Origin of the sequence: Arthrobacter agilis, from assembly GCF_030816075.1 — a bacterium.
Taxonomy (GTDB): Bacteria; Actinomycetota; Actinomycetes; order Actinomycetales; family Micrococcaceae; genus Arthrobacter_D; species Arthrobacter_D agilis_E.
Genome location: NZ_JAUSXO010000001.1, coordinates 681,983 through 795,338, shown reverse-complemented (window position 1 = coordinate 795,338; position 113,356 = coordinate 681,983). Strand labels below are relative to the sequence as shown.

General features: G+C 71.2%; 107 protein-coding genes, 2 tRNA genes, 1 pseudogene and 1 riboswitch (2 of these 111 cut by a window edge). Of the genes and pseudogenes, 24 read left to right on the top strand and 86 right to left on the bottom strand.

Annotated features, from left to right (window positions below):
• Both moaA and QFZ50_RS03470 read left to right on the top strand, forming a co-directional pair.
• Positions 1-881, top strand: partial view of a GTP 3',8-cyclase MoaA gene (moaA, locus tag QFZ50_RS03475; RefSeq protein ID WP_307081938.1) — the 3' portion only. The gene continues 190 nt to the left of window position 1, outside the view; 881 of the gene's 1,071 nt are visible here — the last part of the coding sequence; its start codon lies off the left edge, out of view; its stop codon occupies positions 879-881.
• 1 nt (position 882) lies between these two features.
• Positions 883-1,134: a MoaD/ThiS family protein gene (locus QFZ50_RS03470; protein ID WP_307086639.1), complete on the top strand. Its 252-nt coding sequence runs from the start codon at positions 883-885 to the stop codon at positions 1,132-1,134.
• Here the strand turns inward: QFZ50_RS03470 and QFZ50_RS03465 are convergent.
• From QFZ50_RS03465 to truB, 8 genes are all read right to left on the bottom strand, one after another.
• The gene (locus QFZ50_RS03465) at positions 1,131-2,510 is read right to left on the bottom strand and encodes a M16 family metallopeptidase (RefSeq protein WP_307081936.1); all 1,380 of its coding nucleotides are present in this window, start codon (positions 2,508-2,510) and stop codon (positions 1,131-1,133) included. The two genes, QFZ50_RS03470 and QFZ50_RS03465, sit on opposite strands and share 4 nt — an antisense overlap.
• A 112-nt stretch (positions 2,511-2,622) precedes the next feature.
• Positions 2,623-4,875 (bottom strand): polyribonucleotide nucleotidyltransferase, encoded by a 2,253-nt coding sequence (locus QFZ50_RS03460; protein WP_307086636.1) that lies wholly within the window; start codon positions 4,873-4,875, stop codon positions 2,623-2,625.
• A 282-nt stretch (positions 4,876-5,157) separates the two neighbouring features.
• A complete protein-coding gene (rpsO, locus tag QFZ50_RS03455; RefSeq protein WP_087072138.1) occupies positions 5,158-5,427 on the bottom strand; it encodes a 30S ribosomal protein S15 in 270 nt (89 codons plus the stop codon).
• Between the two features lie 103 nt (positions 5,428-5,530).
• On the bottom strand, positions 5,531-6,526 hold the full coding sequence (locus tag QFZ50_RS03450) for a bifunctional riboflavin kinase/FAD synthetase (RefSeq protein ID WP_307081928.1): 996 nt from the start codon (positions 6,524-6,526) through the stop codon (positions 5,531-5,533).
• Positions 6,527-6,710: 184 nt separating this feature from the next.
• Positions 6,711-7,400, bottom strand: a complete 690-nt coding sequence (locus QFZ50_RS03445) for a DUF4345 domain-containing protein (protein ID WP_307081927.1) — start codon at positions 7,398-7,400, stop codon at positions 6,711-6,713.
• A 120-nt stretch (positions 7,401-7,520) separates the two neighbouring features.
• A complete protein-coding gene (locus QFZ50_RS03440; protein WP_373462242.1) occupies positions 7,521-8,033 on the bottom strand; it encodes a hypothetical protein in 513 nt (170 codons plus the stop codon).
• On the bottom strand, positions 8,030-8,398 hold the full coding sequence (locus QFZ50_RS03435; protein ID WP_307081926.1) for a hypothetical protein: 369 nt from the start codon (positions 8,396-8,398) through the stop codon (positions 8,030-8,032). Before QFZ50_RS03435 ends, QFZ50_RS03440 begins: the two co-directional genes overlap by 4 nt.
• Positions 8,399-8,400: 2 nt before the next feature.
• Entirely contained in the window at positions 8,401-9,303 is a 903-nt protein-coding gene (gene truB / locus QFZ50_RS03430; protein ID WP_307081924.1) for a tRNA pseudouridine(55) synthase TruB, read from the bottom strand.
• A gap of 121 nt (positions 9,304-9,424) precedes the next feature.
• Here truB and QFZ50_RS03425 point away from each other — a divergent pair, with 121 nt between their 5' ends.
• Positions 9,425-10,600, top strand: coding sequence for a pyridoxal phosphate-dependent aminotransferase (locus QFZ50_RS03425; protein WP_307081922.1), 1,176 nt, complete (start codon positions 9,425-9,427; stop codon positions 10,598-10,600).
• Between the two features lie 82 nt (positions 10,601-10,682).
• Here QFZ50_RS03425 and rbfA read toward each other — a convergent pair whose 3' ends face one another.
• From rbfA to rimP, 5 genes are all read right to left on the bottom strand, one after another.
• Positions 10,683-11,120 carry a 30S ribosome-binding factor RbfA gene (rbfA, locus tag QFZ50_RS03420; protein ID WP_104050787.1) on the bottom strand — a complete coding sequence of 146 codons (438 nt, stop codon included), beginning with the start codon at positions 11,118-11,120 and terminating at the stop codon, positions 10,683-10,685.
• A gap of 102 nt (positions 11,121-11,222) precedes the next feature.
• Positions 11,223-14,165, bottom strand: coding sequence for a translation initiation factor IF-2 (gene infB, locus QFZ50_RS03415; RefSeq protein WP_307081919.1), 2,943 nt, complete (start codon positions 14,163-14,165; stop codon positions 11,223-11,225).
• A 124-nt stretch (positions 14,166-14,289) separates the two neighbouring features.
• Complete coding sequence (locus QFZ50_RS03410) at positions 14,290-14,613, bottom strand: YlxR family protein (RefSeq protein WP_307086632.1); 324 nt, start codon at positions 14,611-14,613, stop codon at positions 14,290-14,292.
• A gap of 131 nt (positions 14,614-14,744) precedes the next feature.
• A complete protein-coding gene (gene nusA / locus QFZ50_RS03405) occupies positions 14,745-15,734 on the bottom strand; it encodes a transcription termination factor NusA (protein WP_307081917.1) in 990 nt (329 codons plus the stop codon).
• A 10-nt stretch (positions 15,735-15,744) separates the two neighbouring features.
• Positions 15,745-16,419 carry a ribosome maturation factor RimP gene (rimP, locus tag QFZ50_RS03400; protein ID WP_307081915.1) on the bottom strand — a complete coding sequence of 225 codons (675 nt, stop codon included), beginning with the start codon at positions 16,417-16,419 and terminating at the stop codon, positions 15,745-15,747.
• Between the two features lie 60 nt (positions 16,420-16,479).
• Between rimP and QFZ50_RS03395 the strand changes: the two genes are divergently transcribed.
• Together QFZ50_RS03395 and QFZ50_RS03390 are read left to right on the top strand one after the other, a co-directional pair.
• Positions 16,480-17,700, top strand: a complete 1,221-nt coding sequence (locus QFZ50_RS03395; RefSeq protein ID WP_307081914.1) for a DUF4439 domain-containing protein — start codon at positions 16,480-16,482, stop codon at positions 17,698-17,700.
• Positions 17,693-18,793, top strand: coding sequence for an aminoglycoside phosphotransferase family protein (locus QFZ50_RS03390; RefSeq protein WP_307081912.1), 1,101 nt, complete (start codon positions 17,693-17,695; stop codon positions 18,791-18,793). Before QFZ50_RS03395 ends, QFZ50_RS03390 begins: the two co-directional genes overlap by 8 nt.
• Positions 18,794-18,803: 10 nt before the next feature.
• Here the strand turns inward: QFZ50_RS03390 and QFZ50_RS03385 are convergent, their stop codons facing one another.
• The 9 genes from QFZ50_RS03385 to dxr all read right to left on the bottom strand — a co-directional run bounded on the left by QFZ50_RS03385 (position 18,804) and on the right by dxr (position 27,781).
• Positions 18,804-19,619, bottom strand: a complete 816-nt coding sequence (locus QFZ50_RS03385) for a sulfite exporter TauE/SafE family protein (RefSeq protein ID WP_307081910.1) — start codon at positions 19,617-19,619, stop codon at positions 18,804-18,806.
• 6 nt (positions 19,620-19,625) lie between these two features.
• Complete coding sequence (locus tag QFZ50_RS03380; protein ID WP_307086630.1) at positions 19,626-21,425, bottom strand: proline--tRNA ligase; 1,800 nt, start codon at positions 21,423-21,425, stop codon at positions 19,626-19,628.
• Positions 21,426-21,562: 137 nt separating this feature from the next.
• Positions 21,563-22,465: a GNAT family N-acetyltransferase gene (locus tag QFZ50_RS03375; protein ID WP_307081908.1), complete on the bottom strand. Its 903-nt coding sequence runs from the start codon at positions 22,463-22,465 to the stop codon at positions 21,563-21,565.
• A complete protein-coding gene (gene ispG / locus QFZ50_RS03370; protein ID WP_307086628.1) occupies positions 22,419-23,585 on the bottom strand; it encodes a flavodoxin-dependent (E)-4-hydroxy-3-methylbut-2-enyl-diphosphate synthase in 1,167 nt (388 codons plus the stop codon). The genes QFZ50_RS03375 and ispG overlap by 47 nt, the downstream gene beginning before the upstream one ends.
• Positions 23,586-23,684: 99 nt before the next feature.
• Complete coding sequence (locus tag QFZ50_RS03365; RefSeq protein ID WP_307081906.1) at positions 23,685-23,975, bottom strand: YciI family protein; 291 nt, start codon at positions 23,973-23,975, stop codon at positions 23,685-23,687.
• 18 nt (positions 23,976-23,993) lie between these two features.
• Positions 23,994-24,434, bottom strand: coding sequence for a hypothetical protein (locus QFZ50_RS03360; RefSeq protein ID WP_307081904.1), 441 nt, complete (start codon positions 24,432-24,434; stop codon positions 23,994-23,996).
• Between the two features lie 75 nt (positions 24,435-24,509).
• The gene (locus QFZ50_RS03355; protein ID WP_307081902.1) at positions 24,510-25,115 is read right to left on the bottom strand and encodes a MarR family transcriptional regulator; all 606 of its coding nucleotides are present in this window, start codon (positions 25,113-25,115) and stop codon (positions 24,510-24,512) included.
• Between the two features lie 39 nt (positions 25,116-25,154).
• On the bottom strand, positions 25,155-26,498 hold the full coding sequence (locus QFZ50_RS03350) for a M50 family metallopeptidase (RefSeq protein WP_307081900.1): 1,344 nt from the start codon (positions 26,496-26,498) through the stop codon (positions 25,155-25,157).
• On the bottom strand, positions 26,495-27,781 hold the full coding sequence (gene dxr, locus QFZ50_RS03345; protein WP_307081898.1) for a 1-deoxy-D-xylulose-5-phosphate reductoisomerase: 1,287 nt from the start codon (positions 27,779-27,781) through the stop codon (positions 26,495-26,497). The genes QFZ50_RS03350 and dxr overlap by 4 nt, the downstream gene beginning before the upstream one ends.
• A gap of 301 nt (positions 27,782-28,082) precedes the next feature.
• On the opposite strand from dxr, the gene QFZ50_RS03340 reads away from it, so the two are divergent.
• Positions 28,083-29,627 (top strand): HNH endonuclease signature motif containing protein, encoded by a 1,545-nt coding sequence (locus QFZ50_RS03340; RefSeq protein WP_307081896.1) that lies wholly within the window; start codon positions 28,083-28,085, stop codon positions 29,625-29,627.
• A 226-nt stretch (positions 29,628-29,853) separates the two neighbouring features.
• Here the strand turns inward: QFZ50_RS03340 and QFZ50_RS03335 are convergent, their stop codons facing one another.
• Genes QFZ50_RS03335 through QFZ50_RS03300 form a run of 8 tightly spaced genes read right to left on the bottom strand, consistent with a single transcriptional unit; the run spans position 29,854 to position 38,149 of the window.
• Positions 29,854-30,402 carry a dihydrofolate reductase family protein gene (locus QFZ50_RS03335; RefSeq protein ID WP_307081894.1) on the bottom strand — a complete coding sequence of 183 codons (549 nt, stop codon included), beginning with the start codon at positions 30,400-30,402 and terminating at the stop codon, positions 29,854-29,856.
• 38 nt (positions 30,403-30,440) lie between these two features.
• On the bottom strand, positions 30,441-31,265 hold the full coding sequence (locus QFZ50_RS03330) for an HpcH/HpaI aldolase/citrate lyase family protein (RefSeq protein WP_307081892.1): 825 nt from the start codon (positions 31,263-31,265) through the stop codon (positions 30,441-30,443).
• Positions 31,262-31,828: a MaoC family dehydratase gene (locus QFZ50_RS03325; RefSeq protein WP_373462241.1), complete on the bottom strand. Its 567-nt coding sequence runs from the start codon at positions 31,826-31,828 to the stop codon at positions 31,262-31,264. Before QFZ50_RS03325 ends, QFZ50_RS03330 begins: the two co-directional genes overlap by 4 nt.
• Entirely contained in the window at positions 31,825-32,475 is a 651-nt protein-coding gene (locus QFZ50_RS03320; RefSeq protein WP_307081890.1) for a CoA transferase subunit B, read from the bottom strand. Before QFZ50_RS03320 ends, QFZ50_RS03325 begins: the two co-directional genes overlap by 4 nt.
• A gap of 2 nt (positions 32,476-32,477) precedes the next feature.
• Positions 32,478-33,254 carry a CoA transferase subunit A gene (locus tag QFZ50_RS03315; protein ID WP_307081888.1) on the bottom strand — a complete coding sequence of 259 codons (777 nt, stop codon included), beginning with the start codon at positions 33,252-33,254 and terminating at the stop codon, positions 32,478-32,480.
• A gap of 44 nt (positions 33,255-33,298) precedes the next feature.
• Positions 33,299-34,471, bottom strand: coding sequence for an acyl-CoA dehydrogenase family protein (locus tag QFZ50_RS03310; protein WP_307081886.1), 1,173 nt, complete (start codon positions 34,469-34,471; stop codon positions 33,299-33,301).
• Positions 34,468-36,531 carry an acetyl/propionyl/methylcrotonyl-CoA carboxylase subunit alpha gene (locus tag QFZ50_RS03305; RefSeq protein WP_307081884.1) on the bottom strand — a complete coding sequence of 688 codons (2,064 nt, stop codon included), beginning with the start codon at positions 36,529-36,531 and terminating at the stop codon, positions 34,468-34,470. The genes QFZ50_RS03310 and QFZ50_RS03305 overlap by 4 nt, the downstream gene beginning before the upstream one ends.
• 4 nt (positions 36,532-36,535) lie before the next feature.
• Positions 36,536-38,149, bottom strand: a complete 1,614-nt coding sequence (locus QFZ50_RS03300) for a carboxyl transferase domain-containing protein (RefSeq protein ID WP_307081882.1) — start codon at positions 38,147-38,149, stop codon at positions 36,536-36,538.
• A gap of 122 nt (positions 38,150-38,271) precedes the next feature.
• Between QFZ50_RS03300 and QFZ50_RS03295 the strand changes: the two genes are divergently transcribed.
• From QFZ50_RS03295 to QFZ50_RS03285, 3 genes are all read left to right on the top strand, one after another.
• Positions 38,272-38,883 carry a TetR/AcrR family transcriptional regulator gene (locus tag QFZ50_RS03295; protein WP_307081880.1) on the top strand — a complete coding sequence of 204 codons (612 nt, stop codon included), beginning with the start codon at positions 38,272-38,274 and terminating at the stop codon, positions 38,881-38,883.
• 126 nt (positions 38,884-39,009) lie between these two features.
• On the top strand, positions 39,010-39,477 hold the full coding sequence (locus tag QFZ50_RS03290; RefSeq protein WP_307081878.1) for a GNAT family N-acetyltransferase: 468 nt from the start codon (positions 39,010-39,012) through the stop codon (positions 39,475-39,477).
• 47 nt (positions 39,478-39,524) lie between these two features.
• Complete coding sequence (locus QFZ50_RS03285; protein ID WP_307081877.1) at positions 39,525-40,070, top strand: SRPBCC domain-containing protein; 546 nt, start codon at positions 39,525-39,527, stop codon at positions 40,068-40,070.
• Positions 40,071-40,082: 12 nt separating this feature from the next.
• Here the strand turns inward: QFZ50_RS03285 and QFZ50_RS03280 are convergent, their stop codons facing one another.
• Genes QFZ50_RS03280 through pdhA form a run of 3 tightly spaced genes read right to left on the bottom strand, consistent with a single transcriptional unit; the run spans position 40,083 to position 43,722 of the window.
• A complete protein-coding gene (locus QFZ50_RS03280) occupies positions 40,083-41,498 on the bottom strand; it encodes a dihydrolipoamide acetyltransferase family protein (RefSeq protein WP_307081875.1) in 1,416 nt (471 codons plus the stop codon).
• Entirely contained in the window at positions 41,495-42,529 is a 1,035-nt protein-coding gene (locus QFZ50_RS03275; RefSeq protein ID WP_307081873.1) for an alpha-ketoacid dehydrogenase subunit beta, read from the bottom strand. Before QFZ50_RS03275 ends, QFZ50_RS03280 begins: the two co-directional genes overlap by 4 nt.
• On the bottom strand, positions 42,529-43,722 hold the full coding sequence (pdhA, locus tag QFZ50_RS03270) for a pyruvate dehydrogenase (acetyl-transferring) E1 component subunit alpha (protein ID WP_307081871.1): 1,194 nt from the start codon (positions 43,720-43,722) through the stop codon (positions 42,529-42,531). The genes QFZ50_RS03275 and pdhA overlap by 1 nt, the downstream gene beginning before the upstream one ends.
• 182 nt (positions 43,723-43,904) lie before the next feature.
• Here pdhA and QFZ50_RS03265 point away from each other — a divergent pair, with 182 nt between their 5' ends.
• Positions 43,905-44,381, top strand: a complete 477-nt coding sequence (locus QFZ50_RS03265; protein WP_307081869.1) for an Lrp/AsnC family transcriptional regulator — start codon at positions 43,905-43,907, stop codon at positions 44,379-44,381.
• A gap of 48 nt (positions 44,382-44,429) precedes the next feature.
• Entirely contained in the window at positions 44,430-45,023 is a 594-nt protein-coding gene (locus QFZ50_RS03260; protein WP_307081867.1) for a TetR/AcrR family transcriptional regulator, read from the top strand.
• A gap of 90 nt (positions 45,024-45,113) precedes the next feature.
• On the opposite strand, the pseudogene QFZ50_RS03255 reads toward QFZ50_RS03260, so the two are convergent.
• Both QFZ50_RS03255 and QFZ50_RS03250 read right to left on the bottom strand, forming a co-directional pair.
• Positions 45,114-46,723: pseudogene (locus tag QFZ50_RS03255) on the bottom strand (solute symporter family protein).
• 23 nt (positions 46,724-46,746) lie between these two features.
• Positions 46,747-47,130, bottom strand: coding sequence for a DUF485 domain-containing protein (locus tag QFZ50_RS03250; RefSeq protein WP_307081865.1), 384 nt, complete (start codon positions 47,128-47,130; stop codon positions 46,747-46,749).
• A 220-nt stretch (positions 47,131-47,350) separates the two neighbouring features.
• Between QFZ50_RS03250 and QFZ50_RS03245 the strand changes: the two genes are divergently transcribed.
• The 4 genes from QFZ50_RS03245 (at position 47,351) to QFZ50_RS03230 (ending at position 51,195) form a co-directional block, all read left to right on the top strand.
• Positions 47,351-48,547, top strand: coding sequence for a histidine kinase (locus tag QFZ50_RS03245; RefSeq protein WP_307081863.1), 1,197 nt, complete (start codon positions 47,351-47,353; stop codon positions 48,545-48,547).
• Positions 48,548-48,557: 10 nt separating this feature from the next.
• Positions 48,558-49,277 (top strand): LytR/AlgR family response regulator transcription factor, encoded by a 720-nt coding sequence (locus QFZ50_RS03240; protein ID WP_307081862.1) that lies wholly within the window; start codon positions 48,558-48,560, stop codon positions 49,275-49,277.
• A 78-nt stretch (positions 49,278-49,355) separates the two neighbouring features.
• Positions 49,356-49,703: a hypothetical protein gene (locus QFZ50_RS03235; protein ID WP_307081860.1), complete on the top strand. Its 348-nt coding sequence runs from the start codon at positions 49,356-49,358 to the stop codon at positions 49,701-49,703.
• Between the two features lie 25 nt (positions 49,704-49,728).
• Positions 49,729-51,195, top strand: coding sequence for a sodium/solute symporter (locus QFZ50_RS03230; protein WP_307086624.1), 1,467 nt, complete (start codon positions 49,729-49,731; stop codon positions 51,193-51,195).
• A gap of 32 nt (positions 51,196-51,227) precedes the next feature.
• On the opposite strand, the gene QFZ50_RS03225 is transcribed toward QFZ50_RS03230, so the two are convergent.
• The 6 genes from QFZ50_RS03225 to rpsB form a co-directional block, all read right to left on the bottom strand.
• Positions 51,228-51,806 (bottom strand): DivIVA domain-containing protein, encoded by a 579-nt coding sequence (locus QFZ50_RS03225; protein WP_307081858.1) that lies wholly within the window; start codon positions 51,804-51,806, stop codon positions 51,228-51,230.
• 77 nt (positions 51,807-51,883) lie between these two features.
• On the bottom strand, positions 51,884-52,885 hold the full coding sequence (locus QFZ50_RS03220) for a phosphatidate cytidylyltransferase (protein ID WP_307081856.1): 1,002 nt from the start codon (positions 52,883-52,885) through the stop codon (positions 51,884-51,886).
• Positions 52,885-53,442, bottom strand: a complete 558-nt coding sequence (gene frr, locus QFZ50_RS03215; RefSeq protein ID WP_307081854.1) for a ribosome recycling factor — start codon at positions 53,440-53,442, stop codon at positions 52,885-52,887. Before frr ends, QFZ50_RS03220 begins: the two co-directional genes overlap by 1 nt.
• Before the next feature lie 184 nt (positions 53,443-53,626).
• Entirely contained in the window at positions 53,627-54,367 is a 741-nt protein-coding gene (gene pyrH / locus QFZ50_RS03210) for a UMP kinase (protein ID WP_307081852.1), read from the bottom strand.
• A gap of 177 nt (positions 54,368-54,544) precedes the next feature.
• On the bottom strand, positions 54,545-55,381 hold the full coding sequence (tsf, locus tag QFZ50_RS03205; RefSeq protein ID WP_307081850.1) for a translation elongation factor Ts: 837 nt from the start codon (positions 55,379-55,381) through the stop codon (positions 54,545-54,547).
• A gap of 135 nt (positions 55,382-55,516) precedes the next feature.
• The gene (gene rpsB / locus QFZ50_RS03200) at positions 55,517-56,461 is read right to left on the bottom strand and encodes a 30S ribosomal protein S2 (protein ID WP_307081849.1); all 945 of its coding nucleotides are present in this window, start codon (positions 56,459-56,461) and stop codon (positions 55,517-55,519) included.
• Between the two features lie 413 nt (positions 56,462-56,874).
• Here rpsB and QFZ50_RS03195 point away from each other — a divergent pair, with 413 nt between their 5' ends.
• Positions 56,875-57,714 (top strand): M23 family metallopeptidase, encoded by an 840-nt coding sequence (locus QFZ50_RS03195; protein ID WP_307081847.1) that lies wholly within the window; start codon positions 56,875-56,877, stop codon positions 57,712-57,714.
• Here the strand turns inward: QFZ50_RS03195 and QFZ50_RS03190 are convergent.
• The 7 genes from QFZ50_RS03190 to QFZ50_RS03160 form a co-directional block, all read right to left on the bottom strand.
• A complete protein-coding gene (locus tag QFZ50_RS03190; RefSeq protein ID WP_307081845.1) occupies positions 57,689-58,879 on the bottom strand; it encodes an acyl-CoA dehydrogenase family protein in 1,191 nt (396 codons plus the stop codon). The two genes, QFZ50_RS03195 and QFZ50_RS03190, sit on opposite strands and share 26 nt — an antisense overlap.
• Positions 58,880-59,103: 224 nt before the next feature.
• Positions 59,104-59,177: transfer RNA gene (locus QFZ50_RS03185), tRNA-Ile, on the bottom strand.
• A gap of 61 nt (positions 59,178-59,238) precedes the next feature.
• A complete protein-coding gene (locus QFZ50_RS03180) occupies positions 59,239-60,492 on the bottom strand; it encodes a glycosyltransferase (protein ID WP_307081843.1) in 1,254 nt (417 codons plus the stop codon).
• Between the two features lie 48 nt (positions 60,493-60,540).
• On the bottom strand, positions 60,541-61,416 hold the full coding sequence (locus tag QFZ50_RS03175) for a DMT family transporter (RefSeq protein WP_307081841.1): 876 nt from the start codon (positions 61,414-61,416) through the stop codon (positions 60,541-60,543).
• Entirely contained in the window at positions 61,404-62,027 is a 624-nt protein-coding gene (locus QFZ50_RS03170) for a CDP-alcohol phosphatidyltransferase family protein (RefSeq protein WP_307081839.1), read from the bottom strand. The genes QFZ50_RS03175 and QFZ50_RS03170 overlap by 13 nt, the downstream gene beginning before the upstream one ends.
• A 134-nt stretch (positions 62,028-62,161) precedes the next feature.
• Complete coding sequence (locus QFZ50_RS03165; protein WP_307081837.1) at positions 62,162-62,968, bottom strand: phage holin family protein; 807 nt, start codon at positions 62,966-62,968, stop codon at positions 62,162-62,164.
• A 147-nt stretch (positions 62,969-63,115) separates the two neighbouring features.
• On the bottom strand, positions 63,116-64,549 hold the full coding sequence (locus QFZ50_RS03160; protein ID WP_307081835.1) for a sugar porter family MFS transporter: 1,434 nt from the start codon (positions 64,547-64,549) through the stop codon (positions 63,116-63,118).
• 274 nt (positions 64,550-64,823) lie between these two features.
• Here QFZ50_RS03160 and QFZ50_RS03155 point away from each other — a divergent pair, with 274 nt between their 5' ends.
• Positions 64,824-66,053 carry a multidrug effflux MFS transporter gene (locus QFZ50_RS03155; protein ID WP_307081832.1) on the top strand — a complete coding sequence of 410 codons (1,230 nt, stop codon included), beginning with the start codon at positions 64,824-64,826 and terminating at the stop codon, positions 66,051-66,053.
• A 42-nt stretch (positions 66,054-66,095) separates the two neighbouring features.
• Here QFZ50_RS03155 and QFZ50_RS03150 read toward each other — a convergent pair whose 3' ends face one another.
• From QFZ50_RS03150 to QFZ50_RS03125, 6 genes are all read right to left on the bottom strand, one after another.
• Positions 66,096-67,598: an SDR family oxidoreductase gene (locus QFZ50_RS03150; RefSeq protein ID WP_307081830.1), complete on the bottom strand. Its 1,503-nt coding sequence runs from the start codon at positions 67,596-67,598 to the stop codon at positions 66,096-66,098.
• Between the two features lie 224 nt (positions 67,599-67,822).
• Positions 67,823-67,897, bottom strand: a tRNA-Asn gene (locus tag QFZ50_RS03145).
• 54 nt (positions 67,898-67,951) lie between these two features.
• Entirely contained in the window at positions 67,952-69,913 is a 1,962-nt protein-coding gene (dnaG, locus tag QFZ50_RS03140) for a DNA primase (RefSeq protein WP_307081829.1), read from the bottom strand.
• 127 nt (positions 69,914-70,040) lie between these two features.
• Positions 70,041-71,324, bottom strand: coding sequence for a deoxyguanosinetriphosphate triphosphohydrolase (locus QFZ50_RS03135; protein WP_307081827.1), 1,284 nt, complete (start codon positions 71,322-71,324; stop codon positions 70,041-70,043).
• A gap of 106 nt (positions 71,325-71,430) precedes the next feature.
• Complete coding sequence (gene dusB, locus QFZ50_RS03130) at positions 71,431-72,660, bottom strand: tRNA dihydrouridine synthase DusB (RefSeq protein ID WP_373462240.1); 1,230 nt, start codon at positions 72,658-72,660, stop codon at positions 71,431-71,433.
• 95 nt (positions 72,661-72,755) lie between these two features.
• Positions 72,756-74,147 (bottom strand): YibE/F family protein, encoded by a 1,392-nt coding sequence (locus QFZ50_RS03125; RefSeq protein ID WP_307081825.1) that lies wholly within the window; start codon positions 74,145-74,147, stop codon positions 72,756-72,758.
• 201 nt (positions 74,148-74,348) lie between these two features.
• Here QFZ50_RS03125 and QFZ50_RS03120 point away from each other — a divergent pair, with 201 nt between their 5' ends.
• Positions 74,349-75,080 carry an alpha/beta hydrolase gene (locus tag QFZ50_RS03120; RefSeq protein WP_307081820.1) on the top strand — a complete coding sequence of 244 codons (732 nt, stop codon included), beginning with the start codon at positions 74,349-74,351 and terminating at the stop codon, positions 75,078-75,080.
• Positions 75,081-75,221: 141 nt separating this feature from the next.
• Positions 75,222-76,037, top strand: a complete 816-nt coding sequence (locus QFZ50_RS03115; protein WP_307081819.1) for a lysophospholipid acyltransferase family protein — start codon at positions 75,222-75,224, stop codon at positions 76,035-76,037.
• 50 nt (positions 76,038-76,087) lie between these two features.
• Here QFZ50_RS03115 and QFZ50_RS03110 read toward each other — a convergent pair whose 3' ends face one another.
• The 3 genes from QFZ50_RS03110 to QFZ50_RS03100 all read right to left on the bottom strand — a co-directional run bounded on the left by QFZ50_RS03110 (position 76,088) and on the right by QFZ50_RS03100 (position 79,560).
• Positions 76,088-76,999, bottom strand: a complete 912-nt coding sequence (locus tag QFZ50_RS03110; protein ID WP_307081816.1) for a GNAT family N-acetyltransferase — start codon at positions 76,997-76,999, stop codon at positions 76,088-76,090.
• The gene (locus QFZ50_RS03105; protein WP_307081814.1) at positions 76,999-78,387 is read right to left on the bottom strand and encodes a glycine--tRNA ligase; all 1,389 of its coding nucleotides are present in this window, start codon (positions 78,385-78,387) and stop codon (positions 76,999-77,001) included. Before QFZ50_RS03105 ends, QFZ50_RS03110 begins: the two co-directional genes overlap by 1 nt.
• 210 nt (positions 78,388-78,597) lie before the next feature.
• The gene (locus QFZ50_RS03100; RefSeq protein WP_307081812.1) at positions 78,598-79,560 is read right to left on the bottom strand and encodes a DMT family transporter; all 963 of its coding nucleotides are present in this window, start codon (positions 79,558-79,560) and stop codon (positions 78,598-78,600) included.
• A 40-nt stretch (positions 79,561-79,600) separates the two neighbouring features.
• Between QFZ50_RS03100 and QFZ50_RS03095 the strand changes: the two genes are divergently transcribed.
• Positions 79,601-79,831, top strand: a complete 231-nt coding sequence (locus QFZ50_RS03095; RefSeq protein WP_307081810.1) for an RNA-binding S4 domain-containing protein — start codon at positions 79,601-79,603, stop codon at positions 79,829-79,831.
• A gap of 21 nt (positions 79,832-79,852) precedes the next feature.
• On the opposite strand, the gene QFZ50_RS03090 is transcribed toward QFZ50_RS03095, so the two are convergent.
• On the bottom strand, positions 79,853-80,533 hold the full coding sequence (locus QFZ50_RS03090; RefSeq protein WP_307081809.1) for an alpha/beta hydrolase: 681 nt from the start codon (positions 80,531-80,533) through the stop codon (positions 79,853-79,855).
• 159 nt (positions 80,534-80,692) lie between these two features.
• Between QFZ50_RS03090 and QFZ50_RS03085 the strand changes: the two genes are divergently transcribed.
• On the top strand, positions 80,693-81,526 hold the full coding sequence (locus QFZ50_RS03085; protein WP_307086620.1) for an SGNH/GDSL hydrolase family protein: 834 nt from the start codon (positions 80,693-80,695) through the stop codon (positions 81,524-81,526).
• A gap of 33 nt (positions 81,527-81,559) precedes the next feature.
• Here QFZ50_RS03085 and QFZ50_RS03080 read toward each other — a convergent pair whose 3' ends face one another.
• The 3 genes from QFZ50_RS03080 to QFZ50_RS03070 form a co-directional block, all read right to left on the bottom strand.
• Positions 81,560-81,802 (bottom strand): hypothetical protein, encoded by a 243-nt coding sequence (locus QFZ50_RS03080; protein ID WP_307081807.1) that lies wholly within the window; start codon positions 81,800-81,802, stop codon positions 81,560-81,562.
• Between the two features lie 83 nt (positions 81,803-81,885).
• On the bottom strand, positions 81,886-83,061 hold the full coding sequence (gene metX, locus QFZ50_RS03075; protein WP_307081804.1) for a homoserine O-acetyltransferase MetX: 1,176 nt from the start codon (positions 83,059-83,061) through the stop codon (positions 81,886-81,888).
• A 6-nt stretch (positions 83,062-83,067) separates the two neighbouring features.
• Positions 83,068-84,384, bottom strand: coding sequence for a bifunctional o-acetylhomoserine/o-acetylserine sulfhydrylase (locus QFZ50_RS03070; RefSeq protein WP_307081802.1), 1,317 nt, complete (start codon positions 84,382-84,384; stop codon positions 83,068-83,070).
• Between the two features lie 80 nt (positions 84,385-84,464).
• Positions 84,465-84,581, bottom strand: a riboswitch (SAM riboswitch).
• Between the two features lie 250 nt (positions 84,582-84,831).
• Between QFZ50_RS03070 and QFZ50_RS03065 the strand changes: the two genes are divergently transcribed.
• Entirely contained in the window at positions 84,832-85,473 is a 642-nt protein-coding gene (locus QFZ50_RS03065) for a VOC family protein (RefSeq protein WP_307081800.1), read from the top strand.
• A 114-nt stretch (positions 85,474-85,587) separates the two neighbouring features.
• On the opposite strand, the gene QFZ50_RS03060 is transcribed toward QFZ50_RS03065, so the two are convergent.
• The 7 genes from QFZ50_RS03060 to QFZ50_RS03030 form a co-directional block, all read right to left on the bottom strand.
• Positions 85,588-85,875, bottom strand: coding sequence for a DUF1540 domain-containing protein (locus QFZ50_RS03060; RefSeq protein ID WP_104050849.1), 288 nt, complete (start codon positions 85,873-85,875; stop codon positions 85,588-85,590).
• A gap of 141 nt (positions 85,876-86,016) precedes the next feature.
• Positions 86,017-86,817 (bottom strand): CPBP family intramembrane glutamic endopeptidase, encoded by an 801-nt coding sequence (locus tag QFZ50_RS03055; protein ID WP_307081797.1) that lies wholly within the window; start codon positions 86,815-86,817, stop codon positions 86,017-86,019.
• A 59-nt stretch (positions 86,818-86,876) separates the two neighbouring features.
• Complete coding sequence (locus QFZ50_RS03050) at positions 86,877-88,079, bottom strand: amidohydrolase family protein (protein WP_307081794.1); 1,203 nt, start codon at positions 88,077-88,079, stop codon at positions 86,877-86,879.
• Positions 88,079-89,509 carry a formimidoylglutamate deiminase gene (locus tag QFZ50_RS03045; protein ID WP_307081791.1) on the bottom strand — a complete coding sequence of 477 codons (1,431 nt, stop codon included), beginning with the start codon at positions 89,507-89,509 and terminating at the stop codon, positions 88,079-88,081. The genes QFZ50_RS03050 and QFZ50_RS03045 overlap by 1 nt, the downstream gene beginning before the upstream one ends.
• On the bottom strand, positions 89,506-90,723 hold the full coding sequence (locus QFZ50_RS03040) for an allantoate amidohydrolase (RefSeq protein ID WP_307081789.1): 1,218 nt from the start codon (positions 90,721-90,723) through the stop codon (positions 89,506-89,508). Before QFZ50_RS03040 ends, QFZ50_RS03045 begins: the two co-directional genes overlap by 4 nt.
• 50 nt (positions 90,724-90,773) lie before the next feature.
• On the bottom strand, positions 90,774-92,450 hold the full coding sequence (hutU, locus tag QFZ50_RS03035; protein WP_307081787.1) for a urocanate hydratase: 1,677 nt from the start codon (positions 92,448-92,450) through the stop codon (positions 90,774-90,776).
• A complete protein-coding gene (locus tag QFZ50_RS03030; RefSeq protein WP_307081785.1) occupies positions 92,447-93,130 on the bottom strand; it encodes an IclR family transcriptional regulator in 684 nt (227 codons plus the stop codon). The genes hutU and QFZ50_RS03030 overlap by 4 nt, the downstream gene beginning before the upstream one ends.
• Before the next feature lie 102 nt (positions 93,131-93,232).
• Here QFZ50_RS03030 and hutH point away from each other — a divergent pair, with 102 nt between their 5' ends.
• Together hutH and QFZ50_RS03020 are read left to right on the top strand one after the other, a co-directional pair.
• A complete protein-coding gene (gene hutH / locus QFZ50_RS03025; RefSeq protein ID WP_307081783.1) occupies positions 93,233-94,807 on the top strand; it encodes a histidine ammonia-lyase in 1,575 nt (524 codons plus the stop codon).
• Positions 94,808-94,982: 175 nt separating this feature from the next.
• Positions 94,983-95,768 (top strand): siderophore-interacting protein, encoded by a 786-nt coding sequence (locus tag QFZ50_RS03020; RefSeq protein WP_373462295.1) that lies wholly within the window; start codon positions 94,983-94,985, stop codon positions 95,766-95,768.
• 16 nt (positions 95,769-95,784) lie between these two features.
• On the opposite strand, the gene QFZ50_RS03015 is transcribed toward QFZ50_RS03020, so the two are convergent.
• The 18 genes from QFZ50_RS03015 to ligA form a co-directional block, all read right to left on the bottom strand.
• Positions 95,785-96,987, bottom strand: a complete 1,203-nt coding sequence (locus QFZ50_RS03015) for a cation:proton antiporter (RefSeq protein ID WP_307081779.1) — start codon at positions 96,985-96,987, stop codon at positions 95,785-95,787.
• A gap of 7 nt (positions 96,988-96,994) precedes the next feature.
• Positions 96,995-97,477 (bottom strand): cation:proton antiporter regulatory subunit, encoded by a 483-nt coding sequence (locus QFZ50_RS03010; protein ID WP_307081777.1) that lies wholly within the window; start codon positions 97,475-97,477, stop codon positions 96,995-96,997.
• A gap of 9 nt (positions 97,478-97,486) precedes the next feature.
• Positions 97,487-98,476: a cation diffusion facilitator family transporter gene (locus QFZ50_RS03005; RefSeq protein ID WP_307081775.1), complete on the bottom strand. Its 990-nt coding sequence runs from the start codon at positions 98,474-98,476 to the stop codon at positions 97,487-97,489.
• A gap of 230 nt (positions 98,477-98,706) precedes the next feature.
• A complete protein-coding gene (locus QFZ50_RS03000; protein ID WP_307081773.1) occupies positions 98,707-99,804 on the bottom strand; it encodes an NAD(P)/FAD-dependent oxidoreductase in 1,098 nt (365 codons plus the stop codon).
• 158 nt (positions 99,805-99,962) lie between these two features.
• Entirely contained in the window at positions 99,963-101,237 is a 1,275-nt protein-coding gene (locus QFZ50_RS02995) for a glycine C-acetyltransferase (RefSeq protein ID WP_307081771.1), read from the bottom strand.
• Positions 101,238-101,251: 14 nt separating this feature from the next.
• Positions 101,252-102,295, bottom strand: a complete 1,044-nt coding sequence (gene tdh / locus QFZ50_RS02990; RefSeq protein WP_307081769.1) for an L-threonine 3-dehydrogenase — start codon at positions 102,293-102,295, stop codon at positions 101,252-101,254.
• A 134-nt stretch (positions 102,296-102,429) separates the two neighbouring features.
• The gene (locus tag QFZ50_RS02985; protein ID WP_307081768.1) at positions 102,430-103,329 is read right to left on the bottom strand and encodes an aminoglycoside phosphotransferase family protein; all 900 of its coding nucleotides are present in this window, start codon (positions 103,327-103,329) and stop codon (positions 102,430-102,432) included.
• Between the two features lie 94 nt (positions 103,330-103,423).
• The gene (gene gatB / locus QFZ50_RS02980) at positions 103,424-104,938 is read right to left on the bottom strand and encodes an Asp-tRNA(Asn)/Glu-tRNA(Gln) amidotransferase subunit GatB (protein ID WP_307081767.1); all 1,515 of its coding nucleotides are present in this window, start codon (positions 104,936-104,938) and stop codon (positions 103,424-103,426) included.
• The gene (gene gatA / locus QFZ50_RS02975) at positions 104,938-106,452 is read right to left on the bottom strand and encodes an Asp-tRNA(Asn)/Glu-tRNA(Gln) amidotransferase subunit GatA (RefSeq protein WP_307081764.1); all 1,515 of its coding nucleotides are present in this window, start codon (positions 106,450-106,452) and stop codon (positions 104,938-104,940) included. Before gatA ends, gatB begins: the two co-directional genes overlap by 1 nt.
• Before the next feature lie 3 nt (positions 106,453-106,455).
• Positions 106,456-106,752: an Asp-tRNA(Asn)/Glu-tRNA(Gln) amidotransferase subunit GatC gene (gene gatC, locus QFZ50_RS02970; protein WP_307081762.1), complete on the bottom strand. Its 297-nt coding sequence runs from the start codon at positions 106,750-106,752 to the stop codon at positions 106,456-106,458.
• Positions 106,753-106,867: 115 nt separating this feature from the next.
• On the bottom strand, positions 106,868-107,398 hold the full coding sequence (locus QFZ50_RS02965) for a GNAT family N-acetyltransferase (protein ID WP_307081760.1): 531 nt from the start codon (positions 107,396-107,398) through the stop codon (positions 106,868-106,870).
• 53 nt (positions 107,399-107,451) lie between these two features.
• Positions 107,452-107,793: a hypothetical protein gene (locus QFZ50_RS02960; protein WP_307081758.1), complete on the bottom strand. Its 342-nt coding sequence runs from the start codon at positions 107,791-107,793 to the stop codon at positions 107,452-107,454.
• Between the two features lie 195 nt (positions 107,794-107,988).
• Positions 107,989-108,444 (bottom strand): SRPBCC family protein, encoded by a 456-nt coding sequence (locus tag QFZ50_RS02955; protein WP_307081757.1) that lies wholly within the window; start codon positions 108,442-108,444, stop codon positions 107,989-107,991.
• Positions 108,445-108,528: 84 nt separating this feature from the next.
• The gene (locus QFZ50_RS02950) at positions 108,529-108,909 is read right to left on the bottom strand and encodes an ANTAR domain-containing protein (RefSeq protein WP_307081755.1); all 381 of its coding nucleotides are present in this window, start codon (positions 108,907-108,909) and stop codon (positions 108,529-108,531) included.
• Between the two features lie 297 nt (positions 108,910-109,206).
• On the bottom strand, positions 109,207-109,938 hold the full coding sequence (locus QFZ50_RS02945; RefSeq protein ID WP_307081754.1) for a DinB family protein: 732 nt from the start codon (positions 109,936-109,938) through the stop codon (positions 109,207-109,209).
• A 106-nt stretch (positions 109,939-110,044) separates the two neighbouring features.
• Complete coding sequence (locus QFZ50_RS02940; protein ID WP_307081752.1) at positions 110,045-110,512, bottom strand: DUF2087 domain-containing protein; 468 nt, start codon at positions 110,510-110,512, stop codon at positions 110,045-110,047.
• On the bottom strand, positions 110,509-111,348 hold the full coding sequence (locus tag QFZ50_RS02935) for an inositol monophosphatase family protein (RefSeq protein ID WP_307086618.1): 840 nt from the start codon (positions 111,346-111,348) through the stop codon (positions 110,509-110,511). The genes QFZ50_RS02940 and QFZ50_RS02935 overlap by 4 nt, the downstream gene beginning before the upstream one ends.
• Positions 111,349-111,353: 5 nt before the next feature.
• A protein-coding gene (gene ligA / locus QFZ50_RS02930; RefSeq protein WP_307081750.1) for an NAD-dependent DNA ligase LigA crosses the window boundary here: on the bottom strand, positions 111,354-113,356 show its 3' portion. Its footprint extends 283 nt past the window's final position; the window shows 2,003 of its 2,286 coding nt (coding positions 284-2,286); its start codon lies beyond the right edge, outside the window — the gene reads right to left on this strand; its stop codon occupies positions 111,354-111,356.

Sequence of the window (113,356 nt, the reverse complement as noted above, 5' to 3'; positions counted from 1 at the left end):
AGATCGTGCGCCTGGTGCGCATCGGCGTCGACCGGCTCGGCATCCGCGAGCTGCGCCTGACCGGCGGCGAGCCGCTCGTGCGCGCCGACCTCCTCGACATCATCCGGGACCTGCGCGCCGACCACGCCGACCTGCCGATCTCCATGACGACCAACGCCCTGGGCCTCGACCGGCGCGCCGCACAGCTGAAGGACGCCGGGCTGACGCGCATCAACGTCTCCATGGACTCGCTGCACCCCGACACCTTCGCGCAGCTGACGCGCCGGCCGTTCCTGGACCGGGTGCTCAGGGGCATCGAGGCCGCCGCGGCCGCCGGCCTCGGACTCGTGAAGATCAACGCCGTGCTCATGCGCGGCATCAACGACCACGAGGCACCGGACCTCGTGGAGTGGGCGGTGGCCCGCGGCTTCGAACTGCGCTTCATCGAGCAGATGCCGCTCGACGCCGATCACGGCTGGACGAAGGAGGGCATGGTGACGGCCGCCGAGATGCGCGCGCTCGTCGAGACCCGCTTCGTCCTCACCCCGGATCCCCGCACCCGCGACGGCGCGCCCGCCGAGCGGTGGGAGGTCCGCGCGAAGGCGGACCCCGGCGTGGTCCTCGGCACGGTGGGCATCATCGCGTCCGTGACGGAGCCGTTCTGCGCCGACTGCCGCCGCACGCGCGTCACCGCGGAGGGCAAGGTCATGAGCTGCCTGTTCTCCCGGGAGGAGACGGACCTGAGGGAGCTGCTGCGCTCCGGGGCGGACGACGACGCGGTGGCGCAGCGCTGGCAGGACGCCATGTGGCTGAAGCCCCGCGCCCACGGCATGGACCACACGGGACTCGGCGCCGCGGACTTCGTGCAGCCCGACCGGTCGATGAGCGCCATCGGTGGCTGACGTGCTCGTGCGGTACTTCGGCGCGGCCCGGGCCGCCACCGGCGTGGACGAGGAGCGCCTGGCCGGCGGCCGCACCCTCGCGGCCGTGCTGGCGGACCTGCAGGCGCGTCCCGGGGCGAGCGGGGGGCCGTCCCTGGCGAAGGTCCTGGCCCGCAGCAGCTTCCTGCTCAACGAGGTGGCGCTGCGCGATCCGGCCACCGTGCTGCAGGACGACGACGTGCTGGACGTCCTGCCGCCCTTCGCCGGCGGCTAGCGGCCCCGGCGGGTGAAGTCGGCCTCGGAGTCGAACGGTCCGACGACGACCGTGGTGCGGGGGGCGGCGGCCAGCCCACGCGCCAGCGACTGCACCTCCTCCGCTGTGACGGACCGGATCCGGTCGAGGGACGTGTCCATGTCCACGAACTCCCCCGACACCAGCTCCGACCGGCCGAGCCGGGACATGCGGGAGCTGCTGTCCTCCAGGGCCATGACGAGTCCGCCGGAGAGCTGTCCGACCGCCTTGCGGAGCTCCTCCGCGTCGATCCCGTCGGCGGCCAGCCGGTCCAGCTCCGCGCCGAGCAGCTCGATGACCTGCCCGGTCTTGGCGGGCGAGCACCCGGCGTACATGCCGAAGTATCCGGCGTCGGCGTAGGAGGCCGAGAAGGAGTAGGTCGAGTAGACCAGGCCGCGCTTCTCCCGGATCTCCTGGAAGAGCCGGGAGGACATGCCGCCGCCCAGGACGGCGTTCAGGACGCTCATCGCGAAGCGGCGCTCGTCGGTCGCGGTGAGGGACGGGCAGCCGATCAGGATGTTCGACTGCTCGACGGCCCGGCGGATGACGTGCGTGCCCGTCACGCCGGTCACGGCGGACTCGGCGGTCGAGCGGCGTGCCACCGGCAGGGCGCCCTCGTCGAGCGTCCAGCCCGCGGTCTCGAGGGCTTCCTGCACGAGCCGGCAGACGACGTCGTGGTCGAGGCCGCCCGCGGCGGTGACCACCAGTTCGGCCGGGGTGTAGTAGCGGCGGTAGTGCTCGAGCACGGAGTCCCGCGGGACCTCCCGGATGGCCTCCGGGGTCCCGCCGATCGGCCGGCCGAGCGGGTGGTCCCCCAGGACCAGCTCGACGAACTTCTCGTGGGCGACGTCCGCCGGGTCGTCGCTGTCCATCGCGATCTCCTCGAGGATGACGTCGCGTTCCTGCTCGAGCTCCTCCGGGTCGAGGACGGCCGACGTCACCATGTCGGCGATGACGTCGATGGCCATGGGCAGGTCGGAGTCGAGCACCCGCGCGTAGTAGCAGGTGTTCTCCTTCGCGGTGGCGGCGTTCGACTCGCCACCGACCTCGTCGAACGCCGACGCGATGTCCATGGCGGAGCGGCGCGTGGTGCCCTTGAAGAGCAGGTGTTCGAGGAAGTGGGTGCTGCCGTGCTGGCCGTCGGCCTCGTCACGGGAGCCGACGCCCACCCAGAAGCCGATCGTCGCCGACCGCTGGCCGGGCATGGCCTCGGTGAGCACGCGCACCCCGCCGGGCAGCACGCTGCGCCGCACGACGTTGCCCCCCGGATCCCCGGCCACGAAGGTGGGGTCGAGGCCGTCGGCGCCCGTGCGGGGCGTCGGCAGCAGGGGCAGGGACACTACGGAGGACAGGGGCATCCTGGTCTTTCTGGGAGTTCGGGAAAGGCCGACGGCCCCGGCGCCGACCGAGTCGATCGGTCGGCGCCGGGGCCGCGGGCCAGGGGTTGCTCGGGACGAGCGCGGCGACAGGTTAGTCGTCGCCCTCCGTCGCGGCGGGCAGCTCGATGCCGACCTCGTCGGCCGGCTCGTCGGCAACGACGGGCGACAGCGAGAGCTTTCCGCGATCGTCCACCTTGGTGATCTCGACCTGGACCTTCTGGCCCACGGACACGATCTCGTCGACGTTGTCGACGCGCTTGCCACCGGCGAGCTTGCGCAGCTCGGAGATGTGCAGCAGGCCGTCCTTGCCCGGGGTCAGCGAGACGAACGCGCCGAAGGTCGTGGTCTTGACGACCGTGCCCAGGTAGCGCTCGCCGATCTCGGGGACCTGCGGGTTCGCGATGGCGTTCACGGCGGCGCGGGCGGCCTCGGCCGACTCGCCGTTCGTGGCGCCGATCAGCACGGTGCCGTCGTCCTCGATCGAGATGTCGGCTCCGGTGTCCTCCTGGATCTGGTTGATCATCTTGCCCTTGGGGCCGATGACCTCGCCGATCTTGTCCACGGGGATCTTGACCGAGATGATCCGCGGGGCGAACTCGGAGAGCTCGTCCGGTGCGTCGATCGCGGCCTGCAGGACACCGAGGATGTGCAGTCGGGCCTCGCGGGCCTGCTTCAGCGCGGCTGCCAGCACGGAGGCGGGGATGCCGTCGAGCTTGGTGTCGAGCTGGATCGCGGTGACGAACTCCGACGTGCCGGCGACCTTGAAGTCCATGTCGCCGAAGGCGTCCTCGGCTCCCAGGATGTCGGTCAGCGCGGCGTAGCGGGTCTGGCCGTCGACGACGTCGGACACGAGGCCCATGGCGATGCCGGCGACGGGCGCCCGGAGGGGCACACCGGCGTTGAGCAGCGACAGCGTCGAGGCGCAGACCGAGCCCATCGACGTGGAGCCGTTGGAGCTCAGCGCCTCGGAGACCTGGCGGATCGCGTAGGGGAACTCCTCGCGGGTCGGCAGGACGGGCACGAGGGCGCGCTCTGCCAGTGCTCCGTGGCCGATCTCGCGGCGCTTCGGCGAACCGACGCGGCCGGTCTCGCCGGTGGAGTAGGGCGGGAAGTTGTAGTTGTGCATGTAGCGCTTGCGCGTGACGGGCGACAGCGAGTCGATCTGCTGCTCCATCTTGAGCATGTTCAGCGTGGTGACGCCCATGATCTGGGTCTCGCCGCGCTCGAAGATGGCGGAGCCGTGCACGCGCGGCAGGACCTCGACCTCGGCGGTGAGCTTGCGGATGTCGCTCAGGCCACGGCCGTCGATGCGGACCTGGTCCTTGAGGATGCGCTGGCGGACGACGGCCTTGTTGAGGGAGCGGAAGGCTGCGGGGAGCTCCTTCTCGCGTCCCTCGAACTGGGCGCCGAGGGCGTCCATGAGCTCTGCCTTGAGCGCGTCGGTCGCCGTGTTGCGCTCCTGCTTGTCGGCGATCTGGAAGACCTGCGAGAGCTTCTCGGAGCCGGCGGCCTCGATGGCTTCGTAGACGTCGTCCTGGTAGTCGAGGAAGACGGGGAACTCGACGGTCGGCTTCGCGGCACGGGCGGCGAGGTCGGCCTGCGCCTCGCACAGGGCGCGGATGAAGGGCTTCGCGGCCTCGAGGCCGTCGGCGACGATCTCCTCGGTGGGAGCCGTGGCGCCGTTCTCCTTGATGAGGTTCCAGGAGTTGTCGGTGGCCTCGGCCTCGACCATCATGATGGCGACGTCGTCACCGGCGATGCGCCCGGCGACGACCATGTCGAAGACGGAGTTCTCGAGCTCGGAGTGCTTCGGGAAGGCGATCCACTGGTCGTTGCCGCTGCCGTCGGAGACGAGGGCGACGCGCACGCCGCCGATCGGGCCGGAGAAGGGCAGCCCGGACAGCTGGGTGGACATCGAGGCCGCGTTGATGGCGACGACGTCGTAGCGGACGTCCGGGTTGATCGCGAGGACGGTCACGACGACCTGGACCTCGTTGCGGAGGCCCTTGACGAACGCGGGGCGCAGCGGGCGGTCCATGAGGCGGCACGCGAGGATGGCCTCGGTGGAGGGGCGGCCCTCGCGGCGGAAGAACGAGCCCGGGATGCGGCCCGCGGCGTACATGCGCTCTTCGACGTCGACGGTCAGGGGGAAGAAGTCGAAGCCTTCACGCGGCTGCTTGCCCGCGGTCGTGGCCGAGAGCAGGGCGGTGTCCTCGTCGATGTAGACCATGGCGGAGCCGGCGGCCTGCTGGGCGAGACGCCCGGTCTCGAAGCGGACGGTGCGTGTTCCGAAGCGACCGTTGTCGATCACTGCTTCGGCGAACTGAATTTCGGGACCCTCCAAGAGAGTCACCTCCGTTTCTCAGGTATCGGAGGCAATCGGCACCCGTCGTGGTCCCGTCCCTGGTGGACGGTCCACAGCACCCGGTCTTCGATCGAGATCCACGGAGCGGCATGTCGTATGCGTTCCGGAGACCACTACCGAGGACCGCGAATGCGCGGTGCCGGTTGACCCCTGTTGTGCGTTGGTTTCTCCTGCTGCTGCAGGCCCTGCTGGTGGTGCTGGTCGTCCAGCGCAAGAAGGCGGCTTCCGCCCGGGGAGGGAGGATGCCGCCTTCCGATGCTGTTATCGACGCAGGCCGAGGCGCTCGATGAGCGACCGGTAACGCGTGATGTCGGTGTCCCGCAGGTAGTCCAGCAGGCGACGACGGCGACCCACGAGAAGCAGCAGGCCACGACGCGTGTGGTGGTCGTGCTTGTGCATCTTCAGGTGCTCGGTCAGGTCGAGGATACGACGGGAAAGCATCGCGATCTGAACCTCGGGTGAACCGGTGTCACCTTCGGCCAGAGCGTATTCCTTGATGATTTCCTGCTTGATGGCGGCGTCAAGGGCCACGAGTAACTCCTAGAGTTGTACCGTGAACAAGTGCTGAGCGTCGCTTGCACGACGACACAGAAAAATCCAGCCACCACGGACTGCAGCCGGATCTGGGACCAGTTTACCGTCTGGGCTGTTGTTCTGTCGAAAGCAGGCCGCGCGCCTGGTCGACGTCGAGCTTCATCTGCTCGATCAGCGCCTCGGGCCCCCTGTACGCCACCTGCCCGCGCAGCCGTTCGACGAATTCGACGACGACGGCCTGCCCGTACAGGTCGAAATCCTGCACGCGCTCGGGCGGCCGGTTGATGACGTGCGCCTCCACCTGCCGGTCGACGCCGTCGAAGGTCGGGTTGGACCCGACCGAGATGGCCGCCGGCCACCGGGTGCCGGCCTGGTCGACGAGCCAGCCCGCGTAGATGCCGTCCGCCGGGATGAAGCCCTGCGAGGACGCCGCGAGGTTCGCCGTCGGGTAGCCGAGCTCGCGTCCCCGCGCTGCGCCGTGCACCACGTCGCCGCGCATGCGGTGGTAGCGGCCGAGCACGCGGGCGGCGGTGCCCACGTCGCCGGCTTCCAGGGCCTCCCTCACCCAGGTGGACGAGCACCGGCGGTCACCGTCGGCGTCCGTCGCGTCCACGGGGAAGCTCGCGCCGAAGTCGTCGATGGTGATGACCTCGAAACCGAGCGTCCGGCCGAGCGCCCGCATGGTGTCGAGGTCGCCGCTGTTGCCCCGGCCGAACCGGACGTCGTGCCCGATCACCACGGCCTTGGCCTTCAGCGCCCGCACGAAGACCCGCTCGACGAACTCCTCCGGGGAGTCTGCGGCCAGGTCGAGGGTGTAGTGCATCATCAGCAGCGCGTCGATGCCCGTCTCGGCGAGGGTGGCGACGCGGTCCTCGAGGCCCATGATCAGTTCGGGCGCCGACTCGGGACGGTGCACCTGGGCGGGATGCGGATCGAAGGACACGACGACGGCGGCCGCGGAGCGCTGCCGTGCCGCCTCGACGACCTGCTGCAGGACCCGCTGGTGGCCCCGATGCACGCCGTCGAAGTTGCCGAGCGTCAGGACGGACGGCCCGAACTCCGCGGGCACGCTGTCCAGGTCTCTCCAGTAGTACACGCATCTCCTTCGTGATCCGGCCGATGCCCGCGACCCCGGACGGGTTCCGGCGGGTGCAACGCCGATCTCATTATGGCCGAAAGCCCCGCTGCGGACGGCATCGCGCGGCATGCCCGAAGGGCTCCGCGGGTGTGCTGCAGACCCGGCGGGAGGCCTCCGGGCGGGCGGGAGGGGCGCCGTGGGGTCAGCCGCGCTGCGCGAACTCCCGGCGGAGGTCGCTGGTCTTCGCGATGTACCTGTGCCAGACGAGCAGGGCCGGAGGGAACGCGAGCTCCACCACCATGAGGATGATGAGGATGTAGTTGGGGGTGCCGGAGAAGGCCCAGGACAGCACCCGCCCGATACCGCCGATGAAGACCATCAGGCACACGAGCCAGAGCATGTTGGCCCACTGGAACTTGATGGCGATGGTGATGAAGGCCGCGCCGACGCCGACCATCATGGCCGAGAAGAACCGGAACTGGCTCTCGAGGGTGGGGTTCACGGGATCCGCCTCGGTGTCGGGCAGCCCCGCGGTCCCGAGGATCAGGTAGTACGCGCCGAAGGCGGCGAGGACCAGTCCCACGAGGACGACGACGGTGCGGAAGACGTTCCAGTCGTCCCCCGAGGAGGAGCCCTTGCCCGGCTTCCTGCCCTTGGCGGGGGCGGTCCCGCTCCGGGCCGGGGTGGTCGCGCCCGTGGTCGAGCCCGTGGTCGCAGCTGTCGTCGCACCCGTGGCGTCTCCGGCCGCGGTCGTGTCGGCCCGCCGGGAGGGCGGCGTCGACGGCGCCACCGGCCGCTCCGGCTCCCGGGGCGTCCCGGCCGGTCCTGCACCGTCGCGGCCGCGCCCGCCGGAGGCGGAGGGGCTCTCGTGCTCGGGGCTGTTGCTGGTCATGTCACTCCCTGGAGGCGGGCCGGATGATGCTCTTCGGCCATACTCTCACGGTGCAGGGCACCGCCGGCGGCCGATCCTCCGACACCGGCAGCCCGCACCCGGTGTGCGGGTACGAGGGGGTCAGCGTGCGACGCGGCCCGGCCTGTTCCTGGCCAGCCACACCAGCCCGAGGATCGGCAGGACGAGGGGCACGAATCCGTAGCCGCGGCCGAAGGCGGACCAGACGGTCTCGTGGGGGAAGGCCTGTGCGTCGAAGACGCTGAGGAGCCCCACCGCAACGACGCCCACCAGTTCCGTGGTCACCGCCACCACCGACACCCGGTAGGCCCGCGGGCCGCGGCGCGCCAGGGACACGGTCGCGACGATGTACACCACCGCCGCCACCGCCGAGAGCAGGTACGCGAGCGGCGCCTCGTCGAACTTCGTGGCGATCTGGAAGGCCGCCCGTGCCGTCGCCGCCAGGGCGAACACACCGTACACGGCCACCAGGAGCCGCCCGGGCCCGCTCGCGCGGCTCGTCCCCGCCCCGTCCGCGGCGCCGCCGGCACCGGTAGCGCCGGTAGCACCGGCTGCACCGGCTGCGGTCTGCGCCTGCGCCTGCGCCGTCTGCGCCTCGTCCTTCGGGTCCGTCACAGTCCCGCCACCCCGTCCCAGATCTGCTCCATGCGGAAGAGCATGACGAACACCGTCAGCCCTGCTGCGGCGAGCACGAAGTTGCTCCACCGCGTCCTCTCCAGGATCGCCCACCAGAAGGCGCCCACGGGCACCAGGAGCGCCGTGAGGAGGTAGCCCCAGAACTCCCAGGCCTCCCCCAGCACGGGTTCACCCGTCACCTGCCGGATGACGGCTCCCACCGTGTAGGCCAGCAGGAAGAGTTCGACGGCCGCGACGGAGAGGATGGTGATGTCGTTCGGGGGCTGCCGCAGCAGGGCTGCGCCGATGCAGAGGAGGGCGGCCACGGCGCAGACCAGTGCCCCGATGAGGAAGAAGGGGTCCATGGCTAGTCCTGCCCGCCCGGCGCGAACACCAGCGCGGTCCGGGCGGCCCCGCCGCGGTTCTCGAGCAGCGCCACGAGCGTGCCGTCGGGGGCGAACGCCGCCACGGGGACGTCGGCGTCGCTGGTCGGTCCGATGCGCCGGCCGTGCGAGACGTCGGCGGCCTCCGCCTCCGTGAGCTCGCGGACGGGGAACAGGGCGCGTCCGGCGGCGTCGAGCGGGAGGACCGCCAGGTCCTCCGCGAGCTGGTCGAGGGTGCGGGCCTGGTCGATCGAGTACGGGCCGACCCTCGTGCGGCGGAGGGCCGTCAGGTGCCCGCCGACCCCGAGGGCGTTCCCGAGGTCCCGTGCCAGGGCACGCACGTAGGTGCCGGAGCTGCACTCGACCGTGACGTCGACGTCCTGCAGGCGCCCGTTGCTGACCCTTCGGATCGCGGAGATGTCGAAGCGGTGGACGGTGACGGGGCGCGCGGGGAGGTCCACCTCCTCCCCTGAGCGGACGCGGGCGTAGGACCTCTCGCCCTTGACCTTGATGGCGCTCACGCTGCTCGGCACCTGCTGGATCTCGCCCGTCAGTGCGGCGACCGCGGCGCGGATCTCCTCCTCCGTCACGGCGGCGGCGATGCTGCCGCCGGTGACCTCGCCCTCGGCGTCGTCCGTGATGGTCGACTGGCCGAGGCGGATCGTCGCGGTGTACGTCTTCGAGGTGCCCACGATGAAGGTCAGCAGGCGCGTCGCGCGGTTGATGCCGATCACGAGGACGCCGGTCGCCATCGGGTCGAGGGTCCCGGCGTGGCCGACCTTCCGCGTTCCCGCGAGCCGGCGCAGCCGCCCCACGACGTCATGGCTGGTCCAGCCCTGAGGCTTGTCCACGATGATCAGCCCTGAGTGGACCTGCCCGGAATTCACGCCTCCCAGTATATGGGCCGATGCCCGGCGGCGCCGCGCCACCGGCCGTCCGCGGATCCACTGCGCCTCCCCGGCCGTCCCCGCCCGTCCTGGTGGTCGGGTGCGCGATACCATCCTGCCTATGCCTTCTGCTCCGTCCCGCGTGGTCAATGTCCCCGTCAACCAGATCCGCGAGATCACGCAGGCGGCGTGGGCGACGCCGGATTCCATCGTCCTCAGCATCGGGGAACCGGGCTTCCCGGTGGCGCGCCACGTGCTCGAGGCCGGCATGGCCGCCCTGGACAGGGACGACACCAACTACACGCCCAATGCGGGCCTGGCCCCCGTGCGGGCCGCCTTCGCCGAGCGGTTCTCACGCCTCGCCGGCGTGGCGGAGGACCCCTCCCGGGTCTTCGTCGTCGCGGGAGCCCAGCAGGGACTGCACCTGGCCCTCAGTACCCTCATCGGGACCGGCGACGAGGTCCTGATCCCGGACCCGGGCTATCCCACGTTCACCATGACGGTGGGCCTGCTGGGCGGCGTCCCCGTGCCGTACCCCCTCGTGCCCCACCACGGCTTCCAGCCCCGCATCGAGGACCTGCAGCGGCTCGTCACCGAGCGGACGAAGGTGCTCATGCTGAACTCGCCGTCGAACCCGCTCGGCTCGGTGTTCGGCGCCGACCTCACGCGCGAGCTCGTCCGCTTCGCCCACCGGAACGACCTGTGGATCATCTCGGACGAGTGCTACGAGGCCTTCACCTACGACGTCCCGCACGTCAGCCCCGCGCGGTTCGACGCCGGTGGGCCCGAGGCCGTGCCGGAGGCGGACGAGGCACGCGTCATCACGTCGCTCACGCTGTCCAAGACCTACGGCCTGACGGGCCTGCGCATCGGCGCACTGGTCACCCCGCCCGGCATGGAGCAGCTGCTGAGCAACATCATGGAGGCCACGGTGTCCTGCGTCGCGGCGGCGTCGCAGTACGCGGCCCTGGCCGCCCTGACGGGTCCGCAGGACTACGTGGCCACCGCCCTGGAGCACTACCGGCACAACCGCGACGCGGCGACCGCCGTCCTCGACGCACGCGGCATCGCGTACCTCGACGCCCGGGGGGCGTTCTACCTGTGGGCCGACCTGTCCCACGCCACGGGCGGGGACGTGCGGGCATGGACGCGGCGGTTCCTGGCGGAACGGGGCGTCGCCCTGGCTCCCGGGACGGCGTTCGGGGCGATGGGCGAGGGGTGGGTCAGGATCGCCCTGTGCGGCCGGACGGACGAACTGGTCGAGGGGCTCTCCCGGCTCCCCTCCCCGCAGGGCTGAGCGCGGAGATGCGAGAAGGCAGCCGACCCGCGGGTCGGCTGCCTTCTCGGTGCGTGCCGGACGGGAACGTCCGGCGGGGGGACTAGCGTCCCGCCTCGTCGTCCTCGGACGTACGGTACGGGTCCGCGTCGCCCGCGAAGTCGGCGCCCTGGGCGATCGCCGCTACTTCGGCGTCGCGCTCGCGCGCCTTCTGCAGCAGCTCCTCGAGGTGGCTGGCGTTGACCGGCACCTCGTCGGGGACGAACTCGAGCGTCGGGGTGAGGCGCGCCGTGATGTTCTTCCCGACCTCCGAGCGCAGCACGCCGCGCGCGGACTCGAGGGCCACCCGGGTGGCCTGCTGCTCCTCGGCATCGCCCAGCACCGTGTAGTACAGGGTCGCGTGCTGGAGGTCGTTGGTGACGCGGGCATCCGTGATGGTGACCGCCTCCAGCCGCGGATCCTTCACGCGGCGCCGGAGCGCCTCTGCGACGATGACTTTGATGCGCTGCGCGAGCCGCGCGGCGCGGGCCGGATCTGCCATTGCTGATACTCCTACTGAAGCGGATGGGGACCCTGGGGGTCCTGAGGGTACGAATGGCGCAGGCGCCCCGGTGGAACCAGGGCGCCTGCGCCGACCGACATGTCAGACGCGGGGCTTCTCCCGCATCTCGAAGGTCTCGATGATGTCGCCTTCCTTGACATCATTGAACGACCCGAGGCCGATACCGCACTCGAAGTCCGTACGGACCTCGGTGGCGTCGTCCTTGAACCGCTTGAGCGAGTCCACGGAGAGGTTGTCCCCGATGACCTTGCCGTCGCGCAGGACACGCGCCCTCGTGTTGCGGCGGATGATGCCCGACCGGACGATCGAACCGGCGATGTTGCCGAACTTCGAGGAACGGAACACTTCCCGGACCTCTGCGGTTCCGAGCTGCACCTCCTCGTACTCCGGCTTGAGCATGCCCTTGAGGGCCAGCTCGATGTCGTCAATCGCTGCGTAGATCACCGAGTAGAAGCGCATGTCCACGCCTTCACGCTCGGCGAGGTCCGCCACGCGCTCCGCCGGCTTCACGTTGAAGCCGATGATGATCGCGTTGTCGACCGTTGCCAGGTTGACGTCGTTCTGCGTGATCGCACCGACGCCGCGGTGGATGACGCGCAGCTGCACGCCCTCTCCGACGTCGATCTTGAGCAGCGAGTCCTCCAGGGCCTCGACAGCACCCGACACGTCACCCTTGAGGATGAGGTTGAGGGTGTCGACCTTGCCCTCGGCGACGGCCTGGTCGAAGTCCTCGAGGCTGATGCGCTTGCGGCGCTTCGCGAGGGCCGCGTTGCGGTCGGCCGCTTCACGCTTCTCGGCGATCTGGCGGGCGGTGCGCTCGTCGTCGGTGACGAAGAACGTGTCACCGGCGCGGGGCACGTTGGACAGACCCAGGACCTGGACCGGACGCGACGGCTCCGCCTTCGTGACGATGTCGCCGTTCTCGTCGAACATCGCACGCACACGGCCGTGGGCCGTACCGGCGACGATGGTGTCTCCGACGTTCAGCGTTCCGGACTGCACGAGCACCGTCGCGACGGCACCCCGACCACGGTCGAGGTTGGCCTCGATCGCGATACCGCGGGCGTCCTTGTTCGGGTTGGCCCGCATGTCGAGGGCGGCGTCGGCCGTGAGCAGGACGGCCTCGAGGAGGTCGTCGATGCCCATGCCCTGCAGCGCGGACACGTGGACGAACATGGTGTCGCCACCGTATTCCTCGGGCACGAGGCCGTACTCGGTGAGCTGGCCCTTGACCTTGTCCGGGTTCGCGCCTTCTTTGTCCATCTTGTTGACGGCCACCACGATCGGCACGTTGGCCGCCTGCGCGTGGTTGAGCGCCTCCACGGTCTGCGGCATGACGCCGTCGTCCGCGGCGACGACGAGCACCGCGATGTCCGTGACCTTCGCGCCACGGGCACGCATGGCGGTGAACGCCTCGTGGCCCGGGGTGTCGATGAAGGTGATGGCGCGCGTGGTGTCCTCGTGGACGTGCTGGATCTGGTAGGCACCGATGTGCTGGGTGATGCCACCGTGCTCGCCCTCGACGACCTTGGTGTTGCGGACCGCGTCGAGCAGTCGCGTCTTACCGTGGTCGACGTGGCCCATGACCGTGACGACGGGCGGGCGGACCTCGAGGTCCTCGTCGCCCTCGGCCTCGAGCTCGGCTTCGAAGTCGATGTCGAAGCTGCTGAGGAGCTCGCGCTCCTCGTCCTCGGGCGAGACGACCTGGATCTTGTAGCCGAGCTCGGTCCCGAGCACCTCGAAGGTGTCCTCGTCCAGCGACTGGGTGGCCGTTGCCATCTCACCGAGGTGGAACAGCACGGTGACCAGTGCGGCGGGGTTCGCCTCGATCTTGTCGGCGAAGTCCGTGATGGACGAACCACGGCGCAGGCGGACGATGGTGTTGCCGTCTCCGCGGGGTACGCTCACGCCACCCAGCGAAGGAGCCGACATCTGCTCCAGTTCCTGCCGCTTCGCACGCTTGGACTTGCGCTGCTTGCCGCGGCCTGCTCCACCCTTGCCGAAGGCGCCGGCTGTGCCGCCGCGTCCGCGGGTGCCCTTGCCGAAGCCGCCGCCGGCGGGTGCTCCGCTGGGGCTGTTCGGCGCTCCGCCGGGTCCGCGTCGCGGACCGGCTCCTGCACCGGGTGCTCCGCGGCCGGGGGCAGCGGGGCGTTCGGTGCGGTTGGGCATCATGCCGGGAGTGGGACGCGAGCCCGGGGCTCCGGGGCGGGGAGCGCCGGGGCGCGGTGCACCCGGGCGTGGTCCACCGGCACCGGCGGCCGGACGGGGTCCACCGGCACCGGCGGCCGGGCGGGGTCCACCGGCACCGGCAGCGGGACGGGGTCCACCGGCACCGGCGTCGTCACGACGACCGGGACGGGGCATGCCCTGCGACGGAGCGAAGGGGTTGTTGCCCGGGCGCGGGGGACGCTCGGACGTGCGGTCGGCACCACGATCGGTGTCGCCGCGACGGGAGCCCATGCCCTGTGAGGGGGCGAAGGGGTTGTTGCCCGGACGGGGTGCGCCACCGGGACGGGCGCCCGTGGGACGGGTGCCTGCCGAGGGAGCTGCGGGCGGCGTCGCCGGGCGGGGCGCAGGGCGCGTTCCCGGCGTCGGGCCGCCCTGGCCTGCCTGCGGGGCGGGCGCGGGGGTCTCCGGTGCGGCAGGGGCCGGGGCTTCCGCCGGGGCGGATCCGTTCGAGAACGGGGATGCCTGCGGGACGGCCGGGGCCGGTGCTGCCGGTGCTGCCGGAGCTGCGGGAGTCGTGGGTGCTGCCGGCGCGGCCGGGGCGGGTGCCTCGGGAGCTGCCTGGGCAGCGCCCGGCTTGGGACCCGACGGCGCGGGGGCCGCAGGGCGTGACGGTGCGGGGGCGGTCTTCGCGCCGCCGCTGTCGGGGAATGCGCCGCGAAGCTTCTTCACGACGGGGGCCTCGATAGTGGACGAGGCTGAACGGACGAACTCGCCCAGTTCCTGCAGTTTCGCAACTGCGTCTTTCGAGGTTATACCGAGCTCTTTCGCGAGCTCATGTACGCGGACCTTGGCCACATTTCTCCTGTCTCGGTCCGCACCGAGCCAGGCACGAACCGTCTATTTCCTACTGCTGATCCCAGCCGCCGGGGCGCCTGGACGATCGAATGCAGAGCGCAACTGATGGGTCATCGTTGCGCACTCATCGCTGGGTGCTCATCGGGTTTCCATGAGGGTTCTGACCCGCTTTCAGGGAGGACGGTGGTGAATCGGGGCGTCCTTCTCGACGCTCCAGGGATGCCTGGAAGTCCGCTGCCAACTGCGCAGTGTCCACCGGCCCGCGGAAGGCCCTCGAAAAGGCTCTCCGCTTGACGGCGGTTTCCATGCATGCCGGATCGGGGTGCAGCCAGGCGCCCCGTCCGGATAGCCGGCGCCGCTCATCGATGACGGCGATCTGGATCCCGTCGATCGGTTGTACGACAACCCGCATCACGTGTGACTGGCGATCGCGCCGGCGGCATCCCACGCAGGTGCGTATCGGATGATGCCCCTCCGGGTGCTGCCCGGACTCTCGTCGGACAACGGAGCCTTCCGGGCGCGACTTCACAGCAGTCACCTCTATTCTACCCCTTCCGGTCCGGTCGGCAGACCGGTCCGCTAGGCCTTGGCCGCCTGCGCCGGCTTGGCGGCGTCGGAGACGATGTCGATCCGCCAGCCCGTGAGCTTCGCGGCGAGGCGGGCGTTCTGGCCCTCCTTGCCGATCGCGAGCGAGAGCTGATAGTCCGGCACGACGACGCGCGCGGACCTCGTGGCCTCGTCCGTGATCGTCACCGACGTCACGCGCGACGGCGAGAGGGAACTGGCGATGAAGGAGGCGGCGTCGTCGTTGTAGTCGACGATGTCGATCTTCTCGTCGTTCAGCTCATTCATCACGGCGCGCACGCGGGTGCCCATCTCGCCGATGCACGCGCCCTTGGCGTTGACGCCGGGCACGTTCGCCTTCACCGCGATCTTGGTGCGGTGACCGGCCTCGCGGGCGAGGGCGACGATCTCGACCGTCCGGTCGGCGATCTCGGGTACTTCGAGTTCGAAGAGCTTCCGCACGAGGCCCGGGTGCGAGCGGGACAGGGTGATCGAGGGGCCCTTCATGCCGCGGTGGACGTCGACGACGAACGCGCGCAGCCTCGTGCCGTGCAGGTACTTCTCCCCCGGGACCTGCTCGGGCGGCGGCAGCACGGCCTCGACCGAGCCCAGGTTCACCTGGATCATGTGCGGGTTGGTGCCCTGCTGGATCATGCCCGCGACGAGCTCGCCCTCCTTGCCGCGGAACTCCCCGAGGATGTTGTCGTCCTCGGCGTCGCGCAGGCGCTGGAGGATGATCTGGCGCGCGGTGCTGGCCGCGATGCGGCCGAACCCGCTGGGCGTGTCGTCGAACTCGCCGACGGCCTCGCCGTCGTCGTCCTTCTCGGTGGCCCAGATGGTGACGTGCCCGTTTCGGCGGTCCAGCTCGGCCCGTGCGGTCTCGTGCGCTCCGGGGGTGCGGTGGTACGCGATCAGCAGTGCCTGCTCGATCGTGGGGACCAGCTTGTCCAGCGGGATCTCGCGTTCACGCTCGAGCAGCCTCAATGCGCTCATGTCGATGTCCATGTGGTTCTCCTTACGCGAGGTGCTCGGCGCCGGAGTCATCCGGTTCGGCACCCTCGCTGTTCTCGTGGTGTTCATCCTCAAGATGCGCGAATTCGACCTGAACGGTCCCCTTGCGGATCTTGGAAAACTCGAGGGCGAGCGGATCGCCCAGTTTGGGCTTCATGCCCTTTTTGACCGGCAGCTGGGGGATCAGCCGGATCCCCGTGGCGGTGACGTCCTGAAGGCGTCCGACGACGGTGTCGCCGGTCGCCGGCTTGACCTCGACCATGCGTCCCACGTTGCGGCGCCAGTGCCGCGGCTCCGTGAGGGGGCGTGAAACGCCGGGCGAGGAGATCTCGAGGCTGTACGGGCGGTCGTCGTCCTCGGGGTCGCTGTCCATGGCCGCGGACAGGTCCGAGGAGATGGCGGAGATCACATCGAGTCCTACGCTTCCCGTGGCATCCTCGGGCAGGTCGACGACGATGTGGACGGTGCGGTGGGAGCCGGCGACCTTGACCTCGACGTCCTCGAGGTAGAGATCGTGCTCCTCCACGACGGGCTGCAGCCTGGTCCGCAGGCGCTGTGCTTCAACCTGCAGTTCGGCCTCCACGGCAGACCTGCGGGTCGAGGCATGTTTTTCGTTCCCGGACCGGACCGCCATGACTGCCTCCCACTCGATGATGTTGTCTCCCAAGAGTACCGACATTCCGCGACCCCGGGTGTATGGCCGGGTGAAACCCGGACTGCCGTGGGATCATCGGGAACTGTGATCAGGCGGGCGGATGCAGGCGGACGGCAGGGGCGGGGCGGCAGCACCACCTCCGGCGTGCGGAGGATCGGCCGGTGGGCGTCGAGGCTCGTCGGCCTCTTCGTGGTGGTCCTCCTCGTGGTCGGCATCGGGGTCGGCATGACCCCGTCCGAGCCCCAGGTTCCGGTTTACTCGGCCGCCGAACAGGTACAGCTCGACGCCGAGGGACGGTACCGTGCGCTGGCCGCGGACGCCCGGGAGGCCGCTGCGGCGGACCCGGCGCTCGCACCCGCCCTGGTGGCGGTCGCCGACGACCTCTCCGCGCAGGCCGCCGCCGTCGCCCTGCCCCGCTCCCCCGCGGCGCCGGAATCCTCCCCGGCATCCCCGTCCCCGGAGACGTCGGCCACCGATCCCGCTCCTCCGGCACCTGCTCCTGCACCGGTGGACGGACGGCAGGTGTTCGACCTGCTCCGGGACAGCGCCCTCCGGAGCCTGCGTGATGCCGTCGAAGCCGAGCCGGGCCCCGCCCGCGTCCTCGCAGCCGCCGGCGCGAACCAGTGGCGGCACACGGTGCTGCTGGGCGCTGCCCTCGGCATCGACACCGGCCTGCCGTCCGCCGATGCGCTCCCTGCCGGGGATCTCGCCGGCGGGACGGGCCTGTTCGCCGGGTCCGCCTCGTCCGGCCCGGACTCCACTCCACCCGCAGCAGTGCTCGCGGCCGGTCCCGGAGCGGGCGACGGCGCGGTCCCCGGCGACTGCGCCGGAACACCGCGGGGGTCGGAGGCCGACCGCAAGGCCCTGCTCGGCGCGAAGCTGGCGGAGGATCGGGCGCGCTTCGGCTACGAGGTCGCGGCCGCGCTGCTCCCGGATCCGCCGGCCCTGCTGGCCCGCTCGACCGTGCACCGGGCGGCAGCCGACGCCGCCGCCCGGCGGCTCGCGGACCTGTGCACCCCGGTCACCCCGGCCCCTGCCGGCTTCGCGATCGGACCTGCCTTCCGGACCGACCCGGCCCTGGCCCTGCGTGAACTCGAACAGGACCACGCCGCGCTGTACGCGGACCTCATCCCCGCCGTCGGGCCCGACACCCGGCCATGGGCCGTCGCCGCCTTCAACGCTGCAGCCCAGCGGAGCCTCGATGCCGGTACCGGCCTGGGGACGTTCCCGGCGCTGGAGGACGGCGCGGCGGGCAGCACCACGCCGTCCGGGGCCGCGGGGCAGGAGGAGCCAGCCGATGGCTAGCGGGGCGGACACCAGGCCCGACGAGGAGCGGGACGATCGACGGCCGGATCGACAGCACGGCCACACCCCCGGGAGCTCCGCCGCGGCGGCACCGGAGACGCTCCCGGATCTCCCGCGACGCCTCGTGGAGAGTGCCCGGACCATCGTTGGAGGGGCACGGTGGCTGCGGGACTGGCGGGACCTGCTCGCGGACCGGCTCGCGGACTGGGACCTCGCCCTGGACCTGCCGCCCGGGCAGCCCGCGTGGGCCGGTCGGTGCGCCGTCGTCGTGCCCGTGGTGCTCCCTGCGGGCGGGGAAGCGCGGCAGGGCGTCCTCAAGCTCACCATCCCGCACGACGAGGCTCTGCCGGAACCCGATGCCCTGGAGCTGTGGGACGGGACGGGCGCGGTGCGGCTCCTCGCAGCGTCGCGCCCGGACTTCGCGCTGCTGCTCGCACGCCTCGACGGCGATTCCTCCCTCCGGGACGTGCCCCTCGATGCGACCCCCGGGCCGTGGGGCGCCGTGGTGCGGCAGCTGTCCATCCGGCCGGGGGACAGTGCGACCTGGGCAGCCATCCCCCACCTGGCCCCCGCCGCGGAACAGTGGACGGACACGCTGCCGGCCCGGTGGAGCGAGCTCGGCGAACCGTTCCCGCGGTGGCTGATGGAGGCCGCGCTCGAGGTGTGCCAGTCGCGCGGCGCGGTGGGCAGGAGATCCGATCACGACGTACTCGTGCATTCCGACCTGCACTACGCCAACCTGCTGCCGTCGTCGCCCGGGCAGGTGCGGGACTTCACGGCGATCGACCCGAAGCCGGTGCTCGGCGACGCCGAGTACGCGCTGGCCCCCATGCTGTGGAACCGTCTCGACGAGCTCGACGCCGGCGATCCCGCCGGGCACCTCCGGGCGCACGGCACGGCCCTGTCGGCCGCCGCCGGGCTCGACACGGAACTGGCACACGGGTGGACGGTGGTCCGGGAGGTCCGGAACGCCCTGTCCTACCTCGGACACGGCCTGACCGGCGACGCGCAGCGGTCGCTCTGGGTGGCGAGTTCCGTGCTGGGGCGGACGCTGGACGGGCTGCCGCCGGTCACCGGGCTGCCCGCCCTCTAGGCGCAGGGGGTCAGGACGCCGCGTCCATCCACGGACGGATGTTCTCCACCCAGACGTCGGAGCCGAGCTTGAGGATCAGGGCCCCGACGACCACGAGGAACACGATCCGGATGAACCTGCTGCCCTGGCTGATGGCCATCCGGGATCCGGTGTAGCCGCCGACCATGTTGGCGAGGCCGAGCAGGAGGCCGAGTCCCCAAAGGATGGACCCGTGGGGCAGGAAGAACATCAGCGCACCGAAGTTGGTGGCCATGTTCACGATCTTCGCCTTCGCGCTGGCGCCGAGGAAGTTGTAGCCCAGCAGCGTGACCATCGCGATGATCAGGAAGGATCCGGTGCCGGGCCCGATCAGCCCGTCGTAGAAGCCGATGACCAGGCCGATCGCGCCGGCCGTCCAGTAGTGCCGCGCTCCCTGGTGCCGCAGCTGCGTCAGCGTCCCCACGGAGGGCTTGAGGGCCGTGAACACGGCCACGGCCACGAGCGCCACCACGATGATCGGCTTGAACACCGAGGACGGCAGCGAGGCGGCGAGGACCGCCCCGCCGAAACTGCCGAGAAGGGCCACGCCCGCCATGGGCAGCGCCGTGCGCAGATCCGGATGGGCCCTCCGGTAGTAGGTGACGGCGCTCGTCGTCGTCCCGAAGATGGAACCCATCTTGTTGGTCGCCAGGGCCTCCACGGGCGTGATGCCGGGCACCAGCAGGAGGGCCGGCAGCTGCAGCAGCCCTCCTCCCCCGACGACGGCATCCACCCAGCCCGCGGCGAACCCGGCGACGAGGACCAGCAGGATCGTGGCGAGGTGCAGCTCCTCGAGTCCCGAGACCACCGCGGCCTAGTGGCCGGTGAGCTCGCGCAGCAGCGCGGCGGCCTCGTCCACGGCGACGTTCCGGGCCTCGCCCGTGCGGCGGTCCTTGACCTCAAGGACACCGTCGGCGAGGCCGCGGCCGACGACGACGATCGTCGGCACGCCGATGAGCTCGGCGTCCCCGAACTTGACGCCCGGGGAGACCTTGGGGCGGTCGTCGTACAGCACGGTCAGGCCGGCCGATTCGAGCTCTGCGGCGAGCTTCTCGGCCGCCTCGAACACCTCGGTGCCCTTGCCGGTCGCGACGATGTGCACGTCGGCGGGCGCGACGTTGCGGGGCCAGATGATGCCGCGCTCGTCGTGGTTGGACTCGGCGAGGGCGGCGATGGCGCGCGTGACGCCGACCCCGTAGGAGCCCATGGTGACCGTCGCCAGCTTCCCGTTGCGGTCCAGGACCTTGAGCCCGAGCGCGTCCGCGTACTTGCGGCCGAGCTGGAAGATGTGGCCCATCTCGATGCCGCGCGCGGCGACGAGCGGTCCGGAGCCGTCCGGTGCCTCGTCGCCCTCGCGGACCTCGACGGCCTCGATGACCCCGTCCCAGGTGAAGTCGCGGCCCGCGATAAGGCCGAAGACGTGGCGGCCCTGCTCGTTGGCACCGGTGATCCACGAGGTGCCGCTGACCACGCGGGGATCGACGAGGTAGCGGAGGCCCGTGGTCCCCTCGGCGCCGAGCACGGCGGCGTCCAGCGCGAGGCCGGGCCCGATGTAGCCCTTGACGAGGCCCGGGTGCTTCTTCAGGTCCTCCTCGCCGGCGGCCTCGACGGCCACCTCGCCGCCCGTCTCGAGGTGGCCGGCGATGTTCGCCTCGATGCGCTTGAGATCCACTGTTCGGTCCCCGGGCACGCCGACGACGACGATCTCGCGCTCACCCGTGGGCAGCACGGCGGCGAGGACCACGTTCTTGAGGGTGTCCGCGGCCGTCCACGGCCGGTCGCCCCGTGCCACTGCGGCGTTGGCGTGGTCCACGAGGGTGTCGATGGTCGGGGTGTCGGGGGTGTCGCGGACCTCCGCTGCGGGTGCGTCGGTGAAGTCGACGGCGTCGGGCACCACAGTGGTGACGGCCTCGACGTTCGCCGTGTAGCCGCCCTCGGAGCGGACGAAGGTGTCCTCGCCGATGGCGGTGGGGTGCAGGAACTCCTCGCTCCGGGAGCCGCCCATGGCGCCCGCGGTGGCGGTCACGGGGACCACCTCGAGGCCGAGGCGCTCGAAGATCCGCAGGTAGGCGCCGCGGTGGAGCTGGTAGCTCGCCTCGAGGCCCTCGTCGTCGATGTCGAACGAGTAGGAGTCCTTCATGATGAACTCGCGTCCGCGCAGCAGGCCCGCGCGGGGCCGGGCCTCGTCGCGGTACTTGGTCTGGATCTGGAACAGGCTCACGGGCAGGTCCTTGTACGAGGTGTACAGGTCCTTCACGAGCAGCGTGAACATCTCCTCGTGGGTGGGCGCCAGGAGGTAGTCGGCGTCCTTGCGGTCCTTCAGGCGGAAGATGCCGTCGCCGTACTCGGTCCAGCGGTTGGTCGCCTCGTAGGGCTCCTTGGGCAGCAGCGCCGGGAAGTGGACCTCCTGCGCGCCGATGGCCTCCATCTCTTCGCGGATGATCCCCTCGACGCGGGCGAGGACCTTCAGGCCCAGCGGCAGCCAGCTGTAGATCCCGGGTGCCGCACGCCGGATGTAGCCGGCACGCACCAGGAGGCGGTGGCTGGCGACTTCGGCGTCGGCGGGGTCTTCACGCAGGGTGCGGAGGAAAAGGGTCGAGAGTCGTAAGACCACGCGGGTGTCCGTTCGTATTCGATAGAGCACTGCCATTCACTCTCCCGCCGTCCGGCAGGAAACAACAGGTACCAATCTAGCGGGTCCGGCCCCTGCACCTGCTCCCCCACCGGCCCGGCGGCCCCGGAGGCCGCGGCTCAGAAGAGGATGGTCGCGAAGGTGTCCACCTGGTCGAAGCCCACGCGCTTGTACGCGGCGATGGCACGGGCGTTGTAGGAGTTCACGTAGAGGCTCACGGTGGGCGCCAGGGCCCGGGCGGCGACGACGACGCCGGCCATGTACGCGGCGCTCAGTCCCCTGCCGCGGTGGTCCGGGTTCATCCACACGCCCTGCACCTGCACGGCCTGGGAGGACACCGTGCCGAGTTCGGCCTTGAAGACCACCTGCCCGGAGTCGTCGAACGCCGCGAGCGAGTGCTTCCGGCTGATGAGGGAGGCGACGCGGCGGCGGTAGTGCTCCGACCCGCCGATGAACGGCGAGTAGCCCACCTCCTCCTCGAACATCGCCGCGCAGGCGGGCAGGAGCCGATCGAGCTCCTCCGGCCGGGTGAACCGGAGGTCGGTCGCCGGCGGGATGAGCGGGTCCGTGTCGATGGACATGAGCGGCTGGGTGGGGCGGACGTCGAACGGCTCGGCACTGTAGTCCTCGAACGTGGACCAGAGGTCCATCACGCCCTCGGAGAGACCGAAGATCGACGAGAAGCTGCGCCCCGACCGACCGAGGTGGTCCCCGAAGATGGCACCGGTCTCGTCCGTGACACCGACGGGCACGAGGTTGACGCCCGCCCAGCACGCGGCACGCAGCTCGTGGTGGCGGAACATGCCGATGATCTCGCCGCCCGAGAAGGAGGGTGCGGCGCTGCCCATGGATTCGAGGTGGGAGGCGACGAAGACATTGGCCACGGGATCGTCGTTCACGATGGCCCAGAGGTCCCGGGTGTCCTCCTCCCCGAGGACGCGGAAGGACCAGGGGCCCTCGGGGTCGGCCTGCGCCCTAGCTGACGGTAACCATGGGGCCACCCTGGCCAGCAGTTTCGCCATCGGACTCACCCATTTCCTCTGCGAGCCGCATGGCTTCCTCGATGAGGGTCTCTACGATCTGGTCCTCGGGGACGGTCTTGATGACCTCGCCGCGAACGAAGATCTGGCCCTTGCCGTTGCCCGACGCGACGCCGAGGTCGGCCTCGCGGGCCTCGCCGGGACCGTTGACGACGCAGCCCATCACGGCCACGCGGAGGGGGACCTCCATGCCTTCGAGGCCGGCGGTCACCTCCTCGGCGAGCGTGTAGACATCCACCTGGGCCCTGCCGCACGAGGGGCAGGAGACGATCTCGAGCTTGCGGGGGCGCAGGTTGAGCGACTGCAGGATCTGCGCTCCGACCTTGACCTCCTCGACCGGCGGGGCGGAGAGCGACACGCGGATGGTGTCGCCGATGCCCTTGGAGAGCAGGGCCCCAAAGGCCGTGGCGGACTTGATGGTGCCCTGGAAGGCGGGACCGGCCTCGGTGACCCCGAGGTGCAGGGGCCAGTCGCCGCGCTCCGCCAGGAGCTCGTAGGCCCGCACCATGATCACGGGGTCGTTGTGCTTGACGGAGATCTTGAAGTCGTGGAAGTCGTGCTCCTCGAAGAGCGACGCCTCCCAGACCGCGGATTCGACGAGCGCCTCGGGCGTGGCCTTGCCGTACTTCTGCATGAGGCGCGGGTCGAGGGAACCGGCGTTGACGCCGATGCGGATCGAGGTGCCCGCGGCCTTGGCCGCGTCGGCGATCTGCTTGACCTGGTCGTCGAACTTGCGGATGTTGCCCGGGTTCACGCGGACCGCGGCACATCCGGCGTCGATCGCGGCGAACACGTACTTCGGCTGGAAGTGGATGTCCGCGATCACGGGGATCTGCGACTTCTTCGCGATGATCGGCAGGGCTGCCGCGTCGTCGGCCGACGGGCAGGCCACGCGGACGATGTCGCAGCCCGTCGCCGTCAGCTCGGCGATCTGCTGGAGCGTGGCGTTGATGTCCGTGGTCGGCGTCGTGGTCATCGACTGGATGCTGATCGGTGAGTCCGATCCGACGCCCACCGAACCGACCTTGATCTGGCGGGTCTTGCGACGGGGCGCGAGGACCGGTGGGGGCGCTGCTGGCATTCCTAGGCTGACCGAGGTCAAAACTTCCTCCATGCTGGCGGCCTTGACCGCACATCCGACGAGAATCTTTTTTTCATTATCCACCCGCCCCGGCGGTCCGGGGCGCGGTGGCGATGCACGTCACACGTGGTCGCGGAAGGCCCCGATGATGGGATTCCATTCGGTGGCCTTCACGGCGGAGATCGCTCCCGCACGGGCGAAGGGGTCCTGCCCGACCAGCCGGCTGAGGTCCGCCTCGCTCTCGGAGGTGAAGAGCAGCAGTGCGCCGCTGCCGTCGGCGAAGGGCCCGGAGGCGAGGACGCGGCCCTGGCCGACGAGCTCTTCGAGCCATTGCCGGTGCGCCGGCCGGTGCTCGGCGCGGAGGTCCTCGTGGTCGGGGCTGTAGACGTACTCGACGGCGAAAATGCTCATGGGCTCACCCTACGTGAGTTACAGCAGGTAGACCTTGACGAGGGTCGCGACCCCCGCGGCCCACAGCATGGAGGTCAGGGTGCCGATGATGAACCGCTCAGCGGCCGCCGGGGTCTCCTTCAGTTCGGCGTAGCGGCCCAGGGCCTTGACGGCCACCACGTAGGCGATCGCGACGGGCTGGCCGCCGAGGATCGCGACGGTCACCGCGAGGCGCTCGAGCACGCCGATGACGAGTCCGCCGCGGAGCACCCCCGGCGGCAGGGCGTCGACGGGCGCGCGGGGCGGCTGGTCGGGCGGTGCCGGGAGGTCGAGCTGGGGCTGGTCAGCGGGCTCCGGGAGCTCGGCGCGGCGTCGTTCGGCGGTGTCCACGGAGCGCGCCAGGCGCAGCACGAGCATGGTCACGGGCAGGCCGACACCGCCCGCCACCACCAGCGCCGCCACGATCCACAGTGCGTCCACCGAACCTCCTCCGTGTCCTGCCGGTGTCTGATCCATATCTACAGCACCGCACCCCCAGACAGCCTGTCGCCGGCCCTACCTGTCGGCGTCGGCCCAGGCCAGGAGCCGCGCCGCGGCAGGCCGGACGGCGTGCTCCTCGTGCCAGGCGGCCCGGGCGGCGGCCTTGCTCACGGCCTGCGGGCTGATCCCCAGGGTGCGGGCGACGGCGGTCTGGGTGCCGCGCTTGCCGGGCTGCAGGAGATCGATGATGCGCCACTCGGCCTCCGAGCGCTCCAGGACGTGCCGGCCGAGCAGGGCGAGCACTCCCTCCGCCTCGGCAGCAGCAGGGCCTCCGGCGTCGGACGCCTCCACGGCCAGGGGCGCCCGCTCCCCCGTCTTCTTGGCGCGCTCGACGGCGTGCCGGGCCGCGACGAAAGCCGATCCACGGGCCTCCCGCGGCGAGCGCGGGTAGGGCTGCTCCACCTCACCGATGCCGATGCCGATGTACCAGCCACCGGCGCGCAGGCAGAGCAGGACGGCGTCGACGGCAGCGGCCGCATCGGCTACGACACCCTGGGCCTCGTCGCCGACGGAGCGCTCCCACGGCAGGACCGTCGGAACCGCGGCGAGGAGGTCCAGCAGTTCCGGGATGCGGTCGGCCGAGCTCCGGCTACGGGCCTGGTCGATGGTGAGGACGAACACTGATCAACCATATGAGGTTGAAATTCGATTTACAACCAATCAGCCGAAGAGGTCGACCGGCTTCACGATGTCCGCGTAGATCAGCAGGACACCCATGCCCATCAGCAGGATCGCGACGGCATAGGTGAGGGGCAGGAGTCTGGCCATGTCGAACGGGCCTGGATCCGGTCGCCCGAACAGGCGGGCGACGGTCCGTCGGAGGCCCTCCCACAGCGCGCCGGCCACGTGGCCGCCGTCGAGCGGGAGAAGCGGGATGAGGTTGAACACGAACAGGGCCAGGTTCACCCCGGCCACCAGTCCGATCAGCGTCGCGGCACGCGATGCCACGGGGATCTCCTCCATGGCGGAGATCTCGCCCGCGATCCGTCCCACGCCCACCACGCTGATGGGCCCCTCGGGATCACGGGGTGCGTCCGAGAAGGCGGCCTGCCCGACCTCCACGACGCGCTGCGGGAGGTTCAGCACCACCCCGGCCACGCGCGCGAGCGAGTCGCCGACGGCGGGAAGCACAGCACCCGCGGGCTGCGGGACGAGCTCCTGCGTCGATCCGACGCCGATGAAGCCCACCTCCTGCATCACGGTGTCGCCCTCGTCGTCGACCTCCGCCGTGCCGTCCGCCGCGACCACGGGCCGCTCGGTCAGCAGGGGCGTGATGGTCGAGTCGACGGTCTCGCCGTTCCGCACGTAGCTGATGCCCACCTCGCGTCCGGCCGCGTCCCTGATCCAGCCGGAGAGCTCGTCCCAGCTCGTGACGTCCCGGCCGTCGAAGGTGACCACGCGGTCCCCCGGCAGGAGGCCCGCCTCGTAGGCGGGAGCGGCGGGATCGTCGGCGCCGCACTCCGTCTGGCCGGTCTCGGCCTGCTGGCTCGCCGGGACCACGCACTCGGACACGGAGGCGATCGTGGTGGTGGGCTGCGCGGTACCGAATCCCATGAGGAGGACGGCGAACAGCACCGTCCCGATCAGGAGGTTCATCAGCGGACCTCCCATCATGATGATGATCCGCTTCCAGATGGGCAGCCTGTAGAAGACACGGTTCTCGTCGCCCGGCTGCAGCTGCTCCGCCGCGGCTTGCCGCGCGTCGTTGGTGAGCTGCTGGAAGACGCCGGTACTGGACGGGCGGACGGCGCCGTCCTCCGTCGCGGCGGGCGGGAACATGCCGACCATCGAGACATACCCGCCGGCGGGGATCGCCTTCAACCCGTACTCGGTCTCCCCGCGGCGGCGCGACCAGACGGTGGGGCCGAACCCCACCATGTACTGGGTGACCCGGACCTTGAAGAGCTTCGCGGGCACGAGGTGTCCCACCTCGTGCAGCGCGATCGAGGCGGCGATCCCGAGGACGACGAAGAGCACCCCGACGATGAACAACAGAACAGTCACAGCTTTTCCTTCTGGCCTTCCTCTGCGGCCGCCGCCGTCGGCAGCGAGTCCCGCGGCGGGTCTCCGAGCCCACAACGGGCCCGGGCGTTCGTGCGTGCCCACCGCTCGGCCTCGAGGACCGCGGCGAGCGTGAGCTCGCCTCCGGCGCCGCCTGCGGGATCCTGCGCGCGCTGGTCGTCGACCACGGCGGACACCGTGTCCACGATGTCAGGAAAACCTATGGCTCCCCTGTGAAAGGCGTCCACGGCTTCCTCGTTCGCGGCGTTGTACACGGCCATGAGGGTGCCGCCCTCGGCCGCGGCCCGCTTGGCGAGGGTGATGGCGGGGAAGGCCTCCTCGTCGAGGGGCTCGAAGTTCCATTCGGCGGGGCGCCTCCAGTCGCAGGCCTTCGCCGATCCCCGCACCCGGAACGGCCAGCCCATACCGAGGGCGATCGGGAGCCGCATGTCCGGCGGTGAGGCCTGTGCCAGTGTGGAGCCGTCGATGAACTGGACCATCGAGTGGATCACGGACTGAGGGTGGACGACGACGTCGATCCGCTCCAGCGGGATGTCGAAGAGCAGATGTGCCTCGACGACCTCGAGGGCCTTGTTGACCATCGAGGCCGAGTTGGTACTGATCACGCGGCCCATGTCCCACGTGGGGTGGGCGACGGCCTGCGCGGGGGTGACGTTCCGCAGCTGCGAGCGGGTGAGGCCTCGGAACGGGCCGCCCGACGCCGTGAGGACGAGGCGGTCCACCTCGTCCGCCGTCCCTCCGCGCAGGGCCTGGGCGATGGCCGAGTGCTCGGAATCGACGGGTACGAGCTGTCCGGGGGCGGCGGCGGCCCGCACGAGGGCTCCCCCGGCGATCAGAGATTCCTTGTTGGCGAGCGCGAGCAGGTGCCCGGCGGCGAGCGCGGCGAGGGTCGGCTCGAGGCCGATGGATCCGGTGATGCCGTTGAGGACGACGTCGGCATCGGGCCACGCGGCGATGCTCGCCGCGGCGCCGTCCCCCGCGAAGAGCTGCGGAGCGTAGCCCGAGACGCCGGCGGCGTCGGCAGCGGCTCCGATGGCGTGCTCGAGCTCGGACTCGGTGGCGGACGCGACCCCGACGGCGGGCGCGTGGACGGCGACGGCCTGGCGGGCGAGGAGGTCCAGGTTCCGCCCGCCCGCGCTGAGCCCGGCGACGCTGAAGCGGTCCGGGGCGGCGGCGATCACGTCGAGTGCCTGGGTGCCGATCGAGCCGGTGGAGCCGAGGATGGAGACGCGCCGGTGCTCGCGGGTGGGGTTGCTGAAATCCATGGCCCCAGTATCCCGCAGACCGGCGGTCGGCACTCCCTCCGAGCCCGGTCGGGAGCCGGGCGTGGGTGACCCGGGTAGGCGCTCGGACGACACTCGGGCTGCGCCCAGGTCGTGGCTCGGGCATGGGTGGTGCGTGGTCGCTTGCGCCCGCTCCACGCGCGCACGTCAGTCTGGTGCCCGGCGTCGGCCTCGCGGCGCCGGGTGGCACCGCGGCGCGGGGCTGGCATCGGGGCCGCGGGAACCGTCGCTTCAGGCCTCCGGCGGGCAGCGATAGTGTCGGAGTCGGGTGATGGAATGAGGTATGTCCATCGGATCGCTGCAGACCCTGGAGGACGCCTACGACGAGGCGACCTGGGGCTGGCCTGCGGAGGCGTTCGACGAGGTCCTGGGCATGATGGACGAGTCAGGGGCAGACGACACCGGGATCGACGAGCATGCGCGTACCCGCGTCGAGGAAGCGTCGCCGTACGGCCTGGTGGCGCGGTTGCAGGATGACCCGATGATCGCGGCCACCTCCGGCCTCGGTGACACGCTCGACCTGCTGCGTGCGGCCGACCGCCTCGCGTCCTGGGCGGCCGCCAGGCGGGCCCGCCTGGTCGCTCGGGTCCATACGTTCAGCGATCGTGAGCACCACACGTGGTCGGGCCGGTCATCGTCCCTCGCATTTACCGAGACGGTCGTGGAGACCGCGGCACTGCTGAAGCTGTCCGAAGGCTCCGCCGCGCGGCTCGTCTCGGAATCGCTGGCGCTGACCGGTGAGCTGACCGACACCCTGGAGGCCCTCGAAGCGGGCGAGATCTGCCCCGCGCGGACGTCGGTCATCGTGGAGCAATCCCGAACCCTTCCCGACGAGGCCGTGCACGCCTTCGAGGCAGAGATCCTCGAGACCGCAGGTGATCTGAACCGGCCGAAGCTGACGGCGAGGTGCCGACGGGTGAGGGAGAAGCTGCACCCGGAGTCGCTGACAGCCCGACGGGTGAAGGCGGCATCGGACCGGTGCGTCGTGTTCGAGCCGGATCGCGACGGGATGGCGTGGTTAAACGCCTTCCTCCCGGCGGAGCAGGCGCTCGCACTCCACACCACGGTCGACGCTGCCGCCCGCACGCTCCGGTCCGGGGATGATCCACGGACGCTGCCCCAACTGCGGGCCGATGTCCTGGCGGGCATGCTCTTCAGCAGCGGAGGCACCACCGATGTAGCAGGCGCCTCCCGGGAGAGCTGCCACTGCGGGCCCGGTTCCGAGGACAGCCGAACCGCCATGGGTGCGCCGTCCCCCTCGGCGAAGATCGTGGTCACGGTTCCGGTGTTCTCGCTCATGGGGATCACCGATGAGCCGGCGGAGCTGGAGGGCTACGGTCCCATCCCACCCGATGCAGCGAGGACGCTGGCTGCAGGAGCAACCTCATGGCTCCGCCTGCTCACCCATCCCTTCACCGGCGCCGTCCTCGGCCTGGACCGGACCCGGTATCGTCCGAGCGAGGACCTCCGGACGTGGGTCCACCTCAGGGACAGGACCTGCAGCTTCTACGGCTGCTCGCGTCCCGCCAGCCGCTGTGACCTCGATCATCTGATCGCCTGGGCCGACGCCGGATCGACCGGTCCGGACAATCTGTATCCCGCCTGCAGGCGACACCACATGCTCAAGCACCAGACGGACTGGACGCCGCGGCCCGGTCCCGACGGTGCACTCACCTGGCTGTCACCGGGTGGCCGTACCTATACGACACGGCCCGAACCGCCGCCCTGCGGCCCGGGCCCCTCGGCCACCACGAAGGTGCTGCTCGACCTCGCCAGCGCACGGAGCACTGAACCGACCCACCCGGCCGACGCCTTGCCGCCGTTCTGAAGGCACCTGCAGGTCCTGAAGGGCGCGTGTGAGTTCCCGTGGGGCTGGTGCTGGAGGTACGGATCCCTGAAGAGTGGATTCGAGGTCGTGAAGGGCGGGTCGTGAAGGGCGGTCGCGGCAGCGTGGGCTACCGACCCCGGCCGGACCCGACAGCCGAGCGGTCTAGCGGTCTAGCGGTCTAGCGGTCCGAAGCATTCACGGAGCCCATCCGCCCGGCTCCTGCTGCTCACCTTCGCGGTTCGTACCGCAGTGCCACAGCTCCTGAGCCGAACTCCTGCCGGTCCACGAGCCGCAGGTCCAGCCACTTCGTCAGCCCGGCGAAGAGCGTGGGGCCGTGGCCTGCGATCCGTGGGTGCACCACGAACTCGTACTCGTCGATCAGACCGAGCTCCGCCAGTGCGAGAGGGAGCGTCACCCCTCCCGTGAACAACCCCTTGCCCGGCGCCTGCTTGAGCTCCAGCACCGCCTCTGCCAGATCGCCGCGCAGCAGTTCGGCATTCCAGTCGACGCGCTCCAGGGTGCTGGACACGACGTACTTCCGCGCCGCATCGATCGTTCGTGCGAAGGGCTCCGTCCACGCAGGCCCTACACCTGCGTGCGCCGGACCGCGGAACGCGGACTCCATCATTTCGTAGGCCACACGACCGAACAGCAGTGCATCGGCCCGCTCGAGATTCTCCACCGCATGGCGGTGCAGCTCCTCGTCCGTCTCACCTGCACGGTGGTCGCAGCAGCCGTCCAGGGTGAGGTTGATGGAGTACCGCAGCGGCTGCATCGCCCCAGCGTACGGAAATCGACGCCGGGCACAACCCCTCAGCTGCGATCCGCCCGGCCCAGGATGCTGCGGGCGTGGCGGAGGATGGGCTCGTCCACCATGCGCCCCTCGTACGTGAAGACACCGCGCTCGTGCTCGGCAGCCGCGAGCAGGGCGCGGGCGTGCTCCACCTCCTCGGCGTCGGGTGCGAACGCGGCGCGGATCGCGGCGACCTGGCCCGGGTGGATTGACGCCTTCGCGGCGAAACCCGAGGCGATGGCGTCGTCGGCCTCCGCGGCAAGGCCCTCCACATCGGCGATGTCCACATAGACGGCGTCGATCGCCTGCCGGCCGGCGGCCCCCGCAGCGAGCAGGACCTGCGAGCGCGCGTGCAGGGCCACCGCGCGGTAGGTGCCTGAGGGCGTCCTGCTCGAGGTCCCGCCGAGGGACGCAACGAGGTCCTCCGCTCCCCACATGAGCGCGCTGACGCCGTCGGTCCGGGCGATGTCCACGGCGTTCACGACGCCGCGCGCTGTCTCGCACAGCGCGATGACATCCACGTCACCCAGGGCGGCCCGGACGGCGCCGATGTCCTCGGGCGACTCCGTCTTGGCGAGCATGACCGTGCGGTAGGCGGTGCGGCCGACGGCCTCGCAGTCCAGGGTGAAGTCCGGCGTCCCGACGGCGTTGAGGCGCACCACCGTGCGGTCCGGGGAGAGCGTCGATCCGGCGAGCGCCGCGCGCGCCCCCTCCTTCGCGGCGGGTGCGACGGCGTCCTCGAGGTCGAGGATGACGGTGTCCGCCCGGTCCGCCGCCTTCGCGTAGCGTTCGGGCCGGTCCGCGGGGCAGAACAGCAGGGCCGGGCCCAGGATGATGCCGCTCATGCCCGCCCTGCCCGGTGCGCCGTCGAGGACCACATGAGGACGCTGCGGGTCGCCGTCGCCACGGTCTCGCCGTGCTGGTTCCGCCCCGTGTGGGCCATCGACACGACGCCCTGCCCGGGGCGGGACGACGACGGCCGCACACCGGTGATCTCGGTCTCCGTGTACAGGGTGTCGCCGTGGAAGAGCGGCTTCGGGAAGGCGACGTCGGTGAGTCCGAGCTGCGCCACGAGCGTGCCCTGCGTGAGCTGCGAGACGGACTGGCCGACGAGGGTGGCGAGCGTCAGCATCGAGTTCACGAGCCGCCGGCCGAACGGCTGTCCCGCCGACCAGGCGGCGTCGAGGTGCAGGGCCTGGGTGTTCATGGTCAGCGTGGTGAAGAGGACGTTGTCCGCCTCGGTCAGTGTCCGGCCAGGGCGGTGGGCGTAGATGGTGCCGACGGTGAGCTCGTCGAAGTACAGCCCGCGCTGCTCGATCACGGGGCGATCGGCGGTGGTGCGCTCGGTCGCCGTGCCGGCGGGAGCTCCGGGACCTGCGTCCCGGCTCCCGGACGCTTCACCACTCACGCCGCAACTCCTCCGAGATCGATGCGCAGGGGCGCCCCGGTGACCGCGACGACGTCCTCCGCGCTCACGCCGGGAGCGGTCTCGCGCAGCACCAGGCCGTCCGGTTCGACGTCGATCACGGCGAGGTCCGTGATGATCCGGTCCACGCAGCCCTTGCCTGTCAGCGGCAGCGAGCAGGAGTCCACGATCTTCGGCCGGCCGGCGCGGTCCACGTGCTCCATCATGACGATCACGCGCTTGGCGCCGAACACGAGGTCCATCGCCCCGCCCATCCCCTTGACCATCTTGCCGGGCACCATCCAGTTCGCGAGGTCCCCGTTCCGGGCGACCTCCATGGCCCCCAGCACCGCGACGTCGACGTGCCCACCGCGGATCATGCCGAAGGACGACGCCGAGTCGAAGAACGCAGCGCCCGCATTGGCCGTGACGGTCTCCTTGCCGGCGTTGATGAGGTCGGGGTCCACGGCGTCCTCCGCCGGGTACGGGCCGACGCCGAGGATCCCGTTCTCGGAGTGCAGCACCACCTCGACGCCGTCGGGGATGTAGTTGGGGATCAGCGTGGGCATGCCGATCCCGAGGTTGACGTACTGTCCGTTCTCGAGTTCCTGGGCAACCCGGGCAGCGAGTTCGTTGCGCGTTCGAGCCATGCTCATGCTCCTTCGGGTGCGGTCGGTGCCGCCAGTGCGACGGTGCGCTTCTCCACGCGCTTGGTGACGTCCGGGGCGACGACGACCCGCTGCACGAAGATGCCGGGCGTGTGGATCTGGCCCGGGTCGAGCTCGCCGGGTTCGACGAGCTCCTCCACCTCGGCGATGGTGGTCCTGCCGGCCTGGGCGCACAGCGGGTTGAAGTTCATCGCGGTCGCGTGGAACACGAGGTTGCCGTGGCGATCGCCCTTCCAGGCGTGCACCAGCGCGAAGTCCGGGCGGAGCGACTCCTCCAGCACGTAGTCGACGCCGTCGAAGGACCGCACCTCCTTCGCCTTCGACGCGACGGTGACGTTCCCCTCGGCGTCGTAGCGCTGCGGCAGGCCGCCCTCGCTCACCTGGGTGCCGACGCCCGCCGTCGTGTAGAAGGCGGGGATGCCCGCCCCACCGGCGCGGAGCTTCTCGGCGAGCGTGCCCTGCGGGGTGAGCTCCACCTCGAGCTCCCCCGCGAGGTACTGGCGGGCGAACTCCTTGTTCTCGCCGACGTAGGAGCTCACGGTGCGACGGATGCGATGGTCGGACAGCAGGATGCCGAGGCCCCAGTCGTCCACACCGCAGTTGTTGCTCACGGTCTCCAGGTCCGCCGTGCCCTGCGCGTGCAGGGCGTCGATGAGCGACACCGGGATGCCGCACAGGCCGAACCCGCCGACGGCGAGGGACGCGCCGTCGGGGATGTCCGCGACGGCCTCGGCCGCGCTGCTGACCACCTTGTTGATCACTGCTTCTCCTTCGTGTCGCCGCTGCCGCCGTCGGCCGGATGTACCTAGAGCCCCAGTTCCCGCGCGATCAGCATGAGCTGGACCTCCGTGGTCCCCTCGCCGATCTCGAGGATCTTCGAGTCACGGTAGTGCCTGGACACCACGAACTCGTTGATGAAACCGTAACCGCCGAAGATCTGCGTGGCGTCGCGCGCGTTGTCCATGGCTGCCTCGCCGGCCACCAGCTTCGCGATGGACGCCTGCGTCTTGAACGGCTTGCCCGCGAGCATGCGCGACGCCGCGTCGTAGTAGGCCAGCCGCGCGGTGTGGGCGCGGACCTGCATCCGGGCGATCTTGAACTGGATGGACTGGTAGGCGCCGATGTTGCTGCCGAAGGCCATGCGCTCGCCGGCATAGCGGATGGACTGTTCCACGCAACCCTGCGCCGCGCCGGTCGCGAGCGCCGCGATGGCGATCCGCCCCTCGTCGAGGATCTGCAGGAAGTTGGCGTAGCCGCGGCCCCGCGTGCCGAGCAGGTTCGCTTCGGGGACGCGGACGTCACGGAGGGTGAGCGGATGCGTGTCGGACGCATTCCAGCCCACCTTGTTGTAGGCCTTCTCCGCGGTGAAACCGGGCGTGTCCGAGGGCACGAGGAGGGTGGAGATCTCCTTCTTCACCGTGCCGTCCGGTCGTTCGGAGGTGCCCGTGACGGCGGTGACCGTCACCAGCGAGGTGATGTCGGTGCCCGAGTTCGTGATGAACTCCTTGGTGCCGTTGATCACCCACTCGGGGCCTGAGGCGCCGTCCTCGAGCGTCGCCGTCGTCTTCGTGCCCGAGGCGTCGGAGCCGGCCTCGGACTCGGTCAGGCCGAATCCGCCGAGGGCCTGGCCGGAGGCGAGGGAGGGCAGCCACTGCTGCTTCTGCTCCTCGGTGCCGAAGCGGTAGACCGGCATGGCACCCAGGGACACCCCGGCCTCGAGGGTGATGGCCACGGACTGGTCCACCCGTGCCAGCTGCTCTAGTGCCAGGCACAGCGCGAAGTAGTCGCCGCCCATTCCTCCGTACTCCTCGGGGAACGGCAGGCCGAACAGGCCCATGTCCCCCATCTGCTTGACCACCGCGTAGGGGAAGCTGTGCTCGGCGTCGTGCTTGGCGGAGACCGGGGCCACGACCTCGTCGGCGAACTCGCGGACGGTGTCGACGAGGTCCTGGTACTCCTCGCTCAGTTCGAAATTCATGCTGCGTTCCCTTCCGTGGGGATGGTTGCCGGGCCGCCCTCGGGGGCGGACTCGATGGTGGCGAGGATCTGGTGTGCCCGGACGAGGTCGCCGGGCTTGAGGGAGAGTCGGACGACGCCGGACAGGGCGGCGGTGAGCTGGTGTTCCATCTTCATGGCCTCGACGGCGACGAGGACGTCGCCCGCCTCGACGGTCGCGCCGTCCTCGACGGACACCGACACCACGGTGCCCGGCATGGGGCTGCGGACCAGGGGGTCGGCCGCGCCCTCCTCGCGGGTGATGCGGGACAGCGCGGCGTCGAGCAGTTCGCGGCGGCCCGGGCGGCGCAGGCGGGCGGACCAGCCCGCGTCGCCCAGCCAGACGGTGTCCCCGTCGAGCGCGTACCGCCGGCGGGAGCGGAGGCCGTCGATGGTCGCTCCCCCGCCGGCATCGACGACGACGCTGTGGGTGGCACCGGAGTCGCCCACCGTCGCATCCCATCCGATGCCGGACCGCACGAGCCGGACGGTCGGGCTCCCGCCGTCGTGCTCCAGGACGACCGTGCGCGGCCGGGGCGTCCCGAGCCTGAAGCCGTCCCCCCGGTGCCAGGGCGAGCCGCCGACCGGAGCAGGTTCGGCCTCGAGGAGCAGGACGGCGGCGAGCGCGAGGTCCTCGGTGCCGACGTGGCGAAAGACCAGGTCCGGGAGCTTGCGTTCGATCAGCGTGGTGTCGAGCCGCGCGGCCCGTACGTCGTCATCGCCCACGAGCAGGCGGAGGTACTCGATGTTGGTGTCCACGCCGAGGACCACGGTGCCGGCGAGGGCCGCGTCGAGGCGGTCGAGCGCCTCACCCCGGTCCGCGCCCCACGCGATGACCTTCGCGAGCATGGGGTCGTACGACGACGCGACGGTGCCCCCGGGCAGGAGCGAGCTGTCCACCCGGATGCCCTCCCCGGTCGGTTCGGTCAGCGCCAGGACGGTCCCGGTGGAGGGGAGGAACCCTGCCTCGGGGTTCTCCGCGTACACGCGGGCCTCGACGGCGTGCCCGGTGAGCACGACGTCGTCCTGCGTGAGCGGCAGCTCCTCGCCCGCGGCGATGCGGATCTGCCACTCCACGAGGTCGATGCCGGTCACCAGTTCCGTGACGGGGTGCTCGACCTGCAGGCGCGTGTTCATCTCCATGAAGAAGAACTCGTCCGGCGCGGCGTCGGAGACGAGGAACTCGACGGTCCCGGCTCCCGTGTAGTCGACGCTGCGGGCCGCGGCGCACGCGGCCTCGCCGATCCGGCGCCGCGTCGCGTCGTCGAGCAGGGCCGACGGCGCCTCCTCGATGACCTTCTGGTGGCGGCGCTGCAGCGAGCACTCGCGCTCCCCGAGGTGGATCACGGTGCCGGAGCTGTCGGCCAGGACCTGCACCTCGATGTGCCGGGGCCGCTCGATCAGGCGTTCCAGGAACAGGGTGTCGTCGCCGAACGCGCGGGCCGCGACGCGACGCGCCGTGACGAGGACCTCGGCTAGGTCCTCCGCCCGGTGGACGGCGTGCATGCCCTTGCCGCCGCCACCCGCGGACGGCTTGATGAGCAGCGGGAAGCCGACGTCGTCCGCTGCGCGCAGCAGGTCGTCGTCGGAGAGTCCCGGTTCGGCGATGCCGGGTACCACGGGGACGCCGGACGCGGCCACGTGGTTCTTCGACCGGATCTTGTCGCCCATGACGTCCAGGGCGTGGACGGACGGGCCGATGAAGACGATCCCGGCGTCGCGGAGGGCGTCGGCGAAGGCCGCGTTCTCGCTGAGGAACCCGTAGCCCGGATGCACGGCGCCGGCGCCCGTGCGGCGGCAGGCGTCGAGGACTGCGGGGATGGACAGGTAGCTCTCCGACGGCGCCGCCGCGCCGAGGCGTACCGCGAGGTCGGCCTCGAGGACGTGCCGGGCGCCGGCGTCGGCGTCGCTGTACACGGCGACGGAACGCAGGCCCAGTGCCCGGACGGAGCGGATCACGCGGCTCGCGATCTCGCCGCGGTTCGCCACGAGGACGGTGTCGAAGGGCCACGAGCGGAGGGGGGTGTTCGCGAAGGGGGTCATCAGGTCACATCCGGAAGAGGCCGAAGGAGGTATCGGGCAGGGGCGCGTCGGCGCAGACGTCGAGCGCGAGGCCGAGCACGGTGCGGGTGTCCGCGGGATCGATCACGCCGTCGTCCCACAGGCGGGCCGTCGAGTAGTAGGGGTTGCCCTGGGCCTCGTACTGGTCGCGGATCGGCGCCCGGAACGCCTCCTCCTCCTCGGCCGGCCAGTCCTCCCCGCGCGCCTCGAGCTGGTCCCGCTTGACGGTGGCGAGGACCGACGACGCCTGGTTGCCGCCCATCACCGAGATCCGCGCGGCGGGCCACATCCACAGGAAGCGCGGCGAGAAGGCCCGCCCGCACATCGAGTAGTTGCCGGCGCCGAAGGACCCGCCGACGACGACGGTCAGCTTCGGCACGCGGGCGGTGGCGACGGCGGTGACCATCTTGGCGCCGTTCTTCGCGATCCCGCCCGCCTCGTAGTCCTTTCCGACCATGAAGCCGGAGAGGTTCTGCAGGAACACCAGCGGCACACCGCGCTGGTCGCAGAGCTCGATGAAGTGGGCACCCTTGAGCGCGGATTCACTGAACAGCACCCCGTTGTTGGCGATGATGCCCACACGGTGGCCGTGGATGCTCGCGAAGCCGGTGACGAGCGTGGTGCCGTACTCGCGCTTGAACTCGTGGAACTGTGAACCGTCGACGAGGCGGGCGATGATCTCGCGGGCGTCGTAGGAGGCGTTGACGTCGGTCGGCACGGCGCCGTAGAGCTCGTCCTGCGCGACGGCGGGCTCGAGGACGGGCGCCTGCACCGCCGGCGGCGTCGCCGTCGCAGGCGGCGGCAGGGTGGCGATGATGTCGCGCACGATCTCCAGGGCGTGCCGGTCGTTCTCCGCGAGGTGGTCCGTGACGCCGGAGACGCGGGAGTGGACCTCGCCGCCGCCGAGTTCCTCCGCCGTGACCACCTCGCCGATGGCCGCCTTCACGAGGGGCGGGCCGCCCAGGAAGATGGTGCCCTGGTTGCGGACGATCACCGTTTCGTCGCTCATGGCCGGCACGTAGGCGCCGCCCGCGGTGCAGCTGCCGAGCACGGCGGCGATCTGCGGGATCTTGCGGGCCGACATGGTGGCCTGGTTGTAGAAGATGCGGCCGAAGTGGTTGCGGTCGGGGAAGACGTCGTCCTGCCGGGGCAGGAACGCGCCGCCCGAGTCCACGAGGTAGACGCACGGCAGGAGATTCTCGAGGGCGATCTCCTGCGCCCGCAGGTGCTTCTTCACGGTCATCGGGTAGTAGGTCCCGCCCTTGACGGTCGCGTCGTTGGAGATCACCAGGACGTGCCGGCCGTGCACCAGGCCGATGCCCGCGATGACGCCCGCGCCGGGGCACTCGTCGTCGTACATCCCGTTGGCCGCCAGCGGGGCGATCTCGAGGAAGGGACTACCGTCGTCGAGCAGCTCGTCGATACGCTCGCGCGGCAGGAGCTTGCCGCGCGCCACATGGCGCTCCCGGGAGCGTTCCGGGCCGCCCAGTGCGGCCGCGGCGAGGCGGCGCCGGAGATCGCCGACGAGGTCCGCCTGGGCCGCGGCATTCGCGGAGAACGCCGGTGAGAGCGGATCGACCTTCGATGTCAGAGTCTCCATCGACTACTTCCTCGCGCGCAGTTCAGTTAGCAGACGCTAACCGGATTCAGGTTAGTGGTCATTAACCCGGTTGTCCATGAGAATGAGGGAACCACTTTCCCCGGCGAACGACAAGGACCCGCATGGAGGCACTGCCCACCGAGGAGCGCGTGACCGGCCGGAGCATCGCGAAGGCGACCCGCCGTGCTGCGCTGCTCGACGCCGCTGCCCAGCTGTTCGCGGACCGCGGGTACAACGGGGTCTCGATCGAGGACCTCGGCGCCGCCGCCGGGGTGAGCGGCCCGGCGGTGTACCGCCACTTCCCCGGCAAGCCCTCCGTCCTGTCGGCCCTCCTCATCGGGGTCAGCGAGGACCTGCTCGAGGGCGGGCGCGGCGTCGCGGCCGCGGCCGCCTCCCCGGAGGAGGCACTGCGCGGCCTCATCCGGTTCCAGGTGGAGTTCGCGCTGAACAACGCGAACGTGATCCGCGTCCAGGACCGCGACCTCGGGTCCCTCCCGCACGACGACGAACGCACCGTCCGGTCCCTGCAGCGCAGCTATGTCCAGGTCTGGGTGGGCGAACTCGCCCGCCACCTGCCCGACACCGACCGGTCGCTGCTGCGGCGGAAGGTCCACGCCGTCTTCGGGCTCATCAACTCGACACCCCACACCACGCACGGCACCACCTCGACCCGCGAGCTCGCCGCGCTCCGGGACCTGCTGCAGGACATGGCATGGGCCGCGCTGACGGTGTGATGCGTCGGGCGGACCCGGCCGCCCCCGCCCTCCGGGCCGGGGCGCGCCGGGCGGCTAGTACGCTGATTCCACGAGAAGTTCCGGCCGCGCCGCCCGCCCGGCCCTCCACCGACTGAAAGTGCCGCTGTGATCACGCTACGTCCCGTTGAAGCAACCGACCTCGACGAGTTCTTCTCGCACCAGCTCGACCCCGGCGCCAACCACATGGCCGCGTTCGGCGCCAAGAACCCCTCCGACCGGGGCGTCTTCGACCACCACTGGCAGGACATCCTGAACGACAGCCGGATCACGGTGCGGACCATCCTCTCGGACGGCGAGGTGGTGGGCAGCATCCTCGCCTACCACGACGCCGACACCCCGGAGATCAGCTACTGGATCGACCGCTCCCGGTGGGGCCAGGGCATCACCACGTCCGCCGTCGGCCAGTTCCTCGCCGAGGTCACCGAGCGGCCCATCCGGGCGCGCGCCGTGGCCGACAACGTGAGTTCGATCCGCATCCTCGAGCGCTGGGGTTTCCAGCAGGTCGGCGAGACACAGGGCTTCGCCCCGTCCCGCGGCGCCGTGGTGAAGGAACTCATCCTCGAACTGGCCTAGCGCCCCGACGGCTCCGAAGAAGGAAGCGACCTCCAGGAGGACACGGCATGGAAACTCCCGCCCCGCTCGGTCACCGCGAGACGCGCGACGGCGTCGGGCACCTGGTCTTCACCCGCTCACTGGCCGCCCCGGCCGCCGACGTCTGGGCGGCCTGCACGGACCCGGCCCGCATGCGGCGCTGGATCGGCACGTGGAGCGGTGATCCGTCCTCCGGCGAGGTGCGGTTCCGCATGACGGCCGAGGGCGACGACGTCCCCGAGGAGGTCTACCTCGTGGATGCCTGCGAGCCGCCCCGCCGCTTCGCGGTCCGCAGCCGCGACGCCGCCCCCTTCTCCCCCGACGGATCCGGCCCCCGCGTGACCTGGCAGCACACCCTCGAGCTCCGCGCGTCCGCCGGCAGCGGGACGACGCTGGTCTTCACCCAGGTGGTCCCCGACGGGCCGGTGGGAGCCGCCATGGCGGCCAGTGTCGGCCCCGGGTGGGACTACTACCTCGATCGCCTCGAAGCCGCCGTCGGTGGCGCCGACCCCGAGTCGATCGCCTGGGAGCCCTACCTCGGGCGCATGGAAGGCTACCGCGACCTCTTCGGGTGACGCCTCCGTCCGCTACACCATCGCCAGGACCATCGCCGGGTTCCGGAGGATGGTGCCGACGTCCGCGAGGAAGCGTGAGCCCTGCTCGCCGTCGACCAGCCGGTGGTCGAAGGACAGGCTCAGCGTCAGGACGGAGCGCAGGGCGACGGCGCCCTGGTACTCCCACGGCGTGCTGCGGACGGCGCCCACGGCCAGGATCGCGGCCTCGCCCGGGTTGAGGATCGGCGTGCCCGCGTCGATCCCGAACACCCCGATATTGGTCATCGTGAGGGTCCCCCCAGTCAGGTCCGCCGGCGTGGTCTTCCCGGCGCGCGCGGTGTCCGTGAGGGAACCGAGTGCCCGTGCGAGGTCCACGAGGGGCAGCGACTGCGCGGCCTTGATGTTCGGGACGAGCAGTCCGCGCGGGGTGGCCGCGGCGATGCCGAGGTTCACGTCCGCGTACTGCACGATCTCCTGCGCCTCCTCGTCCCAGGACGAGTTGAGGACCGGGTTCCGCGCGACCGCGATGCACACGGCCTTCGCCACGAGGGCGAGCGGCGTGAGCCGCGTGCCCTCGAACGCGCGGCTCTGCTTCAGGTCGGCCAGCAGGTCCATGGTCGGCGTGACGTCGATGGTGAGGAACTCCGTCACGTGCGGCGCGGTGAAGGCACTTGCCACCATGGCCGCCGCGGTGTGCTTCCGCACGCCCTTGATCGGGATCCGCGTCGCACCCGCCGCGGGGGCCGCCCCCTGCGCGGACGGAACGGCAGCGGTGTCCGTCACCGGGCTGCCGGCCGTTCCGGCGAGGGCCGCCAGGACGTCGGCGCGGGTGATCAGCGAGCCCGGGCCGGTCCCGGCGAGGCTGTCGAGCGGGATCCCGAGGTCGCGGGCGAGCTTCCGCACCGGCGGCGTGGACCGCGGCCGCTCGGCACGGGGCGGGGCCATGCCCGGCCCACGGGACCCTGCCGGTCCGTCCGCCGGCAGCACGCGGCTGCGGCGCTGCGGGTGCCCGCCCTTCTCCACCGCTGCGCCGTATCCCACGAGGTTCGGTTCGCGCCGGGCGGGAGCGGCGTCGGACGGTGTGGATGCCGGCCCGGACGCCAGTGCCGGTGCGGGTGCGGGTACCGGCGCGGGCGCGGCGCGGCCGGGCTCCGGCCCCACCTCGGACCGGACCTCGAAGGAGACGATCGGCGCTCCGACGTCGACGACGGTCCCGGCGGCCTCGTGGAGGCGGACGACGACGCCGGCGTAGGGCGAGGGCAGCTCGACGACCGCCTTGGCGGTCTCGACGTCGGCGATGATCTGGTTCAGTTCGACCGTGTCGCCCTCGGCGATGTGCCACTGGACGATCTCGGACTCCGTGAGGCCCTCCCCGAGATCGGGCAGGCGGAACTCCCTCACGGTGGACGCGGTGGACGCAGTCGTCTCGCCGGGTACGGTCGCCGTCACAGTGCCGCTCCTTCGCTGGTGGGTGCGCCGTCGAGCCCGCTCAGGGAGTTCGGCCGGCGCATCACGCGGTCCACGCCGTCCAGGATCCGGTCGAGATCGGGCAGGTGGTGGAATTCGAGCTTGGAGTACGGGTACGGGATGTCGAAGCCGGTGACGCGCACGGGAGCATGCTCGAGGTAGTCGAAGCACCGCTCCGTGATGCTCGCGGCGATCTCCGCCCCGAGTCCGCCGGACTGCGCGGCCTCGTGGGTGATGACGAGCCGGCCGGTCTTCCGGACGGACGCCTCGACGGTGGCGAAGTCGATGGGCGCGAGCGACCGGAGATCGATCACCTCGATCGAGATGCCGTCGTCGGACGCCGCGATGGCGGCGTCGCGCGCGGTGGACACCAGCGGTCCGTACGTCACGAGCGTGACGTCGCTCCCCGCCGTGACCACGCGGGCGGCCCCCAGGTCGGACGACGCCGGGTCCGCGGCCTCGTCGACCTCGCCCTTGACGTGGTAACGCCGCTTGGGCTCGAAGTACAGCACGGGGTCGTCGCAGGCGATGGCCTGCTGGATCATCGTGTAGGCGTCCTGCGGATTGGAGACACTGACCACGCGCAGGCCCGAGGTGTGGGTGAAGTACGCCTCGGGTGACTCGGAGTGGTGCTCGGGCGAGCCGATGCCGCCGCCGAAGGGCACGCGGATGGTGATGGGCATCTTCACGGCGCCCTGCGTGCGGTAGTGCAGCTTGGCCACCTGGCACACGATCTGGTCGAAGGCCGGGTAGATGAAGCCGTCGAACTGGATCTCCACCACGGGGCGGTACCCCCGGTAGGCCATCCCGACGGCGGTGCCCATGATGCCGGCCTCGGCGAGCGGGCTGTCGAGGACCCGGTGCGGCCCGAAGTCCTTCTGCAGCCCGTCGGTGATGCGGAAGACACCGCCGAGCTTGCCGATGTCCTCGCCCATCAGGATCACCCTGGGGTCGTCGTCCATGGCGCGGCGCAGGCCCGCGGTGATCGCGCGGCCGAAGGTCATGGTGGTCATCAGCGGGATCCTTCCTGGGGCGCCTGGGAGAAGGACGCGAGGTAGCGCTCGTAGTGGTCCTGCTGGCGGTCCAGCCAGGAGTTCGGGGTGCTGTAGACGTGCTTGAAGACGTCCGACGGCGCCGGTTCGGGCATCGAGAGGCAGCCCTGGCGGAGTTCGGCGGCGACGGCGTCGGCCTTCGCCTTCACGGAATCGGTGTAGTCCGCCTCGAGCAGGCCGAGCGAGTCCAGCAGCGTGGCGAGGCGGGCCAGCGGGTCGCGGGCCGCCCAGTCCTCGAGCTCGTTCGCGTCGCGGTAGCGCGTGGGATCGTCCGCCGTCGTGTGGGGTCCCATGCGGTAGGTGACCGCCTCGATGAAGGTGGGACCGCCGCCCGAGCGCGCGCGGGCGAGGGCCTCGCGGGTCACGGCGAGGCAGGCCAGGACGTCGTTGCCGTCGACGCGCACCGAGGGGATGCCGAAGCCGGGAGCACGGCGTGCGATGGGCACGTGCGCCTGCAGCCCCACCGGCTCGGAGATGGCCCAGTGGTTGTTCTGGCAGAAGAACACCACCGGCGCCTGGTAGCTCGCGGCGAAGACCATCGCCTCGTTGACGTCGCCCTGGCTCGTGGCGCCGTCGCCGAAGTAGGCGACCGCGACGGCGTCGGCGCCGTCGTTGATGATGCCCATCGCGTAGCCCGTGGCGTGGAGGGTCTGCGCCCCGATGATGACCTGCGGGGTCGCCATGTTGATGGTGTACGGGTCCCAGCCGGAGGAGGCGTTGCCGCGCCACACGCGGAGGATGTCGGCGAGGTCGACGCCGCGGCAGTAGGCCACGGCGTTCTCGCGGTAGCTGGAGAAGACGAAGTCGTCGGAGCGCAGGGCGCGCCCGGATCCGATCTGGGCCGCCTCCTGGCCGAGCAGCGGGGGCCAGAGTGCGAGCTCGCCCTGGCGCTGCAGGGCGGTGGCCTCGGCGTCGATGCGCCGCACCACCACCATGTCCTCGTAGAGCTTCTGCAGGGCGGGGCCGTCGACGTCGGCGACCAGGCCGTCGTAGTGTCCGTGCGGGTGGCGGACACCGTGGTGGTCGATGAGCTGGACGAGTTCGTCGGCGCCGGGACGCGAGGGGCCGGGGTGTACCGTGCCGCTCGCCTGTTCCGCCGTTCCGCCGACCGCTTCGGTCCTGCCGGATCGCGGCAGGGAGCCTTCCTGGGTCATTGCATGCAACCTTCGCACTCGCAGGCAACCCTCCGCCGGACAGCCGGGTCGAGGGGCTCCGGGCACCTTTACCCGGAGTGATTGTGACCCTACTCACAGGGGGCAGGTGGCACAACCGTCGGCTCGTCGACTGAGCAGAGTGCCCTATTGCGGCGCAATGTGCCGTGTTAGCGTTGCGCACTATGCAACCCCTCGACCTCACCGACACGCGCCTGCTGCAGGCCATGGCCAAGGACCCGCGGCGCACCGTCGTCGCCCTCGCGCAGAAGCTCGGCCTGTCACGGAACACCGTGCAGGCGAGGATGGCGCAGCTCGAGAAGAAGAGTGTCTTCCTCTCCTTCGAGCGGCGTATCAACACGGTCTCGCTGGGCTATCCGCTGACCGCCTTCATCCATGTCCACGTGCAGCAGCAGAAGCTGGCGGCCATCACCCACAGCATCGCGGCGGTGCCCGAGGTGGTCGAGGCGTTCGGACTGACCGGACAGGCCGACATCCTGGTCCGGGTGGTCGCCGTCGACGCCGAGGACCTGTTCCGCATCAACGGCAAGATCCTCGGCTGCGACGGCGTGGAGCGCTGCGACACCTCGCTCGCGATGGGCGAACTCATCCCGTTCCGGGTCGAGCCGCTGCTCGCCCGCGGACCACGGACCTCGTCCTGACCCCGGCCGCCCGAGCCCGCGGGTGACTCCCCGCCCTACACTCGTCGCATGGGCAGACGGGCGCAGGGCACCTACGCCAAGGGCATCGAGCGGCGGCGTGAGCTGCTGACGACCGCCGCGGAGGTCTTCGCGGCGGAGGGCTTCGACGGCACCACGCTGAAGCTCGTGGCGGAGCGTGCAGGCATCGGCGAGGCGACGCTCTTCCACTACTTCCGGGGCAAGCAGGACCTGCTCACGGCCGTCCTCGCCGACCGCGACGAGCGGAACGTCGCCCTGCGCGGCGGGACCGCCACCGCCCTGGCCGACCTGCCGGCGGTCGCCGAGCAGAACGCGCGGCACCCGGGGCTGACCGCGCTCTTCGCAGTGGCCTCCGCGGCGGCGACGCGACCGGGGCATGCGGCGCGCGACTACTTCCGGGACCGCTACGCGTGGCTCGTGACCGCGACCGCGCGGGACGTCGCACGCGCCCAGGAGCGGGGGGAGCTCCGCTCCGACATCGCACCCGAGGAGGCCGCGCGGATCATCATCGGGGTCTTCGACGGCATCCAGCTGCAGTGGCTGTACGACCCGTCGGTGAGCATGCCCGCGGCCCTCACGGCCGTCCTCCGCCTCCTCGAACCGCCGGCCCCGCCCCCTTCCTGAGGACGGCGGACCGTCCGCCCGCAACGCGCGAGGCCGCCCCACCGGCAGGTGGGACGGCCTCGCAGTGCAGACCTGACGGTCAGGGACGGATCAGTGGTCCACGGCCTTCTCGGCGCCGACGCCGGTGAGCGAGCGGACCTCCATCTCGGCCTGCTTCATCGGGTCCTCCGTGGTCCGGGACAGGATGGTCCCCAGCCAGCCGAGGAAGAACGCGAGCGGGATCGAGACGATGCCCGGGTTGCTCAGCGGGAACAGGGAGAAGTCCGCGCTCGTGATCATGGACTTCTCACCGCCGGAGACGACGGGCGAGAGCGCGATCAGCAGGATCGCCGAGCCGAGGCCGCCGTACATGCTCCAGATGGCGCCCTGGGTGTTGAAGCGCTTCCAGAACAGCGAGTAGAGGATGGTCGGCAGGTTGGCGCTGGCCGCGACGGCGAACGCGAGCGCCACGAGGAATGCGACGTTCTGCCCCTGCGCCCCGATACCGCCGAGGATCGAGAGCAGGCCGATCACGACGACGGTGCGGCGTGCCACCTTGACCTCGCCGTCGGGGTCCACCTTGCCGCGCCGGATGACGTTCGCGTAGATGTCGTGCGCGAACGAGGCGGCCGCCGTGATCGTCAATCCGGCGACGACCGCGAGGATCGTGGCGAACGCGACGGCGGAGATGAGCCCGAGCAGGATCGAGCCGCCGAGCTCGTAGGCCAGGAGCGGGGCGGCCGAGTTGACGCCACCGGGGGCTGCCGCGATGCGCTCCGAACCGATGAGGGCGCTCGCACCGTACCCGAGCACGAGCGTGAACAGGTAGAACGCACCGATGAGCCAGATGGCCCAGACTACCGAACGACGGGCCTCCTTGGCCGTCGGCACGGTGTAGAAGCGCATGAGCACGTGCGGCAGGGCCGCGGTGCCGAGCACCAGGGCGAGCGCCAGGGAGAGGAAGTCGAGCCGCGTGGTGGCGCTGACGCCGTACTGCAGGCCCGGGCTCGTGATGGCGGCATTGCCGGAGGTCTCGATGGCCGCACCGAGCAGCGTGGACAGGTTGAAGTCGTGCAGGGCCAGGACCCAGACGGTCATGATGAACGCACCGGCGATCAGCAGGCACGCCTTGATGATCTGCACCCAGGTGGTGCCCTTCATGCCGCCGATCAGCACGTACATGATCATGAGCACGCCGACCACCGTGATGACCACGGACTGGCCGACGCGGTCGTTGATGCCGAGCAGGAGCGAGACGAGGCCGCCGGCACCCGCCATCTGCGCGAGGAGGTAGAAGAAGCAGACGGCCAGCGTGGTGATGGCGGCCGCGATGCGGACCGGGCGCGCTGCTTGAGGCGGAAGGACAGGACGTCGGCCATGGTGAACTTGCCGGTGTTGCGCAGCAGTTCGGCGACGAGGAGCAGGGCCACGAGCCAGGCGACGAGGAACCCGATCGAGTACAGGAAACCGTCGTAGCCGTTGACGGCGATGGCACCCACGATGCCGAGGAAGGATGCCGCGGAGAGGTAGTCGCCGGCGATGGCGGTGCCGTTCTGCCCTCCGGTGAAGGAGCGGCCGGCGGCGTAGTAGTCCGCGGCCGTCTTGTTGTTGCGGCTGGCCCGCAGCACGATCACGAGGGTGATCGCGACGAACAGTCCGAAGATGGCGATGTTCAGCAGCGGTGAGCCGACCGTCGTCGCCTCGGCGGTCTGGAGCGGCACGCGGACGGCGGCGCTGGGAGTGATCACTTGGTTCCTCCTGCGGGGTCGATGAAGGCCTCGGGTGCTGCTCCCTCGAGCTCGTGCCGCAGCTCCGCGGCGATCGGGTCAAGGCGACGGTTGGCGTAGCTGACGTACCACATGGTGATGGCGAAGGTCGAGACGAACTGCAGCAGCCCCAGGATGATGCCGATGTTGATGTTGCCGAAGACCGGCGTGGCCATGAACTCGTGCGCGTAATCGGCCAGCAGCACGTAGGCGAAGTACCAGAGCAGGAAGAACACTGCCATGGGGAAAACGAAACTGCGGTGGCGCTTGCGCAGTTCCTTGAACTGCCCGGTCTGCTGGACTTCGGTGAAGTCGACGGCAGCACCGGAGCCGGCGTCCGGCTCTACTGGGTGCGAACCCATGGTTCCTCCTTCTTCTCGGGGGTCACCCCGGGCGCGGTGCGGCAGGACGGCCGCGCAGGAGGGCACACCGGTGTGACTCCCATCACTGTGCAGGACGACGGCGGCGGGGACCACCCGCGCCGGGGCGTGTGTCGCCGAGCGTGCCGCCACGTGCGCCGAACGGTCGCCGGCGGCGACGGATGCGACCGGGAGCACCGCGCGCGGGCGATACGCTGAACCCATGTCCAGTGCCGCCGTCGACACCGCCCTGGTGTGCGCCGTGGCCGTCCTCGCCCTCGCCGTCGTGGCGGCGCTCGGGTTCCGGCTCTCGCGCTCGTACCGGGACCTCGGGTCCGACGCCGACCGCGCCACCTATGCCACCCTCCACACCGCGGCCCTCGCCTCGGAGCACCTGCGGGAGGGCCTGACCCCGTCGGGCGCCTCGCGGGCGAGCCGGCACCTGCGCGGGCTGCTGCGGTGCGACGTGCTCATGATCAGCGACGACGCCGCGGTGCTGGCATGGGAGGGCGGGCGCGGGGCCCCGCCGGAGGTGATGCCGCTCGTGCGGCAGGTCCTCGAGAGCGGGCGGACCCAGATCGTGCGGCGGCAGCGCCTCGACGCCGCGGGGCTGACCGACCTCGGCGAGCTCGTCCTCTCCCCCATCCGCGTGGACGACCGCGTGGTCGGGACGGTCGGCGCCTTCACCGGTGACGTCGACGCGGGCCTGGTCCGCGCCACCAACGAACTGGCGAACTGGGTGTCCACCCAGGTGGAGCTCGCGGAGCTCGACTCGTCCCGCCGGCTCCTGGCCGAGGCCGAGGTCCGGGCGCTCCGTGCCCAGATCAGCCCGCACTTCATCTACAACTCGCTGAACGCGATCGCGTCCTTCATCAACACCGACCCCCAGCGGGCCCGCGAGCTGGTGGTCGAGTTCGCCGACTTCACCCGCTACTCCTTCCGCCGCCACGGCGACTTCACGACCGTCGCCGAGGAGCTGCGCAGCATCGACCGCTACCTCCTGCTCGAACGCGCCCGCTTCGGCGACCGCCTCCGGGTCAGCCTGGAGATCGGCCCCGAGGTGCTCAGCACGGTCATCCCGTTCCTCAGCCTCCAGCCCCTCGTCGAGAACGCGGTCCGGCACGGGCTGGACTCGAAGGACGGCGTCGGGAACATCACCATCACCGCGCACGACGTCGGGCCCTACGCCGAGGTGACCATCGAGGACGATGGCGTCGGGATCGACCCGGAGCACCTGCGGTCCGTCCTCGCGGGCCACACCGAGGACGTCCACGTGGGCCTGCGGAACGTCGACTCGCGCCTGCGGCAGGTGTACGGCGACGACCACGGCCTCATCATCGACACCGCACCGGGCGCGGGCACCCTCATCACCATGCGCGTGCCCAAGTCGCAGCCCGATCACCAGGCATGGGACGCGTAACCTAGGCATCATGGTCAATGTCATCATCGCCGACGACGAGCTGCCCGCCGTCGAGGAGCTGGCCTTCCTGCTCGGCAAGGACGCCCGCATCGGCACCATCCACCGGGCCTCCAGCGGTGCCGAGGTGCTCCGGACCCTCGAGTCGCACAGCGTCGACGCCCTGTTCCTCGACATCCATATGCCGTCCCTCTCCGGCCTCGACATCGCGCGGGGCGTGTCCCGCTTCGCCCGCCCGCCCGCCGTCGTCTTCGTCACCGCCGACGAGGACCGCGCCCTGGAGGCGTTCGAGCTGCGGGCCGTCGACTACCTCCTGAAGCCCGTGCGGCTCGAGCGCCTCGCGGAATCGGTCCGCAGGGTCTGCGAACGCGTCGACGGCTCCACGGCCGCGCCCGAGGTCATCACCGTGGACCAGGGCGGCGTGAGCCGGATGATCCGGCGGGACGACGTCCGCTACGTGCAGGCCCAGGGCGACTATGCGCGCCTCCACACCGCGGAGGCCAGCTACCTCATCCGCATCCCGCTGAACGACCTCGAGCGCCAGTGGGCCGACGCCGGGTTCCTGCGCACGCACCGCTCCTACCTCGTCTCCATGGACCAGGTGCGCCAGGTGCGGATCGGCGCCGGCCGTGCGAGCCTCTTCGTCGGCGACGCCGAACTGCCCGTCAGCCGCCGGCACCTGCCCGACGTCCGCGAGAAGCTCGAGGCCACGCGCCTCCGCCCGAGCTCCTGACCGCCGGTGGGCATGCCCAGCATCCGGTCCCGGTGCACGTGAGCGAGGACCAGCCCGCAGCTCCGCGCCGGGGTACGCGTGACGGCGCCGAGGACGGCCGCCCGTGCCACCGGCGCGTCCTTCCCCGTGTCCCGCGAGATGGCGGAGCAGTCCGAGGTGGGACAGCTGTTCGTCGCATCGCTGATCCGGTCGCAGCTGCGCCTGGCCCTCGTGGTGGCGGCCGGCTTCCTGGTCATCCTGATCGGGATCCCCGTCCTCCTCGCGGTGTTCCCCGGCATCGGCGGCGTCACGGTCCTCACCGTGCCGGTGCCCTGGCTGCTGCTCGGCCTCGCCGTCTACCCCCTCGTCATCGGCTGCGCCATCCTCTACGTACGGAGCGCCACCCGCAACGAGCGGCGCTTCCAGGACCTCGTCGACGATGACTGACGTGTTCGACGACGACCTCCTGCGGCTGAGCCCCGCCATCGGCTACACGGCCCTCGTCCTCGTGGCGCTCAGCACCGTGCTCATCGGGATCTACGGCCTCCGCATCTCCAGGACCACCGGCGACTTCTACGTGGCGTCCCGCACGGTGCGCCCGTGGTGGAACGCCTCGGCGATCGGCGGCGAGTACCTGTCCGCCGCGAGCTTCCTGGGCATCGCCGGCCTCATCCTCGTCTCCGGCGTGGACGCCCTGTGGTTCCCCATCGGCTACACGGCCGGCTATCTGATGCTGCTGCTGTTCGTCGCCGCTCCCCTGCGCCGCTCCGGCGCGTACACCATCCCCGACTTCGCCCAGGCGCGGCTCGACTCCCTGCTGGTGCGCCGTGTGACCAGCCTCCTCGTCGTGGTGATCGGCTGGCTGTACATCGTGCCGCAGCTGCACGGCGCAGCGCTGACCGTGCGCGTCACCACGGGCCTGCCCGCGTGGGCGGGCCCACTCGCCGTCGTCGTCGTGGTGTGCCTGAGCGTGGTGACCGGGGGCATGCGCTCCATCACCTTCGTGCAGGCCTTCCAGTACTGGCTGAAGCTGACGGCGCTGGCCGTGCCGGTGGTCTTCATGCTCTTCCGCCTCGGCGACGCCGGCCTCCCGGTCACGGCGGGTGGCAGCGCCTTCACCGCGGATCTGGACACGACGGCGGACGCCTCGCTGTACGGGACGATCTCGCTCGTCATCGCGCTGCTGTTCGGGACGCTCGGGCTGCCCCATGTCCTGGTCCGCTTCTACACGAACCCGGACGGGGCCTCGGCGCGCCGGACCACGCTGATCGTGCTCGGACTGCTGTCGGTGTTCTACCTGTTCCCCACCGTGTACGGGATCCTCGGCCGCATCCACACGCCCGAACTCGCGGCGGCGGGAGCGGCCGATGCCACGGTCCTCCTGCTGCCCGGGCGGATCCTCGGCGGTACCGCGGGCGATCTCCTGTCCGCCCTGGTCACGGCCGGGGCGTTCGCCGCGTTCCTCTCGACGACGAGCGGCCTCGTGGTGTCGCTCGCCGGGGTGGTCAGCCAGGAGTTCTTCAAGGGCAGCGTGCGGGGCTTCAGGGCGGCGGCGCTGCTGTCCGCGACGGTCCCCCTCGGCATCGCGTTGCTGACCGACAGCCTCGCGCTGGCCGGGAGCGTCGGCTCCGTCTTCGCCTTCACGGCCTCCACCATCTGCCCGCTGCTGCTGCTCGGGATCTGGTGGCGGGGACTGACGGACGCCGGCGCCGTCGCGGGGATGCTCGCCGGCGCGGTCACGTGCGGCGGCGCGATCGCCGCGACGGCGGCGATGGGCGCGGACGCGGGCGACCGGTGGGTCTGGCTGGGCCAGCCCGCCCTGTGGACGGTGCCGACGGCGTTCCTCACCATGGTGCTGGTCTCGCGGGCAACCGCGGGACGGCGGCCCGCATCGACCTCACGCGTGCTCGCGCGGCTGCACACCCCGGAGCCGCGGTAGGCCGGGACACCCCCGGCCCGGCCTCGGGAAGGTCAGTCGATGCCCGCCATGAGTTCCACGACGCGGTCCAGGAACACGTCCACCTGGTTCTCCTCGTACCCCTCGGCCCCGCGGGCCTCCCGGAACACCGCGCGCCGGACGACGTCGACGCTCAGCGGGACCTCCTGCTCGAGGTACCGGAGCAGTTCGTCGCACAATCGGTCGACGTCCTCGACGTCGTAGCTGGGGGCGTTCTTGCTGTCGGGGCGCCGGAAGCGCTCCCCCGCCGGCCGGTGGAGCCGGTTGCGGAGGACGGCGGCGGACCGGCCGATCTGCCGCAGCCAGGCGTCCTCGCCCTCCGTGCGGATGAGGTGGTCCCGTTCCCGGAGGGCGAAGACGTCCTCGAGCCGGTCAAGCGCCGCGTCCACGGCCTGCGGCTCGTAGCCGCCCCTGGCCGGGTCGAACGCCATGGCACGGACGTCCTTGCTGGTGATGGTGTCGCTGTCGGGGCTCTCGGCGTTGTAGTAGCCGCGCGCCTTCGTCAGGAATTTATCCACCTGGCGCGTGTTGTAGCCGAACTCGGTGCGCCCGACGCGCGCGAACGGAGAGCTGCCCGGGCGAGCCACATGCATCGTATTCAGTCCTTCTGATCAAACCCTCGTGAGACCTTGCGGGAGCCGGCGGCTCCGGGGTGCCTTCTGACCTGCGGTTACAGCAACCCCGGAACCAATGTAGCGGACAGCAGGTAGGCCATCGGGGAGGCCAGGACGATCGAGTCGAGGCGGTCCATCACCCCGCCGTGGCCGGGGAGGAGGTTCCCCATGTCCTTGACGCCGAGTTCCCGCTTGATCATCGACTCGGCGAGGTCCCCTGCGGTCGCCGACGCGACGATGGCCACCGCCAGCACGAGCCCCACCCACAGCGGCTGGCCCAGCAGGAAGACGGAGCAGAGCCCGCCGACGACGAAGGCCCCGCCGATCGACCCGCCGAAGCCCTCCCAGGACTTCTTGGGGCTGATCTTGGGAGCCATCGCGTGCTTGCCGAAGAATGCTCCGATCAGGTACCCGAACGTGTCGTTCGCCACGACAAGCAGCAGCAGCGTCGCGATGACGAGGAAGCCGCCCTCCGAGCGCATCAGGATCATCGCGAAGCTCAGCATGAAGGGCACCCACAGCAGGGTGAACGTCCCGGCCATGAGTCCCTTGCCGGCCTCGGGTGCCGGGTCCACCGTGCGCCAGATGAACAGGGCGAGGACGGAGAGGACGGTGGCGAGGGCGAGCCCCTCACCGCCGCCGAAGTACGCGGCGAACGGGAGGACCAGCGTCCCGGCGAGAGTGGGCGCCAGGGGCGCATGGATGCGCCGGAGCTCGAGGGCGCGGCACGTCTCCCAGACGCCCACCAGGGCGAACAGGGTGACGATGCCGACGAAGACGACCGGGAAGAACAGCAGTCCCACGAGGGTGGGGATCAGGAGGGCCGCACCGACGCCGATCGCGGCCGGCAGGTTCCGGCCCGCACGGGATGCCTCCCCGGGCTTCCGGGGCCTGCGCCGGAACAGCCGATGCGACAGCCGTGCGGCGCGGAGGGCCCTGCGGGAGCCGGGGGCGGGCGGGGCGACGGGGGCGGTGGCGACGCCGCGGGCGTTGTCTGTCCCGGCGTCGGACCTGGCAGCCGGGCCGAGGTCCGCGCCGGGAGGATCGAGGTCAGCCATCAGACCTCGAGCAGCTCAGCTTCCTTGCGCTTCAGCAGCTCGTCGATGAGGTCCACGCGGGACTTCGTCAGGGCGTCGAGCTCCTTCTCGGCGCGCGAGCCCTCGTCCTCGCCGGCGTCGCCGTCCTTGACGGCCTTGTCGATGCCGTCCTTCGCCTTACGGCGGATGTTGCGCACGGAGATCTTGGCGTCCTCGGCCTTGGTCTTCACGAGCTTCACGTATTCCTTGCGGCGCTCCTGCGTCAGCTCGGGCAGGACCACCCGGATGACGTTCCCGTCGTTGGACGGGTTCGCCCCGAGGTCGGAGTCACGCAACGCCCGCTCGATGTCGTTGAGCGCGGTGCGGTCGAACGGGGTGATGAGCAGCGTGCGTGCCTCGGGGTTCTGGAACGAGGCCAGCTGCTGCAGCGGGGTGGGAGCGCCGTAGTACATGACGACCACCTTGGAAAACAGGGAGGCGTTGGCGCGGCCCGTGCGGACCGTCGCGAAATCGTCCTTTGCAACCTCCACGGCCTTGTCCATCTTGTCGTTGGCTTCCAGCAAGGTCTCTTCGATCACAATGTGCTCCTTCGCTCTGCAGTCGGCTGCCCGGCAACCATTCCAGTGTTCAATCCTAGTTCAACGGGGTGCCTCCCCCCGGCGCGGGCCGGGCGGCATTGCCCCGCCCGGCCGGACCGGCTAGGCCACGCGCCGCCGGGGTGGGGCCGTGTCCGGATCCGTCCCGCGGATCCTCCCGGCCGGCTCAGGCGGTGACGAGGGTGCCGAGCTTCTCGCCACGGATGGCACGGGTGACGTTGCCCTCGCCCTCCATACCGAAGACCACCATGGCGAGCTTGTTGTCCTTGCACATCGTCATGGCGGTCTGGTCCATCACCCGGATGTCGCGGCGCAGGGCCTCGTCGTAGGACAGCGTGTCGAGCTTCTCCGCCGTCGGGTCCTTGTGCGGGTCCGCGGTGTAGACGCCGTCCACACCGCTCTTCGCCATGAGCACCTCGTCCGCGTGCACTTCGAGGGCGCGCTGGGCGGCGACGGTGTCGGTGGAGAAGTAGGGCAGGCCGGCGCCGGCGCCGAAGATGACCACGCGCCCCTTCTCGAGGTGGCGGATGGCACGCCGAGGGATGTAGGCCTCGGCCACCTGGCCCATGGTGATGGCGCTCTGCACGCGCGTCTCGACGCCTGCCTGCTCGAGGAAGTCCTGCAGCGCCAGGCAGTTCATCACTGTGCCGAGCATGCCCATGTAGTCGGCGCGCGAGCGGTCCATGCCGCTCTGGGAGAGTTCGGCGCCGCGGAAGAAGTTGCCGCCACCGACCACGATGGCCACTTCGACGTCACCCACGGTGGCGGCGATCTGCTTCGACACGGAGCGCACGGTCTCCGGATCGACGCCCAGCTTGCCGCCGCCGAACACCTCCCCGGAGAGCTTGAGGAGGACCCGGCGCCGGCGTCCGGAGCCGTCCGTCGCAGCAGTCGAGGTGGTGTCCATGGGGTGCCTCCCGGGCGTAGAACTGGGGGCCGTTCCTGAGCGGACGGCCGGGGGTGCGAGCGGTGGGGATGTTGCCGGACCCGTTACAGGATACGGTGCGCCTCCCGGGCGCAGGAAAGGGCGGCCACCTGACCGGCGGCCGCCCTTCACCTTCATACTTCGGACCGGACCTGGTGCCTAGGCTCCGACGCGGAACCGGGCGAAGGCCGTGGCCTTGGCGCCGGCATCGGCGAGGACCGTGGCGACGGACTTCTTCGCGTCCTTCGCGAAGGCCTGGTCGAGCAGGACACCCTCCTTGAAGAAGCCGGTGAGGCGTCCCTCGACGATCTTCGCCAGGGCCTGCTCGGGCTTGCCCTCGGCGCGTGCGGTCTCGTCGGCGATGCGGCGCTCCGACTCGACGAGCTCCGCGGGGACGTCCTCGCGGGTCAGGTAGGTGGGCGAGTACGCGGCGATGTGCACGGCGACGTCGTGCGCGGCCTCGACCGCGGTGTCACCGGAGCCCTCGACGGCGAACAGCACGCCGACCTGGGCGGGGAGGTCTTTGGACGTCTTGTGCAGGTAGGCGTCGACGATCTGGCCCTCGACGCGTGCGATGCGACGGACGTCGACCTTCTCGCCCAGCAGTGCGCCGGCTTCGATGACGTGCTCGGAGACGGGCTTGCCCTCGAGCTCGTACGCCAGGAGGCTCTCGACGTCGGACGCGCCGGACTCGATGGCCGCGGCGAGCACCTTGTTCGAGAACTCGATGAAGGGGCCGGCCTTCGCGACGAAGTCGGTCTCGCAGTTGACCTCGACCATGACGCCGACGGTGCCGTCGACGCGCGCGGCGACGAGGCCCTCGGCGGTCGAACGGCCTTCGCGCTTCGTCGCGCCCTTGAGGCCCTTGATACGGATCAGTTCCAGGGCCTTGTCGGCGTCGCCGTTGGCTTCGTCGAGGGCCTTCTTGACGTCCATCATGCCGGCGCCCGTGCGCTCACGCAGGGCCTTGATGTCAGCGGCAGTGAAATTTGCCATACGAACTCCTAAGTTGATGTGGATCTACGACAAGCTTGCGCGGGCCACGGCCCGCGGTACGAACGGTTCGCGGTGATCATCCGCGGAACATGCGTAAGGGGCATGGTTTGACCCACACCCCTTACGCACTGGGTACTACTTGGCGTCGTCTGCTGCGGCTTCCGTGACGGGAGCTACTGCTTCGGGGACTTCCTCGGCGATCGGAGCCTGCAGGCCTGCAGGGGCTTCGTCGGCGGCGGGAGCCGCTGCCTCGGGAGCGGCGGTCTCCGTCGCCTCGGGAGCGGCGGTCGCTGCCTCGGGTGCTTCGGCGGCGTTGCCCTGGAGGAGCTCGCGCTCCCACTCGGCCATCGGCTCGTCGGCCACGGCCGATTCGTTGTTGCCGGAGCGGTTGTGGCGGGCGATCAGGCCCTCGGCCACGGCGTCGGCGACGACGCGCGTGAGCAGGTTGACGGCGCGGATGGCGTCGTCGTTGCCCGGGATCGGGAAGTCGACCTCGTCGGGATCGCAGTTGGTGTCGAGGATCGCGACGACGGGGATGCCGAGCTTCTTCGCCTCGTCGATCGCGAGGTGTTCCTTCTTGGTGTCGACGACCCACACGACCGAGGGAGCCTTGGTCAGGTTGCGGATACCACCGAGGTTGCTCTGCAGCTTGGTGAGCTCACGCTTGAGGAGCAGGAGCTCCTTCTTGGTGTGGCCCGAACCGGCGACGTCGTCGAAGTCGATCTCTTCGAGTTCCTTCATGCGCTGGATGCGCTTGGACACCGTCTGGAAGTTGGTGAGCATGCCACCGAGCCAGCGCTGGTTGACGTACGGCTGGCCGACGCGCGTCGCCTGGTCGGCGATCGCTTCCTGGGCCTGCTTCTTCGTGCCGACGAAGAGGACGGTGCCGCCGTGGGCGACGGTGGCCTTCACGAACTCGTAGGCGCGGTCGATGTAGGACAGCGACTGCTGGAGGTCGATGATGTAGATGCCGTTGCGCTCGGTGAAGATGAAGCGCTTCATCTTCGGGTTCCAACGGCGGGTCTGGTGACCGAAGTGGACGCCGCTGTCGAGCAGCTGGCGCATGGTTACGACTGGCATGTTCTGCCTTTCTTCAGCTTCGGCTCTGGCGCAGTGCGCTGCCTGAAGCTTGTTGACGGTTATCTCAGTACAGGCCGGGGTGGCCGGTACGTCCTGGTGCCCGGTCGTCATCGGGACGTTCCCTCCCGTACCGGTTCTCACCGGACCGTGGGGAAGGCACTTCAGCGTTCTTCGAGGGCGCTGAATCGCGGGCACGCGTAGTCAGCCTGACGATCCCGGACCGCGTCGATGCCAGAGACACCGGGAGGAGGGAGCAGCAGACTGCTCGGTCAAGTGTACTACAGGGGCGGTGCCGGATCCGTCGCCCGGCGGGCAGCCCGGGCACCGCCGGGAGGCCGTTGTGGCGGCCGGCGTCCTGTCCACATACGCCGCCGGCACGCCACGTGGCGGTTCGGGTGCTGCAGGATCTGCGCATGGATGAATCCGTCCGGGCCCGGCCCCACTCCCGCGGGTACGCGCGACGACCGGCCCCGCAGCATGTGGAGGCCGGCCGTGCACCCCGCGGGCGTGCACGGCCGGCGGCCCTGCGCGTGCTGCGCGTGCTGCGCGGCCTGCGGCGCCGGGCCCTGACCGAGCTGCTCCTGGGCCTGCTGGTCGTCGTGCTGGTTCCTGCGGGGACGGGCGGGTCCGCGGCCTTCGCGCAGGACGGCCCGCCGGCGGGCCGGCGCCTGTCCCCCGGCCCGGTGCCGGCAGAGTTCGTCCCCGAGTGGTCCTGGCCGCTGTCGCCTCCCCCGGCGGTCCTCCGCCCGTTCGAGAGGCCGCCCCGGCCGTGGCAGCGCGGCCACCGCGGGGTCGATCTGGCAGTCGGAACAGCCACGACCCCCGTGCTGAGCCCCGCGGACGGCATCGTGTCCTTCGCCGGCACGGTGGTGGACCGGGGCGTGCTGTCGATCGATCACGGCGGTGGACGGATCAGCAGCTTCGAGCCGGTGACGACTCCCCTGGTGAAGGGCCGGCGTGTCACCGGGGGCGAGGTGGTCGCCGGCATCGAGGGCGCCGGACCCGACGCCCTCCCCCGGGGTCACTGCGGGACGGCCTGCCTGCACTGGGGCGTGCGCGTGGACGGCGAGTACGTGGACCCGCTGTCCTTCGTGATGGACCGGCGCCCGTCGGTCCTCCTGCCGCTCGACGGGTGGGAGAACACACGGAACCGACGCGGCTCACCTCCGGACGTCGCGGGGCGCCCGCCATACCTGCTGTCACTCGACGCAGGGCCGGGACCCGGGACTAGACGAAGGCCGCGATCCCGGTGATCGACCGGCCGGCCACGAGCGTGTTGATCTCCTGCGTGCCCTCGTAGGAGTACACGGCCTCGGCGTCGGAGAAGATCTTCGCCATCTCGTAGTCGGCGACGATCCCGTTGCCGCCGAGGATGTTGCGCCCCGCAGCGACGCTCTCGCGCATGCGGGCGGTGGTGAAGGCCTTGGCGAGCGCGGACTGCTCGTCCTTGGCCTTGCCCGCGTCCTCGAGCTGCGACAGGCGGACCATCATGCCCATCGAGCTCATCGCGTTGCCGAGGATCTGGACGAGCTGCTGCTGCACGAGCTGGAAGCTGGCGATCGGCCGGCCGAACTGCTCGCGCTCCACCGCATAGCGGCGGGCGACGTCGAATGCGGCCAGCTGCTGGCCCACGGCCTGCCAGCCGACCGCGAGCCGGGTGACCTTGAGGACCTTGTTGGTGTCCCGGAAGCTGTTGGCGCCCTTGAGGTGGAAGTCGTCGGACACGACGACGTCGTCGAGGACGATGTCCGCGTTCTCCACGGTGCGCAGGGCGATCTTGTTCTCGATCTTCGTGGCGCTGAAGCCCGGCGTGGCGGTGTCCACCATGAATCCCTTGACCTGGTTGTCCGCCAGGTCCCGTGCGTAGACGACCACCCAGTCCGAGAAGGTGGCGTTGCCGATCCAGCGCTTGGCGCCGTTGAGCACCCACGAGTTCCCGTCGCGACGGGCGGTCGTCCGGGTGCCGCCGGCGACGTCGGAGCCGCCGAGCGGCTCGGTGAGGCCGAAGGCGCCGATCTTCTTCATCGCGTAGATGTCCGGCAGCCACTCCTCCTGCTGCTCCTTCGAGGCGAGGGCCTCTATCGACCCGGTGAAGAGGCCGTCGTGCACGCCCATGAACGTGGCGATCGAGGTGTCGGCGCGCGTGAACTCCGCGTGGGTGATCCCGGCGAACAGGTTCGAGTAGCCCTGCCGGTGCACGGGGCTCATGGGGTCCAGGTCGGCGAGCTTCGGGATGAGGTCCATCGGGAAGGCGGCCCTGTTCCACCAGTCGACGGCGTTCGGGCGGACCTCGCGGGCCAGCCAGGCGCGGATCTCCTCGAGGCGGGAGCGCTCCTTGTCGGACATCAGCTCCTCGAAAGCGTAGAAGTCGCCGTCGGCGTAGGGCAGATTGTTCACATCGATCGACGTCTTGCTCATCGGAATTCCTTCGCTCCGGTCGTCGGCGACCAGATCTCACTCGAACAGGTGGGCCATGCGGCGGGCGCTCGCTGCGCTCAGCAATATGTTACCCGCCGGTAACTTAGGGCGCCAGTGGAGCTGCGGGCGCCAGGGCGAGGGCCGGCATTAAACAGGACCGCGCCCCCTCGATGAGGTGGCGCGGTCCTGTGCGTGGCGCGTCGGGTCGTCGGTCGACGCAGGAGTAGGGCTGCTGGGGCTTGAACCCAGGACAAACGGATTATGAGTCCGCTGCTCTAACCAGCTGAGCTACAGCCCCGAGGGGCGTGGCACCCCGGTGGTCCGGCTCCGGAATCATCCTCCGGCCGCCGGCGCAGGTCCTATTGTATGCGGAGGTGCCGCTCGGTCCCGCCGGCCTCCCGGGCCGTGGGCATGCCGCCGGCGACGTCCTTCGGCGACAGCGTCCCGTAGTACAGGCCCTCGAAGATCTCGAGGGTCGTGTTGATGTCGTGCTTGCCCACCATCCTCCGGCTGGCGGCACCCATCTTCTGCTGGTCCTCCCGCGAGAGCTCGAGGATCTGCGTGATCCGGTCACCGAGCTCCTCGGAACTGCCGGGCGTGAACAGATAGCCGTTCTCGCCGTCGGACACCAGGTGCGGCAACGCCATCGCGTTCGCCAGCAGGACCGGCGTCGAGGCCGACATCGCCTCGAGGGTCACCAGCGACTGCAGCTCGGCGGTCCCCGGCTGGCAGAACAGGGAGGCGCGGATGTAGCTCTTGCGCAGCTCGCCGTCGTCGATCAGGCCGCGGAAGGTGACGCGGTGGGCGATGCCGAGGCGGGCGGCCTGCGCCTGCAGCGCCTGCTTCACCTCCCCGCCTCCGACGATCTCGAGGTGGACGTTCAGGTGCTCCGGGGTCCCGGCCACGGCGTCGATCAGCACGTCCACGTGCTTCTCCTCGGCCAGGCGGCCGACGAACAGGACCGTCGGATGCTCGTGGGGCTCGACGACCTCGCCCGGCTGCAGCTCGTAGGCCGCGGAGTCGATCCCGTTGGACACCGGCAGCACCTCGGTCAGGAAGGCGTGGTCGCGCATGGCCTTCGCCGCGAGGGGCGTGGGGGTGGTGACGGCGGCAGCCTTGCCCATCACCTTGCCCATGTCCTTCCACGAGTTCCGGGCGATGACCTTCTTGAACCACTCGGGGAACGGCAGGAACGGGTTGAGGTTCTCGGGCATGAAGTGGTTGGTGGCGACCACGCGGATGCCGCGCCGCACCGCTTCGTACAGCGTGTACTCCCCCACCATGTAGTGGCACTGGATGTGCACGACGTCGGGCTGCACCTGGTCGAACAGCATGCTGATGTCCCGCCGGATCTCCCACGGGTAGCAGATGCGCCAGTAGTCGTGGGTCGGGACGCTGTGGGAGCGGAGGCGGTGGACCGTCCAGTCGCCCCCTGGTTCCGTGAAGCTCCTGCCGTTCGAGGCGCGGGGCGCGAGGACGTGGACGTCGTGGCCGCGGCCGGTCATGCCCTTCGCCAGCCGGTACCCGAACTGGGCCGCCCCGTTCACGTTGGGCGGATAGGTGTCCGCGGCGATCAGGATGGTCAGGGGCTTGGAATCAGCCGGGTGGCTCACGCGTGAATCCCTACGTCGGTGTGCTGGACGGAACTGGAACGGGTCGGGTCAGCGCTGCCGCTTGACGACGTCCGGGTGATGGCGCGACAGGGCAACGACCCCAACAATAGCAACGAGCGCGGCCGCGCCCATGCCCAGGGCGGTCACGGTTCGGACATCGGGCTGGAGTTCGTCGAGGATGGTGATGCCCACCGCGATGCCGACGATGGGGTCGATGACCGTGAGGCCGGCGATGACGAGATCGGGCGGGCCGGTGGCGTAGGCGCTCTGCACGAACCAGGACCCGAGGGCGGCGGCCGCGGCGAGGGCCACGAGGGTGAGGATCGGGACGTTCAGCAGGAACCGGCCGTTGGGATCGAGCAGGTGGCCGGCGATCACCTTCGTCAGGACGGCCACGAAGCCGAAGAGGACACCCGCCCCGAGGATGTAGGCGAACGCGTTGAGCCGGTGCCGGCCGACCACGGCCAGGGAGCCGAACACCACGACGGCGGCGCCGAGCAGGAGCACCACCGAGAGTTCCTGCGCGGGGTCGATGGCGTGGTTCTCGCGGGTGACGTTCACCGCGAGGAGAACGAAGAGGGCGCTGCCCGTGACGCAGGCGGTGATCGCGGCGACGGTCGGCCGATTGATCCGGATGCCCTGGTCGCGGGAGTTGACGATGGTGGTGATCACCAGGGCGATCGCGCCGATGGGCTGCACGACCGTCAGGCTCGCCAGTGACAGCGCCACCACGTTGAGGGCAGTACCGGCGCCGAGCAGGAACAGCCCCAGCAGCCACCGCGGGTTGGTGAGGAGGCGTGTGAAACCGGACGAGGAGAGGGACAGGCCGCCGGTGTTCGCCCGCACGGCGCTGCCCTGGCGCTGCGCTCCGAACGCGAGGAAGACGGCGCCGAGCAGCGCCAGCGCGATGGCTAGGACGGGCACGACTGCTGCTCGGCCTGCTCCAGCCGGTAGGTGCGGTGCGCCGCACGGAAGTAGGCGGAGAACGCCACGAGGTGCAGCACGCACCCGACGGCGAGCAGCCCCTGGGCGACGACGAGGATCCAGTCCTGGCCGAATCCCTCGACGCGGTGCAGCAGGAGCAGCGGCGCCCCCACGAGCAGCAGCGCGGTCCGGATCTTCCCGACCGTGATGACGGGCAGGTGCAGGGGTCCGTGGAAGAGGACGAGTGCGTTGACGATGAGGATGGCGTCCGGGATGACGATGGCCCACACGAACCAGGCCGGCGTGATGCCGGCCACCACGAAGACGACGGCCACCACGATCATGGCCGTGCGGTCGGCCAGCGGGTCGAGCCACTTCCCCACCGTGGAGACCTGGTTCAGCCGCCGGGCGACGAAGCCGTCCACCCAGTCGGTGGAGCCGACGACCACGAGGACGAGGACCGCGGCCCCGTACCGCTGGTGCATCATGAACCAGACGAACAGCGGTACGCCGAGGAACCGGACGATCGTGATGAGGTTCGGCAGGGTCCACACCGTCGCGAGTTCCGTGCCCCCACTACCGGTCCGTGCCCCCGCGCCGATCGAATCCATCACCCGTGCCTCCCCACCCCATTATGCAGGCAGGCGACCGCTCCTCCGTGACCACCGCAGCCTCCTGCGGTCGTCACGGACGGGCGGCCGCCTCGTCTGCGGTCCTCCGTGCTGCGGTCCTACGTGCTGCGGCCCTACTTGCTGAGGAGCCTGCGCAGCATCACCAGCATGGCGACCACGGACGCGCCGAGCACGCTCAGGGGCTTCCAGCGGTCGGCCAGCGTCGTGTTGAGCGGGACATCCCGTCGCACGGCGACCGCAGCGACACGGTTGCCCGTGGGGCCGCCCGCCTGCGGGGTGCCCTGGGCGGAGCTGTGGCGGGCCTTGCCGAGCCGGGCCTTGACGTCCGCGCGGGCGCCGAGCGAGTCCCTCGCCTCGGCGATGTGCGAGCGGCGCTCCCCGGAACGGCCACGCAGCTCCTCGTACGACGGCGTGGGCTCCTTGGGCTTCGCGTCCTTCGCGTCGTCGTCCTTGCGGTCCTTGTCCGGCTTCGGCTTCTTGACGTCGAGGGTGGCCGGATCGAAGCTGCGGCCCTCCTTCAGCACGCCGAGGTCGTAGCGGATGCCGCGGATGGCGTCCTCCGGCACCAGGGGCAGCTGCTTCTTGAGGCGCGAGACGCCGATCAGCGCGAGGACGCCGGCGATCACGAGGAAGAGCAGGGCGACCAGCAGGGCGGCGAGCCACGCGGGCAGGACCTCGGCCAGTCCCATGATGGCGGCGACGATCAGGGCCACGGCGAAGAACAGCACGAAGACCAGCGCGACGACGAGGAACGCGGCGGCGATCCCCGCCTTGATCCCCTTCTGCTTCATCTGCTGGACGGCGATCGAGAATTCGTCGCTGACCTGGCGCGGGGTCAGGCGCGCGAGGAGCCTGATGAGTCCAAACAGCGAGAGCGAGCCCGTGGACCGCCTGCCGCGCGTACTAGCCGAGCTGTTCATAGGCCCTGCCTCCATTCGTGAGTGTGTTGCTGGACATTGGCTGAACCAAAATTACCACCGGGCGTGCGCCCCGATTCTGCGGGGTGGCCACCGTGCGATCAGGGCACCGCGAGCAGCCCGCATGGGGTAGGCGCGGGGAGGCCGTGCTCACGCGGTGGAGAGCTCCGCGTTGTCCTCGAGGTCCTTGCCCGTGAACTCGGGGAGCCGGGTACGGACGAAGATGAACGACAGGACGGCGAAGACGGTGAACGCCGCGTACATGATCCAGAGACCGAGATTCTCGCTGACCCACGGGAACGTGAGGGTGACGATGAAGTTGAACACCCAGTTCACCATCGTGGCCACGCCGAGGGCGATCGAGCGGATGCGGTTGGGGAACATCTCGCCGAGGGTCACCCACATGACCGGGCCCCAGGTGGCGGCGAAGAAGATGACGAAGAGGTTCGCGCCGACCAGCGCGATGGGACCCCAGGCTCCCGGCAGGGTGAGCTCCTCCCCGGTGCCTTCGGCCTGCAGGAAGGCGAGCGTCGCGGCGAGCAGGCCCACGGTCATGCCGACGGACCCGATGAGGAGCAGCCGGCGGCGCCCCACGCGGTCGACGAAGAAGATGGCGACGAAGGTCATGGCGACGTTGATGACCGAGGTGATCACGGACGTCGTGAAGGAATCGCTCTCGCTGAAGCCGACGGACTTCCACAGCGTCGTGGAGTAGTAGAAGATCGCGTTGATGCCCACCAGCTGCTGCAGCGCGGCGATCGCCATGCCGACCCACAGGATGGGCTGGAGTCCGAACGCCGGGCCGCGCAGGTCGCGGTAGCTCGCCCGGTCCTCCCGCTCGAAGCTCTCCCGGATCTGGCCGATCTTGCCGTCGGTGTCGCTCACGCCGGAGACCCGCGAGAGGACGCGCGCGGCCTCGGCGTCGCGGCCCGCCCGGATGAGGAACTGCGGGGACTCGGGGATGACCAGTGCGAGGATCCCGTAGACGACGGCGGGGATCACGCCGACCAGGAGCATCCAGCGCCACGCGGCCAGGCCCCACCAGAACTCGCCGTCGGCACTCCCCGCGGCGTTGGCGAGGGATGCGTCCGAGAGCAGGGCGGCGAAGATGCCGACCGTGATGGCCAGCTGCTGGACGGAGGCGAGCCCGCCGCGCCATTTCGACGGCGCGATCTCCGCGATGTACCCGGGGACGATGACGGATGCGATGCCGATGGCGAGGCCCCCGACGAGCCGCCAGGCCATCAGGTCCCACTCCGAGAAGGCATAGGCGGACCCCGCGGAGTTGACGGCGAACAGGATCGCCGCCGCCACCATGACCTTCTTGCGGCCCCACCGGTCGGCGAGCCCGCCGGCGAACCAGGCGCCGGCCGCGCAGCCCAGCAGGGTGATGGCGACGGTGAAGCCGAGGACGCTCGGGCTCAGGTCGAACTCGCCCTGGATGGAATCGACGGCTCCGTTGATGACGGCGGTGTCGAACCCGAACAGGAGACCTCCGACGGCCGCTGCGACCGTGATCGCGATGACCCGTGCGAGGTGCTTCGGTGATTGCTCTGCCTCAGGTTCGGTGCCGTTCCCGCTCATCTACCGCTCTTCCTGCTCGTCCCGTGTCTCCTTCATCACCCTACGTCAATCGGAAGCGTGCTTAGCAGCAGGATCCGCGTCAGGATCCCCGGCTTCCGATGGCCCGGAGGCTTGACGCGGGCCATAAGATGAAAGAACCATTGATTCGCCTTAGCAACCAAATTGCTCTCTGGAGCTGCCGGTCGCTCCCTGGAAGCCGCTCCGCCGTCGTCGCCGGGCCGCTGCGGTCGATGCCGATCCCGTCCTGTTCCCGCCCGTTCCGTAAGGCAGCATCTTGAGTACCCTCACCCACCCCGGCGACACCCTCTCCCGTCGCGAGAAGATCGTCTACGTCTTCATCCTTGGCACCCTCACGGCCCTCGGCCCGTTCACGATCGATCTCTACCTCCCGGCGTTCCCTGCGCTGCAGTCGGACCTCGGCGTCACCGAGGCGGCGGTGCAGCTGACCCTCACGGGGACGATCATCGGTTTCGCGGCCGGGCAGCTGCTCGTGGGCCCGCTGAGCGACAAGATCGGCCGGCGCGTCCCCCTCATCCTGGCGACCACCCTGCACGTCGGCGCCTCGATCGGCGCGGCGTCGTCCGACGACATCAATGTGCTCATGCTGTTCCGGGTGCTCCAGGGCATCGGCGCGGCCGGCGGCGGCGTGGTGGCAATGGCCATGGTGCGCGACCTGTTCGGCGGCTACACCCTCGTGCGCATGCTGTCCTACATGGCGCTCGTCAACGGCATGGCGCCCATCTTCGCCCCGGTGATCGGCTCGCAGCTGCTGCTGCTCTTCCCCTGGCCTGGCATCTTCTGGTTCCTCGCGTGCTACGGCGTGCTGGTGATCATCGCCGTGAGCCTGTTCATCATCGAGACCCTGCCGAAGGAGAACCGCCGCCGGTCGGGCCTGACGGTGGCCCAGCGGTACCGCGCGGTGCTGAGCGACAGGATCTTCATCGGCGTGCTGCTGGTGGGCGGCATGAACTTCTCCGGGCTGTTCTCCTACCTGTCGGCGTCGCCGTTCCTCTTCCAGGGCCCGTACGAGCTGAACGAGCAGCAGTACGGCCTGCTGTTCGCCATCAACTCCCTCGGCATCGTCGCCGGCGTGCAGGTCAGCTCACGGGTGCTCCGCCGGGTCGGGCCCCAGTGGGTGATCGCGACGGCGACCGTCGTCCAGCTCGTCATGGCGATGCTCATCCTGGCCTTCGACCAGCTGGGCCTCGGCTTCTGGGGCACGGCGATCCCCCTGTGGTTCTACATCATGGCGACGGGCTTCATCTTCCCGTGCGTCCAGGTGCTGGCGCTCATCAACAACGGGGCGCAGGCGGGCACCGCCGCCTCGCTGCTCGGTGCGGTGACGTTCGGGACGGCCGGGATCATCTCCCCGCTCGTCGGCCTGCTGGGCGAGGGCATCGAGACTGCCACCCCGATGGCGCTCATCATGGCCTCCTGCATCGCGCTGGGCGTGGTGTTCCTGTGGACGGTGGTCCGGCCACGCACCGTGCCCGCACTGCAGTAGCGCGGGCACGGTCCGCAGGGCCGGCCAGGCCAGTCAGGGACGTCAGGCGGCGGCGGGCTCGGACTCCGTGGGCAGCGCCTCCGCGGCCCGCGCGATGTTGCGGGCCATCGCCGAGAAGATGAACCCGTGGAACGGCAGCACCGCCAGCCAGTAGAGCCGCCCGGACAGGCCCTGCGGGAAGAAGACGGCCCGCTGGAAGTAGGCGCTGCCCGAACCCTCCGGTTCCACGCGGAACTCCAGCCACGCACGGCCGGGCACCTTCATCTCCGCGCGGAGCCGCAGCCGCTCACCGCGCACGAGTTCCTCCACGCGCCAGAAATCGAGGGCCTCCCCCGTGAGGAGCTCCCTCGCGTCCCGTCGTCCGCGGCGGAGCCCCACGCCGCCGGCCAGCTTGTCCATCCAGCCGCGGGCGGCCCAGCCGACGGGCCAGGAGTACCAGCCGTTCTCGCCGCCGATGCCCTCGACGACGCTCCACAGCTTCGCGGGCGAGGCGGTCGAGCTGTACGTCTGGACGTCGGTGTAGACGGTGTGGCCCGCCCACTGCGGGTCGGAGGGCAGCGGATCGGCCTCGGAGGGCAGCTGGGACGCTCCGGCCCAGCTCGTCTCCACCTCCCCTGCGCGCATCTTCCCGAGCGCGAGGTCCACGGACCGTCGGTATCCCGTCAGCCCGTCCTCCGGCTGCGGGATGTACTGGTCGATGTCGTGTTCGGACGGCACGGCGTCGTGCTGCAGCGACTCGATGAGCGGCATCGCCATGGCCCGCGGGATGGGCGTGACCAGGTTCACCCAGTGACCGGCGAGACGCGGGGTGAGGACGGGCAGCGCGAGGATCCGCCGGCGCGGGAGGCCGGCGGCCTCGGCGTACTGGTTCATCATCTCGGCATAGGTGAGCACCTCGCGGGATCCGATGTCGAACGTCCGGTTCAGGTCCACGGGGAGATCGAGTGCGCCCACGAGGTAATGGATGACGTCGCGGACGGCGATGGGCTCGATGTGGTTGAGCACCCATTTGGGTGCGGGCATCACGGGCAGGACGTCGGAGAGGTGCCGGATCATCTCGAAGGACGCCGAGCCGGACCCGATGACCACCCCGGCCTGGAAGGCGATGGTCGGCGTACCGGACTCGAGGAGGATCCGCCCCACCCCGGTGCGTGAGCGCATGTGGGTGGAGAGCTCCACGCCGTCGGGGTGCAGACCGCCCAGGTAGACGATGCGGCGCACTCCGGCCTCCGTGGCCGCCCGGGAGACCGTCGACGCGATCTCCGCCTCGCGCGCGTCGAAGTTCCGGCCCGAGCCCATCGAGTGCACGAGGTAGTAGACGGTGTCCACGCCCCGGCTGGCCTCGCGCAGGGTGTCGACGTCCTGCAGGTCACCCTGCACGATGTCGACGGACGATGCCCACGGGACGTCCTTCAGCTTCTGCGGTGACCGGACGATGACGCGGACCCGGCGCCCGTCCGCGACGAGTTTGGTGACGAGCCGGCCGCCGATGTACCCCGTGGCGCCGGTGACCAGGATGAGCTTGTCCGTGCTGTCAGTCTCCATGGGGCACAGCCTACGCCGGGCCTCTGACACGCCCTGACGCGGCCGGCGCCTGCTCCCACGCCCTGCGGGGCCTCCACGCGCCCGCCGGCCTCCTACGCGCCCGGGAACGGGCGGAGCTGCACCGGGCTCCGCCCGCCGCGCAGGGCCCCCGGGATGAAGAGGGTGCGGGATGAAGAAGAGGGTCCCCTACCGGCGTTTCCGCTGGTGGGGGACCCTCTCATCTGCTCCTCCGACTGGACTTGAACCAGTTTAACCCTTCGATTAACAGTCGAATGCTCTGCCAATTGAGCTACGGAGGAAAGCGCGAGTATTACTCTACATACGTTCCGGAGCGAAGTGAAATCGGCGCCGGGCTAGTCCTCGCGGAGCAGGCGCCGCTGCATCTCGAGCTCCATGAGGTCGCGCTGCAACTGGTTGTAGAGCACCGGGTCGGCCGCGGGATCCATGCGCTGGAGCTGCCCCAGCTTCTCGGCCTTCCGCTGCGTGATACGGAGCTCGGTGAGCCGGTTCAGGATGTCGCGGCAGTACACCACCATGGCGTCGGCGTCCTTCGCCGGCAGGGGACGGACCGCCAGTTCGCTGACGAGCGGGCGGAGGACGTCCGGGACACCCTCCCGCACCGACTCCACCCAGCGGGAGAGCTCGGTGCCGGCGGCTCCTGCCGCGAGGACGGCGTTGTGGAGCGCCTCGTACACGGGGACGGTGAAGCGGGACGTGGAGAAGCTCTCCCACTGGGCCTCGGTGAGCAGCGTGGGCTGCTGCAGCACCACCTCGAGGGCCTCGCGCTCCATGCGCGCCATCGGGTCCCGGGGATCGGGGCGCTCGAAGAACAGCTCGGAGGCCGTACTGGTCTCGCCGGCTCCGGTACCCCCGCCTGGCTGACCCTGCTGGCCCGGCTGACCCTGCTGGCCCGGCTGACCCTGCTGGCCCTGCTGGGTACGCTGGCGGGCACCGGACGGCGCGCCCGCATCACGGCGGGCCGCCGCGGCGACGGCGCGGGCCACCTGGTCCTCCCCGACGTACTGCATGCCGAGCCAGCGCGAGAGCTCGCGGGTGTAGGTGGACCGCAGGGAGACGTCGCGGATCTGCGCCACGATCGGCGCGGCGTGCCGGAGCGCCTTGACCTGCCCCTCCCCCGACGAGAGGTCGAAGTTCCCGAACGACGCCTTGATCGCGAACTCGAAGAGCGGCCGGCGGTCCGCGATGAGCTCGCGGACGGCGTCGTCGCCCCGCGTCTGCCGCAGCTCGCACGGATCGGCGCCGGACGCCTCCACGGCGACGTAGGTCTGCGAGTTGAAGCGCTGGTCCTCCTCGAAGGCGCGCAGGGCGGCCTTCTGGCCCGCGGCGTCGCCGTCGAACGTGAAGATGACCTCGCCGCCGGTGCCGTCGTCGGACAGGAGCCTGCGGGCGATCTTGATGTGGTCCGTGCCGAACGCCGTGCCGCAGGTGGCGACGGCGGTGCCGACGCCCGCGAGATGGCAGGCCATGACGTCGGTGTAGCCCTCGACGACGACGAGCTGCCGGTTCTTGGCGATCTCCCGCTTGGCGAGGTCGATGCCGTAGAGCACCTGGGACTTCTTGTAGAGCGAGGTCTCGGGGGTGTTGAGGTACTTCGGCCCCTGGTCGTCCTCGTAGAGCTTCCGGGCGCCGAACCCGACGGTGTCCCCGGTGATGTCGCGGATGGGCCAGATGAGGCGCCCGCGGAAGCGGTCGTAGAAGCGGCCGGCGTTGCTCGAGGACGCGCTGAACATGCCGGTCAGCTTGAGTTCGTCGAGCGTGAACCCGCGCCCGGTGAGATGGTTCAGCAGCGTGTCCCAGCCCTGGGGTGCGTAGCCGACGCCGAACTGTTCGGCGGCCGCGCGGTCGAAGCCCCGCTCCTGCAGGAACTGGCGCGCGGTCGCGGCACCCTGCGTGAGGAGCTGGTCGCGGAAGAACTCGGCGGCGATCTTGTGGGCGTCGAGCAGGCGCTGCCGCCTGCCCACGTCCTCGCGGCGCGGGCCGGTGCCGCCGTCCTCGTAGTGCAGCTCGAAGCCGATGCGCGCCGCGAGCTTCTCGACCGTCTCGCTGAAGGAGGTGTGGTCCAGCTTCTGCACGAAGGAGATGACGTCGCCGCCCTCGCCGCAGCCGAAGCAGTGGTAGGAGCCCATCTGGGGCCGGACGTGGAAGGACGGCGAGCGCTCGTCGTGGAAGGGGCAGAGTCCCTTCCACGAGCCGATGCCCGCGGACTTCAGGGTCACGTAGGCCTCGACGACCTCCTTGATGTCGGTGCGCTGGCGTACCTCATCGATGTCTTCACGCTTGATGAGTCCGGCCATGACCCCAGTTTAGGCCCGCCCCACCGACACCCCGACCGGCGCGGGAGCGGATGTGTGCAACACCTCGCCGGGCACGACGGCGGGCATCACCGGATGCCGGGCAGGGCGCGCCGGGAGCCGGGAGCTCCTACCAGAGCGCGGGCACGGGCCCGACGATGCGCTCGTGGAGACCGAGCGCGGAGGCGTCGGTGAGGGAGGCCACCTGGTCGATGACGACGCGCAGGCGGGCGTCGTCGTCGGGGGCCTCGCGCCAGTCGGCGGCGAACATCGGTTCGAGGTAGCGGTCGCCGTCGGCGTGGACCTGGGCGACAAGGGAGGCGAGGATCTCCCGCTGGCGCTCGTAGAGGGGCTGGCGGTGGTCCGTCGTCATCACGTACGTGGTGGCGAGGCCCTTCATGACGGCGATCTCGAAGACGGTCTCCTCGGGTACCACCATCTCCGCGTTGTAGCGGGTCAGGGAGTCCGGTCCGTAGATGGATCGCGTGGACTGCATGGCGCTGAGGCAGAACCGGCCGATCAGCTGGCTCGTCATGTTCTTCAGCGCCGCCATGGACCGGCGCGTGCCGTCCGCCTCGCGGACCCACACCGGGGTCTTCTCCAGGCGGGCCAGGGCGGCATCGACGGCGGCCCGGTCGCTGCCCGGGAGGTACCACTGCTGGGTGTAGCCGACCACGCGGGCGCGGGCGTCGGCGCTGTCCATCCACTTGAGCTGGAGGTGCCCTGCGACGATCGCGTCCTCGACGTCGTGCACCGAGTAGGAGATGTCGTCGGCGAGATCCATGACCTGCGCCTCGAGGCACGAGCGGCCTTCCGGGGCGCCGTCGCGGAGCCAGTCGAACACGGGGAGGTCGTCGTCGTACGCACCGAATTTCGTGGTGCGCTGGCCGCTGATCACGGGCGCGGACGCGGCGGTCCACGGGTACTTGCAGGCGGCGTCGAGGCTCGCGCGGGTGAGGTTCAGGCCGGCGGGGCTGCCGTCGGGCGCGAGGACCTTGGGCTCGAGCCGGGTCAGCAGGCGCAGGGTCTGGGCGTTGCCCTCGAAGCCGCCGATGCCGTGCGCGATGTCGTTGAGGGCCGATTCGCCGTTGTGCCCGAAGGGCGGGTGCCCGAGGTCGTGGGCCAGGCACGCGGTGTCCACGATGTCCGGATCGCACCCGAGCGTCCGTCCCAGTTCGCGGCCCACCTGCGCGACCTCCAGGGAGTGCGTGAGGCGGGTGCGGACGAAGTCGTCGGTGTCGGGCGCCACGACCTGCGTCTTCGCGCCGAGGCGTCGCAGGGCGGACGAGTGGAGCACGCGCGCCCGGTCGCGTTCGAAGTCGGTGCGGTGCGAGCTCTTGGGCGGCTCCTCCACCCAGCGCGCGGTGTCCGAGGAGCTGTAGCCGGAGTCGGCGGACGGTTGGGGGAAGCTCATGATGCCTTTCTAGCGCAACGTGTGTGTGCTGGTATGCCGGCGTCCTAGGATGTGGACGGGCAGACGCCGGGGAGCACGGGGAGCACGCGAGTTCCCGGGCTCCCGCTCAGCCTCCGGATACGTCCACCTCGGCGGCGGCGATGTCCGCCTGCTGGGCCTCGTTGAGGACCCGGCCGTCGAGCCAGTGCTCCGGCAGGGCCGTCCGCTTCGGGGAGCCGGCACGGCCACGGGGACCTTCGGCATCCTGGCCCGGGTAGGGCGAATCCTTGTCGAGTTCGTCGAGGAGACCGCGCAGGACCTCGAGCGTGGGGACCGTGGCGAGCTTCGCCCGCAGCTCGCCCCCGACGATATAGCCCTTGAAGTACCAGGCCATGTGCTTGCGGATGTCCCGCAGGCCCATCATCTCGCTGCCGAACGTCTCCACGAGGAGCTCGGCGTGCCGGTAGACGGTGTCGGCGACCTGCCCGAGCCCGGGCCGGTAGCGGGACGCGCTGCCCTCGAAGGCGTTCATCAGGTCGCCGAACAGCCAGGGCCGTCCCTGGCACCCGCGGCCGATGACCACGCCGTCGACGCCGGTCTGCCGCACCATGCGCACGGCGTCCTCGGCGCTCCAGATGTCGCCGTTGCCGAGCACGGGGATGTCCGGCAGGGCCTCGCGCAGTTCGGCGATCGCGTTCCAGTCGGCCGTGCCCGAGTAGAACTGGGACGCGGTGCGGCCATGCAGCGCGACGGCGGCCACGCCGCTGTCGCGGGCGATCTTCCCCGCCTCGCGGAACGTGAGGTGGTCCTCGTCGATGCCCTTGCGCATCTTGATGGTGAGCGGGACGTTGCCCTTCGACGCCTCGCGCACGGCGGTCTGCACGATGCCCGTGAACAGGTCGAGCTTCCACGGCAGGGCCGCTCCCCCGCCCTTGCGGGTGACCTTCGGCACCGGGCAGCCGAAGTTGAGGTCGATGTGGTCGGCGCGGTCCTCCTCCACGAGCAGGCGCACCGCGGCACCCACCGTCTTCGGGTCGACGCCGTACAGCTGGACCGAGCGCACCTTCTCGTCGTCGTCGTGGGAGATGATCCGCAGGGACTCCGGGCTGCGCTCCACGAGCGCGCGGGAGGTGACCATCTCGGACACGTAGAGGCCGCCGCCGTACTCGCGGCACAGCCGGCGGAAGGCCTTGTTGGTGATGCCGGCCATGGGCGCGAGGATCACGGGGGTGGTCACCGTGATGTCGCCGAGGGTCAGCGGCGGGAGGTCGAGCTTCAGGGCGCCGTGGGGTGCGTCCAGGGCGTCGCCGGTACCGGCAGGGCCGGTGGGAGCGGGGAGGGTCGATACTGCGGTCACCTCTCCATTGTCGCAAGGGCCCGCAAATCCGGGGCCGCTGTTCGCTGTGCGCCTGCGCTCCCGGCCGGCCTTGCCCGCCCTGCGCCATGCGTTCGTCATGCGTCCTCCTCCTCCACGGGCCGTCGGCGCCGCTCGCCGAGCGCCACGAGCCGCTGGCCCGGGGCGAGCGTCCCGGCGCCCTCGACGGCGAGGACCGCCGGGGTCGCGCCCCCGCCCCCGCCCGCGGCGTGGTTGTGCCGGCCGGCCGGGACCCGGGGGCGGCCCGTCGTTGGGGCGACGGACTTCACCACGAGCACCGCGATCCCCGTGGTCAGCGGGATCGCCAGGACGAGGCCGATCGACCCGACCAGCGTCCGCACGACCTCCTCGGCGAGCTCGCCGCTGGTCAGGGTGTCGAGCAGGGCGCGGTCGTAGAGCGAGACGAGGATCAGCACGGGCAGCGCCGCCCCCGCATAGGCGAACGCGATGGTGTAGACGGTGGACGCGATGTGGTCGCGGCCGATCCTCATGGCGGACGCGAAGAGCCGGCGCGCCGACGTGTCCGGTGCCAGTTCGTACAGCTCCCAGACAGAGGAGGACTGCGTGATGGTCACGTCGTTGAGGACCCCGAGGCCGGAGATGATCAGGCCGCACAGGATGATCGAGGAGATCGACAGCTCGTCGGCGCCGTTCACCAGGGTGTAGGCGTTCTCGTCCCCCACCCCGGTCAGGTGGGCCGCGTCCGTGGCCCAGGCCGCGAGCAGCGCCGTCACGCCGAGGCCGAAGACCGTCCCGAGGAGGGCCGTGGAGGTGCGGGCGGAGACACCGTGCGCGAAATAGAGGACCCCGTACATGATGACGACCGAGCCCACGAGACCGAGCAGCAGGGGCGGCTTCCCGTCGACGAGGCCGGGCAGGATGAACTGCGCCAGGACCACCAGCGCGCCCACGAGGCCGATGATGGCGCGCAGTCCCCGCCAGCGCGCGACGGCGATCACGACGACGGCGTACACGACGGCGAGCGCCACGATGGGCACCGACCGCACGAAGTCCACGAAGACGTAGGGCGCCGCCCCGCCCTGGATGACGCCCGCGAGGTCCAGGTAGCGGATCTCGTCGCCCGCCTCGACCGCGTTGGCCTTCGCGAGTTCCGGGGTGACCTCGACGGGGATGACGCCCCCGCCGGACGCCGGCCGGGTGTACGCGATGGTGCAGGTCATGGCCGTCCCGCCGGCGTCGACGGTGGGGCGGGAGGACGGGCAGTCGCCTTGGCCGACCTCCCGGACCGTCCCGCGCTCGAAGCTCACCCCCTCCGCCGTCGCGTAGGGGCTCGCGACGTCCAGGGAGCTGCGGTCCCCGCTCGGCCAGAGCAGCACCATGGCGAGGAGGGTGACCACCCCGAGGGGCACGAGGACGGCCGAGAGCAGCACGGTCGCCCGCCTCCGGGCTGCCATCGCGGAGGCCGACGGCTCCGAACTCTCGGTGGCGTGCAGGTGGCTGTGGCCCACGGACTTCCCTCGGTGGTCGGGCGATTGCTGGACAATGCAGACGGGTACCAGACGAATGGCGGACGGACGGCGGACGGGTGGCAGCCGGCCGGTGGTTGCCGACGGCCGGGCACCGATTGAGATTCTACGCAGGAGCGACCGGGCGCAGGGCCCGGGAGCGCTGGACGACGGACGCCTTCCGGGGCGCCAGGAGGAGGGCACATGGCAGTCGAGGCATCGCGGGCCGGGGACAGGGATCCCGTGGTCCGGGTCGGCGGGGCGCGTACCGGCGTGCGCGCAGTGGCGCTCGTCCTGCACGGCGGGCGGGCGGAGAGTTTCGACGCCGTCCAGCCCCAGCACCTCAGCCCGCTGCGCATGCGTCCTTTCGCCGCGCGCCTCGCCGCCGGGGGCCGGGCGCACGGCCTCGCCGTCTGGGCCCTCCGCAACAGGGTCCGCGGGTGGAACGGCGCCGACCAGTCGGCCCTGGTGGACGCCCGCTGGGCGCTGGACCGGATCGCCGCACAGCACCCCGCGGTGCCCGTCTACCTCCTGGGCCACTCGATGGGCGGACTGACCGCGCTCTACGCGGCCGGGCACCCGCAGGTCCGCGCCGTCGCCGCCCTCGCCCCGTGGCTGGAGCCGACGAGCCCGGTGGAGTCCGTCCGCGGGCGCAGCGTCCTCATCATGCACGGTGACACCGACCGCTGGACGAGCCCCGCGGCGTCGCTGTCCTTCGCCCGCCGCGCCCAGGCCGTCGCCCGGGACGTCCACTACGTCCGCATGCTCGGGGCCGGGCATTTCATGTTCCGCACCCTGCCCGTCTGGCACGGGCTGAGCACCTCCTTCCTGCTCCGCCACTTCGCGGAGGACACGGGTGCCACCCTCGACGCCCGCGTGCTCGAGCGCTCCGCCGCCCTGTACCGTGCCCCGGATCCGCTCGGCATCACCGCCTGACCCTGCGCCGCCGGGTCCGTCCGCTGCCCGGCCTCATGGCGCGGGGAGGCGTAGGTCCGGCCGTCCGGGGTACAAAGAGTACGTGGACAGCACGAGCGGGTTCCTCCCGCTCCCGCCGAAGGCCGGAAGAAGGAGCTGGGTATGGGATGGAAGCCGCGGCAGAGCGACCGCATGTACCGGAGCGTGGTCTACGCGGGCAAGGCGGTCTTCGCAGCCCTCCGCCTGCCCGTCACGGTCACGGGGACGGAGAACCTGCCCGCATCCGACCCGCTCGACGGCCGGTCGCGCCGGGCGGTGCCCGGGCACGGCGCCGTCGTCGCGATCACGCACTTCGGGTACCTCGACTTCGCCTTCGCCGAACTGGTCCTGTGGAACCATGCCCGCATCCAGGCGCGCTACATGATCTCCAAGCGGGCGGCGGAACACTGGTTCGTCAGCCCGTTCGTGTTCGGGCTCGGCCACGTGATCACGGACCGGATGGCCGGCGCGGAGGCGTACGACGACGCGCTCGCGAAGCTGCGTGCCGGCGAGTACGTTGCGATCCTGCCCGAGGCCGGCGTGTCCCGCAGCTACACCGTCCGCGGCCTGAAGACCGGTGCGGTACGGCTCGCCGCCGAGGCCGCCGTACCGGTGATCCCGGTCTCCGTGTGGGGTGCGCACCGGCTCCTGACGCGCGGCCACGGGTTCTCCGTCCGGCGGGCGTGGAAGTCCCCCGTCCGGGTGCACATCGGACGGCCCATCCGCCACACCCCCGGCCTCGACGTCGCCGAGGAGACGGAGGGGCTCCGCCGGGAGCTGCAGGACGGCATCGAGAGGTGCATCGCCGACTTCCCGCTGGCCCCCGCGCCCGGCGCCTGGTGGATGCCCGCCCATCTCGGCGGCGGCGCCATGACCGACGCCGAGCGCGAGGCCGCCGACGTGGCGGACCGGAAGGCCGGCCGGCACGACCGGGGCTGACGGCGCGGCCCGGCATCCGGGCCGCACCGTTGCTCCCGCCGTGAACGTGCTCAGGCCGTCGCGACGACGAGCGTCTCCGGCCCTCCGAGCCGTGCGGCGCCCGTGGCGAGCAGGGGCTCGACGACGGCGACGAGCGCCTCCATCGAGTCGTCCACCTCGAGCTGGATGGGGTACTGGTGCACGAGCATCGCGATCATGGTGGCGACGGCGGCCTGCTGCTCCTGCGGGGCGAGCGTGGTGTCGTAGCCCAGCAGCACATCGGCGGGGTCGTCCGTCCGGGCCTGCGTGTAGCTGACCGCGAATGCCGCGATGGCCCCGCCGTCGGCCTTCGGCCTGTCACGCAGCACGATCGCCCCGCCGGCGCCGCTCGCGTCGCCGAGGAACAGCTGCTGCGCGCGCCCCAGGCCGAGCTCGGCGCGGTCCCAGGCGTGCACCGATTCGTAGAACGTGGCCAGTGCCCGCGTGAGCTCCACCGAGCCGGTCGCGGCCTCCTCGAGCTGCGGCCCGGCGGCGTCGTCGAACGCGGGGGCCGCGAGGGCTCCCGGCGCGATGACGACGAGCCGCGAGCGCTGCAGCGCCGTGAAGCCCGTGGCCTCGGCGAACGCGGCGCCCGTGGTGCCCGGCGCCACCTTGGACCGCAGGGCGGTGACGCCCGACGGCGAGGCCGCGGCCTCGTGCTGGAGCATGGTGAGGAGGGTCGAGGCGACGCCCGCGCGCCGGTGGTCCTCGGCGACCTCGATGTAGCACCAGAGCCGGTCGGGGTGGAGGGCCGCGCCGTAGACGCAGCCGGCCGCGACGGGGATCCCCTGGTCCACCACGGTGATGCAGCGGTTCCACGGCTCGTCGGAGGGCGTCCGGAAGGAGCCGCGGAACTGCTCGGCGGCCGCCGATTCGGGGCCGCCCCACAGCTGGATGAGCTCGAGGTCGTCCCCTTCCTGCCAGGCGCGGTACTCGAGGGCCATCAGGCTCCGATCAGGCGGGCGGCGAGGTAGCCCTGCACCTGGTCGAGGGAGACTCGCTCCTGGGCCATGGTGTCGCGTTCGCGGATGGTCACGGCCTGGTCCTCGAGCGTGTCGAAGTCCACGGTGATGCAGAACGGCGTGCCGATCTCGTCCTGCCGGCGGTAGCGCCGGCCGATCGCCCCGGCGTCGTCGAAGTCGATGTTCCAGCCCTTGCGCAGCTGCGCTGCGAGGTCCTTGGCTTTCGGGGAGAGGTCCTCGTTGCGGCTGAGCGGCAGCACGGCGGCCTTCACCGGGGCGAGGCGCGGGTCGAGCTTGAGCACGGTGCGCTTGTCCACGCCGCCCTTGGCGTTGGGCGCCTCGTCCTCCGTGTAGGAATCGACGAGGAACGCCATGAAGGAGCGGGTCAGGCCGGCCGCGGGCTCGATCACGTACGGCGTGTAGCGCTCGTTGGTGGCCTGGTTGAAGTAGCCGAGATCCGTGCCCGAGTGCTTGGAGTGCGTCGAGAGGTCGAAGTCGGTGCGGTTGGCGATGCCCTCGAGCTCACCCCACTCGGAGCCGGTGAACCCGAAGCGGTATTCGATGTCCGTGGTGCCCTTGGAGTAGTGGCTGAGCTTCTCGAGCGGGTGCTCGAAGAGGCGCAGGTTGTCCGGGTTGATGCCGAGGTCGGTGTACCAGGCGAAGCGCTGGTCGATCCAGTACCGGTGCCATTCCTCGTCCGTGCCCGGCTCGACGAAGAACTCCATCTCCATCTGCTCGAACTCGCGGGTGCGGAAGATGAAGTTGCCGGGAGTGATCTCGTTGCGGAAGCTCTTGCCGATCTGGCCGATGCCGAACGGCGGCTTCTTGCGCGCCGTGGTCAGCACGTTGTTGAAGTTCACGAAGATGCCCTGCGCGGTCTCGGGGCGCAGGTAGTGCATGCCCTCCTCCGAGGCCACGGGGCCGAGGAAGGTCTTGAGGAGCCCGGAGAACTCCTGCGGTTCGGTCCACTGGCCCTTGGTGCCGCAGTTGGCGCAGGTGACGTCCTTCAGCCCGTTCTCCGGCGCACGGCCCTTCTTCTCCTCGTATTCCTCCTCGAGGTGGTCCGCCCGGTAGCGCTTGTGGCAGGAGAGGCATTCCACCAGCGGGTCGCTGAAGACCTCGACGTGCCCCGAGGCCTCCCACACCTGGCGGGGCAGGATGACGGCGGAATCGAGCCCGACGACGTCCTCGCGGCCGCGCACCATGGTCTGCCACCACTGCCGCTTGATGTTCTCCTTGAACTCGGCGCCCAGGGGCCCGTAGTCCCACGCCGACCGGGATCCGCCGTAGATCTCCCCCGACTGGAACACGAAGCCGCGCCGCTTGGCGAGCGAGATGATGGGGTCGAGTGCTGACTTGGCTGCTGCCATGGGATGTCTTCTCCAGTTCTGTGCAGGCCGCTGGGTGCGGTCCGCAGGTGGGGGGGCGCGTGCTGCGGGCTGTCCGGGCCGCCGGACGGGGCGCGGAAAGCTACCGGAGCAAGCCTACCGGGTCCGCTTTCACCGGCCTCCGCGAGTCCGTGAGCCTGTTGCCCGCGAGCCGGGTGTCCGTGAGCCTGCGGCCGGCGCTGCTGCCGGCTGCTAGGCGCGGACCCGCCGGGGCCAGGGCAGGGTGGTGAGGATGATCGCGCCCAGCGTCAGGAGGGTGCCGGCGACCGTCGCGAACACCACGATGGTGCCGGGCGCCGGGAACACGAGGTCCAGCAGAAGCGAGCCGACGAGCTGCCCGCCGATCATGCAGAGACCGGTGAGCAGGACGCCGAGGCTGCGCACGAGCAGGGCGCCGAGGGCGATGAAGATGCAGCCCATGGGACCGCCGAGGTAGTACCACCACTCCGACGGCAGCGGGTTGCCGGGCCCGGCGATCGCGATCTTGATGAGCCAGGCCGTGAGCAGCACGGCGGTCCCGGCGATGAAGTTCATCAGCGTGGCCGCCAGCGGCGTCCCGTAGTGGAGGGCCGCCGTGCCGTTCATGGCCTGCTGGAAGCTCATGAGCACGCCGGCCGCGACGGGCAGCAGGACGGGCAGCAGCCAGCTCGAGAGCTCCCCCGCGGCGCCGAACCGCGGCGACACGGCCCACACCACGGACAGGACGGTCAGGACGACGCCGATCACCCGCATGGGCGTGGCCGCGCGCTTCCCGCCGGGCCCGATACCCGCCTTGTCGACGAGGAGCCCGCTGAGGGTCTGGCCCATGACGGCGGCGACCGTGAACAGGGCGACGCCGAGCAGGCCGATGGTCAGGGACTGCGAGAACACGAAGAACGCGCCGATGGCGCCGGCGGCGATGTAGTAGGGCGGGAAGCGGCGTTCGCGCACCGAGGGGATGATCTGGCGCGCACCGGCCCGCGCGCTCGGCACCACCAGCGTCAGCACGATCATCACGATCAGGCCCGTGCCGAAGCTGATGAGCGCCGCCGCGATGCCGTCGTCGAGCACCGTCCCGAGCGCACCGTTGATCCTGCCCTGGACGGGGATGGCGAGCCCGGCGGCGAGGGCGAGGGGGAAACCGACAACGGGAGGGAGGGCAGGCGCATCAGACACCCGTCCAGCCTAGTCGCGCGGCATCCGGCATGATGGACGCATGACCGACGACGCATCCACCGCAGAACTCCCCATCCGGGACGACATGATCCGGCTCGGGCAGCTGCTGAAGCTCGCGTCCCTCGCCGAGGACGGCGTGGAGGCGAAGACGCTCATCGACAACGGCCTGGTGCAGGTCAACGGCGAGATCGAGGAGCGCCGCGGACGGCAGCTCCATCCCGGGGACACCGTGGCCGTCAACGGCGCCACGGTCCGCATCACCCGGGGCTGACGCGCAGGGCCGCGACCGGGGTCAGCGGCGCCCGAGGACCGTCATGCTGAGGAACTCGCGGACGTGCCCGAGTTCCCGCAGGTTGATGCCGTGGAACATGTTCGAGTACAGGATCTTCGTCAGCGCGGTGTGCTTCACCAGCCACGCGTGCGTGAACTCGATCATCTCCGCCGTGATCACGGGATCCTCCTGGTCCCGCCCCCAGAAGAACGGCGTCCTCGAGGCCGCGACCGCGTCGTCGCGGAAGAAGGCGTGGTCCTCGGCGGGCACGGCGAAGCCCGAGAGCCCGACGACGCACGCGAAGTCCGTGGGCCGGTGCCGCAGGAGCGACGTCGCGACACCCATCCCCTGGGAGAAGCCGAGGATGCTGACGCTGGAGTGGACCCCGCGGACGCCGTCCAGCCAGGCGGAGACGGCGGTGACGCTCTCCACCACGTGCTCCACCGAGTAGTCGGCGTCCCGCTCCAGCGGGAACCAGGAGAACCCGGGTCCGGCCGGCAGGGGCGCGCGGACCGATGCCACAGTGAACTCGGCCGGGAGGTGGTCGGTGAGGCCCATCAGGTCCGCCTCGTCGGCCATGTAGCCGTGGAACAGGACGAGCAGGGGCGTGCCCCGGCGCTCGTCCTCGGGCTTCGACCACAGGACCACCGGAGCCCAGGAGTCGAGGGGGGTCGCAGCGTCGCCGCGGGCGGTGTCAGTCATGGTTTCCATTCTGGCACGCACCTGCCGGGGCCCGGTCGGCGTGCTGCACGCGCACCCTGCGTCGGCGCACCGCGTTGGCGCACCTCACCCGGCAGTTGCAAGAATGAACCGGTGAGCACACCCAGCGCGGAGACACCCCTGCCGAAGGCGAACGACCCCATCCCGAACGGGCCGACCGTCGATCCCGCCCTCCACTCGGAGCCGCACCCCTGGCACCGCTACGCGGCCCTCGGGGACTCCTTCACGGAGGGTATCGGCGACCCGAACCCGGAGAGCATCGGCGGCAACCGCGGCTGGGCCGACCGGGTCGCGGAGGAGCTGGCCCGGGGCCAGAACGATTTCGCCTACGCGAACCTCGCGGTCCGTGGGCGCCTGCTGCAGCAGATCATCGACCAGCAGGTGGAGCCCGCCCTGGCGCTCCGCCCGGACCTGGTGACCATCTCGGCCGGCGGCAACGACCTGCTCCGGCCCGGCGGGGACCCCGACGTGCTCGCCGAGAAGCTCGACGCCGTCGTCGCCACCCTCACCGGCTCCGGGGCCACCGTGGTGCTGTTCACCGGGCCGGACATCCGCGAGACGGTCCTGGGCAGCATCCGCTCGAAGACCGCCATCTACAACGAGAACCTGCGCACCGTCGCGGCACGCCACGAGGCGGTCATCGCGGACATGTGGGCGCTGCGACAGCTGAAGAACCCGCAGATGTGGTCCTCCGACCGCCTGCACTTCTCGCCGCTCGGCCACCACACGATCGCCGCGATGGTACTGGACACCCTCGCCGTGCGGCACACGCTCGAGCCCCTGCAGCCCAAGGACCTCCCGGCCCGGACGTGGCGAGCAGCACGGGCCGAGGACTTCGTCTGGGCCCGTGAATACTTCGTGCCGTGGGTGCTCCGGCGCCTGCGCCACCAGTCATCCGGCGACGGCGTCATCGCGAAGCGCCCGGAGCCCGTGCCGATCTTCGGCCCGGGCATGCCGCCGGGTGCCGCCGACTAGCCCGGGCCGACCGGCCCGGGCCGGCTCGGGCGATCAGCCGTCGAGGGAGACCTCGCCGTTGGCCACCGCGTCGGCGCACGCGCTGAGGTCGGGCCCGGGCTTGAAGTCCACGAACTGCGGCTGCAGTTTCTGGAAGAGGAATTCGTAGACCTCGTCGCGGGACTTCCCGCCCATGGTCTCCACGGCCTCGCGCACGGCGCCCTGGAGGGCGCGGTCGGAGTCCAGCAGGATCTTGTCGCGTGCTTCCTGGTTCCAGCCGATGGTGCTCAGTTCCACGAACAGCTCCTCGCGTCGATGGGTCCGCGGCGGATGCCCCGGACGTGCCCGCCGCTCATTCGTAAGCAGGCTTAGCTCCTAGCCTAGGTGGCCGCGGGAGGAAACCCAACCGCCGGCTGCGCCCCGGGGTAGAAGGCGGCGCGGAGCTTGCCATCGAGCTGGTGGATCTGCGTCAGGAAGGCGTCGTGGCCCACCGGCGAGGAGATCAGGTGGACGGGCACGTCGCCGGGCAGGCCGGCGGCCAGGCGCCTGGACTGTTCGGGCACGTAGAGCCGGTCGCTGTCGACGGCCGCGATGAAGAACTCCGCCGTAGCCGTGCCCAGGGCCCCGTCGAGGCTCCCGCGCCCGCGCGCCGCGTCGTGGCTCATGAGCGCCTCGGTGAGGATGACGTAGCTGTTGGCGTCGAACCGGTCCACCAGTTTCTCCGCCTGGTGGTCGAGGTAGCTCTCCACCTGGTAGCGCCCCCGGTCGGCGGGCAGGACGGCGCCCAGGGTCTGCTCGCCGTCCTGCTCCGCGCGGCCGAAGCGCGCGTCCAGCTCCTTCTCGGACCGGTACGTGACGTGCGCGATGCGCCGGGCGATGCCGAGGCCCGCATCCGGATGCGGGCCGCCGTAGTAGTCGCCGCCGCGATAGGCGGGGTCGAGCCGGAGGGCCTGCAGCTGTGCCTGGGCGAACGCTATCTGTTCGGCCGAGCTGGCGGCAGTGCAGGCGATGACGGCACACCGGGCCACGCGCTGCGGGAACATCAGGGCCCACTCGAGGGCGCGCGCCCCGCCCATCGACCCGCCGAGCACCGAGTGCCAGCGGTCGATGCCGAGCCGGTCGGCGAGGAGGGCCTCCGCGCGCACGGAGTCGCGGATCGTGACGAACGGGAAGCGCGATCCCCAGGGCTGTCCGTCGGGTGCGAGGCTGGCCGGGCCCGTCGACCCGTAGCAGCCCCCCACCATGTTGACGGACACCACGAAGTAGCGGTCGGTGTCCACCGTGCGGCCGGGGCCCACGAGCGAATCCCACCAGCCCTCCTCCTCCGAGGCCCCGCGGGCCACGTGGGAGCTGCCCGTCAGGGCATGCTGCACGAGCACGGCGTTGGAGCCGTCCTCGTCGAGCCGGCCCCAGGTCTCGAAGGCGAGCTGGACGTCGGGCAGCTCACCCCCGGCCTCCAAGGCCAGCGGCCCGATCGACGCGATGCGCAGGAGTCCGTCTCCCGACGGAGCGCCGTCGATCCCGGGGTGCAGCGGTGCAGCAGGGTAGGCGGTCACGAAGGGCTAGGCTCCTTTGGCGGCGCGGAAGCCCGCGTCGAGGTCGGCGAGGATGTCGTTGATGTTCTCGAGGCCCACGGCCAGCCGGACCAGGCCGGGACGCACCCCCGCGGTGAGCTGGGCCTCCGCGCCGAGCTGGCTGTGCGTGGTGGACGCCGGGTGGATGACCAGCGAGCGGACGTCGCCCACGTTCGCGACGTGGGAGTGCAGCTCGAGGGCGTCGACGAAGCGCTTGCCCGCCTCCAGTCCCCCGGCGATGTCGAAGCTGACGATGGCCCCCGTGCCGCCCGGGCCGTACTTCCGCCCGCGCTCGTACCACGGGCTGGAGGCGAGCCCGGCATAGGCGACGCCCTCGACGTCGTCGTGCCCCTCGAGCCACTCGGCGACCGCCTGGGCGTTCTGGACGTGGCGCTCCAGGCGCAGGCTGAGGGTCTCGATGCCCTGCGCGATGAGGAAGGCGTTGAAGGGCGACACGGCGGAGCCGAGGTCCCGCAGCAGCTGCACCCGGGCCTTCAGGATGTAGGCGAGGTTGGCGCCGAGCGCGCCGCCGACCCCGAGGTCCCGCGCGTAGACGAGCCCGTGGTAGCTCTCGTCGGGCGTGTTGAAACCGGGGAAACGGTCCGGGTACTGCGCGAAGTCGAAGTTCCCCGAGTCGACGATGACGCCGGCGATCGCGGTGCCGTGCCCGCCGAGGTACTTCGTGGCCGAGTGCACCACGATGTCCGCGCCCCACTCGATGGGCCGGATCAGGTAGGGCGTGGAGAGGGTGTTGTCGACGATCAGGGGCAGCCCGTGCTCGTGGGCGACGGCGCTGATGCCCTCGAGGTCGAGGACGTCCTGCCGCGGGTTGGACACGACCTCCCCGAAGAACAGCTTCGTGTTCGGCCGGACGGCGGCGCGCCACTGCTCGAGGTCGTCCGGGTCCTCCACGAAGGTGGTCTCGATGCCGAACTTCTTCAGGGTGTGCTTGAAGAGGTTGTAGGTGCCGCCGTAGAGGCTGGGGCTGGCCACGATGTGGTCCCCGGCCTCCGCGATGTTGAGGACCGCGAAGGTCTCCGCGGCCTGCCCCGAGGCGAGCAGCAGCGCGCCGACGCCGCCCTCGAGGCTCGCGATCCTCGTCTCCACCGCTTCCTGGGTGGGGTTCCCGATGCGGGTGTAGATAGGGGCGAGTTCCGTCAGTGCGAACCGGTTGGCAGCACTCTCCGCACTCGGGAAGACGAACGACGTCGTCTGGTAGATGGGGAGCGCACGCGCTCCCGTGGCTGCGTCCGGCACCTGGCCGGCGTGGATCTGGCGTGTCTCAAAGGACCAATCGTTGGACATGGTGCTCCCTGTCGAAAGGGCTCCTCCTCGTCCGCTGCCCCGCCGGCGGACTTGCCGCCCCGGGACCTCGGCCCCGCAGGAGCCCGCGCTTGCGCGGCGCCGGTCTGGCGCCGCACCTGGTCCTCACCCGGGGCACCCCACCGCGGTTGGAGGGTTGCCGGCCAGCAAGCCGGGGCTTCGTGCTGGCACTCATGACCTGCATTCATGAAAGCCCATGCGGGCGGATCCGGCAACACGTATGACATTGCGTGAAGTGGTGCCCCCGGCGTGCCCGCGGCGGGCGATGCGGCGGGCAGGACGGCGGACGGAACCGAGGGCGATCCCGGGGGCGAAACCGAGGGCGATGTCGAGGTGGCGGGAGGTGCGTCGAGGGGCGCACAGGGCGCGGGAACGGGAGTAAGGCAAGCCTTAGTCGAGACGCACATCACTTAGTGCAACACTGTCGGCATGCGCCTGGACCACGTCTCTTACGCCTGTGAACCCGATGGACTCGCCGCGACGGCCGACCGTATCTCGGCCCGGCTCGGCATGGAGCCCGTGAAGGGCGGTGTGCACCCGCGCTTCGGCACCCGCAACATGATCTTCCCCCTGGCGAACGGCCAGTACCTCGAGGTCGTCGAGGTCCTCAACCACCCCGCGTCGGACAAGGCCCCCTTCGGTCAGGCCGTCCGCGCCCGCTCCGAGGCCGGCGGCGGCTGGATGGGCTGGTGCGTCGCCGTCGACGACCTCGGGCCGTTCGAGGAGCGCCTCGGCCGCAGCGCCGTCCCCGGCAACCGCAAGTTCCCGGACGGCCAGGAACTGACCTGGCAGCAGATCGGCATCAAGGGCCTGATCGCGGACCCGCAGGTCCCCTACCTGCTCCGCTGGGACGACGGCACCGAGGACCTCCACCCCTCCAAGGCCCGCCCCGCGTCCGTCAAGCTGGACTGCCTGACGATCGCCGGCTCCTCCGAGCGCGTCACGGAGTGGCTCGGCACGGATGTCGAGGCGACGCTCGACGGCGTCCAGGTCCAGTGGATCGCGCCGAACGGCACACCCGGCATCATGTCGGTGACGTTCGAGACGGCCGACGGGCGCATCGAGATCTAGCAGTCGGTCGGGCATCGGCCCGGACGACGCGGAAGGGACCGGACGATTCGTCCGGTCCCTTCCTCGTTCCCGCCTCCGGTGGAGGCGCGGACGGCCCGCGGAGAGCCGCCCGGATCAGGCGTGGGTGTAGGTGAGGCAGTCGGCGGCCTCGGCGCCGGGGCCCACCTTGACGGCGGGGGCGCTGCACAGCAGGTCGTGGTTGAAGGAGCATTCCGCACGCTGGCAGGCGCCGACGTGGGCCAGCATCTTCGGCAGGCCACCGCTGACGGACGTGTCGATGAACGTGGCGCAGGACGCGTGCTCCTCGGACCCGGACACCGTGATGGCGACGGCCGTACAGCCGTCGTGGTTGAACGAGCAGTTGTGGACACTGCACTCGGAGACACTCGTGACGACGCTCATCGTTCCTCCTGGTTCACATCCGTAGCGGCCCGGCTGGAACCGCGGTTCAATTCCGTGAATGAAGTCACTGTAGCACCGCGATCACCCGATAATTTAGTCACGATTCGTGCGCGCAAAGAAGCAAAGCAAGGCTGTCCTTGGTCATCCGCCGATGCCGATGGCGGGCCCGAGGAGCGCGAATCCGACGAACCCCGTGGTGTCGATGAGCGCATGCGCGACGACCAGCGGCATGACCCTCCGGGTCCGCGTGTAGAACCACGCGAACAGCAGGCCCATGAGCACGTTCCCGATGAACGGGCCGAACCCCTGGTAGAGGTGGTAGCTGCCGCGCACCAGTGCGCTCGTGAGGACGATGGCCGGGGTGGACCAGCCGAGTTCCCGCAGCCGGATGAAGAGGTAGCCCACCACGATGACCTCCTCGAGCACGGCGTGCCGTACCGCGGACAGGACGAGCACCGGGACGGTCCACCAGTAGGAGTCGAGCGCGGCGGGCACCAGCGCCGTCGTGATGCCGAGGGCGCGCCCGCCGGCATACACGCCCAGGGTGCCGACGCCGATGACGAGCGCCAGGCCCACACCGAAGCCCACCGTGCGCAGGGGCTTCTCGAAGGTGAAGCCGAGCCGGCGGAAAGCCGAGACGCCGTGCCCGCCGAGCAGGAACAGGACGAGCGCCACCGGGACGAGCGCGAAGAGGATGTCCAGCAGCTGGTAGGTGAGGTCGAAGGACGGCCGGTCGTTGAGCACCGGGTTCAGGGTGGTGGTCTGCCCCGCGAGCGGCCCCCGCGAGAGCTTCTCCGCCAGGTTCACCACCGCGTACACCCCGGACTGGCCGAGCGAGAGCCCGAAGACGATCAGCACCTCCGCCGTGATGCGCCGCTTCCGTGCCGCGGCGTCGGGCTGGGGGCGGTCGGCGGTCGACGCGGCGGCGTGTTCTGCAGGCATGGCGCTATCCTCGCAGCGGCCGCCGGGGATTCCCAGTCGGAGCTCCGTGCCCGGCGGGTCTACCGCACGCGGCGGCCGGCCTTCCAGACGGCGTGCACGAGCGGCATCCCCGGGCGGTAGGCGAGGTGCGTGGCCGACGGCGCGTCCAGCAGCTGCAGGTCGGCCCGGTGCCCGACGGCGAGGGATCCGACGGCGCGCCGGCCGTCCGCGTCGTCGCCGGTGTGGCGGCGCAGGGCGAGCGCCCCGCCGTAGGTCGCGGCGCGGACGGCCTCGTGCACGGTGAGGCCCATCTGCAGCACGGCGGTGGCGACGCAGAAGCCCATGGAGCTCGTGTAGGAGGTCCCCGGATTGCAGTTGCTGGCCAGGGCCACCTGTACACCGGCGTCGAGCAGTCTCCGGGCGGGCGGGAAGGGCTGGCGCGTGGAGAGGTCGCAGGCGGGCAGGCACGTGGCGACGGTGCCGGGCGTGCCGTCCCCGGCGAAACCGGTCCAGGTGCCGGCGAGCGCCTCGACGTCGCCCTCGGACAGGTGATTGACGTGGTCCACGCTGGCGGCGCCGAACTCGACGGCGAGCGCGACGCCGTCGCCCGGGCCCAGCTGGTTCCCGTGGACGCGCAGGCCGAGCCCGGCCGCGGCGCAGGCCTCGAGCACGTGGCGCGACTGGTCCCGGGTGAACGCCCCCGTCTCGCAGAAGACGTCGGCCCAGCGGACGTGGGGCAGCACGGCGTCGAGCATGGGCCCGGCGACGAGGTCCGTGTAGGCGTCGGCGTCCCAGCCCTCCGGCACGAGGTGCGCGCCGAGATAGGTGACCTCGTCCACGGCGCCGGCGGCCAGGCGGGCGCTGCGGGCCTCGTGGGCGACGTCGAGCCCGTAGCCCGTCTTCGTCTCGAGGTAGGTGGTCCCGCCCGCCGCGGCCTCCGCGACGCGGGCGAGGAGCAGCCGCATGAGGTCGTAGTCGCCGGCGGCGCGTGTCGCCCGGACGGTCACCGCGATGCCGCCCGCCGCGTACTCCTGCCCCGCCATACGTGCCTCGAACTCGGTCGTCCGGTCGCCCGCGAACACGAGGTGGGTGTGGCTGTCGACCCAGCCCGGCAGGCCGGCGCGGCCCCCGGCGTCGTACGCCTCGTCCGCCGCGGGGGCGGCCGCGGCCGGACCGATCCAGCTGACGCGCTCCCCCTCGAGCACCACGGCGGCGCCGCGGAGGACCGCCGCGTCGGTGTCCTGCGTGGTGAGCTCGCCGATGTTCGTGATGAGGACGGACATCAGGAGCTCCCCTGGTGTGCGGGGGCCGCCGCCCCGTCCGTGGCGGGGACGGACGCCGCGTCCAGGCGGGCGATGGCCCCGGCGAGCAGGGGCCCGGGTGCACCGAGCCGGGTGTGGACGCCGTCGCGGGCCACCGGGACTCCCCCGACGACGACGCCGGTGACGTCCTGCCCGGTCGCGGTGTAGGCGAGCTGCTCCCGGGAGGATCCCGCCGTGCGGGCGCTGCCCGGATCGACGGCCATGAAGTCCGCGGCGCAGCCCGGACGGAAGCCTGCCCCGCGGCGGCCCTGCGCCGCGGCTCCTCCGAGCGAGGCGATGCCGTGCAGCTCCTCGGGAGCGAAGTGGCCCCGCCGTCCGGTGCGCAGCCGCTCCCCGTGCTCGAGGGCCCGCATCTCGAGCCAGGGGTCGAGGGAGGCGTGCTGGTCGCTGCCGAGGGCGAGCGTCACCCCCGCCGCCCGGAACCCCCCCGCCGGTCCGATGCCGTCCGCGAGATCCGCCTCGGTGGTGGGACAGAGGACGACGGCGGCGCCGGCAGCGGCGAGCACGCCGATGTCCGGTGCGCTGACGTGGGTCGCGTGGACGGCGGACAGCCGGCCCCCGACGAGCCCGTGGGCGGCGAGCAGCGCGGTGGGTGTGCGGCCGGTGGCGCGCAGGCAGTCCTCGTTCTCCGCGGGCTGCTCGGAGAGGTGGACGTGCAGGGGCAGCCCGGGGGGCAGCTGCGCGGCGATGACCGCCAGGTCCCGTTCCGGTACTGCGCGCACGGAGTGGATGGCAGCGCCGACGGACACCTGGTGCGCCGGGTGGAGCGCCGCGACGGCGGCACGCAGCGAGGCGAGCCGTGCCAGCCAACGCTCGGCGGTGCCGTCCGAGAAGCGTCGCTGGCCCGCCTCGAGCGGTGCCCCGAAGCCGCCGGCGAGGTAGCAGGTGTCGAGCAGCGTCAGCCGGATACCGGCGCGGACGGCCGCCCGGGCGAGGGCCAGTTCCATGGCGTGCGGCCCGTGGCCGTCGCCCTGTCCGTCGCCCTGTCCGTACGGCGTGCCGTCGGGGCGGTGGTGGACGTAGTGGAATTCGGCGACGCTCGTCCAGCCGACCGTGACCATCTCCGCGTACACGGCCGTCGCGAGCTCCTCGTAGAGCTCGGGGGTCAGGGCTGCGGCCGCACGGTACATCGTCTCCCGCCACGTCCAGAACGTCCCGCCGCCGTCGTGGGTGCGGCCGCGCAGGGCGCGGTGGAACGCGTGCGAATGCGCGTTGGCGGCGCCGGGGAAGGCCACGCCGGAGAGGACGGCGTCGCCGTCCTGTGCGGGGACGCCCGGGAGGACGCCGACCACCATCCCGGCGTCGTCGACCTCCACGCGGACCGCGTCCGCCACGCCGCCGGCTCCCAGCCAGGCGGACTCGCACCAGACGGCGCGGGCGGGCCCGGTCACAGCAGGTCTTCGAGGACGTCCGCGAGCGCGGTCGCCCCGGCGTCGGCGTCGTCGCGCTCCACGAACTCCTCGGGCGAGTGGCTGATGCCGGTGGGGTTCCGGACGAACAGCATGGCGGTCGGCGCGACGGTGCCGAGGATGCCGGCGTCGTGTCCGGCACCCGTGGGCAGCGTGGGCGTGCCGGGGAAGGAGCGACCGAGGGCGAGGCCGAGCGTGCGCTGCAGTGCGCCGTCGAAGTGGACGGTGCCGCTGCGGGACTCCTCCGTGAGGGTGGCCCGGCACCCCTCGAAGGCGCAGATCTTCTGGGCCTGGCCGTGGATCCTCTCGATGAGCGACGCCGTCACGGCGTCCTCCTCGTGGCGGACGTCGAGCCAGAGGTCCACGCGGGAGGCGATGACGTTCGTGCCGCCGGGCACGGGCTGCAGGCGTCCGACGGTGGCGCGGGCGCCGTCCTGCTCGGCAGCGATCTTCCGGGCTGCGAGGACCACCTGGGCGGCGGCGATCATGGGGTCGGCGCGGTCCGCCATGAGCGTGGTGCCGGCGTGGTTGCCCTGGCCGGTGATGGACAGGCGCCAGCGGCCGTGGCCGAGCATCGTGGAGCCGATGGCGACGGCGGCGTCGAGGTCGATCAGTCCGCGCCCCTGCTCCACGTGCAGTTCCACGAAGTCGCCGATGCGGCGGATCGCCTGCTCGTCGCGGCCGAGGTGCGTGGGGTCGAGGCCCGCGGCGCGGGCGGCGTCGGCGAAGGTGGTGCCGTCGGCGTCCGTGAGGGCGCGCACCCGGTCCGGGTCGAGCGTCCCGGTGAGCAGGCGGGAGCCGAGGCAGGAGACGCCGAAGCGGGAGCCCTCCTCCTCGGGGAACACCGTGACCGCGAGCGAGCGGTTCGGCCGGACGCCGCGCTCCCGCAGCAGGTCGACGGCGACGAGCGCGGAGGCCACGCCGAGCGGGCCGTCGAAGGCGCCGCCGCCGGGTACCGAGTCGAGGTGGCTGCCGGTGACGAGGGCGCCGTCGCGGCTGTCCGTCGCGTCCCACCATGCCCAGAGGATGCCGTTCCGGTCGGTCTCGACCGACAGCCCGCGGGCGGTGGCCTCCGTGGAGAACCACTCGCGCAGCGACAGTTCCGGGGAGGTGAACACGCCGCGCGAGTAGCCTCCGCGGGTGGCGTCGCGGCCCACGTCGCTGATGGAGTCGAGGACTGAGGATACGGTCTGCACGGGTGCCTTCCGGTGGTCTGGACGGGCTGGAACGGTCTGCTGCCGTCTGTTCAGGATTGCATGGGGATGCGCACCCCGCGCTCGGCGGCGACCTCGCGGGCGCGGTCGTAGCCGGCGTCGACGTGGCGGATGACGCCCATCCCCGGATCGTTCGTGAGGAGGCGTTCGAGCTTCTGGGCGGCGAGGTCGGTCCCGTCGGCCACCGAGACCTGCCCGGCGTGGATGGACCGGCCGATGCCGACGCCGCCGCCGTGGTGGATGGACACCCAGGTGGCGCCGGAGGAGGTGTTCAGCAGCGCGTTCAGGAGCGGCCAGTCGGCGACGGCGTCCGAGCCGTCGGCCATGGCCTCGGTCTCGCGGTAGGGCGAGGCGACGGAGCCCGAGTCGAGGTGGTCGCGGCCGATGACGATCGGCGCGGACACCTTCCCCTCGGCCACGAGCCGGTTGAAGAGCAGTCCCGCCTTCGCGCGGTCCCCGTAACCGAGCCAGCAGATCCGTGCGGGCAGGCCCTCGAACTCCACGTGCTCGGCGGCGGCGTCGAGCCAGCGGTGCAGGTGCCCGTTGTCCGGGAACAGGTCCTTGAGGGCGGCGTCCGTGACGGCGATGTCCGCGGGATCCCCCGAGAGCGCCACCCAGCGGAACGGGCCCAGCCCCTCGCAGAAGAGCGGGCGGATGTAGGCGGGGACGAAGCCGGGCACGTCGAACGCCCGGCCGAAGCCGCCCGTGCGGGCCTCGTCGCGGATGGAGTTGCCGTAGTCGAAGACCTCCGCGCCGGCGTCGAGGAAGCCGACCATCGCCTCGACATGCAGCGCCATGGAGGCCTGCGCCTTCTTGGTGAAGCCGTCGGGGTCGGCCGCGGCCTCCTGCTCCCACTCGTCGGGGGCGATCCCCTCGGGCAGGTAGCTGAGCGGGTCGTGGGCGGACGTCTGGTCGGTGACGATGTCGACGTCGAGCCCGCGCCGCAGCAGTTCCGGGAAGACGGTCGCGGCATTGCCGACGACACCCACGGACAGGGCGCGCTTGCCGTGCTTCGCCGCGAGGACCTGCGCGACGGCGTCGTCGAGCGTGTCCGCGACGGTGTCCAGGTACCGCTTGGCGACGCGGCGGCGCAGGCGCGCCTCGCTGACGTCGACGATGAGGACGGCCCCGCCGTTGAGCGTGACGGCGAGCGGCTGGGCACCGCCCATGCCGCCGCAGCCCGCGGTGAGCGTCAGGGTGCCGGCGAGGGTGCCGCCGAACCGCTTGCGGGCGATGGCGGCGAACGTCTCGAACGTCCCCTGGAGGATGCCCTGCGTGCCGATGTAGATCCAGGAGCCCGCCGTCATCTGCCCGTACATCATGAGGCCCTCGGCTTCGAGGCGGCGGAACTCCGGCCAGGTGGCCCAGTCGCCCACGAGGTTGGAGTTGGCGAGCAGCACGCGCGGTGCCCACGGGTTGGTGCGGAACACGCCGACGGGTTTGCCGGACTGCACGAGCAGGGTCTCGTCGTCCTCGAGGGTCTCCAGCGTGCGGACGATCGCGTCGTACGCCGCCCAGCTGCGCGCCGCGCGGCCCGTGCCCCCGTAGACCACGAGGTCCTCGGGCCGCTCGGCCACCTCGGGGTCGAGGTTGTTCATGAGCATGCGCAGCGGTGCCTCCGTCTGCCAGCTCTTCGCGGTCAGGCGCGTGCCGCGGGCTGCGCGGATGGAGCGGGACGGATCGTGGGTGGCGCTGGGGACGCTCGTCATGCTGGTTCTCCTGGTGGGTTCTCGGGGATGGCGGGTGCACCCGGCCGGCTCAGGAGCGCGGCCGCCTCCTGCGCGACGAGCGCCCCGATGCGGTGGGCCTCGGCCTCGGTGATGCGGTAGCTGGGGACGACGACGCTGAGGGCTGCGGCCGCCCTTCCGCCGGGCGAGACCGGCGCGGCGATGGCTGTGACGTCGGCCTCGATGCCGTCGCGGACGATGACGAAGCCGCCGGTCGGCGGGCCGCCGGTGAGGACGGCGCCGACGGCGGTGCCGTCCAGCGGGATGCTGCGGCCGACCCAGCTGGCGTGGCGGACCGAGTGGGTGCCCTCCCGCATGGCGAGGTAGACGCCCTCGCCGTCGTGCGAGGGGACGCTGAGGTAGGCCGACTCGCCCGTCTGCCGCACGAGGCGTTCGAGGGCGGGTTCGGCGAGGGAGACGAGCGACTCGTGCCCGAGCGCCTGCGCGCCGAGCTGCACCACGCGCAGTCCCGGCCGGTAGGCGCCGAGGGGGTCGCGCCGCACGAAGCCCGTGCCCTCGAGCGTCCGCAGCAGGCGGAGCGCCGTGGACGCCGACAGGTCGGCTTCCCGGGCCGCGTCGGCGAGGCTCAGCGAGCCGGCGTCGCAGACGGCGCCGAGCAGCACGAGGGCGCGCTCCACGGTGCGGGTCGAGGATTCCGCCATGCTCGCCTCCTTGCGTTCGGACCTGCTGTGGTTTTCACTTATTGAAACGTCCTTTCCACTCAATGGCAATAGCGGTCAGAACCGCAGGAACCGAGGCAGACCGTGTCCCAGCCCTCCGTGATCATCGGAACCGGCCCCCTCTCCCCCGCCGACGTCGTCGCCGTGACCCGGTACGACGCCCGGGTCGAGCTGGCCCCCGAGGCCCTCGACGCCATGGCGGCGTCACGCCGGGTGATCGATGCGCTCGTCGACGACGGCACCCCGCACTACGGCGTCTCCACCGGCTTCGGTGCCCTGGCCACCCGGCACATCCCGCTCGACCAGCGCACACAGCTCCAGCGCAGCCTCATCCGCAGCCACGCGGCGTCCTCCGGCGCGGAGGTGGACCGCGAGGTGGTGCGGGGCCTCATGCTCGGGCGCCTCTCCACCCTCGCGACGGGCCGCACCGGCGTGCGCCCCCTCGTCGCCTCCACCGCCGCGGCGCTGCTCAACGCCGGCATCACCCCCGTGGTCGGCGAGTACGGGTCGCTCGGCTGCTCCGGCGACCTCGCACCGCTCTCGCACGTGGCCCTGGCCCTCATGGGCGAGGGCACGGTGCGGAACGGCGCCGGGGAGCTCGTGCCGGCCGCCGAGGCCCTGGCGGCGGCCGGCATCCCGCCGGTGGAACTGCGCGAGAAGGAGGGCCTGGCCCTCATCAACGGGACGGACGGCATGCTCGGCATGCTGGTCCTCGCCTCGACCGACCTCCACCGCCTCCTGACGACGGCGGACCTCGCCGCCGCCATGAGCGTCGAGGGACTGCTCGGCACCGACGCCGTCTTCGCCGAGGACCTGCACGCCCTGCGGCCCCACGCCGGGCAGGTGGCCTCGGCCGCGAACATCCGGGCGCTGCTCGAGGGATCGCCGCTGATCGGCGAGCAGCTGACCTCCGAGACCGGCCGCCACCGGTTCACGCGCGTCCAGGACGCCTACTCCCTGCGGTGCGCGCCGCAGGTGCACGGCGCGGCACGCGGCACCCTCGCCCACGCCGACGCGGTGGCCGCCGTCGAACTCGGCTCCGCGATCGACAACCCGGTGATCACCCCGGACGGGCGCATCGAGTCGAACGGCAACTTCCACGGCGCCCCCGTGGGCTACGTGCTGGACTTCCTCGCGATCGCCGTCGCCGACGTCGCCTCCATGAGCGAACGCCGGACCGACCGCTTCCTCGACAAGGCACGCAGCCATGGACTCAACGCCTTCCTCGCGGACGATCCCGGCGTGGACTCCGGGCACATGATCGCCCAGTACACGCAGGCGGGCATCGTGTCCGAACTCAAGCGGCTCGCCAACCCCGCCTCCGTGGACTCCATCCCGTCCTCCGCGATGCAGGAGGACCACGTCTCCATGGGCTGGGCCGCCGGCCTCAAGCTGCGCAGGGCCGTGGACGGCCTCACGCGGGTGCTCGCCATCGAGATCCTCACGGCCGCGAGGGGCCTGGACATGCGCGACGGCGGAGCACCCGGCTACCGCAGCTCCGCCCCGATCACGGCCGTCCGGCAGCGGCTGCGCCAGGACGTGGAGGGCCCGGGGACGGACCGCTACCTCGCCCCCGAGATCGAGGCCGCCCGCCTCCTGGTGGAGGACGGCTCGCTGCTCGACGCGGCGCTCGGGGTGCTCCCAGCGACGCTCCAGTGAACCTTGTTAGGGTGGCCTGACCCCCTGTCGAAAGAAGCGCCTCCCCGTGTCCTCGCCTGTTCCCTCGCCCGTTCCCTCGCCCGTTCCCGCCCCCGATCCTTCACCGGCGTCGCCGCCGGCCGCACCTGACGCCGCACCGCACCGCAAGGCCCCGCGTCCGCAGGCGGTCCTCACCGTGCAGGAGACCCGGTGGCTCAGCCCGCACCTCGTGCGGGTCGTGGCGGGCGGGCCCGGGTTCGCCGACCTGCAGGACTGCGAGGCGACGGACAAGTACGCCAAGCTGCTCTTCGCCAAGCCGAGGCTCGGACTGGTGCCGCCCTACGATCTCGCGGCGCTGAAGGACGAACTGGCTCCGGGCGACCGCCCCGTGAAGCGGACCTACACCATCCGCTGGCTCGACCGCGCCTCCCGGCGGCTGGCCATCGACTTCGTGGTGCACGGGGACGCGGGGATCGCCGGGCCGTGGGCGGCGGCCGCGGTACCGGGTGACAGCCTCGTGCTGATGGGCCCCTCGGGCAAATGGTCCCCCGACCAGGACGCCGACTGGCACCTCTTCGTGGGCGACGACTCCGCCCTGCCGGCCGTCGCCGCAGGCATCGAAGCGCTACACCCTGCCGCCGTGGGGCACGCGTACCTGGAGGTGGACGGTGCCGCCGACGTCATCCCGCTCCGGGCCCCCGCGGGCCTCGAGCTGCACTGGCTGTTCCGGGACGGGCAGGCGGCGGGGACGACGACGCTGCTCGCGGACGCCGTCGCCGACGGGCCGTGGCCCGACGGGCGCGTCGACGCGTTCGTGCACGGCGAGCGGGGTGCGATGAAGGCGCTCCGCGACGTCCTGTTCAGGGACAGGGGACTGGCGCGCTCGCAGGTCTCCCTCTCCGGCTACTGGGCGTACGGCCGCGAGGAGGACACGTTCCAGGCCGAGAAGCGCGAACCGATCGGCAAGATCCTCGACGACTAGCGGGCCGGGCGTCCGGTCAGGTGCTCTCGGCGGTCGGAACCGTCCGCAGGCGCCGGCTCGACAGGCGTTCGGCCAGTTCCATGCCCGGTTCGGCGAGCCGCGCCAGTACCGGGCCGAGGACGGCCATGAGGAGCACGTACGTGGTGGCCAGCGCGGCCAGTTCGGGGAGCACGGCCCCGGAGGTCACCGCGAGACCGGCGATGACGATCGAGAACTCGCCGCGCGCCACGAGCGCCGTGCCGGCACGCGCCCGCCCCATCCGCCCGATCCCCTGCCGCCCGGCGGCCCACCAGCCGGTCGCGATCTTGGTCGCCGAGGTCACCACGGCCAGGAGCAGGGCGACGCCGAGCACGGGAGGGATGGAGGACGGATCGGTGTTCAGCCCGAACACGACGAAGAAGATGGCCGCGAAGAGGTCCCTGAGGGGTTCCAGGACGCGCGCGGCGTTCTCCGCCGTCGCGCCGGAGATCGCGATGCCGAGCAGGAACGCGCCGACGGCCGCCGAGACCTGCAGGGCGGAGGCCAGTCCGGCGACGAGGAGGGCCGCGCCGATCAGGGTCAGGAGGAACACCTCACGGTCGGTGCTGTCGACGACGGCGGAGACGATGTTCCCCCACCGCAGGGCGATGACGAGCACGAGCGTGACCACGAGCAGGGAGATGCCGACGGTTCCGAGGCCGCCGGCGAAACTGAGCCCGGCGAGGACCGCCGTGAGCACCGGCAGGTAGATGGCCATGGCGAGGTCCTCGAAGACGAGGATCGCGAGGACCGTGGGCGTCTCGCGGTTGCCGAGCCGGCCGAGGTCGCCGATGACTTTCGCGGCGATCCCCGACGACGAGATGTAGGTGACGCCGCCCATGACGAGGGCGGCGACGGGCCCCCAGCCGAGGACGACGGCGACGAGGGCGCCCGGCGTGAAGTTGAGGACGAAGTCCACGATCCCGGCCAGCCATGACTGGCGCAGACCGGTGACGAGTTCCTTCGCGGTGTATTCGAGGCCGAGCATGAGCAGCAGCAGGACGATGCCGATCTCGCTGGCGACCTCGCTGAAGTCGAGGACGCCCTCGAGCTCGATGAACCCGCCCTGCCCGAAGAACAGGCCTCCGATGAGGTAGAGCGGGATCGGCGAGAGCCCGATCCGGCCGGCGAGCCGCCCGAGGATACCGAGGAACAGCAGGATCGCGCCGAGTTCGATCAGGGTCAGGGCGGTCGTGTGCACAGGCGGCTCAGCCGTTGCGCAGGATGTCCGCCGCGGCGTCGAGGCCCTCGGAGGTACCCACCACCACCAGCAGATCGCCCGCGGTGAGGGTGAAATCGGGTGTCGGCGAGGCCTGCACCTGGCCCGAGCGGAGGACGGCGACGAGCGAGGCACCCGAGCGGGAGCGCATGCGCGTGTCCGCGAGGGGCCGGCCGTCGAAGGGCGACCCGCGCTCGATCAGGAACTGCCGCGTGGAGACTCCCGGGAGATCGCGGTGCTCCTCCGTCAGCTGGGCGACGAGCTGCCGCGAGCCGAGGAGGTTGCCGATCGTCGCGGCCTCGTCGGGGGTCAGCGGGATGGAGGCGACACAGGCATCCGGGTCGCTCGCCTTCGAGATGATGAGGTCCAGATCACCGTCGCGCTGGGCGACGATCCCCACCCTGCGACCGGAGCCCGTGACGATCTCCCGCCGCACTCCGATGCCGGGAAGGCGTGTTTCGATGACGTTCATGCGCTCATCCTAGACCCGCCGCGACGGGTCGCCGCCCGGTGCGACCTCTGGAGGGTTCCCGTTCGCTGAGGGCGTCGCGGCGGCCGCGGGATGGAACAGATCGGGCTCCAGGTAGATGGCCGTGGCGATGGGTACGGCGGCCCGGACGCGCTCCTCGGCACTGTTGATGTCCGCCGCGATCTGCTCGCCGCTCTCGCGGCTCCCGACCGTGATCTTGGCGGCGACGAGCAGTTCGTCCGGGCCGAGGTGCAGGGTCTTCAGGTGGATGATGCGCGTGGAGCCGCCGTTGCTGATGGCGGCCTCGATCTTCGCGACGTCCGCGGCGGTCGCCGATTCCCCGAGGAGCAGGCTCTTGGTCTCGATGGCGAGGATGGCGGCGATGGCCACGAGGAGCAGGCCGATCATCGCGGTGCCCGCCGCGTCCCAGAGGCCGTTGTCGGTGAGCAGCGTCATGGAGACACCGACCAGCGCGAACGCGAGGCCCACGAGCGCGCCGAGGTCCTCGAGGAGGATCACCGGCAGTTCGGGCGACTTGGCGGTGCGCACGAAGCGCACCCAGCCCATGCCGCCGCGCGTGTGGTTGGACTCCTTGATGGCGGTGCGGAGCGAGAACGACTCGGCGATGATCGCGCCGATCAGGACCGCGAGCGGCACCCACCAGAAGGGGCCCTCGATGGGGTGCGGGTCCTGGTACTTGTGATAGGCCTCGTACAGCGCGAAGAGGCCTCCGACGCTGAACAGGACGATGGAGACGATGAAGGCGTAGATGTACCGTTCACGGCCGTAGCCGAAGGGATGCTCGGCACTCGCCTGCCGCCTGGACCGTTTGCCGCCGACCAGCAGGAGGACCTGGTTGCCCGAATCCGCGACGGAGTGGATGCCCTCGGCGAGCATGGACGAGGAGCGCGTGAGCGCGAAGGCCACGAACTTGAGCGCGGCGATCGTGAGGTTCGCGGCCAGGGCCGCGACGATCGCCTTGTTGCCTCCACTTGCTGACATGATCCGTTCCGTTCGATGAGTCCGCCACTGCGGCGGATGATCCTGCGATGACCAGGCCCGCCGCCGGCGTACCGGGGCTGCCTCCGGCCACTACTCTACGGAAACGACGGAGGCCCGGGCGGGCGGCGCGGCGCAGGGCCACCCGTTGCGGGCGGGCAGCCCGGTCGGCAAGGGTCGGGACCCGGTTCATTCCCGGCTCATTCCCGGCGCAGGCCCGGTCCGGGCACCTCTCAGGCCGGCCGCAGCGCCGTGGCGGCGGCCGCGATGCTGCCGGGGTCGGCGCCCAGATCGGCGGGATCGGCACCCGTGAGCAGGACCGCCGCCAGTTCGGCGATGCCCGACGACGTCTGGAAGCCGTAGCCCCCCTGGCCGGCGAGCCAGAAGAAACCGGGATGCGCGTTATCGAAGCCGACCACGGGCAGCCCGGACTCTCGCTGTGTCCGCAGCCCCGTCCAGGACCGCTGCACCGAGGTGATGCCGAGGGTGGTGACGGTGGCCAGGTGCTCCACGAGCCGCTCGACGTCCCCCGGGTGGGGCTGCGCGTCGCCCGGGTCCGACGGCTCCGCCTCACACGGGGAGATCAGGACGCCGGCGGCGTCCGGGCGGTAGTAGAACGAGTCGTCGGCGGCCGCCACCATGGGTGTGCCGACCGGGGGCGCATCGGTCGCCGAGACGATCGCCGCCGTCCGGCGCAGCGGCACGAGGCCCTGCGGCGCGACGCCGCAGAGGGACGCGACGCCGTCGGCCCACGCACCGGCGGCATCGACCACCACCTCCGCGCTGATGCTGCGGTAGCCGGCGCGCACACTCCACCCGGCGCCGTCGTACCGGGCGGACGTGACGGGTGCGCCCGTGAGGATGAGCACGCCGTCGTCGCCGGCGCTGCGCCGGTGGTACTCCAGCAGCAGGTCCGTGTCCGTGCCGACGCAGCCGGTATCGAGGGCGGCGGCCTCGAAGGCGCCGGGGCGCAGTTGCGGGCACAGGTCGAGGGCCTCGGCGCGGGCCACGGGGCGCATGGCGGCATTCGCCTTCGCCGCGACGTCGGCCTCGGACCCGATGAGCAGGACGGACCGCGGGACGGTGAGCGGGAGCCCGGTGGAGGACTGCACACCGGAGAGCACGTCGAGCGTGCGGCGCGTCAGGTCCCGGAGCGGCTCGGGACCGTAGCTGGGGATGAGCTGCCGGGCGGAGCGCGAGGACGTGTGGTACCCGAGCGTCGCCTCGGCCTCCACGAGGACCACGCTCGAGAACGGGGCGAGCGCGGACGCCAGGGACAGCCCGGCGATCCCGCCGCCGATGATCAGGACGTCGCACTCGAGGGAGGTCATCCCGTCATCCTAGGGCGGGCCTCCCCCATCCGGTGCCCGCCCGGGACGCAGCGGTCCTCCCGGGCCCGGTCCGCGCCGGTCTCGGGCCCGGTCCGCGCCGGTCTCGGGCCCGGTCCGCGCCGGTCTCGGGCCCGGTCCGCGCCGGTCGCGGGACCGGGTCAGGCGCCGCCCACGTGGGCGCCCGGCGCGCCCGCACCGGCGGGGTCCTGCTGCTCCGTGGCCGCGTCGGCACCGACCTCCGGTGCCACCTCGGCGCGGGCGGCCACGAAGGCCTGCACGCAGGCCTCGACGTCGTCCCCCGTGTGGGCGGCCGAGAGCTGCACGCGGATGCGGGCGGCGCCCTTGGGGACCACGGGGTAGCTGAAGGCGGTGACGAAGACGCCGTGCGCGAGCATCGCGTCGGCGGTCCGCGCGGCGAGGACGGCGTCGCCGAACATCACGGGGATGATCGCGTGCTCGCCGGCCAGCAGGTCGAAGCCCTCCTCCGTCATGCGGCGGCGGAACTGCGCCGCGTTGCGGGTGAGGGTCTCGCGGAGCTCCCTGCTGTTCTCCACCAGGTCCAGCGCGGTGAGGGTGGCCGCGACGATCGAGGGGGCGAGGGAGTTGGAGAACAGGTAGGGCCGTGCCCGCTGGCGCAGCAGGGCCACGATCTCGGCGCGGGCGGCGACGTACCCGCCGGATGCCCCGCCGAGCGCCTTGCCGAACGTCCCCGTGAAGATGTCCACCCGGTGGGCGACGCCCGCATGCTCGGGTGTGCCGGCGCCGGTCGCGCCCATGAAGCCGACGGCGTGGGAGTCGTCGACCATGACCATCGCGTCGTACCGCTCGGCGAGATCGCAGATGGCCTCGAGGGGCGCGAGGTAACCGTCCATGGAGAAGACGCCGTCGGTCACGATGAGGCGGCGCCGCGCATCGGAGGCCTCCTGCAGTTTCGCCTCCAGGTCCGCCATGTCGCGGTTCGCGTAGCGGAAGCGCCGGGCCTTGGAGAGGCGGATGCCGTCGATGATCGACGCGTGGTTCAGGGCGTCGGAGATCACGGCGTCCTCTGCCCCGAGGAGCGATTCGAAGACCCCGCCGTTCGCGTCGAAGCAGGAGGAGAAGAGGATGGTGTCCTCGGTGCCGAGGAACTGCGAGACGCGCCGCTCGAGGTCGAGGTGCAGGTCCTGCGTGCCGCAGATGAAGCGCACCGAGGCCATGCCGAACCCGCGCTCGTCGAGCGCCGTCTTGGCGGCCGCGATGATGTCCGGGTGGTCGGCGAGGCCGAGGTAGTTGTTGGCGCAGAAGTTCAGCACCCGGGCGTCGGGGGCGCCCTGCGCACCCGCCGTGATGGAGCTGGACTGCGGCGACGAGATGCGCCGCTCGTGCTTGAAGAGGCCTGCGCTGCGGATGTCGTCGAGTTCACCGGCGAGCTGGTCGCGGACTGCTGCGTACATGGTGTTCCTGCTTCCTAGAAGGTGGTCCAGTCGAGGACCACTTTGCCGCTGGCGCCGTCGCGCGCCGTCCGAAAGCCCTCCTGCCACCGGTGGGCCGGCAGGCAGTCGGTGACCACGGACGCGACCGCCTCACGCAGCGTCCGGTTGGACTGCAGCATGGCGCTCATCGCGTACCAGGTCTCGAACATCTCCCGTCCGTAGATGCCCTTGAGGGTGAGCATATGCGTGACCACCTTGCCCCAGTCGATGGAGATGGGACCGGACGGCAGCCCCAGCATGGCGATCTTCCCGCCGTGGTTCATGTTGTCGATCATCTCGGGCAGGGCGGTCGCGTGCCCGGACATCTCCATCCCGATGTCGAAGCCCTCCTTCATGCCGAGCTCGCGCTGGGCGTCCGCGACGCGCATGCGGCTGACGTCGACGGCGAGATCGGCGCCGACGCCGCGGGCGAGTTCGAGGCGGGGGGCGGAGACGTCGGTGATGGCGATCTTCCGGGCGCCCGCGTGCCGGGCGACGGCGACGGCCATGAGCCCGATGGGGCCGGCGCCCGTGATGAGCACGTCCTCGCCGACGAGCGGGAAACTGAGCGCGGTGTGCACGGCGTTGCCGAAGGGGTCGAAGACGGCGCCGAGCTCGGGTGTGATGGTCGCGTCGTGCACCCACACGTTGGTCTCGGGGACGACGACGAACTCGGCGAACGCGCCGTCGCGCTGCACGCCGACGCTCGAGGTGTGGATGCACATCTGGCGGCGCCCCGCGCGGCAGTTGCGGCAGATCCCGCAGACGATGTGCCCCTCGCCGGAGACGCGGTCTCCGACCCTGATGTCGCGGACGCCGTCGCCGAGGCCGACGACCTCGCCGTAGAACTCGTGGCCGGGGATGAGGGGCGCGGTGATCATGCCCTGCGCCCAGGCGTCCCAGCTCTCGATATGGAGGTCCGTACCGCAGATGCCCGTGGTGATGACGCGGATCTTGACCTCGCCCCACCCTGCCTCGGGTTCGGGGCGGTCCACGAGTTCGAAGCCGGGATGCGCCCCGGATTTGTACAGCGCCTTCACTGAACGGTTCCTTCCATCCCGCCGGATGCTCCAGCGGGATGGGCTGGGCCTGGGCGGTACGAGTGCCGGGCGGGATATTGCCCGGGGCAACACTACCAGTGGGCGGGATCGGACCGCGGACCGGCCGGGAGGCATCAGCCCTCGAGGACCGCTCCGAGGATCCCGACGCCGAGCGCGTGGAGGGCAGGGGCATCGTCCGACGCCGCGGCCAGCGCGCTGCCCATGCTCACGGCCCAGCCGCGCGCCCGGGTCCACGTCGGGGCGTCGGTGGGGCGCAGCGCCTCGAGTGCGGCACGGAACGCGGACCGGCCGGCGGCGTCGAAGTGGAGCCAGGCCGCGGCGAGGTCCGTCGCCGGGTCCCCGGAGCACAGGTCACCGAAGTCGACGACGCCGGCCAGCGCGCCGTCGGGTCCCAGGACGACGTTCCCGGGGTGCAGGTCGCCGTGCAGCCACAGGGGTGCCCGTGTCCAGGCGGGCGCGGCGAGGGACGCCTCCCAGACCTCCAGCAGCTGCGGACCGGGCATGCCTGGAGTGTCGCCGAGCGAGGCGAGCCGCGCCCGGACGACGGCGTCGCGCGCCACCAGCGGACCCCCGCGGCCGACGGGACTCACGGGGGCGTCGGCCGGGGCGGGGCGCTGGAACGCGGCGAGGAACCGAGCGAGCGGAACGGCCGCGGCGGAGCGACGGTCCCGCGGGACGGTGAGGCCGCCGACCCCGTCGATCCACCGGGACACGGACCAGTGCCACGGGTAGCCGGAACCGGGCCGGCCGAGCCGGAGGGGCGCCGACGTCGGGACGGACACGGACGCGGCGAGGCCGGGGAGCCAGCGCTGCTCGGCGACCATCAGGGCGTCCGCGACCGCACGCCGGGGCAGGCGCACCACGAGGTCCTCCCCCAGCCGGAACAGCGTGTTGTCCCAGCCGCCGCCCACGGACCGTACCGGCAGGTGGGCCAGGTCCGGCGCCTGCGCGGCGAGCAGCGCGGTGACGAGCGACGGCGCCACGTCGATCTCCGCCTGCGGCATCAGGGCCATCGGGACCTCCTGGGAGCGCCGGATCCGGCGCGGCGGCACCGGGTGGAGCCGTCCACCCGGTCCCGCCGCTGCACGCCGTCGGGAACGCCGGCGGCTATCCCTCGACGCCGAGGCGCTGCAGGATGAGTTCGCGGACGCGGCCGGCGTCGGCCTGCCCGCGGGTCGCCTTCATAACGCCGCCCACGATCGCGCCGACGGCCTGGATCTTGCCGCCGCGGATCTTGTCGGCGACGTCGGGCTGGGCCGCGAGGGCGCCGTCGATCGCCTCGAGGAGGGGCCCGTCGTCGGACACGACGGCGAGTCCGCGCTGCTCGACGACCTCCGCGGGCGTGCCCTCGCCGGCGAGGACGCCGTCGAGCACGTCGCGGGAGAGCTTGTCGTTGATCTTGCCGGACTCGATGAGCGCGTTGAGCTCCACGATCAGCTCGGGTGTGACGCCGAGCTCGGCCGGCTCGACGTCCGCGAGCTTGGCGCGGCGGGAGATCTCGCCCATCCACCACTTGCGGGCGACGGCTGCGCTCACGCCGGCGGCGACGGTGTCCTCGATGGAGGACATGACGCCGGCGTTGACGACGTCGCGGAACTCGGCGTCGGAGTAGCCCCAGTCGGCCTGCAGGCGCTTGCGGCGCTCGGCGGGAGGCTCGGGCAGCTCGGCGCGGAGCTTCTCGATCCAGGCCTCGTTCGTCACGACGGGCACGAGGTCCGGCTCCGGGAAGTAGCGGTAGTCGTCGGCGTCGGACTTGGGCCGTCCGGACGTCGTCGACCGTGTGTCCTCGTGCCAGTGGCGCGTCTCCTGCAGGATCGGCGTGCCGGAGTCCAGGACGGCGGCGTGGCGCTGGATCTCGTAGGTGACCGCGTGCTCGACGGCGCGCAGCGAGTTCACGTTCTTGGTCTCGGTGCGCGTGCCGAACTTCTCCTGGCCCTTGGGCTTGAGGGAGACGTTCGCGTCGCAGCGCACGTTGCCGCGCTCCATGCGGGCGTCGGAGACGCCGAGGTTCTTGACGATCTCGCGGATCGCGGCGACGTAGGCCTTCGCGAGCTCGGGGGCGCGGGACCCGGCACCGACGATCGGCTTGGTGACGATCTCGATGAGCGGCACGCCCGCCCGGTTGTAGTCCACGAGGGAGAACTCGGCACCCTGGATGCGGCCCGTGGAGCCGCCCATGTGGGTGAGCTTGCCGGCGTCCTCCTCCATGTGGGCGCGCTCGATCTCGACCGTGAAGACGGTGCCGTCGGCGAGCTCGATGTCGATGGAGCCGTCGTACGCGATCGGGTCCTCGAACTGGGAGGTCTGGAAGTTCTTCGGGGTGTCCGGGTAGAAGTAGTTCTTCCGCGCGAAGTAGCACTTCTCGGCGATCTTGCAGTTCAGCGCGAGGCCGATCTTGATCGCGGACTCCACGGCCACGCCGTTGACGACGGGCAGGACACCGGGCAGGCCGAGGTCCACGGGCGTCACGTTGGTGTTGGGCACGTCCCCGAAGGCGTTGGGGGCGGAGGAGAACATCTTGGTCTTCGTGTTGAGCTCCACGTGGACCTCGAACCCGAGCACGGGATCGTACTTCTCCATGGCCTCGTCGAAGGAGAGGACCTCATCGGTTACAGCAGTCATTACTTCCCACCTGCGATCGTCGTGATCTCCGGGGCCTGGGCCAGCAGCGGCCCGCCCCACGTGTCTTCGAGCAGTGATTCGAGGACGGCGCCCACGCGGTACAGGCGTGCGTCCTGGCGGGCGGGCGCGAGGAGCTGGATGCCGACCGGCAGTCCGTCCTCGTCCGCGAGGCCGCCCGGCAGCGACAGGCCGGGCACGCCGGCGAGGTTCGCCGGGATGGTGGCGACATCGTTGAGGTACATCGCCAGCGGGTCGTCGAGCTTCTCGCCCAGCTTGAACGCGGTGGTCGGGGCGGTCGGCGAGACGAGCACGTCCGCCTGCTCGAAGGCTGCGGCGAAGTCGCGCTGGATGAGCGTGCGGACCTTCTGCGCGGACCCGTAGTAGGCGTCGTAGTAGCCGGCGCTCAGCGCGTAGGTGCCGAGGATGATGCGGCGCTTGACCTCGTCGCCGAATCCGGCGGCGCGGGTGGCGCCCATGACGCGCTCGATCGTCGGGGTGCCCTCGGGCACCACGCGCAGGCCGAACCGGACGCCGTCGTACTTGGCGAGGTTGCTGGACGCCTCCGACGGCATGATCAGGTAGTAGGCGCCGAGCGCGTACCGGAAGTTGGGGCAGGAGACCTCGACGATCTCCGCGCCCGCCGAACGCAGCAGCTCGAGCGACTCGGAGAAGCGCGCGAGGACGCCGGCCTGGTAGCCCTCGCCCTGCAGTTCCTTGATGACGCCGATCCGCATGCCCTGCACGTGGCCCAGGCGTGCGGCCTCGACGAGTGCGCCCACGGGGTCGGTGAGCGATGTCGAATCGTGCGGGTCGTGGCCGCCGATGACCTCGTGCAGCAGGGCGCTGTCGAGGACGGTGCGGGAGACGGGGCCGATCTGGTCGAGCGAGGACGCCATGGCGATGGCGCCGTAGCGGGAGACGCCGCCGTAGGTGGGCTTCACGCCGACCGTCCCGGTCACGGCGCCGGGCTGGCGGATGGACCCGCCGGTGTCGGTGCCGAGGGCCAGGGGCGCCTCGAACGCGGCGACGGCGGCGGCGGATCCGCCGCCGGACCCGCCGGGGATGCGGTCCAGGTCCCAGGGGTTCCGGGTGGGGCCGAATGCGGAGTGCTCGGTCGAGGAGCCCATCGCGAACTCGTCCAGGTTGGTCTTGCCGAGGATCGGCATCTTCGCGTCCCGGAGCCGGCGGACCACCGTGGCGTCGTACGGGCTCTGCCAGCCCTCGAGGATCTTCGAGCCGGCCGTGGTGGGCTGGCCCCGCGTGACGATGAGGTCCTTCACCGCGATCGGCACGCCGGCCAGCGGGTGCAGGGTGTCGCCGATGCTGCGGGCCTTGTCCACCTCGGCGGCGACGAGCAGCGCCTCCTCGGTGTTCACGTGCAGGAAGGCGTTGAGGGCGCCGTCCACGGCGTCGATGCGGTCCAGGTGGGCCTGCGTCACCTCGACGGCGGAGACCTCCTTGGCGGCGAGCTTCTGCGCCAGGGCGTCGGCGGACAGGCGGATCAGGTCGGTCATGGGTTACTCCCCGTCCAGGATGGCCGGGACCTTGAAGCGGCCGTCGGCGTTGTCGGGCGCACCGAGCAGCGCGTCCTCGTTGCTGAGGGTCTCCCCCACCACGTCGTCGCGGAACACATTGCTCAGCGGGATGGGGTGGCTGGTCGCGGGGACGTCGTCGCCCGCCACCTCGCTCACGGACTTGATGGAGTCGACGATCACGGCGAGCTCCCCCGCCATGCGGTCGAGCTCGTCGTCGTTCATGTCGATGTGGGCGAGCCGCGCGAGGTGCGCGACGTCGTCCCGGTTGATCTCAGCCATGGATCTCCCCTGGAAGTCGGAGGTGGGTGTCTGCCTCCAGTCTAGTGGCGGCGCGCGAGGCGCCCGCCATCGGAGAACCGGGCGACGGCCGCGGCTCCCGCCCGTTCCCGGCGGGTCAGAGGGGCAGGCGGAAGACCCAGAGCAGGATGTCCTCGTTCGGGACCTCCCAGTCCCGCTCGGGGACCCGGACGAAGCCCATCGATGTGTAGAGGCGGTGGGCGCGCACCATGTCGGAGCCGCTGGTCAGGCTCACGGCCTCGATGCCGGGCAGCGTCCGGGCGTGCTCGATGATCCGCTCCACCATGGCCCGGCCCACGCCGCCGCGCTGCACGGTCGGGTCCACCGCGAGCATGCGGAACTCGAGCTCCCCCTCCACCGCGATGTCCGTGTACCGCTGGCCGGCGAACGTCAGCGCGACCGACCCCACCACGGCGCCGTCGCGCTCGGCCACCCAGACCTCGGCGTGCTCTGCACGGTGCTCGACGTCGGCCAGCACCGCCATGTAGGGGTGGGCCTCGTCGGCGAAGTACCCGGCCTCGAGGTAGGCGCCGCGCGTGATCCGGCGGACGTCCTCGTAGTCCTCGGGCTGGATGGGTCTGATGATGGCGCGGGAGGAGGGGGCATTGCCGGGCGTCGCGGTGGTCACCGGCCTATTTTGCCACGCGCTGCGCCACGCGGCCGGTCGGCAGCGGCGTACGGTCAGCGAGCGCCCGGCCGGCCGTCGGTGCCACCGCTTCCGTCACCGGATCCGTCACCGAATCCGTCGTCATGTCCGTCGCCCGCTCCGTCGCGGGTCCCGCCGCCGGTCCCGTTGCTGCGGAACAGGTTGCCCCGCAGGGCGTACAGCTGGGCCGCGCCGAGGACGAACGCGATCAGGATGCACACTGCCGCCGGGAGTGACGTCGTATACAGGAGGACGAAACCGAGCGAGGCGGCGAAGACGGCGACGGCCACGCCCACGAGCAGGCGCGCCGGCCCGGGGAGCAGCCGGGCGGGTCGCCGGCCGGGCGGGCCGGTGCCAGGATCCCTGTTCGCGGTCACGGTCCCTCCTTCCCCGGCCCCCGCGGGGCCGGGCGCCGTCCCCACGATTGTCGCCCGCCGGGCACGCCCCCGTCACTCCCCCGCACCCGAGTGGGGCACCCATGACCGCCGGAGCCACGATCGCTCCCAGCACGATCCCGCGCCGGCGTGCGGTCGCCTCGTCGACCGCGCTCCTTGCCCCGTGCGGCAACCGGGCTACCGGTGGGCGGGTCCTTCGACGAGGTACCGGTTCCGGGTCTCGATGAGCGTCCTGAGGTATCGGGCGAGCACGAGCTTCTCGACAACGCGTCCCAGTGGACCGAAGGGCGCCGCGAACTCGATCCGGTCGGTCATCGTGGTGATCCCGTCGGCGTGGCTGAACTCGTGGACGTGCCGGAATCGCCGGAAGGGACCCCTGATCTGCTGGTCCACGAAACGGTTCGGCGCTTCCATGTCCGTGATCCGGCTCGTCATGCGGATGGGGACGCCGAAGTGCCGGGCCCGCCACGTCACGTGCTGCCCCAGGGAGATGAGGCCGGTCGTGGTGCCTGCAACGGCTGTCTCCCGAGACCGGGCCATGGAACGGGTGTGGGCATCGATGCTCCGGGAACGGTCGAACAACTCGGCCTGCGGCACGCGCGCGCGGGTGATGCACTCGAAGGAGACAGCCATACGACCAGTGTCGCAGCAGGTCCGTGTCGCACCCTCCCCCACGAGGGCACGGCAGGGCCCGCGCCACGCCGTCGTGGTGCCCTGTCAGGACTGTGGTGGCTGCCCCAGCACTCCTGTGGCCGTGAGGTGGGCGGCGACGGCGGACAGCTTGCTGCTGCTGGCCGAACTCGTGGCGACCAGCAGCTCGAAGGCCTGCTCGCTGGTGAGCCGGTAGCGTTCCATCAGGATCCCCTTGGCCTGCCCGATGACGTCCCGGCTCTGGACCGCCCGCGTGAGGTGCTCCACCTTCTCGGTCACCTCCGCCAGGCGCTGCAGCACCAGGCGTAGTTCGGCATCCTGGCCGTCGGCGCCGCTTCGCTGTGCCGAGTCGACGCCCAGCGGTGGTTCCGCGGTGAGGCCCGCCCGGCCGGAGAGGAATCGGGATCCGGGGAATCGGTCCTCGATGCCGTCCATGGGGTACGGCACTACGAGGTCGTCCGCGGAGCTCCCCCCGTGGGGGAAGGGGTGTGTTTCGGCCGGCGGCCGCGAAGGACGCGGTCGCGGCCCCTGGGGGACGTCTGCTGGCACAGTCAACCTGCTTGAGTAGGGCGGGGTGGTCGTTCCTCCCGCCGGGCTGGCAGGCCCGCTCTTCTACAGGCCGTTCATCAGCGTCAGAAGTACGTGATCGGACCACCGAGGCTGTGTTCACGTAACGATACTGGTTTTCCGGATCGCGGCGCTCCCCCTTCGAGGCTCACGCGCGCCCGGCCGGCCGCCATCGGCTCACCGCAGACGGGCGAGATCGCGCCGGATGTAGCGCAGATGCGCCCACTCCTCCTCCAGGATCACGCGGATGCAGTCGCCGACGGTGGGATGCCAGTCCCCGCCGCCCCACGGGTTCTCGCGCTCCTCCGCCAGCAGCTCCGCCGTGGCCGTGGCCAGGAAGCCGGTCACCAGCCGTTGCCGCTCGGCCCGTACCTCGAGGATCTCCTCGTACGCCGGGGCGTCCGCACGGAAGACCGACATGTCGAAGCCCATCTCCTCGGCACCGGTGAAGATCTGGCCGATCTCGTGCAGCGGCTGCTCCACCCGAAGGATCCCCCCTCGAAGCCACGCATCGGTGGCCAGGACGAGGTGCCGCAGGGTCTGGGACAGGGACCACTCGTCCTCGACATGGGCGTCCACGAGGTCCGGCGGCGTGCCCGTCACCGTCTCCTGCCATGCGGCCTGCACAGCCACCCAGCCCTCGCGGAGACCGTCGGGCGTCTGCGCCTTCTGCAGCTCGCGGCCCGGGAACTGCCGGTTGAGCTCGGCGTCCACGAGCGGCACCACGTCGACGCCGTTGACGACGAGGCTGCCGAGGAACAGGTCGTGGCTGTCGATGTCGAGCCCGTCCAGGTCGACCCCGCGCATCGTCACACCGCTGACATCGGAGAACCGCAGGGTGGCGCCCTTGAAGCTCGCCCTGACGAAGGTCGCGCCTTCGAACTCCTTCGTGCCGGAATAAGCCGTCATCGCTCCATTATCACTGCGGTCGGGGACATTCCGGGGCGACGGCGGCGGACGACCCGAGGTGCGGGCCCGCGCAACGGATGCGGCCCAGGACCGGAGGCCACACCCCTCAGGACGCCTCGGTCACCCGCCGGTAGCCGGTGCCGTCGGGGTAGCGCTCCATGAAGCCGTGATCGACGAGCGCGCGGCGCAGGGTCGGGATGTCGTGCGTGACGGTGGCGAGCAGCCGGTTGACCTCCGGTTCGCTGATCTCCCCGTCGGCGGGCAGCAACCGCTCGGCGAGGTGTCCCAGCAGGTCGGTGCGGTCCTGCCCGGCACGCGGGAGGCCGTCGATCCGCCCCTCCCGGAAGAACCGGTCCACGCCCTTCGGCGTGCCCGGCCCGGCAGCGGCGAGCACCTCCTTGAACAGCCCGCCGGCGACGGTCTGCTCCGGTGTCAGGAGCCCGGCGTCGACGAGGCGCTGCACCTCCCTGGGTGCGGCGTCGAGCGGCTGTCCGAGGACGGCCCGCGCATACAGTTCGCGGGACCGCTCGCCGGCGAGCGTGGACAGGACCTTCTGCCAGGACGGCGTGGTCATGGGTGCCTCCCGAGGGATGTGGGATCGGTGACGGAACGGATGAGGTCGGGACCGCCGGCGACCGTCACGGCCGCGAGGCGCTCGGCCTCGGTGGGCCCGCCGTCGAGCACGGACCGCAGCGGCGGCCGGAGGACGACGACGCCCGCCTCCTCGGCGATCAGTGCACCGGCCGCGATGTCGTGCTCGTGCAGCCCGCGCTCCACGAAGGCGTCGAGGGAGCCGTCCGCGACCATGCAGAGATCGAGGGCCGCGGAACCGAGCGTCCGCAGGTCGCCGAACCCGTGGAGGAGCCCGTCGAGGTCGTCCACCTGCCCCGCCCGCGTCGCGGCGTCGTACGAGAAGCCGGTGGCGAGGATCCGCCCCCGGTCGGAGCCCGGCCCGGTGAGGCGCCGTACCCTGCCCTGGTCGCTCAGCCACGCTCCGCCGCCGCGGGACGCCCAGTAGATGCGGCGCAGCGCGGGGGCGTGCACGACGCCGGCCAGCCAGGTGCCGTCCTGATCGGCCGCCGCCACGGACGTGCCGTAGTAGACGATGTTGCGGATGAAGTTCGTGGTGCCGTCCAGGGGGTCGATCGACCAGCGGATCCGGACGCCGTCGCGCTGCCCGGCCGGGACCGTGGTGCCGAGCTCCTCGCCCGTGATGATGTCGTGCGGTCGCGAGTCCCCGATGACGGACCGGACGGCCCGCTCGGCGGCGACGTCGTACGCCGTCACCCAGTCGCTGTCCGAGCTCTTGCTGGTGGCCTCGAGCGCCGTCGGGTCCCGGCGGGAGAGCACCTCGGCGCCTGCCGCCGCGGCGTGGCGGGCCACGTGCAGGAGCGCGGAAGGGGACGACATGGGGCTCATGCGGTGTCCCCGGTGTCCCCGGTGTCCGTCCCGCCGGCTCCGGCCTCCAGTTCTTCGGCGGCCTCCTCGTCCTCGCTCGGCTCGTCCTCCGGCGCCGCGGGTCCGTGTGCCAGCAGTGCGGTGAATCCTTCCTCGTCGAGCACGGGGATGCCGAGCGCCTCGGCCTTCTCGAGCTTGGTGCCCGCGTTCTCGCCGGCCACCACGTAGCTGGTGTTCTTCGACACCGACCCGGCGGCCTTGCCACCGCGGGTGATGATCGCTTCCTTCGCCTCGTCGCGGTTGTAGTGCTCCAGGGATCCGGTCACCACGACGGTGAGGCCCTCGAGGGTGCGCGGCGTGCTCTCGTCCACCTCGTCCTCCATGCGGACACCCGCAGCGGCCCACCGGTCCACGATCTCCCGGTGCCAGTCCTCCGCGAACCACTCCTTCAGGGCGACGGCGATGGTGGGGCCGACGCCGTCGACGTGCGCGAGCTCCTCCTCACTGGCAGCCCGGATCCGGTCCATGGATCCGAAGGCGGTGGCGAGGGCGCGTGACGCCGTGGGGCCGACGTGCCGGATGGACAGGGCGACCAGCACCCGCCACAGCGGCTGCTTCTTCGCCTTCTCCAGCTCCGTGAACAGCTTGCGGGTGGTGGCGCTCGGCTCGGAGGGCTTCTTCGCCGTGCCCTTCGAGTAGAAGTAGGGCACGAGCTCCCGGCCCGTCACCACGCCCTTGACCTTCTTGTCCCGCTCGATCCGGACGTCCGCCAGCTTCTCCGGGGTGAGGTCGAAGATCTCGGCCTCGGTGGTGATCGGCGGGACGTCGGGTTCGGCGGGCTGGGTGAGGGCGATGGCCGCTTCCCAGCCCAGCGCCTCGATGTCGAACGCGCCGCGGCCCGCGAGGTGGAACACGCGCTCGCGCAGCTGCGAGGGGCAGGACCGGGCGTTGGGGCAGCGGATGTCGACGTCGCCCTCCTTCGCGGGCTGCAGCGGGGTCCCGCAGGACGGGCACTCGGTGGGCATGACGAACTCGCGGACCTTCTCGGGATCGCGCAGGGCCATGACCGGGCCCACGATCTCGGGGATGACGTCGCCGGCCTTCCGCAGCACCACGATGTCGCCGATCATCACGCCCTTGGCCTTGACGACCTCCTGGTTGTGCAGCGTGGCCATGCCCACGGTGGACCCGGCGACCTTGACGGGCTCCATGAGGCCGAAGGGCGTGACACGGCCGGTCCGGCCGACGTTCACGAGGATGTCCAGCAGCCTCGTGTTCACCTCCTCGGGCGGGTACTTGTAGGCCACGGACCAGCGCGGCACACGGGACGTGTGGCCGAGCGCGCGCTGCAGCGCGAAGCTGTCGACCTTCACCACGATGCCGTCGATCTCGTGCAGCAGGTCGTGCCGGTGTTCCCCGTAGTGGCCGATGAAGTCCACGACCTCGTCCTGGGTGGCGAGGACCCTGTAGTAGGGCGAGGTGGGGAGCCCCCAGGCCTTGAGGAGCTCGTACGTCTCCGACTGCGTCTCGGCGGCCAGGCCGGTGCGCGCCCCGATGCCGTGCACGTACATGTCGAGGGGGCGCTCCGCCGTCATCGCGGGGTCCTTCTGCCGCAGCGAGCCGGCGGCGGCGTTCCTCGGGTTCGCGAACGGCGCCTTGCCGGCGGCGACCATCCGCTCGTTGAGCTGCGCGAACTCCTTGGTGGGGAAGAAGACCTCGCCGCGGATCTCCACCTCCTCGGGGTGGTCGCTGCCCGCGAGGCGCTGCGGGACCGAGGCGATGGTGAGGACGTTGTGCGTGATGTCCTCCCCCGTGACCCCGTCGCCGCGGGTGGCGGCGCGGACCAGTTCGCCGTCGCGGTACAGCAGGTTCACGGCGAGGCCGTCGATCTTCAGCTCCGTCAGCCAGGCGATTCTCGCGCCCGGGCTGCGTTCCTCGACGCCGGCGGCCGCGCGGTCCAGCCAGGCCCTCAGCTCGTCGAGGGAGAAGACGTCCTCGAGGCTGTACATGCGGGCGAGGT

Bases quoted from the DNA above. Each gene is read 5' to 3' on its own strand.
- QFZ50_RS03060 (WP_104050849.1), bottom strand. From the start codon at position 85,875: ATGAGCGTCGTCACGAGTGTCTCCGAGTGCAGTGTCCACAACTGCTCG.
- QFZ50_RS03320 (WP_307081890.1), bottom strand. From the start codon at position 32,475: ATGGCTCGAACGCGCAACGAACTCGCTGCCCGGGTTGCCCAGGAACTC.
- gatB (WP_307081767.1), bottom strand. From the start codon at position 104,938: ATGACTGCTGTAACCGATGAGGTCCTCTCCTTCGACGAGGCCATGGAG.
- nusA (WP_307081917.1), bottom strand. From the start codon at position 15,734: ATGGACATCGACATGAGCGCATTGAGGCTGCTCGAGCGTGAACGCGAG.
- QFZ50_RS03170 (WP_307081839.1), bottom strand. From the start codon at position 62,027: ATGGATTCGATCGGCGCGGGGGCACGGACCGGTAGTGGGGGCACGGAA.
- QFZ50_RS03095 (WP_307081810.1), top strand. From the start codon at position 79,601: ATGACCGACGACGCATCCACCGCAGAACTCCCCATCCGGGACGACATG.
- QFZ50_RS03090 (WP_307081809.1), bottom strand. From the start codon at position 80,533: ATGACTGACACCGCCCGCGGCGACGCTGCGACCCCCCTCGACTCCTGG.
- QFZ50_RS03340 (WP_307081896.1), top strand. From the start codon at position 28,083: ATGTCCATCGGATCGCTGCAGACCCTGGAGGACGCCTACGACGAGGCG.
- QFZ50_RS02995 (WP_307081771.1), bottom strand. From the start codon at position 101,237: ATGTACGCAGCAGTCCGCGACCAGCTCGCCGGTGAACTCGACGACATC.
- QFZ50_RS03295 (WP_307081880.1), top strand. From the start codon at position 38,272: ATGGAGGCACTGCCCACCGAGGAGCGCGTGACCGGCCGGAGCATCGCG.
- QFZ50_RS03300 (WP_307081882.1), bottom strand. From the start codon at position 38,149: ATGGAGACTCTGACATCGAAGGTCGATCCGCTCTCACCGGCGTTCTCC.
- QFZ50_RS03265 (WP_307081869.1), top strand. From the start codon at position 43,905: ATGCAACCCCTCGACCTCACCGACACGCGCCTGCTGCAGGCCATGGCC.
- QFZ50_RS03260 (WP_307081867.1), top strand. From the start codon at position 44,430: ATGGGCAGACGGGCGCAGGGCACCTACGCCAAGGGCATCGAGCGGCGG.
- QFZ50_RS03105 (WP_307081814.1), bottom strand. From the start codon at position 78,387: ATGGCAGCAGCCAAGTCAGCACTCGACCCCATCATCTCGCTCGCCAAG.
- QFZ50_RS03465 (WP_307081936.1), bottom strand. From the start codon at position 2,510: ATGCCCCTGTCCTCCGTAGTGTCCCTGCCCCTGCTGCCGACGCCCCGC.
- QFZ50_RS02945 (WP_307081754.1), bottom strand. From the start codon at position 109,938: ATGACGGCTTATTCCGGCACGAAGGAGTTCGAAGGCGCGACCTTCGTC.
- gatC (WP_307081762.1), bottom strand. From the start codon at position 106,752: ATGGCTGAGATCAACCGGGACGACGTCGCGCACCTCGCGCGGCTCGCC.
- QFZ50_RS03390 (WP_307081912.1), top strand. From the start codon at position 17,693: ATGGCTAGCGGGGCGGACACCAGGCCCGACGAGGAGCGGGACGATCGA.
- QFZ50_RS03245 (WP_307081863.1), top strand. From the start codon at position 47,351: ATGTCCAGTGCCGCCGTCGACACCGCCCTGGTGTGCGCCGTGGCCGTC.
- QFZ50_RS03120 (WP_307081820.1), top strand. From the start codon at position 74,349: ATGGCAGTCGAGGCATCGCGGGCCGGGGACAGGGATCCCGTGGTCCGG.
- QFZ50_RS03150 (WP_307081830.1), bottom strand. From the start codon at position 67,598: ATGGAGACTGACAGCACGGACAAGCTCATCCTGGTCACCGGCGCCACG.
- QFZ50_RS03115 (WP_307081819.1), top strand. From the start codon at position 75,222: ATGGGATGGAAGCCGCGGCAGAGCGACCGCATGTACCGGAGCGTGGTC.
- QFZ50_RS03375 (WP_307081908.1), bottom strand. From the start codon at position 22,465: ATGGCGAAACTGCTGGCCAGGGTGGCCCCATGGTTACCGTCAGCTAGG.
- QFZ50_RS03110 (WP_307081816.1), bottom strand. From the start codon at position 76,999: ATGGCCCTCGAGTACCGCGCCTGGCAGGAAGGGGACGACCTCGAGCTC.
- QFZ50_RS03065 (WP_307081800.1), top strand. From the start codon at position 84,832: ATGCGCCTGGACCACGTCTCTTACGCCTGTGAACCCGATGGACTCGCC.
- QFZ50_RS03445 (WP_307081927.1), bottom strand. From the start codon at position 7,400: ATGACCAGCAACAGCCCCGAGCACGAGAGCCCCTCCGCCTCCGGCGGG.
- QFZ50_RS03010 (WP_307081777.1), bottom strand. From the start codon at position 97,477: ATGAACGTCATCGAAACACGCCTTCCCGGCATCGGAGTGCGGCGGGAG.
- dxr (WP_307081898.1), bottom strand. From the start codon at position 27,781: ATGGATTTCAGCAACCCCACCCGCGAGCACCGGCGCGTCTCCATCCTC.
- QFZ50_RS03435 (WP_307081926.1), bottom strand. From the start codon at position 8,398: ATGGACCCCTTCTTCCTCATCGGGGCACTGGTCTGCGCCGTGGCCGCC.
- QFZ50_RS03005 (WP_307081775.1), bottom strand. From the start codon at position 98,476: ATGTCAGCAAGTGGAGGCAACAAGGCGATCGTCGCGGCCCTGGCCGCG.
- QFZ50_RS03285 (WP_307081877.1), top strand. From the start codon at position 39,525: ATGGAAACTCCCGCCCCGCTCGGTCACCGCGAGACGCGCGACGGCGTC.
- gatA (WP_307081764.1), bottom strand. From the start codon at position 106,452: ATGACCGACCTGATCCGCCTGTCCGCCGACGCCCTGGCGCAGAAGCTC.
- QFZ50_RS03335 (WP_307081894.1), bottom strand. From the start codon at position 30,402: ATGCAGCCGCTGCGGTACTCCATCAACCTCACCCTGGACGGCTGCTGC.
- QFZ50_RS03365 (WP_307081906.1), bottom strand. From the start codon at position 23,975: ATGAGCATTTTCGCCGTCGAGTACGTCTACAGCCCCGACCACGAGGAC.
- QFZ50_RS03220 (WP_307081856.1), bottom strand. From the start codon at position 52,885: ATGGCTGACCTCGATCCTCCCGGCGCGGACCTCGGCCCGGCTGCCAGG.
- QFZ50_RS03330 (WP_307081892.1), bottom strand. From the start codon at position 31,265: ATGAGCGGCATCATCCTGGGCCCGGCCCTGCTGTTCTGCCCCGCGGAC.
- rbfA (WP_104050787.1), bottom strand. From the start codon at position 11,120: ATGGCAGATCCGGCCCGCGCCGCGCGGCTCGCGCAGCGCATCAAAGTC.
- QFZ50_RS03160 (WP_307081835.1), bottom strand. From the start codon at position 64,549: ATGAGCGGGAACGGCACCGAACCTGAGGCAGAGCAATCACCGAAGCAC.
- QFZ50_RS02940 (WP_307081752.1), bottom strand. From the start codon at position 110,512: ATGACCACGCCGTCCTGGCAGAAGGTCCTGTCCACGCTCGCCGGCGAG.
- QFZ50_RS02985 (WP_307081768.1), bottom strand. From the start codon at position 103,329: ATGGCCCTGATGCCGCAGGCGGAGATCGACGTGGCGCCGTCGCTCGTC.
- rimP (WP_307081915.1), bottom strand. From the start codon at position 16,419: ATGTCGGTACTCTTGGGAGACAACATCATCGAGTGGGAGGCAGTCATG.
- QFZ50_RS03250 (WP_307081865.1), bottom strand. From the start codon at position 47,130: ATGGGTTCGCACCCAGTAGAGCCGGACGCCGGCTCCGGTGCTGCCGTC.
- QFZ50_RS02955 (WP_307081757.1), bottom strand. From the start codon at position 108,444: ATGGCTGTCTCCTTCGAGTGCATCACCCGCGCGCGCGTGCCGCAGGCC.
- QFZ50_RS03165 (WP_307081837.1), bottom strand. From the start codon at position 62,968: ATGAACAGCTCGGCTAGTACGCGCGGCAGGCGGTCCACGGGCTCGCTC.
- QFZ50_RS03030 (WP_307081785.1), bottom strand. From the start codon at position 93,130: ATGGCGGAATCCTCGACCCGCACCGTGGAGCGCGCCCTCGTGCTGCTC.
- QFZ50_RS03000 (WP_307081773.1), bottom strand. From the start codon at position 99,804: ATGACCTCCCTCGAGTGCGACGTCCTGATCATCGGCGGCGGGATCGCC.
- QFZ50_RS03240 (WP_307081862.1), top strand. From the start codon at position 48,558: ATGGTCAATGTCATCATCGCCGACGACGAGCTGCCCGCCGTCGAGGAG.
- QFZ50_RS03050 (WP_307081794.1), bottom strand. From the start codon at position 88,079: ATGTCCGTCCTCATCACGAACATCGGCGAGCTCACCACGCAGGACACC.
- QFZ50_RS03275 (WP_307081873.1), bottom strand. From the start codon at position 42,529: ATGACCACCATGACCTTCGGCCGCGCGATCACCGCGGGCCTGCGCCGC.
- hutU (WP_307081787.1), bottom strand. From the start codon at position 92,450: ATGACGAGCGTCCCCAGCGCCACCCACGATCCGTCCCGCTCCATCCGC.
- tsf (WP_307081850.1), bottom strand. From the start codon at position 55,381: ATGGCAAATTTCACTGCCGCTGACATCAAGGCCCTGCGTGAGCGCACG.
- QFZ50_RS03225 (WP_307081858.1), bottom strand. From the start codon at position 51,806: ATGCATGTGGCTCGCCCGGGCAGCTCTCCGTTCGCGCGCGTCGGGCGC.
- QFZ50_RS03310 (WP_307081886.1), bottom strand. From the start codon at position 34,471: ATGAATTTCGAACTGAGCGAGGAGTACCAGGACCTCGTCGACACCGTC.
- pyrH (WP_307081852.1), bottom strand. From the start codon at position 54,367: ATGGACACCACCTCGACTGCTGCGACGGACGGCTCCGGACGCCGGCGC.
- dnaG (WP_307081829.1), bottom strand. From the start codon at position 69,913: ATGGCCGGACTCATCAAGCGTGAAGACATCGATGAGGTACGCCAGCGC.
- rpsB (WP_307081849.1), bottom strand. From the start codon at position 56,461: ATGCCAGTCGTAACCATGCGCCAGCTGCTCGACAGCGGCGTCCACTTC.
- QFZ50_RS02935 (WP_307086618.1), bottom strand. From the start codon at position 111,348: ATGTCGTCCCCTTCCGCGCTCCTGCACGTGGCCCGCCACGCCGCGGCG.
- QFZ50_RS03135 (WP_307081827.1), bottom strand. From the start codon at position 71,324: ATGAGCTTCCCCCAACCGTCCGCCGACTCCGGCTACAGCTCCTCGGAC.
- QFZ50_RS03305 (WP_307081884.1), bottom strand. From the start codon at position 36,531: ATGACCCCCTTCGCGAACACCCCCCTCCGCTCGTGGCCCTTCGACACC.
- QFZ50_RS03195 (WP_307081847.1), top strand. From the start codon at position 56,875: ATGGATGAATCCGTCCGGGCCCGGCCCCACTCCCGCGGGTACGCGCGA.
- QFZ50_RS03070 (WP_307081802.1), bottom strand. From the start codon at position 84,384: ATGTCCAACGATTGGTCCTTTGAGACACGCCAGATCCACGCCGGCCAG.
- QFZ50_RS03190 (WP_307081845.1), bottom strand. From the start codon at position 58,879: ATGAGCAAGACGTCGATCGATGTGAACAATCTGCCCTACGCCGACGGC.
- pdhA (WP_307081871.1), bottom strand. From the start codon at position 43,722: ATGACCCAGGAAGGCTCCCTGCCGCGATCCGGCAGGACCGAAGCGGTC.
- QFZ50_RS03055 (WP_307081797.1), bottom strand. From the start codon at position 86,817: ATGCCTGCAGAACACGCCGCCGCGTCGACCGCCGACCGCCCCCAGCCC.
- QFZ50_RS03425 (WP_307081922.1), top strand. From the start codon at position 9,425: ATGCCTTCTGCTCCGTCCCGCGTGGTCAATGTCCCCGTCAACCAGATC.